The organism is Streptomyces sp. NPDC091292 (genome assembly GCF_044757265.1).
GTDB lineage: Bacteria > Actinomycetota > Actinomycetes > Streptomycetales > Streptomycetaceae > Streptomyces.
On sequence record NZ_JBIVUQ010000003.1, the window covers coordinates 415,419 to 528,348 of the forward strand.

Sequence of the window (112,930 nt, forward strand, 5' to 3'; positions counted from 1 at the left end):
CGCAGATCGGTGAGGATCACCGTGCCGGAACGATCCACCAGGATCGCGTCGCCGGCGAGCCTGCGGTGCGCGATCCGACGCGACTGGAGCGCCTGCACCTGCCGCCATGTGTCGTGCATCAGCCCGTCGGTGATCTCCTCGTCGGGCAGCGAGTCGAGGGAGCGTCCGCCGGTGTGCTCGTAGACGAGCATGACCGCGTCGGGGCCCAGTTCGGAGGTCGCGATCAGCTTGGGCGCGTTCGCCCCCGCCGCGATGGCCGCGTACGCGAGCAGCGCCTCCTGCTCCAGGGCCTGGCGCAGCGACTGCAGACTGCGGCGCTGGGTGATGCCGCGCAGCGTCAGGCGGCGCCATACGCGGTAGAAGAACCCCTGCGCCTGTTGTTCACGGTCGACGACCGTGATGTCCAGGGGTGGCCCGTCCTCCAGTGTGACGAAGTAGCGCCGGCCCCGGTCGCCGTTGTCCGTGCTGTCGGAAAGGGCCTCCTCGCGCGCGGCGCTCACGGGATGGAAGCCCACGTGCCGCAGCCCCGCGAGGAGTGTCTGTCCGGTGGGGCGCACATTCGGCGAGCCGACCGCGTAGAGCGTCCCGTACGCGACCGTCCAGCCGATCAGCACGGTCAGGATGATCGAGAACGGCGTCGTGTAGCCGGTGACCAGCATCGCGAACGCGTCGAGCAGCAGCACCACCCACAGCACCACACGCCAGCGGGGTCTGCGGGACATGCCCACGGCCGTCATGTACGCGATCACGGGCGCGAGATAGCCGTGCACCGGGTCGGTGAGAGCGTGGATGTCGCCGGGGGACGGCTGTGTGAGCGCGTCCTGGATGGAATCGGGCGCGCTCTTGGCGACCCACAGATCCGTGGCGAGGGTCACCCCGTGCGCGAGGACGGCCGCCAGGACGCCGTCGGCGATCCGCAGCCCGTCACGTTTGATGAGCCGCTCGATGGCAAAGGCGACCGGCACCAGGAGCACCGCGATGCTGGACGCCAGACCCGCGAACTTGATCAGCAGGTCCGGTGCCTGACCGGTGCCTTTGCTGATGTCCTGTTCGAGGCCCGTGGTCGTGCCGTGCGCGAAGGCGGCGATGGCGAGGAGTACGGCGATCGCCAGGGCACCGACCAGGAGCCGCATCAGATCGGACGGGCGGTGCACGCGCGCGGGGAGGAGCGGTTCGTCGCCCTCGACCTCGTCGGCATGTGGTTCCCCGTCGGGATCGTCGGCGCCGCCCGTGGGCCGGCCGCCGCCCGGTGAACCGGGATCGTCGGGATCGCCGGGCCCCTCCGGGTCGTGCACCACGTGATCCGGGACGGCCGGTGTCGCCACCGCCTCGGCGCCCATTCCCGCCGCGCCCCCCACGGCCGCGCGCGACGCGAGTGGGTCCGGTACGGCGGTACCCGCCGTACCGGTGTCCTCATGCTCTTCGTGCGCCTTCAGGGCGTGATCTCCGGTGTCAGGGCGCGACACAGAGCCGGATGTGCCCGCCTCTTCGGCGCGCACTCCCTGCTGCTCCGTCGCGTCTTCATGTTCACGTATCACCAGTCACCGCCCGCACGATGGTGGCATGCCCCACCGACACAGGAAGGCATCAGGGTGCGATGCGGGGGCGCACAGTGTCCCTCACCCGCCACGTCCAGGCACTCCCCACGCGCCGCCCGCCCGTATTCCGCACACGCGTCCGCGCGGCAATCACCCCGCCCGGCCCCCGGCCCGATCAGGGCCCCGGGGCGCTGTCGGTGGCGTGGGGCAGGATAGGGCGGATGAGCGAGGAGAGCCCGGCGGACGAACTGCCGGAGTACGCGGAGCGGGTCCTGGAGGTCGCCGAGCTGATCCCGCCGGGCCGCGTGATGACCTACGGCGACATCGCCGAATGGCTGGAGGAAGGCGGACCGCGCCAGGTCGGCCGCGTCATGGCCCTCTACGGCGGCGCGGTGCCCTGGTGGCGCGTGGTGCGCTACGACGGTGCGCTGCTGCCCGGCCACGAGCTGCGCGCACTGGACCACTACCGCGCGGAGGGCACACCTCTGCGCGACGCGACCCGCTCGTCTCAGGGGCATATGCCGCGCCTCGATATGAAACGGGCGCGCTGGGACGGGGAGGAACGAGCTGAACAGTGAGAACGGGCTGACCAGTGAGAACGGGCCGCGCGGTGAGAACGATCCGAGCAGCGAAGCGGTCGGACGCGCACCCGCCGGCTTCCGCCCTCCCGTCGCCGTACGAGGTACGGATGGCCCGAACGGGCGGGCGGGGGCACTTCGGGGCCGGTGCAGACGTTCGTGAGGTGAGGGGCGGGCGAGTCGCCCGAGGCGGGCGGGAACCGCTGGAAGCCGTACTTCCGCGACGTCCGCAGGCGTAGCGTCGACCGCACCCGTCCCCGTCACCCCGCAGCCACCGCCCCTTGCACACGGCTGCCCGTCAACCAGCACACCCACCAGGACCGGCGAACCACGTGAGCCTCTCTTCTTCCACCAGGCGCCTGTCGCACCCCCGGGTACGACAGGGGACCCCCGGCGCGTACCGGCTGGTGCGTACACCGCCGGCCCCGGTGGATCCCCCTCGTCTGGACGCAGCCCAGCGCGCGGTGGTTGACCACAGGGACGGTCCGCTCCTGGTCCTGGCGGGTCCCGGCACGGGCAAGACCACGACCCTCGTCGAAGCCGTCGCCGCGCGCGTGGAGCGCGGCGACGACCCCGAACGCATGCTGGTGCTCACGTTCAGCCGCAAGGCCGCCGTGGAGCTACGCGACCGCATGGCCCAGCGCATCGGCGCCGCCCGCGCCCCACAGGCCACCACCTTCCACTCGTACTGCTACGCCCTGGTACGCGCCCACCAGGACGCCGACCTCTTCGTGGAACCCCTGCGGCTGCTGTCGGGCCCCGAACAGGACGTCGCCGTACGGGAACTCCTCGCCGGACAGATCGACCTCGAACGGGACGGCCTGCGGCATGTGCGCTGGCCCGACGAACTGCGCGCGTGCCTGACGACCCGGGGCTTCGCGGACGAGGTGCGCGCCGTCCTGGCCCGCAGCCGGGAACTGGGCCTGGCGCCCGAGTCGCTGCGGGCCTTCGCCGCCCGCACCGGCCGGCCCGACTGGGGCGCGGCAGCCGCCTTCCTCGCGGACTATCTCGACGTCCTCGACCTGCAAGGCGTCCTCGACTACGCGGAACTGGTGCACCGCGCCGTCCTCCTCGCCCGCAGACCCGAGGTCGCCGGCGCCCTGGCCGCCCGGTACGACGCCGTGTTCGTCGACGAGTACCAGGACACGGACGCCGCGCAGGTACGCCTCCTCGACGCGGTCGCGGGCTGCGGACGCACCCTGGTCGCGTTCGGCGACCCCGATCAGTCGATCTACGCGTTCCGGGGCGCCGACGTGAACGGCATCCTCGACTTCCCCGACGCCTTCCCGCGCGCGGACGGCACCCCCGCGCGCGTGGAGGTGCTCCGTACGTCCCGCCGCTCGGGCGCCACCCTGCTCGCCGCCACCCGGCTCGTCACCCAGCGCATGCCGCTCACCCGCCTGCCCGCCGACCGGGCCCGCGCCCACCGCGAACTCGCCCCGGTACGGGACGGGGGACGCGTCGAGGTGTACACGTATCCGACGCCCGGCACCGAACTCGACAACATCGCCGACATCCTGCGCCGCGCCCACCTGGAGGACGGCGTCCCTTGGCGCGACATGGCCGTCCTCGTGCGCGCGGGCTCCCGCACCATCCCCTCGCTACGTCGCGCCCTGACCGCCGCGGGCGTGCCGCTCGACATCGACGGCGACGATCTGCCACTGCGCCACGAACCGGCCGTGATGCCGCTCCTGACCGCCCTCAGGGCAGTCGCGGAAGCGGCTTCCCGCGCGCAGGCTCACGTTCCGGTCGAGGAAGCCCCGGGCGCCGAAGCCCGGGACGAGGCCCAGGACGAGGCTCAGGAAGAGGCCCAGGACGAAACCCAGGACGAGTCCCGGGAGGCCGAAGACGAGACCCAGGACGCCGCCGAGGAAGCCCACGGCGAACCCCCGTCCCAGGACCAGGCCGACACGGAGACCTGGCAACTCGACACCGAGACCGCGCTCACCCTGCTCGCCTCACCGCTCGCGGGCATGGACGCCGCCGACCTGCGCCGCCTCGGACGCGCCCTGCGCGAGGAGGAACGCGCCGCGGGCAACGCCGTACCACCGCCGTCCGACGAACTCCTCGCGAGGGCGCTCGCCGAACCGGAACGCCTCGTCGCGCACGACCCGTCCTACGCGCGCGGGGCACAGCGCCTCGGCGCGCTCCTGCGCAAGGCACGTGAACGACTCGCCGGCGGCGGCACCGCGGAAGAGGCCCTGTGGGACCTGTGGGACGGAACCCCCTGGCCCCAGCGCCTGGAGCGTGCGGCCCGCAGAGGCGGCGCGGCAGGACGCAACGCCGACCGGGATCTCGACGCCGTGTGCGCGCTGTTCGCGACCGCGTCACGCGCGGAGGAACGCACGGGCGGCCGCGGCGCCCTCAACTTCCTGGCCGAGATCGACGCCGAGGACATCGCCGCCGACACCCTCACCCGCAGGGCGATACGTCCCGACGCGGTACGTCTGATGACCGCCCACCGGTCCAAGGGGCTGGAGTGGCAACTCGTCGTCGTCGCGGGCGTCCAGGAGGGACTGTGGCCCGATCTGCGCCGCCGCGGGTCCCTCCTGGAGGCCGACCGCATCGGACGTGACGGCCTGGCCGACCCCCTCACCCCTGGCGCTCTCCTCACCGAGGAACGCCGCCTGTTCTACGTGGCCGCCACGCGCGCGAGGGAGCGTCTGGTCGTCACCGCGGTGAAGGCTCCGGCCGACGACGGCGACCAGCCGTCCCGTTTCCTCACCGAACTCGGCGTCGAACCACGGGACATAACGGTCAGACCGCGCCGTCCCCTGTCGGTGTCCGCGCTCGTCGCGGAACTCCGCGCCACCACCGTCGACCCCCGGGCGTCCGACGCCCTCAGGGAGGCCGCCGCACACCGCCTGGCACGGCTCGCCGCCCTCGCCGACGGCGACGGACGGCCCCTGGTGCCGTCGGCGCACCCGTACCGCTGGTGGGGCATGGACGAGCCCACGGACAGCAAGGTGCCCCTGCGCGACCGCGACCAGCCCGTGGTGCTCTCCGGCAGCGCACTGGACCAGCTCGCCAACACCTGCGCCCTGCAATGGTTCCTGGGACGCGAGGTGAAGGCCGACGCGCCCGCCACCGCCGCCCAGGGCTTCGGCAACGTCGTCCATGTCCTCGCCGACGAGGTCGCCTCCGGACGCACCCCCGCCGATCTCGACGTCCTCATGGAACGCCTCGACTCCGTGTGGGACGCGCTCGCCTTCGACGCGCCCTGGAAGTCGGCACAGGAGAAACAGCACGCGCGCGTGGCGCTCGAACGCTTCCTCCAGTGGCATGTCATGGACCGTGCCGGACGCACGCCCGTCGCCAGCGAGCACGACTTCGACGTGACCCTCGAAGCGGGCTCCGTCGAGGTACGCATCCGCGGCTCCATGGACCGCGTCGAACGGGACGCCGAAGGCCGCGCCTATGTCGTCGACTTCAAGACCGGCAAACAGGCCCCCAGCGGCGACGAGGTCGCCCACCATCCGCAACTCGCCGTCTACCAGCTCGCCGTCCGCGAGGGCGCCGTGGACGACGCCTTCGACGGGGAACGGCCCGAGCCGGGCGGCGCCGAACTCGTCCAGCTGCGCCGCGGCGCCGCCCGGCGCGACGGCGGCGACGCCTTCCCCAAGGTGCAGGCCCAGGAACCGCTGACCGGTGAATGGGTCGGCGACCTGCTCGCGACCGCGGCGGGCAAGGTGCTCGACGAGCGGTTCTCACCGACTACGGGCCCGCAGTGCACGCACTGCGCGTTCCGGTCGTCGTGCAGTGCGCGGCCCGAGGGAGGCCACGTCGTGGAATGACCGCTGCCGCACCGCCCCGCAACGGGGTACCGCACCGTCCCGTACGGGGGTTCCGCGCCGCCCCGGCCCTCACTGTCAGTGGCCACCGTTAGCCTCTCCGATGTGGACGCCCGTATCACCGACCCCGAGCAGCTCAAGCAGCTCCTCGGCATCCCCTTCACCCCGGAGCAGACGGCCTGCATCACGGCACCGCCCGCCCCGCAGGTCATCGTGGCCGGAGCCGGGTCGGGCAAGACGACGGTGATGGCGGCCCGCGTGGTGTGGCTGGTCGGCACCGGACAGGTCGCCCCCGAACAGGTGCTCGGACTCACGTTCACCAACAAGGCCGCCGGCGAACTCGCCGAACGGGTCCGCAAGGCACTGGTCAGGGCAGGCGTCACCGACCCGGACGCCTTCGACCCGGACCATCCGCCGGGCGAACCGGTCATCTCCACCTACCACGCGTTCGCCGGACGCCTCCTGACCGACCACGGGCTGCGCATCGGCCTGGAGCCGACCGCCCGCCTCCTCGCCGACGCCACCCGCTTCCAACTGGCCGCACGCGTGCTGCGCGAGGCCCCCGGGCCCTACCCGGCGCTGACCCGCTCCTTCCCGGACCTCGTCGGCGACCTCCTCACCCTCGACGCCGAACTCGCCGAACACCTCGTGGACCCCGACGAGCTGCGCGCGTACGACCGTGAACTGCTGCACATCCTCGACGGCGTGAAACTCTCCAACGCGGACCTCCGCAAGGTCCCGGACGCCGCCGCCGCGCGCGGCGAGCTGACCGAACTGGTCGGCCGCTACCGCGCCGCCAAGCGCGCGAGGGACCTCATCGACTTCGGCGACCAGATCGCCCTGTCCGCGACGCTGGCCCGCACCCGCCGCGAGGTCGGCGGCATCCTGCGCGACGAATTCCGCGTCGTCCTCCTCGACGAGTACCAGGACACCTCCGTCGCCCAACGCGTCCTCCTGGCGGGCCTCTTCGGCGGCGGCACCGGGCACCCCGTGACCGCCGTCGGCGACCCCTGCCAGGCCATCTACGGCTGGCGCGGAGCCTCCGTCGCCAACCTCGACGACTTCCCCGACCACTTCGCCCACGCCGACGGCCACCCCGCCGCCCGCCACTCCCTCAGCGAGAACCGCCGCAGCGGCGGACGCCTCCTCGACCTCGCCAACACCCTCGCCGAGCCTCTGCGCGCCCGCCACGCGGGCGTGGAGGCCCTGCGGCCCGCCCCCGGCGCCGAGCGCGACGGCACCGTGCGCTGCGCCCTGCTGCGCACCCACGCCGAGGAGATCGACTGGATCGCCGGATCCATCGCCCACCTCGTGCGCACCGGCACCCCACCCGGTGAGATCGCCGTCCTGTGCCGCACGGCCACCGACTTCGCCCAGATCCAGGGCGCCCTCGTCGCGCGCGACGTCCCCGTCGAGGTCGTCGGCCTCTCCGGTCTGCTGCACCTGCCCGAGGTCGCCGACCTCGTCGCCGTCTGCGAAGTCCTCCAGGACCCCGGCGCCAACGCGCACCTGGTGCGACTCCTCACCGGCCCCCGCTGGCGCATCGGCCCCCGCGACCTCGCCCTCCTCGGCCGCCGCGCCCGGCTCCTCGTACGGCACGCGCGCGTAGGCGATGACGACGACGCCGACCGGCGCCTCGCCGCAGCCGTCGAAGGCGTCGACCCGGCCGAGGTCATCTCCCTCGCCGACGCCCTCGACACCTTCCTCGAACAACCCTTTGACGCACAGGCCGAGGACGACGGACTGCCGTTCTCGGCCGACGCCAGAGTCCGCTTCGCGCGCCTAGCCGCCGAACTGCGTGACCTGCGCCGCTCCCTGTCCGACCCGCTGATGGACGTCCTGCACCGCGTCCTCGCCGTCACCGGTCTGGAAGTCGAACTCTCCGCGTCCCCGCACGCGCTGGCCGCCCGCCGCCGCGAAACCCTGTCGAACTTCCTCGACACGGCGGCCTCCTTCGCCGCCACCGAGAACGAAACCAGCCTGCTCGCGTTCCTCGGCTTCCTGCGCACGGCCGCCCAGTACGAAAAGGGCCTCGACAACGCCCTGCCCGGCGGGGAGAACACCGTCAAAGTCCTCACCGCCCACAAGTCCAAGGGCCTCGAATGGGACGTCGTCGCCGTCCCCGGCCTGGTCACCGGCACCTTCCCCAGCACCCAGGGCCGCGAGAAGTGGACCGCACAGGGCAAAGTCCTCCCGCACGCCCTGCGCGGCGACACGGCGACCCTGCCCGACGTGACCGACTGGGACCCGCGCGGCCTGAAGGCGTTCCACGAGGACATGAAGCACCACCAGCACACGGAGGAGCTCCGCCTCGGCTACGTCACCTTCACCCGCCCCCGGTCCCTGCTCCTGGGCTCCGGCCACTGGTGGGGCCCCTCGCAGAAGAAGCGCCGCGGCCCCTCGGACTTCCTGCACGCGCTGTACGCGCACTGCGCCGCCGGACACGGCGAGATCCAGGCATGGGCCGACGAACCGGACGAGGAAGAGCAGAACCCGGCCCTGAGCCAGGCCACCGACCACGCCTGGCCCCTCCCACTGGACGACCAGGCACTCGCACGGCGCCGAGCGGCGGCGCAGACGGTCCTGACCCATCTGGCGCGGCTGACGGACGACGACGCGCTCCCGCCCGAGGACACGGTGTTCCCGCCCGAGGACCCCGTGTTCACGCCCGACGACGATCCGCCGCCACAGGACGACATCGCCGCGTACGACGGCTTCCCAGAAGCGGGGTCCGACGAGGACACGGACTGGGACTCGTGGACGTACGAACGCCCGGCGCGCCCGCACCCCGCCCACGCCTCCGCGCACCCCCCGCACGCCCCCGCGCACCCCCCGCACATCTCGGGACAGCCCCCGCACGCCTCCCGCGATGAACATGCGCGCGGGGCGCCCGACGACGCACCCACGTCCGGGAGGCCCGGCGACGCAACCGCGCGCGACAGGGCCGACCACCACCCCGCGCGCGTGCCCACGCAGCCCACCGCCCCGCACCCCCCGCGCGCGGGCACCCCCTCCCTCACACCCGAAGAGGCCCGCACCCTCGCCTCCTGGGACCGCGACCTCGACGCCCTCACCGGCGAACTGCTGCGCGCCCGCGAAGGCGTCACCGACGTCCCGCTGCCGCCGTCACTCACCGCATCGCAGGTGATGCACCTCGCCGCCGACCCCGACGACTTCGCCCGGGAACTCGCCCGCCCCATGCCCCGCCCCCCGCAGCCCGCCGCGCGCCAGGGCACCCGCTTCCACGCCTGGGTGGAATCCCGCTTCGAAGAACTCCGGCTGCCGATGCTCGAACCCGACGACCTCCCCGGCAGCGAGGCCGAGATCGCCGACGCACACGACCTGGAGACACTCAAGGACGCCTTCGAACGCACCCCGTACGCCCACCGCACCCCCCACCGCGTAGAGGTCCCCTTCCAGCTCACCCTCGCCGGCCGCGTCGTACGAGGCCGCATCGACGCCGTCTACAAAGACGGCGACGGCGACGACACCACATACGAGATCCTCGACTGGAAAACCAGCCACACGCGCGCGGCAGACGTGCTCCAGCTCGCCGTCTACCGACTGGCCTGGGCCGAGCAGCACGGCATCCCGCCGGAGTCGGTCAGGACGGCGTTCCTGTACGTACGCAGCGGCGAAACCGTGCGCCCCAAGGCGCTCCCCGACCGCGCCGAACTGGAGCGGATCCTGCTCGGCGACGCGACTGCGGACGGTCACCGGAGTGATGCGCGCGACACATCCCCCGAAGAACCGCCGGACGAGTACACCCCCGTGGGCCGATAGGCTCGTGACCATGAGCAAGCCCGTTGACAGTGCCGTCAGCGCCGTCCGCACGTACATCGAGAACCACCGCGCCGCCTTCCTCGCCGACCTCGGCGACTGGCTGCGCATCCCGTCCGTGTCGGCACAGCCGGAGCACGCGGCGGACGTGCGGCGCAGCGCCGACTGGCTCGCCGCATCACTCAAGGACACCGGCTTCCCGACCGTCGAGGTCTGGGACACCCCGGGCGCCCCCGCCGTCTTCGCCACATGGCCGTCCGACGACCCGCACGCCCCGACCGTCCTGGTCTACGGACACCACGACGTGCAGCCCGCCGCACACGAGGACGGCTGGCACAGCGACCCCTTCGAACCGGTCATCCGCGACAACAAGCTCTACGCGCGCGGGGCCGCCGACGACAAAGGGCAAGTGTTCTTCCACACCCTCGGCCTCCGCGCCCACCTCGCCGCCACCGGACGCAGCACCCCCGCGGTCCACCTCAAACTGCTCATCGAAGGCGAGGAGGAGTCCGGCTCACCGCACTTCCGCGCCCTCGTCGAGGCCCGCGCGGACCGACTGGCCACCGACGCCGTGATCGTCTCCGACACCGGCATGTGGTCGGCACAGACCCCCACCGTGTGCACCGGCATGCGCGGCGTAGCCGACTGCGAGATCGAGCTGTACGGACCCGACCAGGACATCCACTCCGGCTCCTTCGGCGGCGCCGTACCCAACCCGGCGACCGCCGCCGCCCGGCTCGTCGCTGCGCTCCACGACGACCACGCGCGCGTGGCCGTCCCCGGCTTCTACGACGGCATCGTCGAGCTGACCGACCGCGAACGGGAACTCTTCGCCGAACTGCCCTTCGACGAGGCCGAGTGGCTGCGCACGGCGAAATCCCACGCGGCGTACGGCGAGACCGGCCACACCACCCTGGAGCGCGTCTGGGCCCGCCCGACCGCCGAGGTCAACGGCATCGGCGGCGGCTACCAGGGCCCCGGCGGCAAGACGATCATCCCCTCGTCGGCCATGCTGAAGTTGTCGTTCCGACTCGTCGCGGGACAGGACCCCGACCGGATCGAGGACGCGGTACGCGCGTGGGTGGCCGATCAGCTCCCGGCGGGCATCCGCCACGAGATCACCTTCGGCGCCGCGACCCGCCCCTGCCTGACACCCCTGGACCACCCCGCCCTCCAGTCCGTCACCCGCGCGATGGGCCGCGCCTTCGGCCAGGACATCCGCTACACGCGCGAAGGCGGCTCGGGACCCGCCGCCGACCTCCAGGACGTCCTCGCGGCACCCGTACTGTTCCTCGGCATCTCGGTGCCGTCCGACGGCTGGCACGCACCCGACGAGAAGGTCGAACTCGACCTGCTCCTCAAAGGCGTCGAAACCACGGCCTACCTCTGGAGCGACCTCGCGGAGACCTGGAGCGACGGACGCACCGCGCGCGGGGAGCACGCCACCGGAACCAGGAACGTCAACGACAGCGGGCAGCCCCCGCCATGATCCCCGCACCAACCGCCCCCACCCGCACACCACCCACCCGGCGCCGACGAGTCCTGCCGAACGTCCTCCTGAACCGCCCGACGAAATATCCGTTCCACCGGGGGAGTTGGAAGCACCCGTGACCACCTGGACCGACCACTACGCCGACCGACCACTCTCACTGGCCGCACCGAGCGGCATCGACCGCGCCGCCCACCACCGCCTCGACGAGGCATGGCTGGCCGCCGCGTGGAGCCACCCGACCACCCGGGTCTTCGTCGTCTCCGGCGGCCAGGTACTGATCGACGAGACCCCCGACGGCACGACGGAACTCGTCACCACACCGTCCTTCGAAGCGCCCCTCACCGAAGCTCACCGCTACTTCCTCGGCACCGACGACGACGGCGTCAGCTATTTCGCGCTCCAGAAGGACTCCCTGCCCGGCCGCATCGACCAGTCCGCGCGCGCGGCAGGCCTCCGGGAAGCAGGGCTGCTCCTGTCCCCGCGCGACGCCGGCCTCATGGTCCACGCCGTCGCCCTGGAGAACTGGCAGCGGCTGCACCGCTTCTGCTCCCGCTGCGGCGAGCGCACCGTCATCGCCGCCGCAGGACACATCCGCCGCTGCCCGGCCTGCGGCGCCGAACACTACCCACGCACCGACCCCGCCGTGATCATGCTCGTCACGGACGACGAGGACCGCGCCCTCCTCGGCCGCCAGGTGCACTGGCCCGAAGGCCGCTTCTCCACCCTCGCCGGCTTCGTCGAGCCCGGCGAATCCATCGAACAGTCGGTACGCCGAGAGGTCCGCGAAGAGGCTGGAGTCACGATCGGCGAAGTCGAGTACGTCGCCAGCCAGCCCTGGCCGTTCCCGTCGAGCCTCATGCTCGGCTTCATGGCACGCGCCACCTCGTCCGAGATCACCGTCGACGGCGAAGAGATCTCCGAAGCACGCTGGTTCTCCCGAGAAGACCTGCGAGCCGCCTTCGACACAGGGGAGGTCCTGCCCCCCTACGGCATCTCCATCGCGGCCCGCCTCATCGAACTCTGGTACGGCAAGCCCCTGCCCAAGCCGGGAACCGCTCTCTGACGGTCCCCGGCCTGACGGCCCCGGCCCGGAGCAGGCACGCGCGCGAAAGCGCGGTCAGGCGCCGAGCTTCTGCTTGACCTGCGCCAACGAAGGATTCGTCAGCGTCGAACCGTCCGGGAAGAGCACGGTCGGCACCGTCTGATTACCGCCGTTCGCCTTCTCCACGAACGCCGCCGACTCCGGGTCCTGCTCGATGTTGATCTCTTCGTAACCGATGCCCTCACGGTCCATCTGACCCTTCAGCCGACGGCAGTAGCCACACCACGTCGTGCTGTACATCGTCACAGTGCCCGGCATGTCTCTCGGTCTCCTTCGTCCCTCGGAACGGGCCTCGGATACCTGCCCGCTCTCAGACGAACGTACGGGACCGGGCCGCCATTCCCGTACGCGGACGGGGTACCCGGCCCCCAGCACCCCCCCCGCGTGAGCCTTCAGACGCCGGTCCGGCACCGGCGTCAGCCCCTCAGCCATCGCACAGCCCCTCCCGCATTAGTACGACTGCATGCGTCCCCCTGTGGACAACCGACTCATGCGTCCCGGGCGACCTGGCAGCATGGCGGGGTGACATCAGCAACGCACTCCACCCTCTTCCCGCAGGGCTCCGGCCCCGGCCAGTTCCCGGCCCCGCCGCAGGGCGCCGACGCGGTGCTCGACGGGCTCGACCCGGAGCAGCGCGAGGTCGCGACCTCGCTGCGCGGACCGGTGTGCGTACTGGCCGGCGCCGGGACCGGCAAAACCCGCGCGATCACCCACCGCATCGCCTACGGCGTGCACGCCGGAGTTCTCCAGCCCAGCAGCGTCCTGGCCGTCACCTTCACCAACCGCGCCGCAGGCGAAATGCGGGGACGGCTGCGCCAGCTCGGCGTCTCCGGAGTGCAGGCCCGCACCTTCCACTCCGCCGCACTCCGCCAGCTCCAGTACTTCTGGCCCAAAGCCGTCGGCGGCAGCCTGCCCCGCATCGTCGACCGCAAGATCCAAATCGTCGCCGACGCCGCGGCAGCCTGCCGCATCCGCCTCGACCGCAACGAACTGCGCGATGTCACCGCCGAGATCGAATGGTCCAAAGTCACCCAGACCGTCCCCGCCGACTACCCTGCAGCCGCCCACAAATCGGGCCGCGACATCCCCCGCGCCCCCGCCGAGATCGCCCAGCTCTACCGCACCTACGAAGACCTGAAACGCGAACGCTCCGTCATCGACTTCGAAGACGTCCTCCTGCTGACCGTGGCCATCCTCCAGGACCGCCACGACATCTCCGAACAGGTCCGCAGCCAGTACCAGCACTTCGTCGTCGACGAATACCAGGACGTCAGCCCCCTACAGCAGCGCCTCCTCGAACTCTGGCTCGGCGAACGCGACAACCTCTGCGTCGTCGGCGACGCCAGCCAGACCATCTACTCCTTCACCGGAGCCACCCCCGACCACCTCCTGGACTTCCGCACCCGCCACCCCGGAGCCACCGTCGTCAAACTCATCCGCGACTACCGCTCCTCACCCCAGGTCGTCCACCTCGCCAACGGCCTCCTCGCCCAGGCCACCGGCCGCGCGGCCGATCACCGCCTCGAACTGATCTCCCAGCGCGAAGCCGGCCCCGAACCGAGCTACACCGGATACGCAGACGAACCCGCCGAAGCCGAAGGCGCCGCCCGCCGCATCCGCGACCTCATCGCCTCCGGCACCCCCGCAGGCGAGATCGCCGTCCTCTTCCGCACCAACAGCCAGTCCGCGACCTACGAACAAGCACTCGCCGACGCCGGCGTCCCCTACCAGCTGCGCGGAGCCGAACGCTTCTTCGAACGCGGCGAAGTGCGCGAAGCAGGTGCCGCCCTGCGCGGCGCCGCCCGCTTCGGCGCCAACGACGCCCTCCTCGATGACGCCGTCGACCTGCCGTCCCAGGTCCGGGCCGTCCTTTCCACCAAGGGCTGGAGCAGCCGACCCCCCGCCGGATCCGGCGCCGTCCGCGAACGCTGGGAATCCCTCGCCGCCCTCGTCCGCCTCGCCGAGGACTTCGCCCGCGCCCGGCCGGAATCCACCCTCACCGACCTCGTCGCCGAACTCGACGAACGAGCCGCTGCCCAGCACGCCCCCACCGTCGACGGCGTCACCCTCGCCTCGCTCCACGCCGCGAAAGGCCTGGAATGGGACGCCGTCTACCTCGTCGGCGTCGCCGAAGGCATGATGCCGATCACCTACGCCAGAACCGACGAACAGATCGAGGAAGAACGCCGCCTCCTCTACGTCGGAGTCACCCGCGCCCGTCAGCACCTCTCCGTCTCCTGGGCCCTGTCCCGCTCCCCGGGAGGCCGCCCCAACCGCCGGCCGAGCCGCTTCCTCGACGGACTGCGCCCCGGCTCCACCGGCGCCCCCGCACGCGCCGGCCAGGCAGGCACCGGCGGCATCGAACGGGGCACCGGCCGCCCCGACACACCGACCGCCCGCCGCACGGCGCGCACGCCCGCGCGCTGCCGCGTATGCGGACGCACCCTGACCGAAGCCGGCGAGATGAAGCTCATGCGGTGCGAGGACTGCCCGTCCGACATGGACGAAGGCATCTACGAACGCCTCCGCGACTGGCGCCGGATCCAAGCGGCCGAACTCGGCCAACCCGCCTACTGCGTCTTCACCGACAAGACCCTCATCGCGATCGCCGAGACCGCACCCGACGACATCGGCGAGCTGGCGCGGATCCCCGGGGTCGGCGCGCGCAAGGTCGGCCGGTTCGGAGCCGCCGTTCTCACCATCTGCGCAGGTGGCGACCCTGGAGGAGCCGACGAGGAGGACTGATGCAAACTCGTCGAAAAAATAGTTTGCGCATGCCCCAGTAGTCCCCATAGGTTCTTAAGCACGGAAACAGCGGCTTCTCCGAAGCCCTGGTTCCGTGCTGTACTTGAAAGCCGTCGGACTGGCTCCCCAGTCCCCGAGACGCCGAGAGGAGGCGATTCCAGTGATCAGCATCAAGACGAAGTTCTTCAGCACCGCGAAAATGACCGATCGCTCGGTCGTCGCCTCGTGCCTGCTCGGCTTCTCGAACCAGGGCACCGGTGTGTCCGGCGTCGCCGCCGGCCGGCCCGTGTCCGACCTGGCCCTCGCGGGTCTGCCGATTCGTGAGCGCAATGAGCGACCGACCCAGGCACCGGAAGCAGTAGCAGCAGCCAAGGCACAGGCCTATGGCTTTGCGGCTACCGGTGCCGGAGCCAGCAGCAAGCAGACGCAGCACCACTCGATGTGGGCCTTCCGTGGGCTCGAACCCTGGAGTGATCCAGCCTGATTCTCGATCAGGCCGGCGCCTTCAGGGCCGCGGAACCCCACCCGGGATCCGCGGCCCTTTTGTTTTCCCCGAACACGGGAGGACGAAGTGAAGGGGCCTCGGGAACAGGCACCACCCGGTACCAGCCTCTCCAGTCACCACTGGAGAGACCGCCACCGGCCAACCGGCCGGAACGACCAGACGAGGAAGACACCCCGTGCAACTCGAAGCGCACGCCCCGTCAGTACCGCCCTCGGACACGATCTCCCCGCCCGGCCTCACGGAGGACTCCACCTTGACCCCGCTCACCGCGCTCACCGCGCTCGACGACGCCATCGAGAACCTCGGCGTGCCCGTCCCCTGCCGTTCCAACGACCCGGAGGTCTTCTTCGCCGAGTCGCCGGCCGATGTCGAGTACGCCAAGTCCCTCTGCCGTACCTGCCCGCTGGTCGAGGCCTGCCTCGCCGGTGCCAAGGAGCGGCGTGAGCCGTGGGGCGTCTGGGGCGGCGAACTCTTCGTCCAGGGCGTAGTCGTCGCCCGGAAGCGGCCCCGTGGCCGCCCGCGCAAGAACCCGGTCGTCGCATGAAACTCGCCGGAACGATCGATCGCCCCCTCACGCACGACCCCAAGAAGCAGGTCCCGATGACATCCACCACCGAGCCCGCGGGCTCCGCGATCCCAGACTTCACCACCACCGGCGCGATCGACTCGCGTCAGAACAGGACCCGAGAGATGCAACTCATCCCAGAAGCCCTGGCCCGTGCGCATATGCACGAGCGGCTGCGGGAGGCCGAGGCCGAGCGCCCGGCCGCCCGCCTTGCCGCGGCCCGGAGGGCGCGGCGCCGCGCGGAGCGCGCGTCGATGCGCGCCCGCCGTGCGCTGGCCATGGCGGTCATGCACTAGGCAACTGCGACGGGCCGCGACAGGGCGGCCCACCAAAGCCTGTGAAAGAACGCCACACCAACGATCCATCCCTGTGGGGGCCGGTCCGAACGGACCGGCCCCCACAGGGCGTTGCATGCACAGATTCGCGCGTAGCGACTATATCGTCACAAGGTGGACCGGCAGAATCCTGACACTGCCCAGAGGCCGGACGCCGAAGCGACGCTGTGCGCCCGCTGCGGCACCTCCGCCGAGGGCGCCCCGCCGACCTGGACCTGCTCCGTGGAGAACGGCGCACGCCGCTACTTCTGCGACGCCTGCGCCCGAGCCAACATCAGAGCGATCGAGGGACGACTCGACTCGACGTGGTGGTGACTCCGGGGGCCCCACCCCCCCACCCCCCCACCCCCTCCCCCCTCCCCCCTCCCCCTCTTCTTCTGTTCAGGTCTCCGTAGCCGTCTCCGGCACGAAGCCCGGTAGCCATTCCTCCAGTTCGTCGCGCATGCGTACCGTGGCGCCCAGTTGGCACAGGACGCCGATTGTGCTCAGCGTCACACGGTGGATCAGTAGGTACGCCGGCGGCAGGTTCAGTTGTTTGCCCAGTTGGTGCGCGGGGGAGCGGGGGTCGGCGATGCGTGCCGCCTGGCTGCGCATCCACCCGCGGGTGAACGTGAAGTCGTCGGCCCGGGTCGGTTCGATGATCGGCAGCAGGTAGTCCATGACCGCCTGCGGGTCCAGGTCTATCTCCGACTTGACGAACCCCTCCTCGCGCAGCAGGCCGTACACCGCGTCGGCGTCTCCGTCCAGGGTCATCCGCAGGGAGTCACCTATGGGCTGCGGGAGTCCGCCGGGGAGTCGGTCCACCGTGCCGAAGTCCAGTACTCCGAGTTTCCAGCCGGTCTTCTCGTCCGGCAGTAGGCGGAAGTTGCCCGGGTGGGGGTCGGCGTGCAGGAGGCCGGTGCGGGCCGGGCCCGAGAACAGGAACCGGGTCAGCAACTGGCCCGCGCGGTCCCGTTGCTCCTGGGTGCCGTCCGCGACGATCTCCGACAGCGGTATTCCGTCGATCCACTCCGTCACCAGGATCTGGTCGCACTGGTGCACCACCTCCGGGACCAGGACGTCCGGGTCGCCGGCGAATTCCTCCGCGTGTGTCTGCTGGGCTTCTGCCTCCAATGCGTAGTCGAGTTCCTCCGAGACCCGGTCGCGCAGTTCGGAGATGAGCGGCTTGATGTCCATGCCCGGGATCAGGGGGCCGAGAAGACGGGCGAATCTGCTGAGCTGGGTCAGGTCCGACAGCAGTGCCTCACCCGCACCGGGGTACTGCACCTTGACGGCGACCTCGCGTCCGTCGTGCCAGACCGCGCGGTGGACCTGCCCTATCGACGCCGCCGCTGCCGGCTTGTCGTCGAACTCCAGGAACAGTGCGCGCCAGTCCTCGCCCATCCGTTCCGCCAGGACGGTGTGCACCGTACGGGTCGGCATCGGCGGGGCCGCTTCCTGGAGCTTGGTCAGGGCGGCGCGATACGGACCCGCGACCTCCTCCGGCAACGCGGACTCGAAGACCGAGAGGGCCTGCCCGAACTTCATGGCGCCGCCCTTGAGTTCGCCGAGCACCTTGAACAGTTGCTCCGCGGTGCGCTGTTGCAGTTCGCGTCCGACGATCTCGGCCGACTTGCCGCCGATGCGCTTGCCCAGACCCCAGGTCGCGCGTCCGGCGAAGCCGAGCGGTAGCGCGGCCAGCTTGGCGGTCCGGGTGACCGCTTTGCGGGGAAGATCCGACATTCGCCCCTCCAATTCCCAGACAGCCGTGCCACGTATGGCGGTTACCCGGTCATTGTGTCGTGTGCTTCCGGATCGTCCGAGGTGCGTGTCCCCTTAGCTTTCCTTCTCGGCCTCGGTTTCCTCCGTGGTGGTGATGCCGGCTTCTGTCCGGGTGCGTTGGTCGCGGTCGTTCGCTCCGCAGGGGCAGCTGGGGTGCGGCCATACCGGGCGGGCGTGCCAGCCGAGGTGGGGCAGGGATGCTTCCCAGCGGGCTCCCGCGCTTGCCGGGGGCTCACCGTCGAGATGGGCCAGGGCGTGTCCCGCGGCGAGTCCGGCGACGGCGGTGGCAAGGGCGAGATCGCAGGCCGGGACCTGGCGGCGGGTTCCCGAGCGCCACTGCGCCATGAGCCGGGGCCATGTCGGGTCGTGTTCCGTCCGCCCCCGGGTGATGCAGTCCGCGCACGCGGTCGCCCCGGGCAGGACGAGTGGGCCGACGACTCCGGTGCCCTCGATGACGCCGGCGTAGAGATGGGGGGTGCCCGCCGCCATCAGGTCTTCGGTGGCGGTCGGGTCCGGGGCATAGGCGGCGAGGCCGTCGCGTGGGGCGATGACCACCAGGGAGAGGCCGGGCTCCTGTGACGGGCGGGTTCGGGGAGGGCGGTCGGGGGCTGCGCGGCGGGTGGCGCGGCGTGCCGCCTCCGTCCGGCGTTCCCCGACGGAATCCGGGGGGAGGCCGCCCGGGGCGAGGTCCCAGGGCTCGACGCATCCTCCGTCCAGGACGTCGACCTGGCCGACGCCCGCTCCCGCCAGCACCGAGGCGAGGAGCGCGCCGACCCGTCCGGCGCCCCGCACCTGGACCCGCGTCGTGCGCCGGGCCGCGAGGCGCTTCATGGCGCCGCCCGGTACCGGGTCGACGATCGTCAGTGCCGCGTGGTCGGGGCGCCGCCGGTCCATGGCTTCACCCCGACGGCGTAACGCGTCGGCCTGAGGGCCGCCGCCGGTCGCGTCGTCGAGCAGGCCGGCTCTGGTCAGCCGTGCGAGCAGGGCGTCCACGTGGCCGTCGGGCAGGCCCATGCGGTGGCCCTCTGCACGTAACAGATCCGGGCCGCGGGTGCCGTCGAGCAGGGTCAGGAAGCTGCCCGTGGCGGTGTCGACCGGGCCGAGTACCACCGCGTGGGCGGGGGCCACACCGAATTGGACGGTGTTGAGGTCGCGCCAGCCGCGCCGCAGCGCGGGCTTCAGAACCGGGTGCATGACGGTTCCCGGCTGCGTGGCCATTTCCGGCTGTGTGACTTTTTCCGTAGGCATGGCTGTCCCCCGTGTCTCGTGTGTCTCGGGTCGTGGGTCGATCTGGATTCAGCATGCGGGGACCGGGCCGGGGGCTGCGGAAAGTTGTCCACAGGTGACGGGATCAGTCGTACTAATGCGGCTCCGGGGGAGACGATCGGCACGGAACCGCCCCGGGGACGGGACTTCTCGCACGTCCAGCGGGTAACGTCGGGGCGTGCCCGCCGACCCACTGCACCGCGCCACGAAGCCACAGCGCAGCATGACGAGCCAGCCGCCCAGCGGCTCGGGGGCGAGCGCGGTCGAGGTGCGCAGGAGTGCCCGTAGACGCCGGACGGTCTCCGCGTACCGCGAAGGCGATCGCACCGTCGTGCTCATCCCCGCCCGGATGTCCGAGGCGGAGGAGCAGCGCTGGGTCGGTGTGATGCTCGACAAGCTCGCCGCCCAGGAGAGCAAGCGGCTGCTTGGCGACTCGGAGCTGGCCGAGCGGGCCGAGCGGCTGTCCGCGCAGTACTTCGCGGGGCGGGCCCGGCCGACGTCGGTGCGCTGGGTCACCAACCAGAACACGCGCTGGGGCTCGTGCACCCCCTCCGAGGGCAGCATCCGCCTTTCGCACCGGTTGCAGGGCATGCCCGAGTACGTCGTCGACTACGTCCTCGTCCACGAACTGGCGCATCTGCTGGTCCCGGGGCACGGACCTGACTTCTGGCGGCTCCTTGAGGCGTACCCCCGTACCGAGAGGGCGCGGGGCTACCTCGAAGGGGTTGTCGCGGCGGACCGGCTGCCGTACCACCCGTCCGCGCGCGAGGAGTGAACGAACCGCCCCGCGCGCGTGCGTGACGGTCGGGCCGGGGCGGGTCGTGCTGGTTGTGTACCGGGTCTGTACCGGCTTCCTCCGATGTCAGAGATTGCCGTTAGCCTGACGCGACGCACTTGTATTTCGGGATGGGGGACGGTCGTTACGCATGGCCAGGGAATTCCAACGCGGCCACAAGGCCAAGATCAGTGACCTCACCGCGGGCACGGATCTGTACGTGGGTGTGCAGATCTCCGGCCCCGGGCTGAGCTTCGACATCAGCTGTTTCGGTCTGGACGCTGACGAACGACTGTCGGACGACCGGTACTTCGTCTTCTTCAATCAGCCGAAGACTCCGGAGGAGTCCATTCAGCTGCTGGGCGCACAGGCGGGTGACACGGAGTCGTTCCGGGTGACGCTGGAGCGGATTCCGGCAGGCATCCAGAGGCTGTCGTTCACGGCGACGATCGACGGTGCGGGGCAGATGGCGCAGGTCGCTCCCGGGTATCTGCGGATCGTGGCGGGCGGCGAGGAGGTCGCCCGGTACTCGTTCGACGGCGGTGAGTTCTCCACCGAGCGCGCCGTGATGCTGGGCGATCTCTACCTCAAGGACGTGTGGCGGTTCGCCGCCGTCGGACAGGGCTTCGACGGGGGCCTCGACGCGCTGCTGAAGAACTTCGGCGGTGAGGTCGCCGAGGAGGAGCCCGCCGCGCCCCAGCCGCAGGGCGGCGGCGTCCCCGGTTTCGCGCCGCCCGCCTCGCCCGCGCAGCCCGCACCCGCGTTCGCGCCGCCCGCCCAGCCGGCGCCCCTGGCCCAGGCGGCACCGCCCGCGTTCGGCGCGCCCGCGCCCGCACCCGTCCCGCAGCCCGCGCCCGGCCACCCCCCGGTGCACGCGGCACCGACCGTGGTCGCACCGCTCGGCGGCGCGGGCCCGGTGCCACCGCCGGCCCCCGCGCCCGCGCCGTACGGCCAGCCGGGTCAGCCCGGCGGTCCCGGCCCCGGTCAGCCGCCGTTCGGACAGGTGCCCGGCCAGACCGCGCCGCCTCCGCCCGGATACGGCCAGCCCACTGCCCCTCCGGGCTATGGCCAGCCGGGCGTGCCCACCGCGCCCCCCGGCTACGGCCAGCAGCCGGCCCCGACCGCGCCCCCCGGCTACGGACAGCCCCAGCCGGGCCCGTTTGCCGGACATCCGGGAGCACCAGCCGCCCCCGCACCCGCGCCCTACGGCCAGCCCCAAGGCGCCCCTCAGGGCACCCCGCAGGCGCCCGGTGTCGCAGCCGCCCTCCAGCTCTACAAAGAGGCGCCTGCCGGGCAGCGCTGGACCCAGCAGAACAAGAAGCTCGTACGCGTCGACCTGGGAGCCGGCGGGCAGCCTGTCCTCGCGCGCCAGGGCAGCATGGTGCTCTACCAGGGCAAGGTCGAGTTCAGCTACAAAGGCGCCGGGTTCGCGGGTCGCATCGCCGGCAATGCGACGGGGCAGGAGATGCAGCTGATGCGCTGCTCCGGCCACGGTCAGGTCTTCCTCGCCGAGGACGCCACCCATCTGCACCCGATCGAACTCCAGGGGGACGCGATCTGCGTCTCCGCGGACAGCGTGCTCGCCTTCGACGAGTCCCTCCAGTACGAGGTGCGGCGGATCGAGGGCCACGGCATCCCCGGCGGCGCCCTGTTCACCATGCAGTTCCAGGGCACCGGCACCCTCGTCGTGAAGACGCACGGGGTGCCCGTCGTCCTGCCCGTCACGCCGACCACGTTCGCCGACTGCCATGCCGTCGTCGCCTGGTCGGCGGCGTCCCAGGTGATCGTGTCCAGCCAGGTCCGGCTGCGCAGCAACGCCTTTGCGGGTGCGAGCGGGGAGAGCGTGAATCTCCAGTTCCGCGGCGCGCCCGGGAACTTCATCGTCGTCCAGCCGTACGAGGTCTGAGGGAGCCCGTCATGAACCAGCAACTCGCGGGCTTCGCCCCGACCCCGGTCGCCGCCCGCATGGAGAACCACGGCTCCCACATGCTCAAGGTGGCCATGCAGAGCGGACAGGATCTCCTCGCGCGCGTGGGCTCCATGGTCGCGTACGAGGGGTTCGTCCAGTACGAGCCCAACCCGCCGGCCGTCCGGCAGATCGCCCGCGAATGGGCCACCGGTGAGGGCGCACCCCTGATGAAGTGCAGCGGCGACGGACTGCTGTACCTCGCGGACTACGGCGCGGACGTCGTCGTCATCAACCTCGGCGGCGACGCGATCTCCGTGAACGGCACCAACCTGCTCGCCTTCGACGCGCACCTCCAGTGGGGCGTCGAGCGGGTCAAGGGGCTCGCCAAGTTCGCGGGACAGGGCCTGTGGAACATCAAGATCTCCGGTCAGGGCTGGGTCGCGCTGACCTCGCGCGGGACGCCGATCGTGGTCGACTGCGGCCGGGGCGAGGACGAGACGTACGTCGATCCGGACGCGCTGATCGCCTGGTCGCCGAATCTCAAGGTCAAGGGCAAGCGCAGCTTCAAGGCGGCCTCGCTCATCGGGCGGGGCAGCGGCGAGGCGTACCAGATGGGTTTCTCCGGCGAGGGCATCGTCGTCGTACAGCCCAGCGAGGACAGCACCGACCGTCTCCGGGCCCGGGGCTGAGGGGGAGCGAACACATCATGCAGAGCCCACTTTTCTCCTTCGCGGACAACCAGGTCCAGGAGCGCTACTCCATGCAGAACCCGCAGCTCCTGCGGGTCACCCTGGAGGGCCACGACGACGTCCTCGCGCGCAAGGGCGCGATGGTCGCCTACCAGGGGCTGATCGAGTTCGACGGTGAGATCCAGACGCATGGGGAGCGGCATGCCCGCGCGCACACCGGCGAGGGACTCGACCTCATGCGCTGCCACGGACAGGGCACGGTCTACTTCGCGAACCTCGCGCAGTACATCCATGTCGTGGACGTCGACCAGGACGGTCTGACCGTCGACAGCAGCTATGTCCTCGCCCTGGACTCGTCGCTGAACCACCAGGTCATCGCAGTCGACAGCCAGTACGGCATCTCCGGCTCCGGCAAGTACCAGCTCAGCATCACCGGGCGCGGCAAGGTCGCCCTGATGACGTCGGGCCAGCCGCTGATGATGCAGGTCACGCCCGACCGGTACGTCAATGCCGACGCGGACGCGATCGTCGCCTGGTCCAGCGGGCTGCGCGTCCAGATGCAGGCGCAGACCCACTCGTCGGGCGTGTGGCGGCGACGCGGCAACACGGGCGAGGGCTGGGAGCTGAGCTTCATGGGGCAGGGGTACGCCCTGGTGCAGCCCAGCGAGCTGCTGCCGCCGCAGAACGCGGTGATCGGGCAGGGGCTGCGCGCGCAGTACGGCATGGGCCAGCAGGGCGCCCACGGCCAGAACCAGGGCAACGCCTGGAACTAGGAACCAGGGCAACGCCTGGAACCAGGGCAGGGCCCGGGATTTCGACGGGCACGGTGTGCGCTCCGCGCGCGTACCGTGCCCGACCACCCGTCCCGTCCACCTCCGCCGCCCGAGCGCTACCACCCCGCCGCGGGCCGTGTCCCAGGTGTCACAGCCGCGCCCGGGTCGCCTCCAGCAGCCGTACGACCGTGGTGTCCGCGATCTCCGGCACCGCGTCGTAACCGAACCAGCGCAGGTCCAGTGACTCGTCGCTGATGGACTCGACGGCGCCCGAGGGGGCCAGCGCCGCGTACTCCACGTCCAGGTGCCAGCCGCACGGTGTCTCGTGCCGGTCCAGGCGCACGGGGCCGCCCCGCAGCAGCCGCAGCCCCGTGATCCCGGACTCCTCGGTGGCCTCGCGCAGGGCCGCGTCCGCGAGGGTCCTGTCGCCGGGCTCGCAGTGGCCGCCCATCTGGAGCCACATCCGCATCTTGCGGTGCAGCGTCAGCAGCACACGGTCGCGCTCCGGGTCGACGACCAGCGCGCTCGCCGTGACATGCCCCTCACCGCAGGACTTCCACATGCCGTCCGGGTGGGCCGACAGATGGTCCACATAGGCGTCGCGCAGCTCGCGCTGGTCGTCGTACTCCTTGAGGACGGCGACGGCGTCGTCATGAAGGCTCACTTGCCGTCGTCACCCTCGCCACGCGTGCCGCCCGTGCCGCCGTCCGAGTCCCCGGGCGTGTCCCCGCGCGGATCCCCCGGCTTCCCGCCGGACTCGCCGGACTCGTCGTCCTTGCTGAGCCGCGGCTTCCCCGCCGCGCCGCTCGCCGCCTCGCCGAGCATCTTGTCCAGCTCGGAGAAGTCGAGCTGCTCGCGGTGCACGAAGCCGTCCGGGTCGTCCAGGTCGGACGCCGTCGGCAGCATGTCCGGGTGGGCCCACAGACCGTCCCGGCCGTCGACACCGCGCGCGTCCGTGAGCGACGCCCACAGCCGCGAGGCGTCCCGCAGCCGGCGCGGACGCAGCTCCAGACCGATCAGCGTCGCGAACGTCTGCTCCGCGGGCCCGCCCGTCGCCCGGCGGCGCCGCAGGGTCTCCCGCAGCGCGTCGGCGGACGCCAGACGCGGCTTCGCCGCCTCGTGCACCACCGCGTCCACCCAGCCCTCCACGAGCGCCAGGGCGGTCTCCAGGCGCGCCAGAGCGGCCTTCTGCGCGGGAGTGTCCTCGGGCTGGAACATGCCCTGCTGGAGCGCGTCCTGCAGCTGCTCCGGGTTCGACGGGTCGAGCTGGCCGACGACGTCCTCCAGCTTCGACGTGTCGACCTTGATCCCGCGCGCGTACCCCTCGACCGCGCCGAACAGGTGTGAGCGCAGCCACGGCACATGCACGAAGAGCCGCTGGTGGGCGGCCTCGCGCAGCGCCAGATACAGCCGCACCTCGTCCCGCTGCACGCTCAGGTCCTTGCCGAACGCCTCGACATTGACGGGGAGCAGCGCCGCCTTCCCGGCCGGGCCCAGGGGCAGCCCGATGTCCGTGGAACCGACGACCTCGCCCGCGAGGACGCCGACGGCCTGACCGATCTGGGTGCCGAACATGGCGCCGCCCATCGACCGCATCATGCCGATCAGCGGGCCCGCCATGGCCTGCATCTCCTCGGGCAGCACCTCGCCCATCGCCGCGCCGACCCGCTCGGCGACCGGATCGACCAGCTCCTTCCACACCGGCAGCGTGGCCTCGACCCACTCCGCGCGCGACCACGCCACGGCCAAGCCGGAGCCCGACGGCAGCGACGTCACGCCGTCCAGCCACAGATCGGCCAGGCGCACCGCGTCCTCCACCGACTGGCGGTCCCCGGGGCCCACGCTCTCGTCCTTGGTGCCGTCGGACGTGCCCTGGGAGACCGTCTGGCGGGCGATCTGCTTGGCCATGTCCCAGTTCACCGGGCCGCCCTCGTACGAGAGCATCTGGCCCAGCTGCTGGAACGCGGCGCCCAGATCGTTCGGATTCATCGATCCGAACATCGCTGCGAACGGGTTGTCCCCGCCGCCCGCGCCTCCGGGCAGCCCGAAACCGAACGGATTGGCAGGTCCCTGACCACCACCGCTCTGGTCCTTCTTCTTGCCCTCGTCGCCGTCGTCCGGCTCCTCCGGCGGAAGGCCGAATCCGAATGGGGTGTCACTCACGGGATTCCTCGGCTTGTCGGGCCGCCGGTACTCTTCCGACGGCGGCTGCCCTGCGTCACCACCCAGCGTAGACACCACGAGCCCGTTAGGGCCTCGATGCTTCGCCGACTCCCGGCCTGCGGCAGGATGGATGCCACCTGGTACGTACGCGTTCTGCGCCGTACGTACTGAAGACAACCGCTGGAGACGCCCGGTGAGTTCCCCAGATCCACAGGTTCGCGCAGCGCGAAACCACGCAACCGGCCTTCCCTCGCGCGGGCCCGTCGTCGCGGTGACCGGCGCCGCGTCCGGAGTCGGCGCGCTGCTGGTCGAGCGGCTCGCGGCGAGCGAGGAGATCAAGCAGGTCGTCGCCATCGACGAGCGGCGCGGCGAGTGCGCCGCCGCCCAGTGGCACGTCCTGGACGTCCGCGACCCGGCCATCGCCGAGAAGCTGCGCGGCGCGGACGTCGTCGTGCATCTCGCGCTCGACCTCGACCTGGAGACCGACGCGGTCGCCCGCACCGCGTACAACGTGCGTGGCGCGCAGACCGTCCTCACCGCCGCTGCGGCGGCCGGCGTCCACCGGGTCGTCCTGTGCACGTCCGCGATGGTCTACGGCGCGCTCGCCGACAACGAGCTGCCGCTGTCCGAGGACGCCGAACTGCGGGCCACCGCCGAGGCCACCGGCGTCGGCGACCTGCTGGAGATCGAACGCCTCGCGCGCCGTGCGCCCCGCGCGCACCCCGGCCTCAACGTCACCGTCGTCCGCCCCGCCGTCCTCGTCGGCGGCACCGACACCGCGCTCACCCGCTACTTCGAGTCGCCCCGGCTGCTCGTCGTCGCCGGCTCCCGGCCCGCCTGGCAGTTCTGCCACGTCGAGGACCTGTGCAGCGCCCTGGAGTACGCCGTCCTGGAGAAGGTCGACGGGGAGCTGGCCGTCGGCTGCGACGGCTGGCTCGAACAGGAGGAGGTCGAGGAGCTGAGCGGCATCCGGCGGATGGAGATGCCGTCGGCCGTCGCCCTGGGCGCCGCCGCGCGCCTGCACCGGATCGGGCTCACACCGTCCCCGGCGGGCGACCTCGCGTACACGATGTACCCCTGGGTGGTCAGCGTGAGCCGGCTGCACGACGCCGGATGGCGCCCGCGGTGGACCAACGAGGAGGTCCTCGCGGAACTCCTCGAAGAGGTCGCAGGACGGCACACCGTCGCCGGTCGCCGCCTCGGCCGCAAGGACGCCACCGCCGCGGGCGCCGCGGGCGCGACCGTCGCACTGCTCGGCACGGCGGCCCTGGTACGGCGGGCCCGGAAGGCCCGGCGCCGGATCTGACGCCACCGTCGCCGGAGCCGGGCCCGTCGCGCCCGGGAGCCCGCCGAGCCCGCGCATGTAGGACGCTCCAAGCGGTACGCGCGCGTGCCGGGTGAAAGCCGTATTCCGCTGGGCGGACTCCGTGCGGCACGATGGGCCTATGGCAGGCACCCAGGACCACCCCGGTGAGCAGACGGCGCAGGACCCCGTTCGGCTGATCGCCGTACGCGAGAGTCCGCTCTCCCTCGACGAGGTGTTCCGCGTGGTCGGCGACCCGGCAGCAGGCGGAATCGCCCTGTTCGTCGGCACCGTGCGCAACCACGACGGCGGCAGTGACGTCGACGCGCTCGGCTACTCCTCGCACCCCTCGGCCGAGGCGGAGATGCGCCGCGTCGCCGAGAAGGTCGTCGCCGAATACCCCGTACGCGCGCTGGCGGCCGTCCACCGGGTCGGCGACCTGGCCGTGGGTGACCTCGCCGTGGTCGTCGCCGTGTCCTGCCCGCACCGCGCGGAAGCCTTCGCCGCGTGCCGCAAGCTCATCGACGACCTCAAGCACGAGGTGCCGATCTGGAAGCACCAGATGTTCTCCGACGGCACCGACGAATGGGTAGGCGCCTGCTGACCGGCCGACCGGGTCCCGCCCTCCGGTTGCGTAACCGCACCCCGCGCGTGAGCGTTGACAGCGCGAATGGTTAATCTGCTGATCAGTCAGTTGATGTCGCTCACCGGGTTGGGAGGTCGACATGGCGGCGCTCGCCTGGTTGCTGATCCCGCTGCTCGCCGCGCTCGGCGCGGGTCTCTGGGGCAGTTGGGCCACACGGAACCGCAGGACCGGGGACGGTCCCGAACTAGCGGGATACGAACGCTTCCGTGAGGCCATGGAGAAGCAGCAGTCCCACTCCGACGTGGCCTGACCGCGTCCCCGCGCGCGTGTACCGCACGGGCGCCCCGGGAGTGCGAGCACAGGCATGTCCCGTACTGTCGTTCCATGCCACGCCGCACCGCGACGATGCTCGCCTCCACACTGCTGCTGATCGCGCTGCTGTGCGCGGGAGTGTTCATCACCGTGCCCTACTCGGAGATGTCCCCGGGGCCGACCGTGAACACCCTCGGCGACCACGACGGCGAGCCGGTGCTCCAGATCTCCGGACACAAGACGTATCCGACGAGCGGTCACCTCAACATGACCACCGTCCGCGTCACCAGCGCGGACTACCGGATGAACATCGCCGAGGCCGTCTACGGCTGGCTCGCCCACGACAACATCGTGGTGCCGCACGAGACGCTCTACCCGAACGGGAAGACGGAACAGCAGTCCAACCAGGAGAACGCCGAGGAGTTCAGCCAGTCCCAGGAGAGCGCCAAGGTCGCCGCGCTCAAGGAGCTGGACATCCCCGTCAAGTCCTGGGTGATCGTCTCCACCGTCATCAAGGGCAGCCCCGCCCAGGGCAAGCTGCACGCCGGAGACATCATCAAAAGCGTCGACGGTACGGCCGTGAAGGACCCCACCGACGTCGCCAAGCTCGTGACCAAGCACAAGCCGGGCGAGAACGTCGTGTTCACCGTCGTCCCCGTGAAGGACGCCACCGCCGCCGAGAAGGCCGGCAAGGAGCCCACCCGGACCGAGGACATCACGATCACCACACAGAAGGCCGACGACGAGGACCGCGCCATCGTCGGCATCCAGGCCGGGACCGACCACACCTTCCCGTTCACCATCGACATCAAGCTCGCCGACGTGGGCGGACCGAGCGCCGGTCTCATGTTCGCGCTCGGCATCGTCGACAAGCTGAGCCCCGAGGACCTCACCGGCGGCAAGTTCGTCGCCGGCACCGGCACCATCGACGACGACGGCACGGTCGGCCCGATCGGCGGCATCGAGATGAAGACCGTCGGCGCGCGCGACAAGGGCGCCCAGTACTTCCTCACGCCCAAGGACAACTGCGCCGCCGCCGCACGCGACGTCCCCAAGGGCCTCACGCTCGTCAAGGTCGGCACCATCGCCGACGCGACCAACGCCCTCCAGGACATCCGCACCGGCAAGACGGACCAACTGCCCAAGTGCACCAAGAGCTGACAAACCGGTCAATTCCGGTTCGCGAACGCCCGTTCTGGCGCCTGCCCTAGTCGGCGAACGTCGCCGTCAGTGCCTCCGCGAGACCCGGCACCAGATCCGCCCCCGTGAGCACATCGGTCGCCGCGTCCTTCTCGCGCAGCCGCAGCGCCGACTCGCGGGCGCCGTCACGCAGTACCGCGACCGTCATCCGTACCTCCTGGCGGTCCGGGTGCTCCGCGACCCACTTCGCCAGCTGACGGTCGTCCAGACCGTCCGGAACGGACGCCTCCGCCGACGGCGGCAGCATCAGCCGCTCCACGGAGAGCGCACAGCCCGCCACGGAGTCGGGCCAGGCGATCGTGCCCAGGAACTCGTCCAGCGGGCTGCCCGCCGGAAGTTCCTCCTGCTCGATCGGGGTGAGGGCGCCGCCCGGCGCATCGTCGCCGAGGCCGAGCCGGTCCGCGAGACCGGGCTCCTGCGAGCGCAGCCGGACGGTGTCGACGAGCGCGAAGAGGCGGGCGGGCTGGTCCCACCCGAGCCCGGCGACGTACTCGTCGATCTCCAGCACGGCACGGGTCAGCGGGCCCGCCGCCACGGGCGTACCGGACGACGGCGTACCGGACGAAGACGACGGGGTGGACGACGGGGAGGGAGTTGCAGGGTTCGACATGGTCACAATCCTGCCTCGTTCACCCCCGGAATCGGGAACCGAGTAAAGCATCAGTAAGTTGCATAGGTGTGGCCCGGCGTTCGCGGGGCCCAGAGACCTACAGCGACTTCGAGGTGCGCACCTTGGCTTTCCAGATGCCGGACCGCGGCGGAGGCCCGACGGGGCCACGGATGAGAGTGGGCCGACCGTCCCGGCGTGTCCGCACCCTGCTCATGACCCTGGGCGTCCTGGCCGTACTGGCCATGGCGTTCGTCATGTTCGCGGGGTTCTGGACCGATTGGCTCTGGTATCGGTCGGTCAAGTACTCGTCCGTCTTCACGACGACTCTGTGGACCAAGGTCGGTCTGTTCTTCGTCTTCGGGCTGCTCATGGCGGTCGCCGTCGGCGTGAACGTCTGGCTGGCCCACCGGCTGCGCCCGCCCCTGAGCGCCATGTCGATGGAGCAGCAGAACCTCGACCGGTACCGCATGGGCGTCGCGCCCTACAAGAAGTGGATCCTGCTCGCCGTCACGGCGCTGGTCGGACTGATCGCGGGCGCCTCCGCGGCCGGCCAGTGGCGCACCTGGCTGATGTGGGTGAACGGCGTGCCCTTCGGCGAGAAGGACCCGCAGTTCGGCCTGGACGTCTCGTTCTACGCCTTCGATCTGCCCTGGTACCGCTTCCTGCTCGGCTTCGGCTTCGCCGCGGCGGTTCTCTCGCTGATCGCCGCCGCGCTCACGCACTACCTGTACGGCGGGCTGCGCATCACCAGCCCGGGGGCGCGCGCCACGGCCGCCGCCACCGGACATCTGTCGGTGCTGCTCGGCCTGTTCGTCGCCCTCAAGGCCGTCGCGTACTGGCTCGACCGGTACGGCCTGGCGGTGAAGTCCAGCGACTTCAAGGCGACGGGCAACTGGACGGGCCTGCGGTACGTCGACGCCAACGCGTATCTGCCCGCGAAGACGATCCTTTTCTGCATCGCGGTGATCTGCGCGGTGCTGTTCTTCGCCACGCTGTGGCGGCGAACCTGGCAGCTGCCCGTCATCGGCTTCGGCCTGATGGTGCTCTCGGCGATCCTGATCGGCGGTCTGTACCCGGCGATCGTCCAGAAGTTCCAGGTCCAGCCGAACGAGCAGGCCAAGGAAGCCCCGTACGTCGAGAAGAACCTCAAGGCCACACGCGAGGCGTACGGGATCGACTCGACGCAGGTCAGCGAGTACCCGGGCAAGAGCAGCACGGACGACAAGACCAAGCTGCGCGCGGACGCCGACGAGGCGGCGAGCATCCGCCTGATCGACCCGAACGTGGTCTCGCCGACGTTCCAGCAGCTCCAGCAGATGCGGAACTACTACGCCTTCCCGTCGAACCTGGACGTCGACCGCTACAAGGACCCGGTCACCGGCAAGCCCCAGGACACGGTCATCGGTCTGCGGGAGCTGAACCTCCAGGGCATCCCGAAGAACAACTGGATCAACGACCACTTCCGCTACACCCACGGGTACGGCGTGGTCGCGTCCAAGGGCACCGACGCCGACAGCCAGGGCGGTCCCGTCTTCACCGAGTCGGACCTGCCGTCCAAGGGCTCCCTCGGCTCCTACGAGCAGCGGATCTACTACGGCGAGAAGACCTCGCAGTACTCGATCGTCGGCGGCCCGCAGAAGGAGATCGACTACGCCGACGACAGCGGTGAGAAGACCACCAGCTACAAGGGCGACAGCGGCGTCAACCTCTCCAACCCGATCAACCGCGCCGCCTACGCGGTGGCGTTCAGCGAGCCGCAGATCCTCTACTCGGGAGCGATCGGCGAGGGTTCCCGGATCCTCTACAACCGCACACCCAAGGAGCGCGTCGAGGCCGTCGCCCCCTGGCTGACGATCGACGGCGACGCCTATCCGGCGGTCGTCAACGGCAAGATCCAGTGGATCGTCGACGCATACACCACCACCAACGGCTATCCGTACGCATCGCGGACGACGCTCGGCGACACCACCGCCGACTCGCTGACCGCGGCGAACAACCAGCGCGCGGTGGTGGCCCAGCAGAACCAGGTCAACTACATCCGCAACTCGGTGAAGGCGACCGTCGACGCGTACACCGGTGAGGTCAGCCTCTACCAGTGGGACACCAAGGACCCGGTCCTCAAGACCTGGATGAAGGCGTTCCCGGACACGGTGAAGCCGAAGGGTGAGATCTCCAAGGATCTGATGGACCACCTCCGGTACCCGCAGGACCTGTTCAAGGTCCAGCGCGAGCTGCTGACCCGCTACCACGTGAAGGACGCGCAGACGTTCCTCAGCGGCAGCGAGGTGTGGCAGGTCCCGGACGACCCGACGAACAAGTCGGGCAACGCGGTCCCGCCGTACTACCTCAGCATGCGGATGCCCGGAGACTCGGCGCAGGCGTTCTCTCTGACGACGACGTTCACACCGAACGGCCGTGACAACCTGAGCGCCTTCATGGCGGTCAACGCCGAAGCGGGAACCTCCGACTACGGCAAGATCGACATATTGAAGATGCCGTCCGCCGAGACCATCGACGGACCCAAACAGGTGCAGAGCAAGTTCAACTCCAACGAGACCATCGCCGAGAAGATCCGGCTGCTGCGTGGTGGTGACTCGGAAGTCGAGTACGGCAACCTGCTGACCGTGCCCCTCGACGGAGAGCTGCTCTACGCGGAACCCGTCTACGTACGCGGTGGTGGACTCAAGTACCCCTTGCTGCGCAAGGTGTTGGTCACCTACGCGGGCAAGACGGCCTTCGAGGACACGCTGGAGAAGGCGCTGAACGTGGTATTCGGGGCCGAGAAGGAGACTCCGGCGGTGCCACCGGGCGAGGGTGACACCGGGACGAACCCGCCACCGCCGCCGACCTCCGACAACCCGACCGTGCAAGAGGCGCTGGACGACGCCCAGAAGGCGTTCGACGACGGTCAGGCCGCCATGAAGAAGGGCGACTGGCAGGCGTACGGCGAGGCCCAGGACAAGCTCCAGGACGCCCTCAAGCGCGCGGAGGAGGCCCAGTCCAAGGCCAACTCCACCGACAAGAGCGGCGACAAGGCGGCGGACAAGAACGCGGACAGCGCGGACAACAACGCCGACAACAACGCCGACAACGCCGCGTACAAGAGTCCCGGCAGAGCCGTCGGCGAGGGCGGGGGCAGCGGCGGGGACAGCAGCGGTAGCGGCTGATCAGAGGCCCACCCCGCGTCGTGGTACGGTTGCCGAACAACGACGCGGGGTGGAGCAGCTCGGTAGCTCGCTGGGCTCATAACCCAGAGGTCGCAGGTTCAAATCCTGTCCCCGCTACCAAAAGACGAAGGCCCGGAAGCCAAGCTTCCGGGCCTTCGTCGTGTGCGAACAGTGCGCCGCACGGCCAGAGTTGGGAAATCTGTGTTTGACTTATCTCTCTGTGGGCATGTCGACAAAACGCTGAAGTGACCTCACTGGCTGCGGTATACCAGGTGTACCCAGGTTGCGGGTGGTGCGACGATGGACGTTATGGGGGACAAGGCAACTCTGTTGGAGACAGGGCGGTTTGTGCAGTCGGCCGACCGGGACGAAACCGGGACGGCCGCGGACGAAGTGCGCCACCGCGTCGCCGCCGAGGCGGGCGACGTCGAAGCGATGAGCGTGCTCGGGGCGATGCTGCTGCGCCGCGGTGATCTCGACGGAGCCGAGCCTCAGCTGCGCGCCGCCACCGCGTCCGGCGACCGCGCCGCCGCCAACAACCTCGGCGTCCTCCTCCACCAGCGCGGCTACGCGGACGAGGCGGCAGGCTGGTGGCGTATCGCCGCCGTCGCCGGTTCCGCCGCCGCCGCGCACGCCCTGGGCCGCCACCACCGCGAGCGCGGCGACGAGCCCGCCGCCGAGTACTGGCTGCGCCAGTCCGCCGAGCAGGGCCACGCCCTCGGCGCGTACGCCCTCGCCGACCTCCTGGAGCACCGCGGGGACGCGAGCGCGGCGCCGTGGATGCGCGCCGCCGCCGAGCGCGGCCACCGCGAGGCCGCGTACCGCCTTGCCCGCGCCCTCGACCACAAGGCCGACGCGGCGCGCGCCGACACGCGCGGTGACGACGACGGCACGGAGACCGCCGAGGAGGCCACGCAGTGGTACCGCCAGGCCGCCGCACGCGGCCACCGGCGGGCCGCGCTGCACCTCGGCGCGATCCTGGAGAAGCGCGGCGAGCTGAAGGAGGCCGGCCGCTGGTACCTCACGTCCGCCAAGGACGGCGAGGCGCGCGCCGCGTGCGCCCTCGGGTTCCTGCTGCGGGACGCCGGCGACCAGGAGAGCGCCGCCGTGTGGTGGCTCAGGGCCGCCCAGGAGGGCGACGGCAACGCCGCCAACGCCCTCGGCGCCCTGCACGCCGAGCGCGGCGAGACGCAGACCGCCGAGCGCTGGTACCGCGCCGCCATGGACGCGGGCGACGTCAACGGCGCGTACAACCTCGGGCTGCTCTGCGCCCAGCAGGGCCGCACCGCGCAGGCCGACCAGTGGTACCGGCGCGCCGCCTACGCGGGCCACCGCGAGGCCGCCAACGCGCTCGCCGTGCTGCTGCTCCAGGTCGGCGACGCGGCGGGCGCCGAGCCGTGGTTCTCCAAGGCCGCCGAATCCGGCAGCGTGGACGCCGCCTTCAACCTCGGCATCCTCTGCGCGAGCCGCGACGACCACCGTGGCGCGCTGCGGTGGTACGAGCGGGCCGCGGCGGCCGGGCACACCGAGGCCGCCCTCCAGGTCGGCATCGCGCGGCTGCGGGACGGCGAGGAGCAGGCCGCCGAGCGGCATCTGCGGTGCGCCGCCGGCGGGGGCAGCGCGGAGGCCGCGTACCGGCTCGCGACCGTGCTCGACGCGCGGCGCCCGCCCGCGCCCGCGCACGAGCTGGGGGAGCCCGCGACCGACAAGACCGAGTGCGAGGAGTGGTACGAGCGGGCCGCGCAGCAGGGGCACCGGCGTGCCCAGGTGCGCGTCGGCATGCTCGCCGCCGCGCGCGGGGACGTGGTCGAGGCCGCCGGGTGGTACCGGAAGGCGGCGGAGGCCGGCAGCCGGAACGGCGCGTTCAATCTTGGGCTGCTGCTGGCCCGGGAGGGGAGTGAGCCGGAGGCCGCGGTGTGGTGGAAGCGGGCCGCCGACGGGGGGCATGGGCGGGCCGGGCTGAGGCTGGCGCTGCTCTACGCGCGGCGGGGGGAGCTGGCCGAGGGGAAGCGGTGGGCCGATCTTGCCGTTTCGCTCGGGCCGGCCGAGGTTGCGGAGCGGGCCGCGAAGTTGCGGGATGCCTTGCGGGAGGAGCTGTCCGCCTGAGGTGTGCGGGGCCGGCTGTAGGTGGGCGGGTTATTGATTTGCTCCTCGCTTCCTCGTCACGTAGGGTCGTGTTCACCGACGCGGGGTGGAGCAGCTCGGTAGCTCGCTGGGCTCATAACCCAGAGGTCGCAGGTTCAAATCCTGTCCCCGCTACTGAAGGCAAAGGCCCGGAAGCTCAGCTTCCGGGCCTTCGTCGTCACTGTTCGTCGTCACTCGCCGTCGTCACCCTTTGTGGCCGACCGCCTCCTCGTACAGAGCCCGGTCCACGGCCTTCTTCTCCGGAACCGGATCCCCTTCCGACACGCCCGCCGCGCGGTACGCGTCCTGGAGCCGGTCCGTCGAACCCGCGCGGATCTCCCAGTCCATCCGGAGCGACGGCGTCGACTTCAGTACCGCCTCGTCCGTCTTGAGGAGCTTCGCCAGGTCGGCGACGAACGAGGGGTCTTTCTTGTAGTCGCCCGCGAAATACGTGTTCACGGTCCGGATGTACGCGCGCAGCAGCGCCACGCCCGCGTCCACGTCGTCGTGCAGCAGGCTCGGGCCGAACAGCAGGCCGCCCAGCGGCTCGCCGAGCGGCTGACCGCCGAGGAAGGCGTACGCCGGGTCGCCGTCGACCTTGCGCCACACCGGGTCGAGGAGCCACGCCGAGTCCACGCCGCCGTTCTGGAGCGCCGTGAGGACGTCCGCCGAACCCAGCTGCTGGAACTGGACCTTGTCGAGGCCGCCGCCGTGCTTCTTCAGGGCCGTGTCCATCGGATACGCGATGACCGAGCCCTTGCCGATCATCGTGCCCATCCTGCGGCCCGACATCGGCACATGGTCCGCGCTCTCGCCCTTCTTCAGCCGCACCCACAGGCCGCTCTTCGATGCCGGGTCGGGCGAGAAGTTCCCGCTCACCCACTTGATGTCGAAGCCGCCGTTGACGCCGTTCATGACGGCCGCCTCCGGCGCCGCCCACTGCGCGTCGATCTCCCCCTTGGCCAGCAGGGGCAGCGCGTCCGGTGTCGGCAGCACCTTCAGGGTGACGTCCAGGTTCTCCTTCTCGAACTCACCCTTCTCGGCGGCGACCACCAGCGGCGCCACGTACTCGGCGCTGAGCGTCCCGGCGACGATCGTCAGCTTCTTCTTCTCCGCCAGGGGCTTCGGGGCGGGAGCGCCCTTCTCGCAGCGGGCGGGCGCGCGGTCCGGCGCGAGATCCGCCGGATCCGTCCAGCCCTTCGCGCAGCCGGCCACGTCCTGGACCGTACGCGGCTTCGCCGAGACCGGCGCCGGGTCGTCCTGCTGCGCGCAGCCCGCCGACGCGAGCAGGGCGCCCGCCGTCAGCAGGCCGAGCACGGTGGTGTGATGACGCGGGGACATACGTGTACGCATTCCGCCTCCGTACCGACGGTTCATGACTGGCCGCGTCCGCGGTCGCGCGGAGCCCACGGGGTGAGCAACCGGCCGAGGATCCGCACCAGTTCGGAGAAGAGCACGCCCAGGACGGCGACACAGACGATGCCGACGAACATGACGTCGTTCTGGAAGAGGGCGCGCGAGTCGAAGATCAGATGGCCCAGGCCGTTCGTCGCCGCGATCTGCTCCGACGCGACGATGACGAGGACCGCGACACCGGCCGCGATGCGCGCCCCGACCAGGACGGACGGCAGCGACGCGGGCAGCAGCACATGGCGGAACATCTGCCACGGGGACGCGCCGAAGACCTGGCCCGCGTCCCGGTGGCCCTCCGGCACCGCGATCACCGCGGCCATCGTGGAGATCCACACGAAGAAGAAGACCGTGGCCGCGACCAGCGCGACCTGCGGACCCTCGCCGAGCCCGAACATGTTCAGGAACACGGGCAGCAGCGCCAGCTTCGGCACCACGTACAGGGCGTCGAGCAGCGGCTCCAGGGCGGCCCGTACGAGGGAGAGGGAGCCCATCAGCAGGCCCAGGGCATAGCCCGCGACCGTGCCGATGGCGTAGCCCGCCAGGACGCGTTTCAGGGTCGCCCACACGTCCGGCCACAGGGCGCCGTCGCCCGCGCGGTCCCAGCCGTCGGCGAGGATCGTGCTGGGCGCCGGATACACCCGGTCGTCGATCCAGCCCTGGGCGGCGGCGAGTTGCCACAGCAGGACCAGGACCAGCGGAACGGCGACCGCGAGGGACAGCTCCAGGGCGCGGCGTCTGCGGTGGGTGCGTACGGGATGGAGTTCGCGGGGGCCGGGGCGGCGGACCAGGATCTTCTCGGAGGCGGGGGCGGCGGCGTCGTCCGCCGCGGCGGTGGGCTCCTTGCGCAGATCCGTGCTCATGCGGGCACCCCCTCGGCCGCCTCCGCACGGGCCTCCGCACGGGCCTCCGCACGGGCCTCCGTGCGGGTCGCGCCCCGGACCTCGCCGCGCAGCAGCTCCCACAGCTCGCTCTTGAGCGCGGTGAACTCCGGCGCGGCCCGGACCTCGCCGGTGCGGGGGCGGGCGAACGGCGGGTGGCGCTCGGCGATGATGCGACCGGGTCTGGCCGACATGACGAGCACGCGGTCGCCGAGGACGATCGCCTCTTCGAGGCTGTGCGTGATGAACAGGGTCGTCGTACGGGTCGTCTGGGTGAGGTCGAGGAGTTCGTCCTGGAGGATCGTGCGGAGCTGGGCGTCCAGGGCGGCGAACGGCTCGTCCATGAGCAGGATCTCGGGTTCCACGGCGAGCGCGCGGGCGATGGCCACGCGCTGGCGCATCCCGCCGGAGAGCGTGGCCGGATAGGCGCCCGCGAAGTCGGCCAGGCCCATGCGGGACAGCCAGTCGCTCGCCCGCGCGTTCGCCTCGCGGCGCGGTACGCGCTGGATGTCGAGGCCGAAGCGGACATTGGCCAGGACCGTCTTCCAGTCGTAGATCCCGTAGTCCTGGAAGATCATCGCGGCCGGGCGCGGTGAGTCCGTCCGGATCTCCAACTCGCCGGCGGTGGGGCGCAGAAGCCCCGCGGCGATCCTCAGGAGGGTGGACTTGCCGCAGCCGGACGGGCCGACGACACAGGTGAACTCGCCGGGGGCGACGGACAGATCGAGAGGTCCCAGGGCCGGCACGGCGGTGGGGCCCCGGCCGAAGGTGCGGGCCAGGTTCCTGGCGTGGAGTTTGGGTGGGGTGGTGGGTGGAGTGGTGGTCGGGGTCGTGGGCGGGGCGGTGGCTGGGGTCGTGGCCGGGGTGGCCGGTCGGGTGGAGGGCTGGGTGGCCGGTCGGGTGGTGGGTGGAGTTGTGGGTATCGGGTGCGGGTCTCCCACGGGTTCTCCTTGGCGGAGGGCGGTACGGGGGGTGGGCGGGCCCGACGATATGACGAACCGTCAGATTCGGGAAGGGGTCGCGCGGGGACCGCATGACCTTCGCACCCGTAACGCCATGCGGCCCGGATCGCCATGCCACCCGGATGGCCTTGCGGCCTACTTGGCCTTCGGGCCGCAGCGCATGCCGATGTACACGCACCCCGTGCCGTCGGGCAGCGTCGAGAAGACCACCGGCATGTAGTCCTCGCTGAACGCCGCGCCCACCCCCGTACCGGCGAAGACCGTCTCCGTCACCGGTATCAGCTCGATCTCCAGGGGCGCCGAGAAGTCCTTCATGCCGTCGACGAACTCGTACACCGCGTGTCCCGCGCCGTCCCGCTCGGTCACCGTGATGACCACGCCCTCGCGGCGGTACGTGCCGACCAGCGGCGCGAAGTCGACGGCCGGCGTGGGGGTCGGCGGGGTGAAGGGCTCCGGCATCGTCACGCCGGCCAGCTCGGCGAGCAGTTCCCGGTACAGCGCCGCGTACAGCTCACGCGCACCGCCGCCGTTGGTGAGCAGCGCGATCGCGACGCCTGCCGACGGCACCACGCGCAGATAGCCGTACTGCCCGATCGACGCGCCGTCGTGCCCGTACCCCCGCACGCCGTCCCAGTCGTAGAGGGTCCAGCCGAGACCCCAGCCGTCCGCGCTGACCGTCCACTTGTCGGGTGAGTCGACCACGCGCCGCTGCATTCGGGCGACCGTCTCCTCGGACAGCACACGGGTGCCGTCCTGCGCCACACCGCCGTTGAGGTGCATCCCCGCGAGCCGTACGACGTCGCCGGCCGTGGCGATGACCCGGCCGTAGGGGCCCGCCGACCGTGGCATCAGATCCCAGGACGGCGCCGGGTCCGGATCCTGGCCCGCCTCGCCCAGGTGTCCCATCGCCGCACGGAACCGCAGCGCCTCCTCGGGCAGCGTCATCGTGTGCGTGACGCCGAGCGGAGTGAGGAGGAGGTCCTTCAGCGCCTCGTCCCAGACCTTGCCGGTCACCACCTCGACGATCCGGCCGAGCACGTTGTACCCGACGCTGCTGTACGAGAGCGCGGTGCCCGGCGGGCAGTCGAGCGCCACGTCCTTCGCGGCCTCGACATACTTGGCGAGACAGTCGTCGCCGCGCCCGCTGTCGTGGGTGAAGTCGCAGGTCAAGCCGCTGGTGTGGCTGAGCAGTTGACGTATGGTGATCGCCTTGGTGGCCTCCGGATCGGCGACCGAGAACTCCGGCAGGACGGCCAGGACCGGTGCGTCCAGGTCCAGTGCGCCCGATTCGGCGAGCCGCATGACCAGGGTCGCGGTGTAGACCTTCGCGATCGAGCCCATCTGGAAGACCGAGTCGGTCGTCGCCTCCACGCCCGTACCACGATGCAGGACGCCACTGGCCAGTTCGTGGACCGTCCCGTCGGCGAGGACCGCGAGCGACGCGGCCGGGACCTGGTGGCGGGCGCGCAGAGCGTCGAGGCGGGCCTGCCAGTGGGCGAGGTCCACGAACTGGCCCGCCGAACCATGGCTTCCCCACGCGCCCCTGTCATCCCAGTTGCCCTGCTCGTCCCAGCTGACGTTCTTCGACATGTCTGCTCCCACCCGAGGCGTATCCGATCCGTACTCGATGCGTACGGCGTTCTCTCGATGCGAACACTGTACGCATGAGGGAACGGTGTACGCAAGAGCGTACGGCGTGCGCTATCGTGGGCGGGGCCGGACGGGACGAGTGGCGGGACGCGTGGCGATGGCGAGCAGGGACGAGGGATCGATGTCAGCCGACAGGAAGCCGGCCGGATCGGTGTGGACCCGGCCGCGCCCCCGGCAGCGGGAGCATCTGACCCGGGAGCAGATCGTGGCCGCCGCCATCGAGTTGCTGGACGCGGAGGGCGTCGAGGCGCTCAGCATGCGCAAGCTCGGCACCCATCTGGACGCCGCCGCGACCTCGCTCTACCGTCATGTCGCCAACAAGGACGAGCTGATCGAGCTGGTCGTGGACGACGTCTACGGCGAACTGGACCTACCGGTCGTCACCGGCCGCACCGAGTGGCGCGCGGCCGTCACCCGTACCGCCACCGAGCTGCGGGCGATGGCCCTGCGCCACCCCTGGATCGCCCCCCAGCTCGGCCAGGTCGGCCTTGTCCACATCGGTCCGAACGCCCTGCGGATGTCGTTGGGGCTGCTCGCGCAGTTCGAGGAAGCGGGCTTCCCGGCGGGGGAGCGGGACCAGGCCGTGGGGACGCTCACCGCGTACGTCATCGGGATCGCGACCGCCGAGGCCGCGTATCTCTCGCTGATCGCCCGCAGTGGCCGGACCGAGCGGGAGTGGGTGGCGGGCCTGCGTCCGGCCTTCGACGAGGCGTCGCGCGAGCACCCGGAGTTGCGCGAGGGAACCTCGGCCCAGCAGGACGTGGACCCGCGCCAGATTCGCGATGACGACTTCCGCTATGGGCTCGACCGGGTCCTGGACGGCCTGGCGGCCCGGCTCGACGCCTGAGCCCGGCCGGCCCTCAAGCCTGCGGCCGACCCTGGAGGGCCTGAAGGGCCTGAATCGCCTGATCTGAACGGAGACCCTAGGCGCCGGCGCAGTTGGGGCAGAGGCCCTTATAGGTCATTTCGACGTCCGAGACCGTGAAGCCGAAGCGCTCCGAGTCGGGGAGGTCGGCCAGCGGGTTGCCGCCCGGGTGGACGTCCCTGATGGCGCCGCAGCGCGCGCAGACCAGGTGATGGTGCGGGCGATGGGCGTTCGGGTCATAGCGCTTCGCGCGCTTGTCCGTCGCGACTTCCAGCACCTCGCCCAGCGAGACCAGCTCACCGAGCGTGTTGTAGACGGTGGCCCGGGAGATCTCGGGCAGCTTGGCCACGGCGCGCGCGTGCACCTCGTCGGCCGTCAGATGGACGTGGTCGCCGTCGAGCACCTCGGCCACCACGCGGCGCTGCGCGGTCATCCGCCATCCGCGTCCGCGCAGTCGTTCCAACAGGTCACTCATACGAACCAGCCTAACAGCCGGGAAACTAGATCCCGAACGGGTGTGACTTTGGACCTTCACTTGACTTAGACATTGTCCATCGTAGGATCAGGTATGACCTTGGGCAAGGGACAGGGCTTGCCCGACAGGACGCAGGAGGCGCACGTGACGTCGCAGGGACCGCTCACCACGGAGGCCGGCGCTCCGGTCGCCGACAACCAGAACAGCGAGACCGCCGGCGTCGGCGGCCCCGTACTGCTGCAGGACCAGGCGCTGCTGGAGAAGCTGGCGCACTTCAACCGTGAACGCATTCCGGAGCGCATCGTCCACGCGCGCGGTGCGGGTGCGTACGGCACCTTCACGGTGACCCGGGACGTGTCCCGGTGGACGCGCGCCCGGTTCCTCTCGGAGGTGGGCAAGCAGACCGAGACCTTCCTCCGGTTCTCCACCGTCGCGGGCAGCCTCGGCTCGGCCGACGCCGTGCGCGACCCGCGCGGTTTCGCGCTGAAGTTCTACACCGAGGACGGCAACTACGACCTCGTCGGGAACAACACGCCGGTGTTCTTCATCAAGGACGGCATCAAGTTCCCCGACTTCATCCACACGCAGAAGCGCGACCCGTACACGGGCTCCCAGGAGGCCGACAACGTATGGGACTTCTGGGGGCTGAGCCCCGAGAGCACCCATCAGGTGACCTGGCTGTTCGGCGACCGCGGCATCCCGGCGACGCTGCGCCACATGAACGGGTACGGCTCGCACACGTACCAGTGGAACAACGAGGCCGGAGAGGTCTTCTGGGTCAAGTACCACTTCAAGACCGACCAGGGCATCAAGAACCTGACGTCGGCCGAGGCCGCGGTGCTCGCGGGCGAGGACCCGGACTCGCACCAGCGCGATCTGCGCGAGTCCATCGAGCGCGGTGACTTCCCGTCCTGGACCGTGCAGGTGCAGATCATGCCGGCGGCCGACGCGGCGGCCTACCGCTTCAACCCGTTCGACCTGACCAAGGTCTGGCCGCACGCGGACTACCCGCCGATCGAGATCGGCAGGCTGGAGCTGAACCGCAACCCGGAGAACATCTTCGCCGAGGTCGAGCAGTCCATCTTCAGCCCCGCCCACTTCGTGCCGGGCATCGGACCCTCGCCGGACAAGATGCTCCAGGGCCGCCTCTTCGCGTACGGGGACGCCCACCGGTACCGCGTGGGCATCAACGCCGACCACCTGCCGGTGAACCGGCCGCACGCCACCGAAGCGCGCACCTACGGGCGCGACGGCAACCTGTACGACGGCCGGCACAAGGGTGCGAAGAACTACGAGCCGAACAGCTTCGGCGGCCCCGCCCAGACGGACCGCCCGCTCTGGGTGGAGTCGGCGGTATCCGGCGCCACCGGTAACCACGAGGCGCCGAGCCACCCCGAGGACAACGACTTCGTGCAGGCCGGCGACCTCTACCGGCTGATGTCGGACGACGAGAAGTCCCGCTTGATCGACAACCTCGCCGGGTTCATCGCGCAGGTCTCGCGCGACGAGATCGCCGAGCGTGCCGTCGCCAACTTCCGCCAGGCGGACGGCGACTTCGGCAAGCGGCTGGAGGCGGCGGTGCAGGCCCTGCGCGCCTGACACACCCCCGTGCGCGGTACGGCGCCCTCGCGGATCCTTCTTGCGCGGGCGCCGTCGCCGTACCGGCCTCCGTCCTCAGCCGACCAGCGTCGGGGTCGGACGCCGGGCGGGTGCCCAGCAGCGGATGATGTCGCGGACCGAGACGATGCCGATGGGCTCGCCGTGGTCCATGACGATGAGGTGCCGGAAGCCGCCGTGGGTCATCGCGCGGGCGGCCTCGTCCAGCGTCCAGGAGGGCGCGGCGAAGACGACGTCGGTCGTGGTGTGGGCGTGGGCGGTCTCCTCGTCGGGGCTCTGTCCGGTGCCCAGCGAGTTCAGGATGTCGCGCTCGGTGAGGATGCCTAGTCCACCGGCGTCGGGGTCGAGGACGACGGCCGCGCCGATACGGCGGGCCGCCATCAGGCGGGCGGCCTGGCGGAGTGTGTGTGCGGGGCCGATGGTGAGGACCACCGTGCTCATGGCGTCGCGGACGAGCATGGTCGGAGCCACCTCCCGGTGAGGGTTTCACAAGTTCACAAGTGAGGGGAGTTCCAGAGTGACAGCCCAAGCGCGAGTCAACAAGGGGTCAAGGGGTGGGGGGAATAAGTAACCTGCGGTGACAAATGCCGCGGGCCGGGTCGGTAGTACTCAGTAGCGCTCAGTAGCGCTCGTTGAGATAACCCAGCGCCTCGTCGTGCATCAGCCCGTTCGACGCCACCGCGTTGCCGCTGTGGGGACCCGGGCGGCCGTCCAGGCCCGTGAAGGTGCCGCCGGCCTCCGTCACGATGATCGCGTTCGCCGCCATGTCCCACAGCGAGAGTTCCGGCTCGGCGCACAGGTCGATCGATCCCTCGGCGACCATCATGTACGGCCAGAAATCCCCGTAACCCCGCGTCCGCCACACCGCACGGGTCAGATCGAGGAACCCGTCGAGGCGGCCCTGCTCCTCCCAGCCGGTCAGCGACGAGTACGCGAACGACGCGTCGGACAGCAGGGGCACCTTCGAGACCCGCAGCCGGGACGCGGACGTCAGACTGCGCCCGGTGAACGCCCCGCGGTCCAGCGCGGCCCACCAGCGGCGACCGAGCGCGGGCGCCGACACCAGACCGACCACCGGCTGGTAGCCGCCCTCGCCGGCCTCCATCAGGGAGATCAGCGTGGCCCACACGGGCACTCCGCGTACGTAGTTCTTCGTGCCGTCGATCGGGTCGATCACCCAGCGCCGGGGACCCGTGCCCTCGATCCCGTACTCCTCGCCCAGGACGGCGTCCCGTGGCCGTGCCCGCTGCAACTGGCCCCGGATCAGCTCCTCGGCCGCCTTGTCCGCCTCACTCACCGGCGTCATGTCCGGCTTGGTCTCGACCTTGAGGTCGAGCGCCTTGAACCGGTCCATCGTGACGGCGTCCGCGGCGTCGGCGAGGACATGGGCGAGACGCAGGTCATCGTGATAGTCGGGCATGGGCGAACAGTATCCATCCGCTCGCCGCACGGGCCACGGGGTCTCGCGCCGCGGATGCCTCCCCGGACGCCTCCCCGGACCCCCGGAACGCCCCCTGACGCGCTCCGGCACTCGGGGGAATGTCCTGCGGCGGGCCTTGACAGTGCCGATGCCCGCGTCAACTCTGGCAGCGGGATGGCACCGGGGCCGTTCGGCAGGGGAGGCGACGATGCCTTTGGCGCGGGAGTCGTTGCTGGACGCGGCCTTCACGGCGCTGGCCCGCCGCCCGTGGTCCGCCGTGCGGATGGTCGACGTGGCCGCCGTCGCCGGGGTCTCCCGGCAGACCCTCTACAACGAGTTCGGCAGCAAGGAAGGGCTGGCCCGCGCGCTGGTCCGCCGCGAGATCGACAGCTACCTGCTGGGCGCCGAGCGCGCCCTCAGAGGCCACCCCGAACCCCGGGAACGGCTCGCCGCCGTCGCCGAGTGGACCGTGACCGCCGCCCGCAGCAATCCGCTGATCCGCGCGGCGCTCACCGGACTGTGGAGCGAGCGGCTGCCGACGCCGGTCCTCACCGCCGTACCGTCGTCCGTCGCCATCCCCGCCCAGCGCCGCGCCGACGGGCCGCTGCCCTCGCCCGCCGATCTGCTCACCCTGGTCCGCGACCAGGCGGTCGGCGCGCTGATGGCTCCCGGCACCCCCCGCTCGCACGCCACGGACCTCGCCCGGCGCGCCGAACTCGCCCTGCGCCTGGCCCTGTCGAGCATCCTCGCGCCCGTCGGCGCCGGGGGAGTGGCCGCGCTCGTACGGGAGACCCTGGCCGCGCTGCCGAACCTCACGGCGTCACCCAGGGCGTGAGCCGTACGGGTCGGGGGGCAGTTCGGTCGGGTCAGTGCGCCGAGCCGGACAGTTGCAGGCCGACCACGCCGATGATGACGAACGAGATCGACACGATCTTCAGGGTCGACACCAGGTCGCCGAGGAAGATCATCCCGTAGATCGCGGTGCCCGCCGCGCCGATGCCCGTCCACACCGCGTACGCGGGGCCGACGTCCAGGCGCTTCAGCGCGAGCGTCAGCAGACCGAAGCTGCCGAGGGCGAACGACGCGAACGCGACCGTCGGCCACAGCCGTGTGAAGCCGTGCGACAGCTTCAGACAGACCGCGAATCCCGTCTCCAGAATCCCGGCCACGATGACCAGCAGCCACGCCATGTGAATGTCCTCCCGAGTCCCCACGTCCCGTGGCCACTTCGTCCCGGCTTGGTGCGCGCTTTGGTACGAGCTTGGTGCGATTATGCACTTACCTTGGTGGCGGATACGCAAACATCAGGATAGGGGCGGGGTTTTCAGTCCACGTCGTGACCCTCCCGCGACGCCAGCAGACGCCGCAGCGAGTACAGGCGCGCCGGATCCGCGTGCCCCTCGGCCACCCACGCGTCCAGCGCGCAGTCCGGCTCGTCGTGGCTGCACGCGCGCGGGCACCCCTCCGTGCCCGGCTCCAGATCGGGGAACGCCTTGATGACGCGGGACGGATCGATGTGCGCGAGCCCGAACGACCGTACGCCCGGGGTGTCGATGACCCAGCCGTCCGCCCCGCTCAGCGGCAGGGCCAGCGCGGACGTGGTGGTGTGCCGGCCGCGGCCCGTGACCGCGTTGACGTGCCCGGTGGTCCGGCGCCGCTCCTCGGGCACCAGGGTGTTCACCAGCGTCGTCTTGCCGACGCCCGAGTGCCCGACGAACGCCGTGATCCGGCCCGCCAGCAACTCCATGACGCGGCCCGTCGCCGTGCCGTCCTCCAGCTCCTGACGTGACGTCACCACATAGGGCATGCCCAGCGCGTCGTACGTCTCCAGGAGCTTGTCCGGCGGGGCGAGGTCCGACTTGGTGAGCACCAGGAGCGGATCGAGACCGGCGTCGTACGCGGCGACCAGACAGCGGTCGATCAGGCGCGGCCGGGGCTCCGGGTCGGCGAGTGCGGTGACGATGGCGAGCTGGTCCGCGTTGGCGACGATGACCCGCTCGTAGGGGTCGTCGTCGTCGGCCGTGCGGCGCAGGACCGAGGTGCGGGGCTCGATGCGGACGATCCGCGCGAGGGTGTCCTTCTTGCCTGACAGATCACCGACGAGCGCGACCTGGTCGCCCACCACGGCGGCCTTGCGGCCCAGTTCGCGGGCCTTCATCGCCATGACGACGCGGCCGTCGACGAGGCACGTCAGCCGGCCCCGGTCGACGGTCAGGACCATGCCGTCGGCCGCGTCCTCGTGCTTCGGCCGGATGCTCGTACGCGGCCGGTTGCCCTTGCGGTTGGGGCGGACCCGGATGTCGTCCTCGTCGGGGTTCTTGCCGTAGCGGCGCATCGTCGGTCGGCCCGTCAGTTCCCGAGCATCCCGGTCCACAGATCGGGGAAGTCGGGCAGGGTCTTCGCGGTCGTCCCCACGTTCTCGATCACCACTCCGTCCACCACCAGACCGATCAGGGCACCCGCCGTCGCCATCCGGTGGTCGTCGTACGTGTGGAAGGTTCCGCCGTGCAGCGGGCGCGGGCGGATGTGCAGGCCGTCGGCGGTCTCGGTGACATCGCCGCCCAGCTCGTTGATCTCCTTGGTCAGCGCGGCGAGGCGGTCCGTCTCGTGCAGCCGCAGATGCGACACACCGCGCAGCGTCGACGGGGAGTCCGCGAGGGCCGCGACCGCCGCGATACCGGGGGTCAGCTCACCGACCTCGCCGAGGTCGACGTCGATGCCCTGCACCTTGCCCGACCCGGTGAACACCAGACCGTGTGCCGTCAGCTCGCAGGAGCCGCCCATCGCGGTGAAGATCTCCCGCAGCCGGTCACCCGGCTGTGTGGTGCGCTCGGGCCAGTCCGGGATCACGACCCGGCCGCCGGTCACCAGCGCCGCCGCCAGGAACGGCTGCGCGTTCGACAGATCCGGCTCCACCGTCACGTCCATGCCGAGCAGGGCGCCCGGGGTGACCCGCCACACGTTCGGCTCGCCGCCCGACTCGGGGGTGTCCACCTGCGCCCCGGCCGCGCGCAGCATGTCGACCGTCATCCGGATGTGCGGCATCGACGGCAGCGTGCCCCCGATGTGCCGTACCTCCACGCCCTGGTTGAAGCGCGGCCCGGACAGCAGCAGCGCGCTCACGAACTGCGAGGACGACGACGCGTCGATCTCGACGGTCCCGCCGTCCAGCGCGCCGCCGCCGTGCACGGTCATCGGCAGCGCGCCCCGCCCGTCGTCGTCGATCCGGGCGCCCAGCACCCGCAGCGCGTCGATCACTCCGTTCAGCGGTCGCTCGTACGAGCGGGGGTCGCCGTCGAAACGGACCGGGCCGTCGGCCAGCGCGGCGACCGGCGGCAGGAAGCGCATGACCGTGCCCGCGTTGCCCACGTCGACCGTCGCCGGGCCGTGCAGCCCCGCCGGGATGACCCGCCACGCCTCACCCGCGACGCCCGGGGCGCCCGCCCCCGCCGAACTGGAGGACACCGTCTCCTCGATGCCCACGCCCATCGCGCGCAGCGCGCCCGCCATCAGCAAGGTGTCGCGCGAGCGCAGCGGGCGGCGCAGCCAGCCCGGCTCGGCCGCGAGCGCGGAGAGCACCAGGGCCCGGTTGGTGACCGACTTCGATCCGGGCACCTGGACCGTCGCGGCGACGGCGCCGCTCGCGTGCGGGGCGGGCCAGAGGGAGGCGTGGGCTGGGTTCACGGTCATGTTCTTTACCTTAGTGGCTCAGTAGGGGCCCCGATCTTGATCAAATACGGCGAAACCCTGTCGAAACAGGGGCCTGCGGGGGTTGGCCGGGTCGGGCGGTCGGGTCCGGGACGGGTGGTCAGGTCAGGGAAGCCGTCCAGTGCGTGACCGCGTCCGTGAGGTGCCGCAGCGCCTCGTCCTGCGTCAGGGCCGCCCGCTTCGGGACGGAGAAGGAGTGGTCGGCCTCCGGCACCTCGGTCAGGTCGTATGGGCCCGGGGGGAATTCGGACGGACGGCCGAAGGAGTCGTTGCCGCCCTGGACGACGAGGGTGGGGACCCCGGCGCCGAGCAGTTCGTCGGCGCGGGACTTCTCGGGCCTGCCCGGCGGATGCAGAGGGAAGGCGAGCGCGAGTACGGCATGCGCGCCCAGCTCGGACGCGGTACGGCAGGCGACGCGGGCCCCGGCGCTGCGACCGCCGGCGACCACCGGCACCCCGGCCTCCGCCAGCGCGGGCCACACTCCACGCCAGCCGGTGTCCAGCGTCTTCGGGGCGGGCGCGAGCCGCTTGCCCGCGACCCGCCAGGGCTGCTCGACGAGGGCGACGGTCACGCCGTGCGCGGGTAGCGCGGCGGCCAGGGCCGCCAGGTCGCGGGCCTCGATGCCGCCGCCCGCGCCATGGCCGAGGGCGAGCACGAGACGGGCCGTGCGCGCCGGGTGCCAGGTGATACGTGCCGCTCCGGCCTCGGTGTCGACGCTCTCGGTACGGGTCGTGGGGGTCTGGGTACGGGTCACGTACCCATCCTGCCGTGCGACCGGGTCCCCGGCCCTCAGAGACCGAGCAGCCAGCGCCCGCCGCCTATCAGCGAGCACAGGGACACCGCGTGGAAGAGGAAGAACCACATCGCGGCGGGCACATGGGTGAGCCGGGACAGCTGGTCCGCGTCGGAGTCGCCCGCGCCGCCACGGCGCCGCTTGCGCTGGAGTTCGAAGGCGGGCCGCACTCCGCCGAGCAGCAGGAACCAGACCACGGCGTACGCGAAGGCCGCCTGCACCTGGGGTCCGGCGAGCCAGGACACCAGCAGGAAGCTGCCGCCCGCGACGACGACGGTGAGGACGCCGTACGCGTTGCGGATCATCACCAGCATCGCGACGAGCAGCAGCGTCGCCAGCCACAGCAGCGCGGTGATGTGCCCGGCGGCGAGCAGCGCGGCGCCGCCGAGGCCGAGCAGCGGGGGCGCGGTGTAGCCGGCGGCGGCCGTGAGGATCATGCCGATGCCGGTCGGCTTGCCCCGGCTGACCGTCAGGCCCGAGGTGTCCGAGTGCAGCCGTATGCCGTCGAGACGGCGCCCGGTGACCAGGGCTATGAGCCCGTGCCCGCCCTCGTGGGCGATGGTGATGGCGTTGCGGGACAGCCGCCAGACGACGTGCGGGACGGTCACGGCGAGCGCGGCGACCGCGGTGGCGATCACCACCCAGGTGTCCGGGTCGGGCTGGGTGCCGAAGACACGGTCCCAGAGGTCGGTGAGGCTGGCGTCGGCGAGGGTGTTCATGGGGCGGGCGGCTCCCTCAAGGGGGTGGGGGTCTGGCAGTGTGGCACGTATGTGCGGACGGTATGCGGCAAGTCGTAGGCCCGAGGATCTCGCAGGAATCTTTGAGATCGAGAAGTGGGAGCCGGAGGAGACCCTGGCCCCGGACTGGAACGTGGCACCGACGAAGGAGGTCTACGCCGTCCTCGACCGTCCCGTGAAAGACGTCGACGACCCGCGTCCGGTTCGCCAGCTGCGGAAACTCAAGTGGGGCCTGGTCCCGTCCTGGGCGAAGAGCCCCGAGGGCGCGGCCCGGATGATCAACGCGCGCGCGGAGACCGTCCACGAGAAGCCGTCGTACCGCAGGGCCTTCGCCACACGGCGCTGCATCATCCCGGCGGACGGCTATTACGAGTGGGTGACCGGCGCCGGCGAGCGGGACCTGGAGGTCGAGGGCAAGAAGAAGCGCCCGCGCAAGCAGCCGTACTTCGTCACTCCGGCGGACGGTTCGGTGTTCGCGATGGCGGGCCTCTACGAGTTCTGGCGGGACCGCACACTCCCCGACGACCATCCGCTGGCCTGGTGGGTGACGTGCTCGGTGATCACGACGGAGGCGGAGACCACCCCGCTGGCCGTCGCCCCGGCCGACGGCCCGTACACCCTGTCCGAGATCCACCCCCGGATGCCGCTGATGCTCACCCCGGACCGCTGGGACACCTGGCTCGACCCGTCCCGCACGGACCCCGACGACCTGCGCGACCTGCTGGCCCCACCACCTGAGGGCCTGATGCGGGCGTACCCGGTGTCGACGGCCGTGAGCAATGTCCGCAACAACGGGGCGGAACTCCTGAAGGAACTGGAGGGCCCGGAGGAGTCGACCCTGTTCTGATCTGTTCTGGCCTGTTCTGGCCTGTTCCGAACGCACTGTGACCGGTCGATCACACCCGTCCGCCGGTGCCCGCCCGAGGGGGAATGCCCGGCGCGGTGTCGGTGTTGTGGGCGGTACAGACGTTCGTACGAAAGGGAGACCGCCGCATGGGTTCGACCATCTGCCCGAGCCGTAGCAGCTCCAGCGCACTGGAGTGGACGGTGCTGCGTGCGGCGGGCGGGGCTGATCGACCGGCCCTGACCACGCATGGTCGACTATCCTCCGATTCGAGTGGGACCGGTTTCGGTCCTGCCGCGTCGCTGGAGGAGGTGGGTCCGGTCACTGGGACCGACGCAGGGACCGAACACGGCCAGGCGGAGCAGCCCGAGGAGACACCGGAGGAGACGACGTCCGAGCGCAACGCCCGCTTCGAGCGGGACGCCCTGGGCTTCCTGGACCAGATGTACTCGGCGGCGCTGCGCATGACGCGCAACCCCGCCGACGCCGAGGACCTGGTGCAGGAGACCTACGCGAAGGCGTACGGCTCGTTCCACCAGTTCCGTGAGGGCACCAACCTCAAGGCGTGGCTCTACCGGATCCTCACGAACACCTTCATCAACTCGTACCGCAAGAAGCAGCGCGAGCCGCAGCGCAGTGCCGCCGAGGAGATCGAGGACTGGCAGCTCGCGCGCGCCGAGTCGCACATGTCGACCGGGCTGCGCTCCGCCGAGTCGCAGGCGCTCGACCACCTGCCCGACTCGGATGTGAAGTCCGCGCTCCAGGCGATCCCCGAGGAGTTCCGTATCGCGGTCTATCTCGCGGACGTAGAGGGCTTTGCGTACAAGGAGATCGCGGACATCATGGGTACACCCATCGGCACGGTGATGTCCCGGCTGCACCGGGGCCGCCGTCAACTGCGCGGCATGCTTGAGGACTACGCGCGTGACCGCGGACTCGTCCCGGCCGGTGCCGGAGAGTCGAACGAAGCGAAAGGCTCGGGGTCATGAGCTGCGGCGATGCGCACGAGACGGACTGCGCGGAAGTACTCGATCATCTCTACGAGTTCCTGGACCGTGAGATGCCCGACAGCGACTGCACCAAGTTCGAGACGCACTTCGAGGAGTGCTCCCCGTGCCTGGAGAAGTACGGCCTCGAACAGGCCGTGAAGAAGCTGGTCAAGCGGTGCTGCGGCCATGACGACGTACCGAGCGACCTGCGCGCCAAGGTGATGGGCCGGATCGACATGATCCGGTCCGGGCAGAGCGTGTCCGACGAGGACATCACCGCCCCGGGCAGCACGGTCCAGGGCAGCACGGTGTCCGCCGAGGGCGCCTGACTCTCCCCGCCGCACGCGCCGCGGGCCTCGGCGCCAACCGGCGCGCGCGCACCGTCACCCGAAGGTGCTAATCCGCCCCGCTGAAACCCGGCGAATCCGCCGATGCCACCCCCGCGCCACCCCGCCCGTTCTATTCTCCGGAGCCTGAACGGGCGCGCCCGGCCCCCGAGTTGGCCGGGCCAGGGGAGCCCAGGGGAGGAGAGCGCATGCGGTCGGTTCCGGTGCGGGCCCGCGCGTACATCCTCTGCGCCGGCCTCGGAGCCCTGCTCTGCGCCGCCCCCGCCCTCACCCCGCACACCCCCTGGCCGGCCGTCGCCCTGCTCGCCGCGCTCTACGCGGGCTGCGAGCAGGTGCCCCGCTGCCGGTTCCTCGGCCGCCACGCGCCCCAGGGCATGGGCACCTTCTTCCCCGTCCTGCTCGCAGGAGCGTTCCTCCTGTCGCCGGGCGCCGCGGCCCTGGTCGCCGTGCCCGGCGCCCTCCTCGCCCGGATCGACCGGGCGCCCGCCTGGCTCCGGCGCGGCTGGCACGCCGCCCAGCTCGCCCTCGCCACCTGGGCGGCGGCCCACGCGTACCGGCTGGCCGGCGGGCCCGCCGCGCTCGCCCGGGACGACCTCGCGGGCGGCGGCCCGCACGCGGCGCCCGACTTCCCGTACGCCCTCGTGCCCGCCGGGGCCGCCGTGCTGGTGTTCTGCGCGGTGCTCACCCTCCTCGACGGCGGCATCCTCGCGCTCGCCGAGCGGGTGCCCGCGCGTACGGCCTGGCGCGGACTCTTCGCGCGCTCCCTCGCGCCCGTCGTCGTGCACGGGCTCGCCGGGCTGATGATGGCGGTGCTGTGGCGCAGCCCGTACGGGCCGTTCGCCGCGCTGCTCGTCCTGCTGCCGATGTACCTCTCCTGCTGGGTGTTCGCGCAGTACCACCGCGAGCGCGCCGCCCACCAGGCCACCATCCGCGCGCTGGTGCAGGCCGTCGACCTCAAGGACGGCTACACGCGCGGCCACAGCGAACGCGTCGGCCGAGCCTCCGTGCTGATCGCCCGTGAACTCGGCCTGGCCGACGAGCGCGTGGAGGCGCTGCGCTTCGCGGGCATCCTGCACGACGTCGGCAAACTCGGCGTCCCCACCCGGCTGTTGCGCAAGGACGGACCGCTCACCCCCGAGGAGCGCCGGGTCATCGAGCTGCACCCCGAGTACGGGCACGAGATGGTGCGCGGCATCGGCTTCCTCGGCGAGGCGCGCGCCGCGATCCTGCACCACCACGAACGTCTCGACGGCACCGGTTATCCGTATGGCCTGGTGGGCCGTCAGATCCCCGAGTTCGCCCGGGTGGTGGCGGTCGCGGACGCGTTCGACGCGATGACGTCGACCCGCTCCTACCGGCGCGCCCGCCCGGTGGCGACGGCCGTCGGCGAGCTGGAGCGGTGCGCGGGTACGCAGTTCGACCCGCGGATGGTGCAGGCGCTGGTCCGCGCGCTCGACCGGCACGGCTGGCATCCGACGGTCACCGCCGACGATCCGGAAGGCGGCCGGGAGGGCAGTCGGGAAGGCGGTGCGAAACACGATCCGGAACGCCGTCCGGACGGCGATGCGTGCGGTGACGCGAACGGTGACGCGTACGGCGTGCCGGCCGCGCGGTCCGGGGCGCCGCGCGCCGGAAGCCCCTCATGAGACCGCGCCCGCGAAAACGCTGCCGCACCGGCCGGGCCACCCTCGCCCTCGTGCACTGCGGCGCCGGCGTCCTCAGCGCGCTCGCCGTCGCCTCGACCCTCTGGCACGGCGTCGACCAGCGCGGCACCGCTCTCGCCTTCGGGCTGCTCATCGCGGTCGGCGAGCTGGCCCGCTGGGGCGGCCCCGGGGACGGCGAACGCGAACCCGCGCCGCTGGCCGCCGCCGGCGCCCTCGCGTACGCCCTGCTCGGCGAGAACGCGGGCCTGCCCACGCACCACGGCGTCCTCCAGGTGATCGCCGTCGCCGTCGCCGGCGGTCTCGTCGGCTCCGTCCCGCACGTGGCCACCGGGCGGGGCCCCTCGCTCGACCACATGACGCGCCGCGTCCTCACCGTCGGATTCGCCGCCGCCCTCTTCCAACCCCTCTACAACGAGGGCACGTTGTACGGACTCCTCAGCCCCGGGCCCGGATACGCCCTGTGGCTCGTCTGCGTGCTCGTCCTCACCGCGCTGTGCGACGGCGTGCTCGCCGCCGCGCTGGCCCGCGCCCGTACCGGCTGGCCGTTCGGACCGCTGCTGCGGGACGAGCTGCGCGCCATGCTCGGCGTCGGGTCCGCGGTGTGCGCGTCCGGCGTGGTCATGGCGCTCGCCGTCGCCGTCGCGGGCCTGTGGGCGCTGCCCGTCTTCTCGCTGCCGCTGCTGCTCACGCACCTCTCGTTCCGCCGGTACGCGGCCGTGCGCACCACCTACCGGCAGACCATCACCTCGCTGGCCCGCGCCACCGAGATCGCCGGATACACCCCCCAGGGGCATGCCCGCAGGGTCGCCGTGCTCAGCCGGGCCGTCGGCCGTGAGCTGGGCCTGTCGGAGCCCGATCTGACCGTCCTGGAGTACGCGGCCCTCATGCACGACATCGGACAGCTCTCGCTCGTCGACCCGGTGCCCTCCGGCGCCACCGCCCTCCTGCCCGAGGCCGAGCAGCGGCGCATCGCGCTGCTCGGCGGTGCCGTCGTCCGGCAGACCGGCGTGGACGCCGCCGTCGCCGTCGTCGTGGAACACCAGGCGGACCCCTATCGCGAGCAGCCGCTGACCGCCCGTATCGTGCGGGCGGCGAACGCGTACGACGAGATGGTGCGCGACGAGGGACCGGGAGGCCCGCTCACGGCCCTGGAACGGCTGCGCCTGGCCACCGGCCGCGACTACCAGCCCGAGGTGGTCGAGTCGCTGGCCCGCGTACTGGCGCGCGGCGGTCTTATGCTGCCCTCCGCTGGGTAACCCATGGGTAATGAGCGGCCGTCCGACCGTCCGTGGTTGGATGCGAAGGAACGGTTCGACAGGCGCTTCGGCGAGCGGATCGGCGAGCGGTTCGGCGAGAGAGTGAGAAGGGTGTCCGGGGACACAGGCCTTGGCGGTGTCGGGGCGGGGAAGGAATCCGTGCCCCCCGGTGAGGACGGCAGGCGGGAATCGTGAGGATCTTCGGCAAGGGACGGCACCGGCCCTCCGCCTCATGGCGGCAGGCCACGGACCGCGCGTTCACGCTCATCGGCGACGGACGGTACGAGGACGCGGGCGCGCTCCTGACCCGGGCCGCCGATCTCGAACCCTGGCTGTCGGAGTCCTGGTTCAATCTCGCGCTGCTGCACAAGTTCCGGCACGACTGGGAGCAGGCGCGCGCCGCGGGCCTGCGGGCCGTCGCGCTGCTCGACCGCGAGACCGGCGCTCCCGACTGGTGGAACGTGGGGATCGCGGCCACCGCGCTCCAGGACTGGCCGCTGGCCCGCCGCGCCTGGCAGGCGTACGGCCTGCGGGTGCCCGGCGGCCGGCCGAGCCAGGGCGGGTCCCTGGGCGAACCGACCGGGATGGAGCTGGGCAGCGCGGCCGTGCGGCTTTCGCCCGAGGGCGAGGCCGAGGTGGTCTGGGGCCGGCGCCTGGACCCGGCCCGGATCGAGGTCCTGTCCATCCCGCTGCCCTCGTCGGGCCGCCGCTGGGGCGAGGTCGTCCTGCACGACGGCGTCCCGCACGGCGAGCGGACCACGGCCGCCGGGCACGCCTACCCCGTCTTCGACGAGATCGAGCTGTGGGCCCCCTCGCCCGTGCCCACCTGGGTCGTCCTCCTGGAAGCCGACGACGAGGAGGACCGGGACGCCCTGGAGACGCTGGCCGCCGACGCCGGTTTCGCCGCCGAGGACTGGTCGTCGTCCGTGCGGCTGCTGTGCCGGATGTGCTCCGAGAGCCGGATGCCCAGCGACGAGGGCGACGGGGAGCACCTCGACCCGCACGACCACAGCGAGCCGGGTCACCCCGGGCCGCTCGGCCACCGCACGGACGGGCAGCAGTGGGTGCCGGAGCGCGAGTGCGGGATCGCGGCGCCCGCGTCCCTGGTACGCGGTCTGCTCGACAGCTGGGTCGCGGACAGCCCGGACACCCGGGACTGGCGCGATCTCGAAGAGGTCTGCTGAATCCGGTCAGGGGTCCGATGGCCGGGGAACCGGCGGGGGCCGCGTGCCCGGCGCCGTAAGGTGTACGGGCATCACGATTCGAAGGTTTCCAGGAAGGCATACGGCGGCGATGGCGCAGCAGGACACCGAACAGGCACCGGCCGGGGTGCTCCCCGTGGACGACGAGGGCTTCGTCATCGACACGCAGGACGGCGAGGAGCGCGAGGCGGCCTACGTGGAGCGCGGCACCTCGCGACCGATCACCGTCGTGGGCAACCCGGTGCTGCACAAGGAGTGCCGGGACGTCACGGTCTTCGACGGCGAGCTGGAGCAGCTGGTCGCCGACATGTTCGCCAGCCAGCGGACCGCCGAGGGCGTGGGCCTGGCCGCCAACCAGATCGGCGTCGACCTGAAGGTCTTCGTGTACGACTGCGGGGACGACGAGGGCGTACGGCACGTGGGCGTGGTGTGCAACCCGGTGCTGACCGAGCTGCCCGCCGACCAGCGCCGCCTCGACGACTCGAACGAGGGCTGCCTGTCCGTACCGACCGCGTACGCCGAGCTGGCCCGGCCCGACTACGCCGAGGTGACCGGGCAGGACGAGAAGGGCAACCCGGTCAAGGTACGCGGCACGGGGTACTTCGCCCGCTGCCTCCAGCACGAGACGGACCACCTCTACGGCTACCTCTACATCGACCGGCTCTCCAAGCGGGACCGCAAGGACGCGCTGCGGCAGATGGCCGAAGGCACCCCTCGGTACCCCGTGGTCCCCAACGAGTGAGACCGCGCACGGGCGTCTGACGGAGCGACAACTGCGCTTCGTGGCGCGGTAGTTGCGCGGGCGCACCCCTGTGACACCATGGCGGCGCCCCTCCGGGAACGGCATCCGGAGGGGCGCCGCCGTCATGCGCGGGGAAGGATCGGACCACCAGTGATCCAAAATCAGTCACGTAAGGGGATTTTCCAGGCACCTTGGGGTAGTGAAGGGAGCAAATCTGTTCCCTGAACGGTCAGTTGTAGTGCTGAATAGAAAGCGCGGGGATACGCAACGGCGCGCGCCCGGCACAGCGGAAGGGGTGTCCGCGCATCAGGCAGCCGCATCAGGCAGCTGAGAGGGGTTTGTTCGTGCCTGCTTTCCCATACAGCACCACACCGACACAGACTGCGGTCCCACCGGCGCTCTCGCTTCCGGTGATCGAGGGTGCCTTTCCTCGCCAACTGCATCCGTATTGGCCCAAACTTCAGGAGAACACGAGGGAGTGGCTGCTCGAAAAACGTTTGATGCCGCCCGACAAGGTCGCGCGGTACGCGGACAACCTGCGCTACACGGACCTGATGGCCGGGTACTACATGGGCGCTCCGGACGACGTCCTCCAGGCCATCGCCGACTACAGTGCGTGGTTTTTCGTCTGGGACGACCGGCACGACCGTGACGTGGTGCACGGCCGCGCCGAGGCGTGGCAGAGCCTGTGTGTCCTGCTGCACGCGGCCCTTGAGTCACCCGGGCGCCACCTGTACCACGAAGATCCCCTGGTCGCGGCCTTCGCGGACAGCATGGTGCGGCTCTACTCGTTCCTCGGCGAGAGCTGGAACGCCCGTTTCGCACAGCACTTCCACGACGTGATCGACGCGTACGACCAGGAGTTCCACAACCGGACGACCGGTCGGGTGCCCGCGGTCGACGAATATCTGGAGCTGCGCAGGCTGACGTTCGCGCACTGGATATGGCTCGACCTCCTTGAGCCGACCGCGCGGTACGAAATACCGGCGAGCGTCCGCGAACATTCCGCGTACCGGCGGGCCGGAATCACCTGCCAGGATTTCGCGGCCTGGTACAACGACCTCTGTTCGCTGCCCAAGGAACTCGCGGGCGACGAATACCACAATCTCGGAATCAGTCTCATTCAGCACGAGGGAATGACGCTGGAGGAAGCGGTCGCCGAGGTTTACCGCAGGGTCACGGAATGCATTACCGAATTCCTCGCCGCGGAGCAGGAGGTGGGCCGTCTCGCCGATGAGTTGGCGGACGGAACACAGCGCGGCGACGCCCTGGCGCAAGCCGTCCGGCTGAACGTCTCCAATATGCGGAACTGGTTCAGCTCCGTGTACTGGTTCCACCACGAGTCCGGCCGTTACCGGGTCGACAGCTGGGCCGACCGGTCCACACCGCCCTACATCAGCGATCAGGCAAGCGATCAAGCAGGTGACGAATGAGCGTCGAACCCGGCCTCTCCACCACGGCCGGCCCCGACCGGGAGCCCCCGCCACCGCCGTACGCCCGGGGCGGCGCCCCGCTGCTCGGGCACGCCTGGAACCTGGCCCGCGACCCGCTCGCCTTCGTGGCCGCGCTGCGCGACAGCGGCGATCTGGTCCGGATCAAGCTGGGCCCCAGGACGGCGTACGCCGTATGCGATCCGGACTTGGTCGCGACGCTCCTCAAGAGCCCCGATTTCGCGGTCGGCGGGGCCCTGTGGGACACCATGGAAATCCTTCTGGGGAAGGGCGTGGCGACCAGTAACGGGGCGCTGCACCGGCGCCAGCGCCGCATGATCCAGCCGGCTTTCCGGCCGGACCGGATCGCCGAGTACGCGACCGTCATGGAGGAGGAGGCGCAGGCCATGGCGGGCCGCTGGGGCGCCGGCGACACCGTCGACATCGCCGACGAGGTGTTCCGTACGGCGGTGCGGATCGTGGCGCGGTCGCTGCTCCAGGTCGACTCGATCGACGAGCGCGCGGACCGGCTCAGCAGCTCGCTGCACGAGGTGTTCGGCGGGCTGTACCGGCGGATGATCCTTTCCATCGGGCCGTTCTACAAACTGCCGCTTCCCGCCAATCGGCGTTTCGAGCGCGCGTTGGCCGATCTGCACCGCCTTGTGGACGAGATCATCGCCGAACGGCGCGCTTCGGGCGCCGATCCCGGGGATCTGCTGTCGGCATTGCTGGCGGCAAAGGACGAGAATGGTGAAACGCTCAACGAACAAGAGGTTCACGACCAAGCGGTCTCGCTCCTCGTCGCGGGCGCGGAAAACGTTGCCTCGTCCCTCACGTGGACCTTCCAGTTGCTCAGTGAGCACCCGGAAGAGGAAAACCGGCTCTGCGCGGAGGTGGCGGCCGTCGCCGGTGACGGACCGGTCACTTTCGGCTCCCTGCCGAAGCTGACCCACGCGCGCAATGTCATCACCGAGGCGATGCGGATACGGCCCGGCGTATGGATTCTGACGCGGCGCGCGATGGCCGATACCGAACTGGGTGGGTATCGCATTCCGGCCGGGGCGGACATCGTCTACAGCCCCTATGCGATGCAGCGGGATCCACGTGCATTCGCACGGCATCTGGACTTCGATCCGGACCGCTGGCTGCCCGAACGGGCAGGTGACGTGGGGCAGTCGGCGATGATGCCGTTCAGCGTCGGCAACCGCAAGTGCCCCGGTGACCACTTCAGCCTCGCGGAGATGGCGATCATCCTGGCGACCGTGGTCCGGCGCTGGCGGCTGCGGGTGCTTCCGGAATCCGACGCGGCTCCCCGCATAGGCATCACCCTTCAGCCAAAGAGGCTGAGGCTCCGCGCCGAACCCCAGGTGACAGGGCCTGTCTGATCCCGTCCCCGATTCCGCCGGACCCCCGCGCGCGGTACGTGAGCCGGCGGGGGTCCGGCGGAATGCGGGACGGGATCAGTGGGCGGTCGCGGCGGCGGTCCCGGCGGTCGGGCCCCGGAAGGTGCGCCGGTAGGTGTGCGGGGTGGTGTCCAGCACTCTGAGGAAGTGGTGACGCAGCGTAGCCGCGTTGCCGAACCCGGCGCGACCGGCGATCGCGTCCACCGTCTCGTCGGTCCCCTCCAGCAACTCCTGGGCCAGCAGCACCCGTTGACGCAGGAGCCAGCGGTACGGGGTCGTCCCGGTCTCCTGCTGGAAGCGGCGCGCGAAGGTCCGGGGCGCCATGTGCGCCCGCTCCGCCAGGTCCTCCACCGTGATCGCCCGGTCGAGGTGGCGCCCCATCCAGGCCAGGACCTCGCCGACGGTGTCGCACGGTCCCTCCGGCACCGGGCGCTCGATGTACTGGGCCTGCCCGCCGTCCCGGTGCGGCGGCACCACCATCCGCCGGGCGAGCGCGTTGGCCACCTCGGACCCGTGCTCCTGCCGGATGATGTGCAGGCACGAGTCGATCCCGGCGGCCGACCCCGCCGATGTGATGACGGTGCCCTCGTCCACGTACAGCACATCGCGCTCCACCCGGGCGCGCGGATGCCGTACGGCGAGTTCGTCCGCGTGCCGCCAGTGCACGGCGCAGCGCCGGCCGTCGAGGAGTCCGGCCGCGCCGAGCACGAAGACGCCGGAGCACACCGACATCACCCGCGCGCCCCGCTCGGTCGCCCGCCGCAGCGCGTCGAGCAGCTCCGGCGGATACGTACGGGCGGTGTCCGTGCCCGCCGGGGTGACCGCGATCAGGTCGGCCGTCTCCAGCCGTTCGAGACCGTGCGGCACGGTCAGGCTGAACCCGGCGTGGGTCGACAGGACCGGGCCCTCGGCCGACGCCACCGCGAAGTCGTACACCGGCAGCCCCTGGTCGCTGCGGTCGAGCCCGAACACCTCGCACACCACACCGAGCTCGAAGGGATGCACCCCGTCGAGCAGTACCGCGACCACGTTCTTCAGCATGCCGGACAGTGTGCCGCACGCATGGCAGTAATTCGAGGGTCTACGGCAATTCTGCCACTGCCGGTGGGGTCGGGGGCGCGGCACAGTGGAGCCATGAACGCACTCCTGGACTACCTGACCGTCGCCGCCGTCTTCGTCCTCATGCTCGCACCGTCCGCGTACGGCCACCTGCACGAACGCCGAATAGACCGCCAGCTCAGAATCGCGGAGCGGTCCGGCACCGAAGCACCGGACCGCTCCCTCCACCTGGCCGCCTGAACGCTCCGCTGGTGGACCGGTGGGGAAGGTGCGGGCCGTGGGTGGCTGGTCGCGCAGTTCCCCGCGCCCCTTGAGGGGCGTCTCCTCGAACGGTGCTTGGAACTCGTCGTCGAACGACACCGAACCCACCACCGGAAGGTGCGGGTCGTGGGTGGCTCGTCGCGCCCACGCGGCGGAGCCGCACGTGTCACAGCCCCGCGCCCCTTAAGGGGCGTCTCCTCGAACGGTGCTTAGAACTCGTCGTCGAACGAAACCGAGCCCTCCACCGCCACCTGGTACGCCGAAGGGCGGCGTTCGAAGAAGTTCGTCAGTTCCTGGACTCCCTGGAGTTCCATGAACGAGAACGGGTTCTGGGAGCCGTACACCGGGGCGAAGCCGAGTCGCTGGAGGCGCTGGTCCGCGACGCACTCCAGGTACTGCCGCATCGACTCCGTGTTCATGCCCGGCAGGCCCTCGCCGCACAGGTCGCGGCCGAACTGCAACTCGGCCTCGACCGCCTCCTTGAGCATCGCCGTGACCTGCTCCTGGAGCCGGTCGTCGAACAGCTCCGGCTCCTCCTTGCGTACGGTGTCGACCACCTCGAACGCGAACGACATGTGCATCGTCTCGTCACGGAACACCCAGTTGGTGCCCGTCGCCAGACCGTGCAGCAGCCCGCGCGAGCGGAACCAGTAGACGTAGGCGAAGGCCCCGTAGAAGAACAGGCCCTCGATGCAGGCCGCGAAGCAGATCAGGTTGAGCAGGAACCGGCGCCGGTCCGCCTGCGACTCCAACTGGTCCAGCTTCTCGACCGAGTCCATCCACTTGAAGCAGAACTCGGCCTTCTCACGGATCGACGGGATGTTCTCGACCGCCGCGAAGGCCGCCGTCCGGTCCTCCGGGTCGGGCAGATAGGTGTCCAGGAGCGTCAGATAGAACTGGACGTGCACGGCCTCCTCGAACAGCTGACGGCTCAAGTACAGCCGCGCCTCGGGGGAGTTGATGTGCTTGTACAGCGTGAGCACCAGGTTGTTCGCCACGATCGAGTCGCCCGTCGCGAAGAACGCGACGAGGCGGCCGATCATGTGCTGCTCGCCCGGCGACAGCTTCGCGAGGTCGGCGACGTCCGAGTGGAGGTCGACCTCCTCGACGGTCCACGTGTTCTTGATCGCGTCCCGGTAGCGCTCGTAGAAGTCCGGGTACCGCATGGGCCTGAGCGTCAGTTCGAACCCCGGGTCCAGCAGGTTCTTCTCGGTGGTCATCACTGGCATGCCTCGCAGGACTCGGGGTTCTCCAGGGAGCAGGCGACGGCGTCCGCGTCGGGCGCCTGCTGCACGGGGACGGGGGCGGTGGCCTGGGCGGCGCGGGCGATCCGGGTCGCCGGGCGCGAGCGCAGGTAGTACGTCGTCTTCAGGCCCCGCTGCCAGGCATACGCGTACATCGAGCTGAGCTTCCCGATGGTCGGCGTCTCCAGGAACAGGTTCAGGGACTGCGACTGGTCGAGGAACGGCGTGCGGTCCGCCGCCATGTCGATGAGGCCGCGCTGCGGGATCTCCCACGCCGTGCGGTACAGCTCCCGGACCTCGGCGGGGATCCACGCGAAGCCCTGCACCGAGCCGCTGGCGTCGCGCAGCGCCTCACGGGTGCGCGCGTCCCACACCCCGAGCCGCTTCAGGTCCTCCACCAGATAGGCGTTGACCTGGAGGAACTCCCCGCTCAGCGTCTCGCGCTTGAAGAGGTTGGAGACCTGCGGCTCGATGCACTCGTACACCCCGGCGATCGACGCGATGGTCGCGGTCGGCGCGATGGCGAGCAGGAGCGAGTTGCGCATACCGGTCGTGGCGATACGTTCCCGCAGGGCCGCCCAGCGCTCGGGCCAGGTCAGCTCGGCGCCGTAGTGGTCGGGGTGCAGCACGCCGCGCGCGGTCCGGGTCTTCTCCCAGGCGGGGAGGGGGCCGCTGCGCTCGGCGAGGTCCGTCGACGCCTCGTACGCGGCGAGCATGATCCGCTCGGCGATCCGCGTGGACAGGGCGCGTGCCGCGGCCGAGTCGAAGGGCAGCCGCAGCCGGAAGAAGACGTCCTGAAGGCCCATCGCGCCGAGACCCACCGGGCGCCACTTGGCGTTGGAGCGGCCGGCCTGCTCGGTCGGGTAGTAGTTGATGTCCACGACCCGGTCGAGGAAGGTCACGGCGGTCCGTACGGCGTCGTCCAGGCGCTCCCAGTCGATGCCGTCGCCGGTGCCGGGCGTGACGAACGCGGCCAGGTTGACCGAGCCGAGGTTGCAGACGGCCGTCTCGCCGTCGTCGGTGACCTCCAGGATCTCCGTGCACAGGTTCGAGGAGTGCACGGTGTGGCCGGGTTCGGCGGTCTGGTTCGCGGTGCGGTTGGCGGCGTCCTTGAACGTCATCCAGCCGTTGCCGGTCTGCGCGAGGGTGCGCATCATGCGGCCGTACAGGTCCCGCGCGGGGATCGTCTTCCTCGCCAGGCCCGCGGCCTCGGCGGCCTTGTACGCGGTGTCGAACGCGTCGCCCCACAGGTCGACGAGGTCGGGTACGTCGGCCGGCGAGAACAGCGACCAGTCGGCGTCGGCGGCGACCCGGCGCATGAACTCGTCGGGGATCCAGTGCGCGAGGTTGAGGTTGTGGGTGCGCCGGGCGTCCTCGCCGGTGTTGTCCCGCAGCTCCAGGAACTCCTCGATGTCGGAGTGCCAGGTCTCCAGGTAGACCGCGGCGGCGCCCTTGCGCCGGCCGCCCTGGTTCACGGCGGCCACCGACGCGTCGAGGGTCTTCAGGAACGGGACGATGCCGTTCGAGTGGCCGTTGGTGCCGCGGATCAGCGAACCCCGGGCGCGCACCCGGGAGTAGGAGAGCCCGATACCGCCCGCGTGCTTCGACAGGCGGGCCACCTGGTGGTAGCGGTCGTAGATCGAGTCCAGCTCGTCCAGCGGGGAGTCCAGGAGGTAGCAGGACGACATCTGCGGGTGGCGGGTGCCGGAGTTGAAGAGCGTGGGGGACGAGGGCAGGTAGTCGAGGCGGCTCATCAGGCCGTACAGCGCGGCGACCTCGTCCACGGCGCGGGCGCTGTCGTCCTCCGCGAGGCCGGACGCGACGCGCAGCATGAAGTGCTGCGGGGTCTCCACGACCTTGCGGGTGATCGGGTGCCGCAGCAGATAGCGGCTGTGCAGGGTGCGCAGCCCGAAGTAGCCGAAGCGGTCGTCGGCCGCTTCGGTGTGCTGGTCGACCAGCGCGTCGAGACGCTTCGCGTGGAGGGTGACGAACGCCGCCGTGCGGTCCGCGATCAGGCCCTCGCGGTGACCGGTCGCGACCGAGTCCGAGAAGGAGCGCACGCCCTGCGAGGCGGCCTCCTCGGCGATGGCGATGGTGAGCAGCCGGGCCGCGAGCCGGGAGTAGACCGGGTCCTCGGAGATGAGACCGGCGGCCGACTCCGTCGCCAGCTCCCGCAGTTCGGCTCCGTCCGCGCGGGCGGAGCGCCCCCGCAGCGCACCGGCCGCGACGCGTCCCGGGTCGGCGCCGGGAAGGTCGGCCGTCAGGGCGGTCAGGGTCCGCAGCAGCGCGGCACCGGGACCGTCGTCCGCCCCGGTCGCGGTGGCCGGAACAGTCGCATTCGCCAAAACGGTCGCTGAGGCCGGATCGGCTGGCGCGATGGTCACGTGAAGCTCTCCCTCGCTCGGCTCTGGGCCTCGGAAGCGGGGGCGGGGCACGCGGGCGTACCCGCGTACGGCGGTGCGCCGCGTCCACCGACCCATTCCACGGGGCCCGGACGTCGTGTCGGTACCCGGACCGGTCGGACCGGGTACGCCGTCGGCAGGTCATCGGACTCACGGGCACGCGAATGCGGACCAGTACACCGTTGCGGGACAGTTCCGGACTTGCACCGGATTCCCCTGCGGCGACAACGAGCACGAGCATACATCTTGTGTCGGCCCGGGGAAGCACCCCCACATGTTGTGTCGGACGTCATGATTTTCGGGGTTCAGCAGCAGCGGAACCCCTGCCGGGGATCGGTCTCCTGGCGGTCGGTCCGCTCCTTTTCGAAGGCCCGCCGGGACGGTACGGGCGCGTCCGGATGCTGTTTCCGTACGTGCGCCACGTACCGCTCGTACGCCGACTCGTCCGTCAACTCGCGTACGTACCACCGCATCCAGCGCAGGACGCGCACCCCCCGCACCAGCATCACGGCACCCGCTCGGCGTCGGCTGCCAGTTCCAGCTTCTCCTGCGGGGTGGCGAACAGGCCGTCCGGGGCGACGAGTTTCGACTCGACGTACGGCGTCTCGCTCAGCGTGCTCGCCCCGGGGTTCCGGAGGTGCCGGACGCAGACCCGGGCCGAGTCGGCGATCACGATCACGATGAGCAGTGCGAGGACGGCCGTGAGGACGCCGTCCACGGTGGAGTTGAGGACCACCGTGTGCATGTCGTCCATGCTCTTGGCGGGCGGCAGGACCTTGCCCGCGTCGATGCCGTCCTGGTAGTTCGCGCGCTGCTGGAAGAAGCCCACGCGCGGGTCGCTGGAGAACACCTTCTGCCAGCTCGCGGTGAGCGTCACCGTCGCGTCCCAGATCAGCGGGACCCCGGTCACCCACGCCCACTTGAGCCGCCCGGACTTCACCAGGAGGGTCGTGCAGACGGCGAGCGCGACGGCCGCGAGGAGCTGGTTGGCGATGCCGAAGACCGGGAAGAGCTGGTTGATCCCGCCCAGCGGCTCGTGCACGCCGACCCACAGGAAGTAGCCCCACAGCGCCACGACGACCGCGCTGGTCAGGGCGAGCCCCGGCTTCCAGCTGATGTTGCGGAACGGCTTGTAGACGTTGCCGAGCATGTCCTGGAGCATGAAGCGGCCCACGCGGGTACCGGCGTCCAGGGCGGTCAGGATGAAGAGCGCCTCGAACATGATGGCGAAGTGGTACCAGAAGGCGCGCAGCCCGTCCCCGGTGACCTTCGAGAAGATCTCCGAGACGCCGACGGCGAGCGTCGGGGCGCCGCCGGTACGGGACAGCAGCGACTGCTCCTCGACGGCCTTGGCGGCGGCTGCCAGGTCCTCCGGCGAGATCGAGTAGCCGAATCCGGCCACCGCCTGGGACGCGGACTGCACGGAGTCGCCGATGACGCCCGCGGGCGCGTTCATCGCGAAGTACAGGCCCGGGTCGATGACGCTGGCCGCGATGAGCGCCATCACGGCCACCGAGGACTCCATCAGCATCGACCCGTATCCGATCATCCGGATCTGGGACTCCTTCTGGATCATCTTCGGTGTGGTGCCCGAGGAGATCAGCGCGTGGAAGCCCGACAGGGCGCCGCAGGCGATGGTGATGAAGACGAACGGGAACAGCGAGCCGGCGAAGACCGGGCCGTCACCGCGCGAGGCGAAGTCGGTGACCGCGTCCATCTTCAGCGTCGGCAGCGTGAAGACCACGCCGAGCGCGAGCAGCGCGATCGTGCCGATCTTCATGAAGGTGGAGAGGTAGTCGCGGGGCGCGAGCAGCATCCACACCGGCAGCACCGAGGCGACGAACCCGTACACGACCAGCCAGATCACCAGCGTCGACGGGGCCAGCGTGAACGCCTCGGCCCAGGACGACTCGGCGACCCAGCGGCCCGCGACGAGCGCGAGGAGCAGCAGCGCGATCCCGATCAGCGAGACCTCGCTGACCCGCCCGGGGCGCAGGACCCGCAGGTAGAAGCCCATCAGCAGGGCGATCGGTACGGTCATCGCGATGGAGAAGGTGCCCCAGGGCGACTCGGCGAGCGCGTTCACGATCACCAGGGCCAGCACCCCGAGCAGGATGATCATGATGGCGAAGGCGGCGAGCAGCGCGGCGGCGCCGCCGAACGGGCCGATCTCCTCGCGGGCCATCTGCCCGAGCGAACGCCCGTCGCGCCGCGTCGAGAAGAACAGCACGACCATGTCCTGCACGGCCCCCGCGAAGATCACCCCCGCGACGATCCAGATGGTGCCGGGCAAGTACCCCATCTGCGCGGCGAGTACGGGCCCGACCAGCGGCCCGGCGCCCGCGATGGCGGCGAAGTGGTGACCGAGCAGGACGCGCCGGTCCGTGGGGTGGTAGTCGATGCCGTTGTCGAGCCGTTCGGCGGGCGTCGCCCGCGTTCTGTCGACCTTCAGCACGCGGCGCGCGATGAACTTCGCGTAGAAGCGGTAGGCGATGGCGTACGAGCCGAGTGCCGCCGCCACCATCCAGACGGCCGACACCTCCTCGCCCCGGGACAGCGCGAGTACGGCCCAGCCGGTGGCACCGACCAGGGCGACGAGGATCCAGACGACTACGGTCCGGGGAGAAGTGCTGCGCACGGTGGGGGTCCTCCCGTCCAAGATGAGACGGAAGGACCGTAGGACAGGAAGAGGACCCGCGCTACACCGCGCACCGAACCGGCTTCACCCGAAGGGCGATTGGCCGGTGGCCGGTTCGGTCAGTCGGTGGCCGGTCCGGTCAGTCGGTGGGCCTCTTGAGCCGCGCCACGAACTTGTACCGGTCGCCCCGGTACACCGACCGCACCCACTCCACCGGGCGGTCCTCGCCGTCCAGCGAGTGCCGCGACAGCATCAGCATCGGCAGCCCCACGTCCGTACCGAGCAGGCCCGCCTCGCGGGGGGTCGCGAGCGAGGTCTCGATGGTCTCCTCGGCCTCCGCGAGATGCACGTCGTAGACCTCGGCGAGCGCCGTGTAGAGGGAGGTGTACTTCACCAGCGAGCGGCGCAGCGCGGGGAAGCGCTTGGCCGAAAGGTGGGTGGTCTCGATCGCCATCGGCTCCCCGCTCGCCAGGCGCAGCCGCTCGATCCGCAGCACCCGCCCGCCCGCCGAGATGTCGAGCAGCCCGGCCAGCGTGTCGTCGGCCGTGATGTACCCGATGTCCAGGAGCTGCGAGGTCGGCTCCAGGCCCTGCGCCCTCATGTCCTCGGTGTACGAGGTGAGTTGGAGCGCCTGGGACACCTTCGGCTTGGCCACGAAGGTGCCCTTGCCCTGGATCCTTTCGAGCCGGCCCTCGACCACCAGTTCCTGGAGCGCCTGGCGGACCGTCGTACGCGAGGTGTCGAACTCGGCGGCGAGAGTGCGCTCGGGTGGTACAGGTGTGCCCGGGGGCAGAGTTTCGGTCATGTCGAGCAAATGCCGCTTGAGCCGGTAGTACTTGGGTACGCGCGCGGTGCGGCCCGCTGTCGCCGCTTCCGCCGTCGCGGACGTGCCCACCTCGGTCGTCTCGCCGGCCATCGTCCGCCTTCCCGGCTCCTGTGCTGCTGCCGTCACCGGCTCCTCCGTCTGTCGCGGCTCACATCGTGGCACGGCGCGAACTGAGCGGGCCGTGCCCCCTCAGGTGTCGGTCCGATAACGGACGTGACAGCCCTTCTTATACACCCTTGACACCCCTAAAGGTCTAGGCCAAGCTCCGGGTACTGGTCTACACCATTAAAGACCAGGTCCCAGTCCCACGAGCAGTTTCTCGTCGTAGGCAGCGCTGTGGGTGGGGGGTTGCAGGCATCCTGAGGAGGGTGACGTGAAGCGCAAGCTCATTGCGGCCATTGGCGTCGCGGGAATGTTGTTCTCGATCGCGGCGTGCGGTGGGGACGACAGCGGGGACGACACCAAGGACAAGAAGGCCGGGGCGGACGGCTTCAAGGGCCAGACCCTGACCGTCTGGGCCATGGACGGTTCCACGCCGCCCAACTGGACCAAGGACCTCACCGCCGAGTTCGAGAAGAAGACCGGCGCGACGCTGAAGTTCGAGACCCAGAAGTGGGACGGCATCCAGCAGAAGATCACCACGGCGCTCTCCGAGTCGACCCCGCCGGACGTCATCGAGGTCGGCAACACGCAGACCCCCGCGTACGCGTCCACCGGCGGTCTCGCCGATCTGACCGACCTCAAGGCGGAGATCGGCACCGACTGGACCGAGGCACTCAACAAATCGTCCGTCTTCGACGGCAAGCAGTACGCCGCCCCGTGGTACTTCGCGAACCGCGTCGTCATCTACAACAAGAAGGTGTGGGCCGACGCCGGCCTGAAGGACACCCCGAAGACGCGTGACGAGTTCTACAAGGCGCTCGACACCATCGGCAAGAAGACCAAGAACGAGCCGATCTACCTGCCGGGTCAGAACTGGTACTTCTTCGACGGCATCACCATCGGCCAGGGCGCCGACCTCGTGAAGCAGGAAGGCGACAAGTACGTCTCCAACCTCGCCGACCCCAAGGTGGGCGCGGCCATGGAGATCTACAAGAAGTACCAGTCGTACTCCAAGGCCCCCAAGGACAAGGACGAGGCGACCCCGCAGCAGGCCGAGGTCTTCGCCAAGGGCAACGTCGGCGCCTTCATCGGCATGGGCTGGGAGGCCGGCACGGCCATCGCGGCCAACAAGAAGATCGAGAAGGACATCGGCTACTTCACCATCCCGGGTGAGACCGCCGACAAGCCCGAGGGCGTGTTCCTCGGTGGCTCGAACTTCGCGGTCGCCGCGGGCAGCAAGAAGCAGGAACTGGCCAAGGAGTTCCTGAAGCTGGCGCTGTCCGACAAGTTCGAGGGCGCGCTCGCCAAGGAGAACGGCGTCATCCCGAACAAGGAGTCGCTCCAGTCCAACCTGGCGGGCAACGGCGCGGCCGAGGCCGCCGCTCCCGCCGCGGCCGGCGGTGGCACCACGCCGCTGATCCCCGAGTGGGCCGCGGTGGAGAACAACCCGAACCCGATCAAGAGCTACATGACCGCGGTGCTGAACGGTAAGTCCCCGGCCGACGCGGCCAAGGACGTCGAGGCGGAGATCAACAAGCGCCTCGCCCAGACGAGCTGATCACCAAGCGCCGGGGGACGGTACGCCGCCGTCCCCCGGCGCGAGGGGTCTGTCGTCTGGGTCATGCCGGGCTCGCGGGGCCTGGCACCGCACCTCGCCGCGTTGTCGTCGGTCGCCAGGGCGCCGCCCTGACTCCCTCCTCCGCCTTGCGATGCACGGCGCCAGGCCCCGCTCCCTGATCCGGCCTGACCCAGACGACAGACCCCGTGCGTCCTACCGTTACACCACGGAAGAGATGACGAGCATGTCAGTGCAGACAGAACGCACGGACCCGGCGCGGGCGTCCGACGTCCGGAAGACCGGGGCGCCCCCGCCCCGCGATGTGGTGAGCCGAGGGAGAAGAGCGGGCGGCAGGTCGGCCCCGTATCTGCTCCTGCTGCCCGCGCTGCTCGCCACCGCGGTGCTGCTCGGCTGGCCGCTGGTGAAGAACGGCATCCTGTCGTTCCAGAACCTCAACCCGCGGCAGTTGATCCTCCACCTCACCGAGTGGAACGGGATCGACAACTACAAGGAAGTCCTCGGCAGCAGCGACTTCTGGAAGGTCGCGGGCCGGTCGGTCGTCTTCACCGCCGCCAACGTCGTCCTGATCATGGTGCTCGGCACCCTCATCGGACTGCTCCTCGCCCGGCTCGCCCGCCGGATGCGGCTGCTGCTCCTGCTGGGACTCGTCCTCGCCTGGGCCATGCCCGTCATCGCCGCGACCACCGTCTACCAGTGGCTGTTCGCCCAGCGCTTCGGCGTCATCAACTGGGTCCTGGACAAACTCGGCTGGCACTCGATGGCCGACCACAACTGGCTCGCCACCCAGTTCTCCACCTTCTCCGTGGTCACCCTGCTGATCGTCTGGCAGTCCATACCCTTCGTCGCGATCAACCTCTACGCGGCCAGTACGACGATCCCCAAGGAGTTGTACGAGGCCGCCTCACTGGACGGCGCCGGTGCCTGGAAGAGCTTCTCCTCGGTGACGTTCCCCTTCCTGCGGCCCTTCCTGTGGGCGACGACCTTCCTTGAGGTCATCTGGGTCTTCAAGTCCTTCGCGCAGCTCTTCGCGATGAACCAGGGCGGCCCCAACCGCCTGACCGAGACCCTGCCCGTCTACGCCTTCGTGGAAGGTGTCGGCAACCAGCACTTCGGCATGGGAGCGGCGATCTCGTTCCTCACCATCCTCATCCTGCTGGCCCTGACCGCCTACTACCTGCGCACCGTGATCAAGCAGGAGGAGGACGAGCTGTGAAGCGCTCCCTGTTCGCCAGGTTCTGGCCCAACGCGACGGCCGTCGCCCTCTTCGTCGTGTTCGTCTTCCCCGTCTACTGGATGTTCTCCACGGCCTTCAAGCCGACCGGCGACATCATCTCCGAGGACCCGGTCTGGTTCCCGACCGACGCCACCTTCGCCCACTTCAAGAAGGTGATCGCTGTCGACCAGTTCTGGACCCTGGTCGGCAACTCCCTGACAGTGACCGTCCTGTCGGTGGCCTTCTCGCTGATCATCGCCCTCATCGCGTCCTTCGCCCTGGCGCGGATGCGGTTCAAGGGGCGGCGCGGCTTCATCATCGTCTTCATGATCGCGCAGATGGCCCCCTGGGAGGTCATGGTCATCGCGATCTACATGCTGGTGCGCGACGCGGACATGCTCAACAGCCTGATCCCGCTCACCGCCTTCTACATGATCATGGTGCTGCCCTTCACGATCCTGACGCTGCGCGGCTATGTCGCCGCCGTGCCGAAGGAGCTGGAGGAGTCCGCCATGGTCGACGGCTGCACCCGTCCGCAGGCGTTCATCAAGGTGATCTTCCCGCTGCTCGCGCCCGGCCTGATGGCCACCTCGCTCTTCGGCTTCGTCACCGCCTGGAACGAGTTCCCGCTCGTCCTCATCCTCAACAAGGACATCGGAGCCCAGACGCTGCCGCTGTGGCTGTCCAGCTTCCAAACGGCCTTCGGCGACGACTGGGGTGCCACCATGGCGGCAGCGTCCATCTTCGCCGTACCGATCCTCATCGTCTTCGTCTTCCTGCAACGCCGGGCCGTCAGCGGCCTCACCGCAGGCGCCGTGAAGGGATAACGCCACCCGATGACGACTCTGGCCCGCGGCATCGACACCCTCACCCGCGACGCGCTCACCGTCCTCCAGCCCGGATTCACCGGCACCAGCGCCCCCGACTGGCTGCTGCGCCGACTCGGCGAAGGACTCGCGTCCGTCGGACTGTTCGGCCGCAACATCGCCTCACCGGAGCAGGTCTCCGCGCTCACCGCCCAGCTCAGGGCCGAGCGCGACGACGTCCTGGTCGCCATCGACGAGGAGGGCGGCGACGTCACCCGGCTCGAAGTGCGCACCGGCTCCTCGTTCCCCGGCAACCACGCCCTCGGCGCCGTCGACGACACCGACCTGACGCGCGCCGTCGCCCGCGAACTCGGCCGCAGGCTCGCCGAGTGCGGAGTGAACCTCAACTGGGCACCGTCCGCCGACGTCAACTCCAACCCCGGCAACCCGGTCATCGGCGTCCGCTCCTTCGGCGCCGACACCGACCTCGTCGCCCGGCACACCGCCGCCTATGTCGAAGGGCTCCAGGCCGCGGGCGTCGCCGCCTGCACCAAGCACTTCCCCGGGCACGGCGACACGGCCGTCGACTCGCACCACGCGATGCCCCGGATAGACGCGGACACCGAGACGCTGTACGCCCGCGAACTCGCCCCGTTCAGCGCCGCCATCGCCTCCGGTACGCGGGCCGTGATGAGCGCCCACATCCTCGTACCGGCGCTCGATCCGGAGCTGCCCGCCACCCTGTCCCGCCGTATCCTCACCGACCTGCTGCGCGGGACGCTCGGCTTCACCGGGCTCATCGTCACGGACGGCATGGAGATGCAGGCCATCGCCGCGACGTACGGCATCGAGCGGGGCAGCGTCCTCGCCATCGCCGCGGGCGCCGACGCGATCTGCGTGGGCGGCGGACTCGCCGACGACGGCACGGTACTGCGGCTGCGCGACGCCCTCGTCTCGGCGGTACGGGACGGGGAGCTGCCCGAGGAACGGCTCGCCGACGCGGCGGCCCGGGTCCGGTCGCTCGCGGCCTGGACGGCCACGGCGCCGCGGGGGAGTGCGGCGGTCGACGCCGACACGGGGATCGGTCTGGTCGCGGCGCGCCGCGCGTTGCGCGTGACGCGCGTGGACCCGGCCGCCACACCGCTGACCAGCGCACCGTTCGTCGCCGCCCTCACCCCCGTCGCGAACATCGCCGTCGGCGACGAGACCCCGTGGGGTGTCGCCGCCGAGCTGCGCCGGCTGCTCCCCGGCACCGAGACCGCGAGCTTCACGGGTCCGGAGGCGGGCGAGCAGGTCCTGAAGGCGGCCGGTGACCGGCGGATCGTCGCGGTGGTACGTGACGTCCACCGGCACCCGTGGATGGCGGACGCCCTCACCACGCTGCTGGCCGCCCGCCCCGACACGCTGGTGGTCGAGATGGGGGTGCCCCAGTCGGCTCCGCAGGGCGCCGTGCACATCGCCACGCACGGGGCGGCCCGGGTGTGCGGGACGGCGGCGGCGGAGGCTCTGACCAGGTCCTGACCAGGTCCTGACCCGTTCTGTGGCAAGGGCGCCGGGCACCCCACGGGGGGAGTGCCCGGCGCCCTTCGCCGTACTCCGGCTACCGCTTTGCCCGGAGCAGCGCCGCGATCTCGGCGAACCCGCGCCGCTCGGCGTGCTCCAGCGCGGTGACCCCGTCACGGTCCGGCAGCTCCCGCGCCGCCCCGGCCGCCAGCAACAGCTCGACGACCTCCTGATGCGCCCGCCCTCCGTCGCCGAGGATCACCGCCTCCAGCAGAGCCGTCCAGCCGAGTGCGTTGACATGGTCGACGTCGATGTCGGTGGCGCGCAGCACCTCCCGTACGTACGCCACATGCCCCCGCTCGGCGGCCGGGATGACCGAGATGCCGCCGAACCTGTTGCGCAGCGTCAGATCCGGCCCGGCCGGCAGCAGGACGCGCAGCATCTCCACGCTGCCGGTGACCCCCGTGACGAGCCACGCGCTGTCGTCCCGCCGGTCCTGCGCGTCCGGGTCCGCGCCCGCCTCCACGAGGAGCCGGGCGGCGCCGACATGGTCGCCGAGGGCGGCGAGGAGCAGCGGGGTACGGCGCTCCTCGTCACGCGCCTCCACGCGGGCACCGCCGCCGAGCGCGGCCCGCACCCCTTCGGTGTCGCCGGTACGGGCCGCGTCGAGCAGCCGGCCGTCGAGCGCCTTCAGGTCGGACATGGTGGGCTCCCTCGTCTCACGCGGCCGTTCGCCGCTAGCCGCGCCCTTTGGCAAGGGCGGCCACCCCGGCCGCCGCGAACTTCTCGTCCAGGTCGCCCGAGGGCGCCCCGGCCACTCCGACCGCGGCCACCGGCGCGCCCTTGACCTGCACAGGGGCACCGCCCGCCAGGAAGAGTGTGCCGGGAATGTCCTTCAGCGTAGGCGCCCCCTCCAGCCGCTTGACCAGCTCGGACGTGGGGGCGTTCCAGGACACGGCGGTGTACGCCTTCTTCTCGGCCGACGCGAAGGACTGCGGCCCCGCGCCGTCGCCCCGCAGCGTCACCAGAGTGTTGCCGTCACGGTCGACCACGGCGACGGAGACCCGCTGGTTCTCCTTCTTCGCGGCGTCGAGCGCGGCCTGCGCGGCGTCGGTCGCGGCGGCCAGGGTCAGGTGCGTCGACTGCCGGAGGTTCCGGTCGGCGGGGCCGGACTTGGCGGGCGCGGCGGTGGCGGACTCCGGGGTCGAGGCGTTCGCGGCCACCACGCCGAAGCCTCCGGCGCCCAGGACGGCGACGGCGACGGCTCCGGTGAGGACGCGGGTGCGGGGACGGGTGCGGGTGCGGGGGGCCGTCGACTTGAGGGTCTTCATGGTCCTCACGGGATCTCCTTGGCCTGAGCGGAACGCTGGTGGAATCAGGAGCGGGCGGGCCCTTCGCGGCGCCGCCGTCTCGCTCCGCTGCCCATCCTCCGGTCGCCTCCGGGCCCGTACGGTCGGCGTAGCGGCTCGATCCGGCGCGCGCATCGGCGGACGGTCCCGTCAGCCGATCGGTTGATGCGCGCCGCCTGAACCGGGGTGACCATGGAACGGTCCGGCGTCCCGGTCGACGACCATGCACAGGGGTACGACATCCGCAGGGAGTACGAGGTGCAGCACCGCAGTGGGTCCGCGCCCGGCGATCCCGACACCCGGTGGCTCGCCCTCCTGATGCACGCCGCGTTCTTCCTGCTGCTCGGTGCCTCGCTCACCCGTTTCCTGACGAGACATCCGGGCGAGGCCCGCACTCCGTGGATCATCGCCCTGTCGATCACGCTGGCCGTGCTCTATCTCCTCGGACCGGTCTTCGGCTCCCGTCCCACGCCCCGCCCCACGCCCCGCGCGACGATCTGGCTCGGCGTCCTCGTCGCCGTCTGGACGGTCCTGGTGGTCCTGGCGCCGAGCTTCGCGTGGTGCGCGGTACCGCTGTTCTACACAGGGCTGCGGATTCTGCCGCCGCGCGCGGCGCTGGCCCTGGTCACCGTGCTGACGGCGTTCGTCGTCGCCGCCCAACTGCGCCTCGCCGGCGGCTTCGACGCGTACCTCGTGCTGGTCCCGCCCGCCGTGGCGGCCGTCGCGACCGCCGTCTTCCTCCATATGCGGCGCCAGGCCGCGCGGCAGGCCGAGCTGATCGAGGACCTGCTCCGTACCCGGCGTGAACTGGCCGCCACCGAACGCCGCGCGGGCACACTCGCCGAGCGCCAGCGGCTCTCCATGGAGATCCACGACAGCCTCGCGCAGGGCCTGTCCAGTCAGCAGATGCTCCTTCAGGCGGCCGACCGCACCTGGCACAGCGACCCGGACACGGCCCACCGGCACATCCTGACGGCGACGGGCATCGCGGAGCGCAGCCTCGCCGAGGCCCGCCGCTTCGTCCACGACCTGGCCCCGGCCGACCTGGCCGACGGCGGCGGCCTGGAGGCGGCGCTGCGCACGCTCGCCACGCGCGAGACGGCCCAGGCGGAGGGCGGGCTGACGGTCCGCGTCCATGTCGAGGGCGCCGCCGAGGGCACGGCGTACGGGGACCTGCCGGACCGGGCGCGGTCGGCGCTGCTGAGGATCGCGCAGGGGGCGCTCGCGAATGTCACCGAACACGCCGGAGCGACCACCGCCACGCTGACCCTGACGCATCTGGACGACCGGGTCGTCCTCGACATCGCCGACGACGGCCACGGCTTCACCCCGCCCGACGAGGAGTCCCGCCCGGCCCCGGGCGCGCGTGGCGTACGCGGCCACGGCCTCCCGGCGATGCGCGCCCGGGTACGCCAGCTCGGCGGCACGCTCACGGTCGAGTCGGCGCCCGGCGAGGGCACGGTCGTATCGGCGACGGTCCCGCTGCCCCCGCCCCAGACCCCGAACACGCCCCCACCGCACACCCCGTACCCGCCCCCGGAGGCCCCCTCGTGACCACCCCGCCCCCGCCCGCCCGCGTGCGGATCCTGCTCTGCGACGACCACACCGTCGTACGGGCCGGACTGCTCGCCCTGATCGGCAGCGAGCCGGACATCGAGGTCGTCGGTGAGGCGGGCAGCGGCGCGGAGGCCGTCGCCCAGGCGGCCCGGCTGACCCCGGACGTCGTCCTGATGGACCTCCAGCTCGGCGCGGGCATCGACGGCGTGGAGGCCACCCGCCGGATCGTGGCCGACGGCACCGCCCGGGTCCTGGTGCTCACCACGTACGACACGGACGCCGACATCACCCGCGCCATCGAGGCGGGCGCCACGGGCTATCTGCTGAAGGCCGAGCGCCCGGAGGAGCTGTTCGCCGCGATCCACGCGGCGGCCGAGGGGCGTACGGCGCTCTCGGCGCCGGTCGCCGGGCGGGTGATGGCCAGAATGCGCCGCCCGCAGCCGACCCTCACCGACCGGGAACGGGACATTCTCGGCCAGCTCTCACGGGGGCTCGGCAACCGTGACATCGCCCGCGCCCTGTCCATCAGCGAGGCGACGGTGAAGACCCATCTGGGCCGTATCTACGACAAACTCGGCGTCGACACCCGGGCGGGCGCGGTGGCCGTGGCGAAGGAACAGCGCCTGCTCCCCTGACCGCCGGTCGGCCACCCGCGCCCCCGTGAGGGCTAAATCCCCTGCCACGAAGGCTTGTTGGCGAAGGTGTACCGGAAGTAGTCGCCGAGCTTCAGCTTCGAAGCGGCCCCCTCGTCCACGACGACCGTGGCGTGCGGATGGAGCTGGAGCGCGGACGCGGGACACACCGAGGCGACCGGCCCCTCGACGCTCGCCGCGACCGCGTCGGCCTTGCCCTCGCCCGAGGCGAGCAGCACGAGATGCCGGGCCTCCAGGATCGTCCCGATGCCCTGGGTGATCACATGGTGCGGCACCTGCGTGATGTCGTCGTCGAAGAACCGCGCGTTGTCGACACGGGTCTGCTCGGTGAGCGTCTTGATCCGGGTGCGCGAGGCGAGCGAGGAGCACGGCTCGTTGAACCCGATGTGCCCGTCGGTCCCGATCCCGAGGAGCTGAAGGTCCACCCCTCCGGCGCCGGCGAGCGCGGCGTCGTACGCCTGGCAGGCCGCCACGATGTCGGACGCGGCACCGTCCGGCCCCATGAACGCCTCCTCACCGATCCCGAGCGGCGCCAGCACCTCGCGCCGGAGCACGGACCGGTAGGACTCCGGGTGGTCGGCGGGCAGCCCCACGTACTCGTCGAGCTGCGCTATCCGCGCCCGCGACACCTCCACGGCACCGGCCCTGACCTTGGCCGTCAGCGCCTCGTAGACGGGCAGCGGGGTCGATCCGGTGGCGACACCGAGCACCGCGTCGGGCTTGCGGCGGAGCAGCTCGGCCATGGCCTCGGCGACGAGTTCGCCGCCTGCCTTGGCGTCCGGGACGATCACAACTTCCACGCTGGGCCTGCCGATCTGGAGACGGGACGGGAGGAGGAGCTACGCGGGGGCACCTGCGGTACACGCGTCGGACACCTGTCCGACATGTGGTATAGACCAATCTAGCAGAGCGCCTCTCGAACGGGACCTTCGGGACCCCGGTATCCCTGGAAGCCGATATCCCCGGTATCCGCGACCCCGGACGGGCGCACAGCGGCGCGGGAGGGTGGAATGGACCCGGCGAAGGCCCGCCAGACGCGACGGCGACCCAGGAGGAACCGCATGACCGCCACCACCCCCGACCCGCAGAGCGAGTGGCCGGGCCGGATCATGTCGCAGGAGATGGCCGAGCAGCCCGTGGTGCTGCGCCGCATCCTGGACACCGGCGCTCCTCGCATCCGCGCGGTCGCCGAGCAGGTCGCCGCGCGCGCACCCCGTTTCGTGCTGCTGACGGCGCGCGGCACCTCCGACAACGCCGCGCTGTACGCCAAGTACCTCCTGGAGATCCGCCTCGGCCTGCCCTGCGGGCTGACGTCGATGTCCACGACCACGGCGTACGGCGCCCGCCCCGACCTGCGGGACGTCCTGGTGATCACGGTCAGCCAGTCCGGTGGCTCGCCCGACCTGGTGGCCTCGACCCGGGCGGCCCGCGACGCCGGCGCGATCACGGTCGCCGTCACCAACAACCCGGACTCCCCGCTCGCGGCCGTGTCCGAGTACCACATCGACATCATGGCGGGCCCCGAGAAGGCGCTGCCCGCCACCAAGACGTACACGGCGTCGCTGCTCGCCCTCTACCTCTTCGTGGAGGGCCTGGCGGGCGGCGACGGCGGCGCGGCGATGGCGCTGCCCGAACTGGCGGCCCGGCTCCTGGGGCGCCAGGACGAGATCAGGGCGCTCGCCGCCCGCTACCGCTTCGCCGAGCGCATGGTCATCACCTCGCGCGGCTACGGCTACCCGACCGCGAAGGAGGCCGCCCTGAAGCTGATGGAGACCAGCTACATCCCGGCCCTGTCGTACTCGGGCGCCGACCTCCTGCACGGTCCGCTCGCCATGGTCGACAACATCTCGCCGGTGATCGCCGTCGTCACGGCGGGCAAGGGCGGCGAAGCCCTGCAACCGGTGCTCGACCGGCTGCGCGGACGCGGCGCCGACCTCGTCGTGATCGGCCCCCGCGCCCAGGTCGACCAGGCGTCGGCGGGCTTCGTCCTGCCGACGGACGACGTCGCCGAGGAGGTCCAGCCGATCCTGGAGATCATCCCGCTCCAGCTTTTGGCGTACGAGGTCACCATCGCCCGAGGTCAGGACCCGGACGCCCCACGCGCCCTCGCCAAGGTAACGGAGACCCACTGACGGCGCCGTTTCAACAAGTTCGGCCAACGCATGGACACGGAGAATGGTCTAGTCCACAATGTCAAGCGTTGGGCTTCCCCGGGTCGCTCCCGGGGACACGGCTCCGTCCTCCCCGCACAGGAGGACGGTCCGAGGAACCGGCGCTCTCTGCCCTGACTGCTCCGGCTCCTCCCCTCGGCCGACCGGGACCGCACACCCCGAGGCCGATGCAACTCCGGGCTGCGGTGCCGGGCAGGGTTGAGGGTCCCTCCCAGGCGCCGCGGCCCGCGGGTACGCTCGGCAGCGTGCCCTCCATGAACGATCTCGTACGCCAGCACACCGCTCTCTCGGACACCGATCTGGAGTGGCTGCATCTGCTGGTGTCGGAGTGGCAGTTGCTCTCCGACCTCTCCTTCGCCGATCTGGTCCTCTGGGTCCCCACGCGCGACGGCACCCGCTTCGTGTCCGTCGCCCAGATGCGCCCCAACACCGGACCCACCTCGTACCAGGACGACATGGTCGGCCATCTCGTGCCGCGCGGCCGGCGCCCCATGCTGGACATCGCGCACGACGAGGGCCGGATCGTGCGCGAGGGCGACCCGGAGTGGCGCGAGGAGGTGCCGGTCCGGGTCGAGTCCATCCCGGTGCGCCGGGACGGCCGGGTCCTCGGGGTCATCGCACGCAACACCAACCTGCTGACGGTCCGTACGCCGTCCCGGCTCGAACTCACGTACTTGCAGAGCGCGTCCGATCTGGCGCAGATGATCGCGGCCGGTTCGTTCCCGTTCCCGGACCAGCAGGTCGACATGGACGCCTCGCCGCGGGTGGGGGACGGGCTGATCCGGCTCGACGCGGACGGGGTCGTCCAGTACGCCTCGCCGAACGCCCTGTCGGCGTACCACCGGCTCGGTCTCGCCGCCGACCTGGTCGGACACCACCTGGGCGTGACGACGGCCGAACTGGCGCCCTCGCGCGGGCCCGTGGACGAGGCCCTGGCGAAGGTGGCCAGCGGGTGGGCGCCGCGCGAGTTCGAGATCGAGGGCAATGACGGGGTGATCCAGCTCCGGGCGATCCCGCTGAAGCCGAAGGGGACCCGGATCGGTTCGCTGGTGCTGCTGCGGGACGTGACGGAACTGCGGCGCCGCGAAAGGGAGTTGATCACCAAGGACGCCACCATCCGGGAGATCCACCACCGGGTGAAGAACAACCTCCAGACGGTCGCCGCGCTGCTGCGGCTCCAGGCCCGCCGCATCGAGTCGGAGCGGGGCAGGGAGGCGCTGGAGGAGGCGGTACGGCGGGTCGGCTCCATCGCCATCGTCCATGAGACGTTGTCCCAGACTCTGGACGAGCGCGTGGAGTTCGACGAGATCGCCGACCGGGTCCTTGCGATGGTGGCGGAGATCTCGCCGGGCAAGGTCGCGGGCCGGCGCATCGGGCGCTTCGGCATCCTGGACGCCGAGGTCGCGACCCCGCTGTCGATGGTCCTCACGGAGATCCTCCAGAACGCCCTGGAGCACGGCTTCGGCCCCGGTGACACCGGCACCGTGGAGGTGTCGGCCGTGCGCGGTGGCACGAGTCAGGCGACCCGGCTCCTTGTCACCGTCACGGACGACGGTGTCGGTCTGCCGGAGGGCTTCGACGCGCACCGCTCGGGGAATCTGGGTCTCCAGATCGTCCGGACGCTGGTGGAGGGCGAGTTGGGCGGCACCTTCGACATGGTCAGGGCGCCGGAGCGGGGGACACAGGTCGTCCTGGACCTGCCGGTCCGCGCCGACAAGTAGCCACCGGTACGGGAGCCTCGGGGGCGTCGACCCGCCTTCCCCGGCCGGGAGTTGAGGGCACGGCGAAGAGCCCCGGACCTGGTGGTCCGGGGCTCTTCGTTCACTCCGCTGAGCACTTCGGGGGTACTGCGCGCTGCGGCTCGGGGGCGGGAAGATGCGTACTCGCTGTACGCGCCGCCGGGCTCAGGCTGTGGGGCGGAGGCGTCAGGCGGTGGCCTGGCGCGCCCGGTTGCGGGCGGCGCGACGCTTCATCGCGCGGCGCTCGTCCTCGCTGAGGCCACCCCAGACGCCGGAGTCCTGACCGGACTCAAGCGCCCACTGCAAGCACTGCTCGACAACCGGGCAGCGGCGGCAGACGGCCTTGGCTTCCTCGATCTGCAGCAGCGCAGGACCAGTGTTGCCGATGGGGAAGAACAGCTCGGGGTCTTCCTCGCGGCAAACGGCGTTGTGACGCCAGTCCATGGCTGCTACCTCTCTTGGTGTTACATCGGGATTGCTTGTGAATGTGAACGCTTTCACGAATCCCTCAACAAGTGAAGGGCCTACACCCAGATCTCTCTGGGGTGGTCCTGTGGATTGAGGAGGGGTTCGGGCTCTCCGTGGGGGCCGATGTCGCGGGCCGTCCCGAGCGCCACATAGAGATTCGCAAACCTCGGCTGCGGATACAACCCCTTCTGGAAAGTTTTTTTTGATTCCTCGGTGTCGACTAGGTCACAGCCGTACTTCCATGGGGTGGACCCTTGCCTAAACGTTCGAGTGAAAGGACTTTTGCCCCTTCCGCTCACACAATCACACGCAGTGCACGGCGTACGCCTGTGAACGTCACGCTCTTGCGCAGTCCGAGGTGGTCGCCGTCCATCTGGAGGGGGAGCGGAACCTTCGAATGCAAGGTGAAGTCACTCAGGTCGTGCAGGGCCAAGGCATGCTTCCCATGGGGTCCCCGCTCGGGGGACGAAGTGAGCAATTGTGTGGCATACCGGGCGACTGCGGGGGTCGAGAGCTTCTTCAGCCCGAGCACGTCGAGGCCGGAATCGAACGAAGCGCGGGGCGAGGCGTAGACCGGCCGGTTTCCCAGGTAGGTCCAGGGTGCGGTATTGCAGATTATGGACAGGACCAGATCCTCCACCGGGTCCTCACCCGGCCGTTCCAAAGTGATCGCACCGTGCCGGCGGTTCGGTTCGTCGAGGAACTGCCGCATCACCTGACGTACATACAGGGCATGTGTCGAACGTTTGCCCCGTTCCCGCTGTTGCTCCACCCGGCCTACTACGCCCGCGTCGAATCCGAGGCCCGCGCAGAACGTGAACCAGCGCGAGGGCACCGATTCGTCGTCGGTGCCCGGGGTTCCGGCCGCGAATCCGAGGCCGACCGTGCGTTCGCGTCCCTCACGCAGCGCGTCAAGGAGGGCGCCGGTCGCTTCCACTGCGTCGTTCGGCAGTCCGAGCGCCCGTGCGAAGACATTGGTCGAGCCGCCGGGGACCACGGCGAGCCGGGGGCGTCGCTCCGGGTCGGGGCCCTGGTGCAGCAGGCCGTTCACGACCTCGTTGACCGTGCCGTCGCCGCCGAGTGCGACGACCAGCTCGACGTCGTCACTCTCCGCCGCCTGCCAGGCGAGGTCCCGGGCGTGGCCGCGGTACTCGGTCGTGACCACTTCGAGCTTCATCTCGCTGGCCAGTGCGTGGATCAGGACGTCACGCGTACGCGCACTCGTGGTGGTTGCTGCCGGATTGACCACGAGGAGAGCGCGCATGCGATGCAGAGTACCTACCGGGCGGTACCGATCCCAGCCCTGGGTAAGGGCACGGTAGGAAGCGGGTAGGGATCCGGGCGGCTCCCGGTGACAGGGCGAGGGCTACCCTGCTGGGGTGACTTCCGACCGGACCCCCGCCCCCGCAGAGACCGCACAGACCGCTCAGTCCGCCCAGAACACAGCATCGGACGCCCCCGAGGGCCCGCGCCCCGGTCGGCTGACGGCCGCCGCCGCGCTCGCCGCCCTGGAGGGCCTGGCGCTCGCCGCGGCCGGTGTCTACATGCTGGTGATGGGCCTCGCGGGCAACCCGGACAACGCCCAGCAGGCGGAGACCGGCGGGGTGACGCTCATCGTGCTTGCGCTGCTGCCGCTGCTCGCCGCGCGCGGACTGCTGAAGCGGCGGAGCTGGAGCCGGGGCCCCGCGATCATCACGCAGATCATGGCGCTGCCCGTGGCGTGGACGCTGCTCCAGGCGGACAGCATGCTCATCCCCGGCGGGATCGCCCTGGCGGTGGTCGCCGTGACGGCCCTGGTCCTGCTGGTCAATCCGACGACCACCGAGGCGCTGGGCATCCGCGGACCGGGCAGCGACCCGAAGCCGTAACCGGAACCCCCGCCTCGCTCCTCCACGGCCGGCTCTACTCCTCCACGAGCAGCTTCTCGCGCAGTTGTGCGAGCGTCCGCGCCAGCAGCCGGGACACATGCATCTGCGAGATGCCGACCTCCTGCGCGATCTGCGACTGCGTCATGTTCCCGAAGAACCGCAGCAGCAGAATCCGCTTCTCCCGGGGCGGCAGATCCTCCAGGAGCGGCTTCAGGGACTCGCGGTACTCGACGCCTTCCAGCGCCTCGTCCTCCGCGCCGAGGGTGTCCGCGACGGCCGGTGACTCGTCGTCCGTGTCGGGGACGTCCAGGGACAGCGTCGAGTAGGCGTTCGCCGACTCCAGGCCCTCCAGGACCTCCTCCTCGGAGATCGCCAGCTTCTCGGCGAGTTCGTGGACCGTGGGGGAGCGGCCGTGCTGCTGCGACAGCTCGGCCGTCGCCGTGGTCAGCGCGAGCCGCAGCTCCTGGAGCCGGCGCGGCACCCGTACCGCCCAGCCCTTGTCCCGGAAGTGCCGTTTGATCTCGCCGACGACGGTCGGAGTCGCGTACGTGGAGAACTCGACCCCGCGCTCCGGGTCGAAGCGGTCCACGGACTTGATCAGACCGATGGTGGCGACCTGGGTCAGATCGTCCAGCGGCTCACCGCGGTTACGGAAACGGCGGGCCAGATGCTCCACGAGCGGGAGGTGCATCCGGACGAGCTGGTTGCGCAGCTCCGCGTACTCCGTGCTGCCGTCGGGCAGTTTGCGCAGCTCGACGAACATCGCCCGCGCGGCCGTCCGGTCCGGCCCGCCGCGCTGACGCTCGGGCACGACCAGGTCCTCGGGCACGTCGGCCACGTCGGACGCGCCGGGTACGTCGGCGTGTTCGGGCTCGTCACCGTGCCCGGACGCGTCCGCCTGCCCCGGCACGGCACCGCCCGTCCGGGTGTCCGGCGTGCCCTGGCCGTCCCGCGCGCCCGCTTCGGGGCCGCCGGACCGCTGCTCCGCCCGCTCGCCGGATCGCTCGTGCTCAGTCATGTATCCCGCCCTCCCCCAGCCACCGCTGGGAGGTGCCCCCGGCCCGTCGCCCCGGCCGGACGCCGTCTCGCGTCCGTGCCCGGGGTTCCTCGGCTCACTCGGCTCTGCCTGCTCCGACGCTTCGGCCGCACCGGCCGCTTCCCCGGAGGTGTCCTCGGGGTGCGGCCTGGCCTGCTGTCCGGGGATGCCGCGGGGTGTGCGTCGTGAACCGCCCCGGCCTTCGGTGCCGTCGGCGGGAAGATGTGGTGTGCCGCGGTTGCCGCGCTCTTCGTCCCGCACCGGCCCTTCCCCGTTCCTCACGCCGGCCCGGGTCCCGCGCCGCGCTGTTTGTAGAGGCTGATCGAGACGGTCTTGTCCTCGGCGACGGTGGAGTCGACCTTGCCGGCGAGGGCCGACAGGACGGTCCAGGCGAAGGTGTCCCGCTCGGGTGCGCGGCCGTCGGTGGTCGGGGCCGCGACCGTGACTTCGAGTGAGTCGTCGACGAGCCGGAAGACGCAGCTGAGCACCGACCCCGGAACGGCTTGCTGGAGCAGGATCGCGCATGCCTCGTCCACCGCGATGCGGAGGTCCTCGATCTCGTCGAGGGTGAAGTCCAAACGCGCCGCGAGTCCGGCCGTGGCCGTCCGCAGCACCGACAGGTAGGCACCCGCAGCGGGCAGCCGGACTTCCACGAAGTCCTGGGTCCCGGGCTCGCCTGCGATCTGGGACACCCTCACCTCCAAGGTGGTACATGCTCTTTCGGGGCCCCGGGGGTCGTCCCCCGGGTAACGCGAAACATGGTTCAGCGGTGACGCTATCGCGCTCACGACGGGCCTGTCCCGGGGGCCCCGCCCCTCGCTGTCACTCATCGTATGCCCATGAGTACGGACGGTGGCCAGGGGTCTGCGGGTCCCTACCGGAAGTCCGCGCGCCGGGATGACGTACCCAGGCACTGTAAGGCCGAACCGTCCTGATCGCGGCGGCCGGACGAAAGCCCGCGGCGCCTCCGGGCCGGTGGCCCTCAGACCAGCACCGTGTCCGCGAAGCACCAGCGCCAACTCTCGCCGGGCTCGAACGTCCGCATGATCGGATGTCCGGTGTCCTTGAAGTGCCCCGTCGCGTGCCGCAGCGGCGACGAGTCGCAGCAGCCGACGTGCCCGCACTCCAGGCACATCCGCAGCTGTACGGGGTGGGTGCCCGCGGCCACGCATTCGAGGCAGGTGTCGCTCTGCGCGGTGGGCTCGGGTTCCGGAAGCACGAAGACGTGCGAGCACTCCTTCATGATGGCCAGGTTACGTCCGCGCGCGACGCTCCGTCGGTCGACGGAGCACGACGAGATACAGGAGGGCGGGTCCCATGGACGCGCTGTCACTGGTGGCACTGATCGCGGCGAGCGCCGCCGTGGCCGGTGCCGCGCGCAGGACCCCCGTACCCGCCCCGCTGCTGCTGGTCGCGGTCGGCCTGATCGCGTCGTACATCCCCGGGGTTCCGCAGTACACGCTCGACCCGCACATCGTGCTGCCGCTGATCCTGCCGCCGCTGCTCCAGACGGCCGCCATGGAGAGTTCGTACCTCGATCTGCGCGCGAACATCCGGCCGGTGGCGCTGCTGTCCGTCGGGTACGTGCTGTTCGCGACCGTCGCCGTCGGCTGGCTCGCGTATCTGATCATCCCGGGGCTGCCGCTGACCGCCGCGCTCGTGCTCGGTGCGGTGATCGCGCCGCCGGACGCCGTGGCCGCGACCGCCATCGCCCGCCGTTCGGGGCTGCCGTCGCGGATCACCACCATCCTTCAGGGTGAGTCGCTGGTGAACGACGCGACCGCGATCACCGCGTACAAGGTCGCCCTGGCCGCCGCGATCGGTGAGGGCGCGAGCTGGGCGGGCGGTATCCGGGAGTTCCTGGTGGCGGCGCTCGGCGGGGTCGGCATGGGGCTGCTCCTCATGGTGCCGATCCACTGGCTGCGCACCCACCTGAAGGAGGCGCTGCTCCAGAACACGCTGTCGCTGCTCGTGCCGTTCGCCGCGTATGCCGCCGCCGAGCAGGTCGGGGCGTCCGGTGTGCTCGCCGTGGTCGTCGTCGCCCTCTACCTCGGTCACCGCTCCTGGCAGGTCGATTTCGAGACGAGACTCCAGGAGGCCGCTGTCTGGAAGATGGTGTCCTTCATCCTGGAGTCGTCGGTGTTCGCCCTGATCGGCCTGCAACTGCCGGTCGTCCTCAAGGGGCTGGGGGCCTACGGCGGGACGGATGTCATCTGGTACGCCATCGCCCTGTTCGTGATCGTGGTGGCGGTCCGTTTCGTGTGGTCGTATCCGGCCACCTATCTGCCGCTGTGGATGTCCAGACGGATCAGGGAGCGCGAGGGGATCGTGGACTGGCGGCGGCCCCTCGTCATCAGTTGGGCGGGCATGCGGGGCGTGGTGTCGCTGGCCGTCGCCTTCTCGATCCCGCTCACCCTGCACGACGGCACGGACTTCCCCGCCCGCAACCTGGTGCTCTTCCTGACCTTCACGACCGTCATCGGGACCCTCGTCGTGCAGGGGCTTTCGCTGCCCGGTCTGATCCGGCTGCTGAAGATGCCGGGGCGCGACCCGCAGGCCGAGACCCTTGCCGAGGCGCAGGCCCAGGCCGCCGCGTCCCGGGCCGCCGACCAGCGCCTGGACGAACTCCTCCAGGACGAGCGCAACGCCTTGCCCGAACCGCTCGTGGACCGGCTCAAGAACGTCCTGGAGCGGCGCCGCAACGCCGTCTGGGAGCGGCTGGGGCAGTCGAACCCGGTGACCGGGGAGTCCGCCGACGACACCTACCGCAGGCTCACGCGGGAGATGATCGCGTCCGAGCGTGAGGTGTTCGTCCGGCTGCGGGACGCCCGGGTCATCGACGACGAGCTGATGCGGACGCTGTTGCGCCGGCTGGATCTGGAGGAGGCGGCTGCCTATCGCGAGGAGTCGGCCTGACCGGTGACCGTCTCTCCGGCGGCCGTGGGGAAGGGGCGGCCGGTGATGACGGCGGCCAGCCGGGTGCCGGGGGCGAAGGCTCCCTCCTCGGTGAGCGTGAGGAGTGCCTTGAGCATTTTGGCGACATAGAGACGTTCCACGGGCAGTCCGTGGCGCTGCTCGAAGTCGTCGGCGAACGCGTCCAGGGCGGGATCCGTACGGCCGTAGCCACCGCCGTGGAACCGGTCGTCCAGCCACCAGTCGCCGCGCCGACCGCCGAACGCCGCCTGTTGCAGGGCCCGTATCTCCTCGCCGAGGAAGCCGCCCGCGACCACGGGGACACCGAGGGCGCGCTGACCGGGGCCGAGGCCAGCGGCGAGTCCGGCGAGGGTGCCTCCGGTGCCGACGGCGACCGCGGCCACGTCTACGGCGGGGACGGTCGGGTCGGTGGGGGCGGTGGGGCCGGAGCCGTCGGTGTCCACCGTGTCCACGGCGTCGCGTAGTTCGGCGCCGAGCGCCGTGCAGCCCCGTACCGCGAGGATGTTGCTGCCGCCTTCCGGGACGGCGTACGCGTCCTCGGCGCCGACCCGGCGCAGCAGCCCGGCCAGTACCTCAGGCTCGTTCTTGCGGCGATACGTCGATCTATCGACGAAACAGAGCCGCATCCCGTCGGCCACGCACCGCGCGAGTGAAGGGTTGAGCGGGCGTCCGGCCAGTTCGTCACCCCGGACGACGCCGATCGTGGGCACGCCGAGCAGCCGTCCGGCGGCGGCCGTGGCCCGCAGGTGGTTCGAGTAGGCCCCGCCGAACGTGACGAGCGCGCGGCCCTGGGCGGCGGCGAGGTTGGGGGCGAGCTTGCGCCACTTGTTGCCGCCGATGTCCGGGTGGATGAGGTCGTCCCGCTTGAGCACGAGCCGGACCCCGCGCGCGGTCCACCGGGGATCGTCCACGGGGTGCAGGGGCGAGGGCAGCCGGGGGTGGAGTGTGCTCACCGCCCCATTGAAACCCCGCTGCGGCCGGCACCGCACACCTACCCCAGCCGCACGCCTACCCCAGCCGGTCGCGGATCCGTCCGCGCATGGAGGTCATCGTGAAGCCCTTGGGGTCGATCTTCCCCGGCTGCCACTCCAGGTGGCCGATCACGGAGCGTTCCGTCCAGCCGTGGCGGCGGCAGACCGCGGCGGCGGCGCGCTCGATGGCTTCGAGCTGGGCGGCCGGCCAGGGGTCCTTGCCGTTGCCCAGGTTCTCGCACTCGAAGCCGTAGAAGCGGGCGTTGCCGTCGGTGTTGGCCTCGTTGTCCTTGGGGAGCGGGGTCTCGGCGATGACGGCGCGCAGGACGTCGTCGTCGCCGAGGCCCGCGTGGTTGGCCCGTCCGTACCCGACGAGGTGGACGCGGCCGTCCTTGGTGATGACGCCGTGGCACAGGGGGCCCGGCAGTGACGCGTGCCCGTCGCGGCAGAGGTCGACCGTGCGGGCGGTGCCCGATGTCACGGTGTGATGGATCATCACACCGTGCACCGGGCCCCACTTGCCCTGGTGATTGCGGTGGTGATGGCGCCAGTCGCCCACCTGAACGACTGTCAGCCCCTCGTCCTTCAACGCGTCCAGGAAACTGCTCGCGGTCAGGGGAGTGGCCATGACCGCCTCCTTCGCGGAGCGCGACGGCCGCCGGATGCGGACCGCCTCCTTCCGCTCTCATACCGCAACGCCCGTGCCCGCGACACGTGTTCAGGCCGTGTTCGGGCAGGCGTGCGAGCTGATCCGGTCAGCGAAGGCGGCCGGAGGGGCGGGTCAGCCGCGCGCGGAGGACGCGGAGGAGTGGGTCAGCCGCGCAGGAAGCCGTCGCCGTGCGTCGCGATGTGGCTCTCCAGGGCCTGGAGCGCCTGCGCGGTGGCGTCCGGCGAACCGCTGCCCCGCCGCTCCGCGTAGTACGCGGCGCCCAGCTTCTTCAGCAGATCGCCGCCCGCGCGCTGCGCCTGCACGTCGTCGAGCTTCTGCTTGCCCTGCGTGAGGCCCCGCTGGGCCTGCTCCTTCGCGCGGTCCAGAAAACCTGCCATGGGAACGACTCCTGTCGATGGTGCGAGTTCGGTTTCGCTGCCGCCGCGACTGCCGGGCATTCGCGACTGGGTGACGGGGTGTACGGCGGATGCGCGTACCCGGTGAACGGACGGACAGATCATGGAGTTCCCTCGAACGGAATCCGTACGCCGCGCCGAAAGAAATCGTCACTCTGCCCCGTCCGGGGGCTTCCATTCCCCCTCGTTTGTGTAATGGCAGCCGCACGGTCCGTGCTGAAAGGCTTCTGCTCGCAGGTCAGCTGCACCATCGGGAGGGCAAAAGTCATGTCGGTAGGCGAAGAGATCCGCACAGAGCAGTCGAAGCCTCAGCAGAGTCTTGCCACGTCGGCCGCGCGGAATCTGGCCACCACCACCAAGTCGGCACCGCAGATGCAGGAGATCAGCTCGCGCTGGCTGCTGCGGATGCTGCCCTGGGTGAATGTCCAGGGCGGCACATACCGAGTGAACCGGAGGCTGAGCTACTCCGTAGGCGACGGCCGGGTGACGTTCGTGAAGACCGGTGACGACGTGCGCGTCATCCCCGCGGAGCTGGGCGAACTGCCCGTGCTGCGCGACTTCGGGGACCAGGAGGTGCTGGGCCGGCTCGCCGAGCGCTGCGTCCAGCGGGAGTATGCGGCGGGGGATGTGATCACCTCGTTCGGCAGCCCGTCCGACGAGGTGCTCCTGCTGGCGCACGGCAGGGTCGAGAAGATCGGCACCGGGCCGTACGGCGACGACGCCGTCCTGGGCGTACTCGCCGACGGCGCGTACTTCGGTGAGCAGGCCCTCATCGACCCGGACGCGATCTGGGAGTACACCGCGCGCGCGGCCACCGCGTGCACCGTGCTGGCCCTGCCCCGGCAGGACCTGGAGGAGGTCGCCGAGCGCAGCGAATCGCTCCGTGACCACCTCCAGCAGCTCCTCTCGGTGCCGGCGCAGCGCGCGAACAAGTACGGCGAGAAGGAGATCGACCTCTCGGCGGGCCATGTCGGTGAGGCGGTCCTGCCGGGCACCTTCGTGGACTACGAGGCGGCGCCGCGCGAGTACGAACTGAGCGTCGCCCAGACGGTCCTGCGCATCCACACGCGCGTGGCCGACCTCTACAACCAGCCGATGAACCAGACCGAGCACCAGTTGCGGCTCACCGTCGAGGCGCTGAAGGAGCGCCAGGAGCACGAGCTGATCAACAACCGGGAGTTCGGCCTGCTCAACAACTGCGAGTACGAGCAGCGGATCCAGCCGCACGACGGCGCGCCGACCCCCGACGACCTGGACGAACTCCTCAGCCGTCGCCGGGGATCCAAACTCTTCCTGGCCCACCCGAAGGCGATCGCCGCGTTCGGCCGCGAGTGCAACAAGCGGGGTCTGGTCCCGGAGAGCGTCGAGGTCGCGGGCAGCCGCATCCCGACCTGGCGCGGGGTGCCGATCTTCCCGAGCAACAAGATCCCGATCTCCGACGCCCGTACGACGTCGATCATCTGCATGCGTACGGGCGAGGACGAGCAGGGCGTCATCGGCCTCCAGCAGACGGGCATCCCGGACGAGATCGAGCCGAGCCTGTCCGTCCGCTTCATGGGCATCAGCGAGCAGGCGATCATCTCGTACCTCGTGTCGACGTACTACTCGGCCGCCGTCCTCGTGCCCGACGCGCTGGGCGTCCTGGAGAACGTTGAGATCGGCCGCTGGCAGTGACCTACACGGACGCGGGGCCGGGCGTGGTGGCCCCGCGGACGCCGACCGAAAGGCGCGATCCCATCGAGCGGAAGCCGTCCCGGGCGGATGCGGATGCGGGTGCCGGAATCGGGGCGGGCGCGGATCCCGGCGCCGGGGCGGACGTGGGTAACGCCGAGGCCATGGCGATCCTGGAGGGGGCCAGGACCGGTGTGGATCCGGAGCTGCGGCGGGCCGTGGGGAGCATGCCGGGCCCGCTACGCCGCATCGCGCGCTACCACTTCGGCTGGGAGCACGCCGACGGCACCCCGGCCACGGGCAACGCGGGCAAGGCGATCCGGCCCGCGCTCGTCCTCACCGCGGTCCGCGCGCTCGGCGGGCAGCCCGCGACGGCCGTACGGGCCGCCGCGGCCGTGGAGTTGACCCACAACTTCACCCTGCTGCACGACGACGTGATGGACCGCGACGCCACCCGCAGGCACCGCCCCACCGCGTGGTCCGTGTTCGGTGACGCGGACGCCATCCTCGCTGGGGACGCGCTCCAGGCACTCGCGTACCGCCTGCTGGCCGAGGACCCGCACCCGGCCGCCCCTGCGGCGGCTGCCCGGCTGGCCTCCTGCGTGATCGAACTGTGCGCGGGACAACAGGCCGACACCGCCATGGAGCGTCGCAGTCCGTACGAGGTGACGCTCGACGACAGCCTCGCCATGGCCGAGGCGAAGACAGGGGCGCTGCTCGGCTGCGCCTGTGCCCTGGGCGCGCTGTACGCGGGCTCGGGAGAGGAGGAGGTGGAAGCGCTGGACGCGTTCGGCCGGGAGGCGGGGCTCGCGTTCCAGCTCATCGACGACGTGATCGGCATCTGGGGGGACCCGCGCCGCACCGGCAAGCCGGCGGGGGCCGATCTGCTGGCCCGTAAGAAGTCCCTGCCCGTGGTCGCCGCGCTGGCCTCGGGCACCCCGGCGGCGGCCGAACTCGCCGCGCTGTACGAGGCGCCGGCGGACGAGGCCGATCTCGAACGCACCGTGCAGGCCGTGGAGGCGGCCGGCGGCCGGGACTGGGCCCAGCTCCACGCCGCCGACCGGATGGCGCGCGCCTTGCACCAACTGTCCCGCGCGGTCCCGGATCCGGAGGCGGCGGGCGGGCTCCTCGCCCTCGCGGAGTTCGTGACGCGCCGCACGAACTAGGGGGTACGAGTTCCGGGGGTCCGGACTCCGGGGCGTGCGGGTTCCGGAGGGACGGACTCCGGTGCGTGGGCGCCGGATTCGGAGTCGGGGGGACTGGCTTCGGGCCCCGGTGTCGGGGGGTGAGTGGGCGGGGCGGCAACCAGCCGTCCCGCCCACTCGGCGTGCGCGGCTCGGGGCGGGAAGGTGACGACAGGCCCTAGGCTCGGCCGCCGCGGGGCCGAGGCGGCAGGGTCGAGGTCCGGGTACCGAGGGGTGGGCGGCATGGACGTGGCGATCCGGACGGCGGGGGAGAGCGACCGGGAGGCCGTGACCAGGCTCCTGGACGTGACGTTCCAGGACGACCCGGTGAGCAGTTGGGTCTTCCCGGACCCGGAGTACCGGCGCACGACACACCGGGCCCTGATGGGGGCGTTCCTCCATGTCGCGCTGACCGAGGGGCGGGTCGACCTCACGGAGGACGGCGACGCGGTGGCGCTGTGGCTGTCGGTACCGGACTCCGGAGGGGAGGCCGGTGCGGAGGGCGCCGATGCCGACGAGGCGGTGCAGCTGCGGGAGGCGGTCGACCCGGACAACGAACGCGTCGAACTCGTGGCCCGGTTGACCGGCGAGATCCACCCGGAGGGCGCCGCGCACGAGTATCTGCTGCTCATCGCGGTCCACCCGGACCGGCAGGGCGACGGATTGGGCAGCGCGCTGATGCGGCCGGTGCTCGACCGGTGCGACCGGGACGGGGTGGCCGCGTATCTGGAGGCGAGCAATGAGCGCAGCCGGTCGCTGTACGAGAAGCTCGGCTTCCGTTTCATGGGCCGGACCGTGGACCTGCCGGACGGGCCGCACATGTGGCCGATGTGGCGGGACCCGCGGCCGGGACGCCGCTGATTCCCTTGTAACCACTGCACCTGTACCACTATAAATGCAGTGGTACGTGTCCGAGTGAGGGCGTCGGGTTCATGAAGGGAACCGGTTTGCGTAAGTTGACCTATTTCGTGGCGGTGTCGATCGACGGGTTCATCGGGGGTCCCGACGGAGACGCGGAGATGTTCATGCCGTTCGTGGACGAGGAGTTCCTGGAGTTCCTCAAGGGGGAGTACCCGGAGACGATCTCCGCCGAGGGCCGCCGGATGCTCGGCCTCCAGGACCTGAGGCACCGCCGCTTCGACACCGTCGTCCAGGGTCGCCGCAGCTATGACCTGGCCCTGGCCCGCGACATCACCAGCCCGTACGGGCATCTGCGCGAGTACGTCGCCTCGCGCACCCTGGAGAAGTCGCCCGACCCGAATGTCGAGATCGTCTCGGACGACCTGGTCGGCAAGGTCCGTGAACTCAAGGCGGAGGACGGTGAGTTCGACATCTGGCTGTGCGGCGGCTCGGAGATCGCGGGCGAACTGGTCGGCGAGGTCGACGCACTCGTCCTCAAGACGTATCCGATGATCCTCGGTTCGGGCATGCCGATGTTCGCCTCACCGCTGTCGGCCGACGCGTTCACCCTCGACTCGGCACGGACGTTCGGCAACGGGGTGCTGGTACGGACGTACAACCGGACCAGGTGAGGGGGTCGGGGTCCGGCCGGTATCGTCGGCGCGCGTGACCGCACCGAACAGACGAGCGTTCCTGGCCGTTGCCCCGCAGTACACCCCGACCCGGGACCTGCTGTCGGCGGCGGCGCGACGGCGGGGCCTGGAGGTCGAGGTGCTGCCCGCGCGCGGCGGAGCGGGGGAGCTGCGGGGGCGGCGCGGCGGGCACTACTACGGGGGACCCGGGTTCGCGTCCGGAGTCGTCGGGGACCTCGGGATCGCGCTCCTGGAACCGTCCGACACCTGGCTCTCCGCGCTGCCGACGCGGTACACGGGCCGCCGCGTCGTCACCACGGACGTGGCCACGGCCCGCGCGCTCACCGGCCCGGCCTTCATCAAACCGCCGAGCGACAAGAGCTTTCCGGCGGGGGTCTACGGGGGTGGGGGAGCCGCCGGTCTCCCTCGCGACCCCTCACCCGGCCTCCCCCCTGGCCTCCCGCCCGACCTCCCGCCCCGCCTCCCCGTGCAGGTCAGTGAAGTGGTCGGCTGGGCGGCGGAGTTCCGGTTGTTCGTCGTGGACGGGGAGGTCCGGACCGGCTCGCAGTACGCGACCTTCGGCCACCTGGACGCGGTGCCGCTCGACGGGCACCGGCACCGGGCCGCCGCCCTGGAGTTCGCGGACCGACTCCTCGCCGACCAGGGCGCCACGCTGCCCGGCGCCGTCGTCGTCGACATAGGGCTCCTGTCGACGCCGGACCACGGCACCGGCGACAACTGGGCGGTCGTGGAGGCGAACATGGCGTGGTTCAGCACCTGTTACGCCGCCGAGCCGGACCGGGCCCTGGACGCGGTCCTGCGCGCGGCGGGCCCCCGCGAGGACGTACCGGACCGCGACCTGCCGTTCGTCAGCCCTTCAACCGTTCCGCCAACTCGTCCTCATCCGTGAGGAACCACATCTGCTGCCCCCGATTGCACTCACGCACGAAGTCACGCAGCGCCGAACTGGCCTCCGTGTGCGAGGAGATGTCGCCGATGATCGCGAGCCCCAACCGGTAGTTGGCGAACTTCTGGATGATGTCGCCGGCGATCCGCGTACGCAGTTGGAAGAACGCCGGGTCGAACCGTTCGACGGGAACGGCGACCCACCGCGCCCCCTGATACCCGGCGTCACCGATGAGATCCAGTGCGTCCCGCTCACCGCCGATAGGCTCACCGTCGGCAGGGCACATCAGAACCGGCACGTCATGGACCGTCCGCAAGCTGCTCATGGGACCCGAGGCTAACCTCAACTCACCTGCGAAACCCGCTAATTACCCCCGTACCGCCGCCGTACTCCTCCTGTACGCTGATCGACTTGACTGCGATACCTGGTGCCGGCACCGGCACCGGTATCGGTATCGGTAGGGGATGCGGGGGCATCATGGGCACCGAAGGCGCGCGGGGCGTGGAGCTGGCGGTTCATCCGGGGGGCGAGCTGGGCTCGCTGCGGAAGTGGCTGGTACTGGCCGGGGTTCCGGAGGGGGAGATCCGGCGGACTCCCGGTACGCCGGGCCCCGGGGAGCAGGGCGCGTTCGATGTGCTGAGCGTGCTGGCGGCGAGTACCGGAGTGGTCGCCGCGATCAAGATCCTGCCGCAGTATCTGCGGGCGAAGCGCAGCGATGTGTCCGTCACCGTCGAGGTGGGCGGCAAGAAGCTGACCGTGGACGCCCGCAATGTCGAGGAGGTCATGCCGATCCTGGAGCGGCTCCTCGATGACTGACGGCATGGCCGATCGCCCCACAGATCCCCCCACCGGTCCCCCCACCGATCGCCCGGCCGACCGGCCGCTGCACGACTACGCGCGGTCCCGGGCCGTACTGATCGGCACCTGGGCCTACGACCACCTCCCCGCGGTGCGCGCCGCGGAACACAGCCTGCACCGTATGTACCGGCTGCTCACCGGCCCGCGCTGCGGCTGGCCGCCCCAGCGGGTGACCGTGGTGCCCAACGAGCCGGGCCCCGGCGACCTGCCCGACCGGCTGCTCGACCTGTTCGAGGACACCACCGACGTGGCGCTGTTCTACTACGTCGGGCACGGTCAGATCGACGACGAGGACCAGTTGTGCCTGGGCCTGGTCGGCTCCCGTACCGAACCGCACCGCCGTGCGACCACCAGCCTGCCGTTCACCGCCGTACGCCGGTCCCTCGTGCACTGCGCCGCCGCCACCAAAGTGGTGATGCTGGACTGCTGCTTCTCCGGCCTCGCCACCCACCGCGAGCACACCCTCGCCGGATCGGCCGCGGACGTCCTGGAACGGGCGTCGCGGACCGGCGCGTACACGATGACCGCCAGCAGCGCCGACACCACCGCCTGGTACGAGACCGCCGACCACCTGACCGCACCGCAGACGTACTTCACGAAGTACCTCGCGGACCTGGTGGAGGCCGGGATTCCGGGTCAGCCGGCCGGGCTGAGGCTGCATCCGCTCTTCACCCGGCTGCACGACGACCTCGTACGCGACGGGCGGCCCGTCCCGCAGGAGCGCAGCGTCGACGCGGCCCGCGACTTCGTGTTCGCCCGCAATGCGGCGCCGCAGGACACGATCCTCGACCCCGAGGAGGAGCTGGCCCGGCTGCGGCGGCGGGTCGCCGAGATCGAGGCCAGGGAACTCGCCCTGCGGGCGGAGGCCGACGAGCGGAACCGCGAGGTCCAACTGCTGCGGGAGCAGGTCGGCCGGGCCCGGAGCGGATCGGGCGCCGAGCAGCTCCGTACCGCCGAGAGCGAGCTGGAAGGCGCCACGGCCGCTCAGGACGCCGCCCACGCCGCGCGTGAGCAGGCCGTCGTGGAGCTGCGCAAGGACGTCGCCGAGCGGTCCCCGGTCTCCACGGTCCTGGGCATCGACATCACCGAGCACCGTCTCGCCAACGGCCTGCGCGTGGTGCTCTCGGAGGACCACAACACGCCGGTCGCCGCCGTGAACGTCTGGTACGACGCGGGCTCCCAGCACGACCCCGAGGGCCGCACCGGCCTGGCGCACCTCTTCTGCATGCTGATGTACCAGGGCTCCCGCCAGGTCAAGGGGAACGGCCACTTCGAGCTGGTGCAGAACGCCGGCGGCTCGCTCAACGGCACCACCAGCTTCGAGCGCGCCAACTACTTCCAGACCGTCCCCGCCCACCAGGTCGAGCTGGTCCTCTGGCTGGAGGCCGACCGCATGGGCTCGCTGCTCGACACCATGGACGAACAGACCCTGGACTGGGCACGCGACATCGTGCGGAACGAACGCAGACAGCGGTACGACAACGTCCCCTACGGCAACGCGTTCGAGCGGCTGGTCGAGATGGCCTACCCGGAGGGCAGCCCGTACCACCACACGCCCATCGGTTCGAACGCCGACCGGGACGCGGTCACGCTGGAAGAGGCGCGTGCGTTCTTCCGTACCTACTACACGCCCGACAACGCCGTGCTCTCCGTGGTCGGGGACATCGACCCCGAACAGACACTCGCCTGGGTGGAGAAGTACTTCGGCTCCATCCCGGCGAGCGGGGAGCGGCCCGTACGGCGCCCCGGCGAACCGGCCGGGCGGATGATGACCGGGGAGCAGCGCGAGCACCTGGTCGACGACGTGCCGGCCCGCGCCCTGACGGCCGCGTATCTGCTGCCGCACGACGGCACCCGCGCGGCGGACGCGGCGGACCTGGCGCTCACCGTCCTCGGCGGCGGTGAGTCCAGCCGCCTCCACAACCGCCTCGTGCGCCGCGAACGCCTCGCCGTCACCGCCTCCTTCGGTCTGCTGCGGCTCGTCGGCGCGCCGTCGCTCGGCTGGCTGGACATCAAGGCCGCCGGCCACGCGGGCGCCGAGACCCTGGACGCCATCGAGGCCGCCGTCGACGAGGAACTGACCCGCTTCGCCACCGAGGGCCCCACCCCCGCGGAGATGGACCGCGCCCAGGCGCAACTGGAACGCGAATGGCTGGACCGCCTGGGCACGGTCGCCGGCCGCGCCGACGAACTCTGCCGCTACGCCGTCCTCTTCGACGACGCCCAACTGACGAAGGGCGCCCTCGCCAACGTCCTCGACATCACCCCCGAGGAAGTCCGCACAACGGCAACCCGCTTCCTGACCCGGGCCAACAGAGCACTCCTCACGTACGAGCCGTATGGGGACGAGTGACCTGACACCTAAGAGGAAAAGCCCGCACCTACCCGCGAGGTACGGGGGCGGATGCGGGCTGGCGGGCGAGGTGGGCCGGGGTTGGTCCGGCCAGGGCACCCGGTCGGGGTCACGCTTCTTGGTCTCCTGGTAATGGGTGGGTCGGTGACCTGCGGGGATGGTGGCCGCCAAGCACCGACGGTTATCCGACTTTCGGAGCCTGGCCTTTTACTGCCCGGCTTCCTGCTCTGCACGACGTTGACTACACGCCGGTCGCCCAGTCATTCAGGGAGTAGGCCGTTTCGCGAACACTGATATCGACCAACTCGCTTAGCTCACCGAAGTCGTAGGAAGGGAAGTACTGAGGCACTAGGCCAAAGACCGGCTGCTCCAAATCTACCTTCGCGGTATCAGCCCCGCTCAGCAAGTTGTAGTGCATCAAGGTGTTCCGGAACTCTCGCACCGCACCATCCGTGATGACACCCGCGGCATCTTTATTGAGAATGGTCTCCAGTGCCGCGTTAGATGAAGGTGACAGTGGATAACGGGAGTCCTCTTTGAGAATTTTTAGGCTCAGCAATACTTGATACAAGGTGACCAATAGCAACTGGCCCTCGATGTGCCGCTGTGTATCTTCGAAGAGCTTCAGGCTATGCCTAGCCCGAGCACAGACTTCCTTGGCTTCCGCAGAGAATCCGTCAAACACCGCAGGACTGACTGCCTGAGGCTTCCTTCTTGCTTCGTGAAGCACTATTGAAAGATACGGAGTCATGCATAGAGATATGATCCACGATATACCGGCAGCGTCCCCTGCCTGCAAGTCGCGAAACAATCGGCCAACATAGTCGGCATCTCTCGCCACACCTGCCTTGATGACGTCTTCGTTCACGGACAATGTCGGCCTCTCATTTGAGCGAGTTGAGATTTCCTTCCTTGCTCATGCGGTGGGCGACTGGTTTCCATTCCGGGCACCGTGGTCGGTCGCAGTCGACATCTCTTATGTCCAGCCATCGAAGGAGACCTGTGGGCCTCCCGCGAGATACCGGTGGAGTGCGCTGTAGGTGGTCTCCACAAACTCCTCGGGGATGGCGTCGGCGTCGGCCCAGCGGACCTGGGAGTGCTTGCGCGGCTCGCGATTCTGGGGTTCGCCGGTCCAGTCGTGGGCGGCGAACACGACCGTGAGGAAGCCGTTGGGGGCTTCGACGCCCCAGGCGCCGTGGATGATGTGGGCGACCTTGAGGGCTTCCGGCTTCACCGTCAGGCCGGTCTCTTCGTACAGCTCGCGGACCGCCGTCTCCGTGATGGGCTCGCCCGGTTCGCTCTTGCCGACGGGGAGGTCCCACAGGCCCTGGGCGAACTTGGCGTTCTCGCTGCGCTGGAGGAGGACGACGCGGTTGGTAGCCGTGTCGTGGACGATGACGGCGGCGACCAGCAGGGTCATGGATTCGAGCGCAGGCTTGAGGGCCTTCGGCTGGTCGTCGGTCTGCTGGGCCACGGTGTTCCCTTCGTCGGGCGGGTTGTTGGGCATGTTAGGCGAGGGCCTCGCGGGCGCGACGGGCGAGATCGGCGGCGCCGGGCACTTTGCGGCGCTGGTAGACCGCGAGGGTTGAGCGGATCGAGGTGATCGCCTTGCGCGTGCGGTCGGAGGTCATGCCTTCCATGAGGACCAGGGTTTGCGTCCAGGCGGCGATGGCTTCGTCGGCGCGGGCCTGAGCTGCGAGGCTGTCGCCGAGGTCGGCGTAAGTGAGGGCGTGGACGCGCTTGTACTTCACTGGGTCCCAGCGCACCAGAGCGTCGCGGTGTTGTTGCTCGGTGCCGACGTGATCGGCGAGGTCGGTCAGGGTGCGGGCGGTGTGGCTGGCGACGGTGCCGGCGGCCGGGCCGCTGACGCGGGAGTAGCTGGGCTGGAGGCCGTCGTCGCGCAGGAGGGCGTTTTCGGCGGCCAGCAGGGCGCGGGCCGCTGCGGGCTTCGCGCCTACGGCGGCGTAGGCGCGGCGTGGGTGATGTGGAGCAGGGCTTCGGTCTGGCCGTCGACGTGGCCCAGGCCGCGAGTGAGGGCTCCTTCGACCAGGTCGACGCAGTGGTGGGGCTGTTTGAGGCTGAGGGACTGATGGGCGAGGGCGCGCATCATCCAGGAGGCGTGGCCGCGCGGGTCGGCTTCGCAGGCGAGTTGGTAGCCGACCTGGTAGTAGCGCTGCGCGGCGCCTTCCTGGCCGAGGTCGTGGTGCTTCCACCCGGCGAGGTAGGCGAGTTCAGCGACCGCGCCGAAGGCCGCCTGCCGTAGGGCTTCGTTCGGGAATCGACCGCGAAGCATGGGAGCGGCGGTGTCGGCGAGGTAGGCGGTGACCGTGGTCAGGCCATGGCCGCCGCCGAGGCGTTCGTCAGCCGCACTGAAGGCTGCGGTGATCTGCCGTACGACCTCCGCGTCCTCCATTCCGACCAGCGCGCTGCCGGTGCGGGCCCGCAACATGCGGGCGGTGGCCTCGTGATCGTAGAAGAGTGGCATAGCCACGCCGGCCGTAGTGAAGGCCGCCACGGCGAGGAAACGGCGGTGCTCGACGTCGGCACGGCCCAGATCGGTGGCAGCCAGAACCGGATCGGGCTCCTCAGCCACCGCTGCTTCCGGTGCGCGAAGGCCGATCTCGCCCAAGGTGATGGTGCGGCCTGCTCGTCGGGACAGCGCCTCAGCGAGGTACTGCCCGGTCCGTCCGGTCGGCCGGCGTGTGCCGTTCGCCCAGTGCGAGACGGCCGACTTGTTGGTCTGGAGGATCTCGCCGTTCTCGGCCGCGATACGCCGGATGTCCTTCGCCAGCGCCTCGTACGTGCAGCCGATCGCCTCGATGACGTCACGCAGACGGGAGTTGGGACCCCTCGGCGCTGCTGCCACGATCGCCTCCACTCAGGAGCTGTAAACCGCGTATACCGCTTCAACTGCCTCTCACCGTACCCACTGTGCGTGACGGAGGGTTCACTAAACATCAGCCGCCCAGTCCCGGTCCGACACCGTGACCAGGCTCCCCCTTCTGCCGGGCGGCCCCCGAAGTTCCGTACGCCTACACCGGGTTCGGGCATTCCTATGCCTGCGCCCGGCCGATCAGAGACGGAGACACGGTGACCACCATCGACACCGCGGCCATCACGGTCGTACTGCCCGAGGCGTTCGACGAGCGCTGGAGCCGCCTGCCCGGCATCCACGTCGACGGCCGGCGCCTCACCATCGACCCGGCCGAGTACTTCTTCCGCTTCGAGTCCAACACCTGGCTCGTCGCCGACTGGGAGCTGGTCAAGTCCCAGCTCTTGGGCGTGGAGGAGACCACCGAGAGTGCGGTCGAGCAGCTGGCGCTGGACTTCATCAAGACCCGCGCCGAGTCCACCTCGGACGCCGCCCGCGTGCTCGCCACCGCCTACGAGGTGTACGCCTACCTGTTCCGCGACGAGCACCTCGCTGGCCTCGGCCTGGCGCAGATCACCGCCGACCACCTGCGCATGCTGCGCGAGGCGGCCACGCTCATGGCGCTCAACAAGGTGGAGCTGGACGGGCACATCTCCAACGTCGGCCCGTGCTGGTTCTTCCCCGCCGCCACCTCCGTCGTCTTCGACCTGGACGACGAGATGGGCGGCATGCTCGACGGGGTGTACCACGGCGGCTGGTTCAACGAGCACCGCCGCATCGAGTCCATCAAGGCCCACGCCGCCCTCGGCGGCCGGCTCGTGCACGGCTGCCAGTCCGTGCCGGACCAGTCCGGCGGCGTCATCGCACCCTACGGTGCCTCGATGACCACCTTCCGCGACGACCTCGCGGCCTTGAAGTCCGGCTGGATCGAGCGGGTCTATGCCCACCGCGTGAGCCCTGCCGCGTAGCACCACACCGCACGCCAGGCTCCGGGGAGGGCCGGCACCTCTCGCCCGCCCCGGATGCCTTCAACCTCTCTGGAGCCCCCACGTGACCGTGAACCCAAGCGCCGAACTCCTCGACAACCTGCTCACCATGGCCGGCCGGACCACCGCCGTGCGCGAGGAAGTGCGCGTGTGGTCCATGTCCGGTGTCGAGCGCCTGACCTTTCCCGACGCCACCACCGCGATCTTCAAGTACGCGAAGCGGCCCTTCGACAGAGAGGACCAGGCCCTCCGTCTGGCGCACACGCTCGGCGTCCCCGTCCCACAGGTCCACGCCTCCGCCGTGCTGGACGGCTGGCTCAGCATGCTCATGGAAGACCTCGGCCCCGCCGTCCGCGACGCCGACGACCTCGACGGCACCACCGCGGCCGTGGTCCTGCACGGTACGCGGACGGCTCCCGCCTTGCCGATCCTCGATCAGGCCCGCCTCCGCACGCTGCCGAACCGGGCCCTGGAACACCTCGCGCTGCTCCGCAAGGCCGAGCGCTGGCAGGACGCGGACGACATCGAGGACGCGCTCGACCGGATCGCCCAGGCCGCCGAGGCGCGCTCGGCCGGTACGACCGTGGCCCCGTTCGGCTGGGTGCACTCCGAGTTCCACCCCACCAGCCTTCACATCGGCCAACACGGTTGGCGGCTGCTGGACTTTGCCCGCGCCTTCACTGGCCCCGGCCTGCTCGACCTCGCCAGCTGGCACGGCACCCTCGAAACCCCCGACCCCGTACGCCTGCGGGTCTTCCTGGAGCAGTACGTCACCGCCGGCGGCACCCCCGATGTCCTCACCCGGCGCGGTGGACTGACCGCCGAGAACTGGGCTCTGGGCTGGCATCGCGTGTGGGCCGTCGAGTGGTTCATGGAGCAGTCCGTCCGCTGGATCAACGACCCGGCCACCGACCCCGCCTACATCAAAGCCGTACGCCGCCATCTCACCGACGTCCTCCACCTCCTGGAGGTCTGACGTGCTCGCCCAGGCATCCCCCTGGCACGTCCACGCCCTTCAGCGCACCACGGCCAGCCCCGCCGAGCCGCTGTCGGTACCCGCGCGGATGGAATGGACCACGCGGCCCGGCAGCGGGCCCGGAGCCGAGATCCTCGGCACGGACCTGCGCCGCAAGCGGCTGCTGGAACTCGGCTGCGGCCCCGGCCACAACGCCGCCCATCTCGCCACCCGCTACGGCGCTCAGGTCACCGGCGTCGACCTGGTCGGTCTTCAGGTCCGCCGAGCCCGCTCGCACTACGGCCGGCTGAACAACCTGACCTTCGTCGCCGGCCACGCTCTGCACTACCTGCAAGCCTCCGACGAACACTTCGACGCCATCTACTCCGTCTTCGGAGCCATCGGCCTGCTAGCCCCCGAGCTTCTGCTCCCGGCCATCGCCCAGCACCTCAAACCCGGGCGCACCCTCGCCTTCTCCGTCCCCCACCCCCAGCGCGGCGGCCTGCGCCCCACCACCGACGACCGGCCCCGCCGGGACTACGTCACCCTCCCTGACCGCACCCGACTGCCCATCGCCCGCTGGGACTTCGACGTCATCCGCTGGGAGAAACACCTCGACCGCGCCGACCTCTGGCTTACCTCGGCACAGGAGTTCCACGACGCCCGTCGCTGCCTCTGGCCCACCACCCTGCTGATCACCGCGCGCAAGCTCTGACCCCCACCCCACCCACAGGGAGAACCCATGCGCCAGCCCTATTTGCTTCTCGACGTCGACGGCGTCCTCATACCCTTCCCCGCCGCCGATGGGACCACCCCGGCCACCCACGACCGCCACGATGTCGTTCCTGCCGGCCGCAGCGCCGACAACCCGGTCACCATCTGGCTCAACCCCGCACACGGCCCCCTGCTCGTGCACGTGATCCGAACCGGCCTGGCCACCCCCGTCTGGTGCACCAGCTGGCGCCAGGACGCCACCACGCTGATCGGACCGCTCCTAGGTCTCCCGCCTCTGCCCTACGTCGATCTCCCACGTCCGCAGATCACGACCAGCCACCCCAACGGCTATCTCTGGAAACGAGACCATGTCGATGTCTGGTTGGGCGACACACCCGTTGCTTGGGTCGACGATGACTTCACCGCCCTCGACCACGCCTGGGCAGCAGAGCGGAGGGCGCGTGGAGTGGCGACTCTCCTGATCCAGCCCCATCCCCACGTCGGGTTGTTGACCGAGCACCTGGCTGAGGTCATGGGATGGGTTGGTCGGCTTTCCGACCTGCGAGCCAGCGATCCCTCTCCTGCGTCCGGACCGAAGCAGCCTGACGCGATCACAGAGCAGGACGTCAGCACCGGCAGACAGCCAACTGCTTGATCTATCGATGCCGTCACGCATCTCGCCGCACGCCCCTCCAAGGAGTGGCTGTTCACGATGGAGGAGCGCGAGCCGCTCAACTACCGCCGCTGGAAGACGGAGTGGAACCGCGCTCGCAGGGCGCTCCAGGCGGCGGAGAACGAGGCAGCCGAGCGCGAGGGCCGCAAGCCCGTCGAGCTGCCGTACATGGTGACCCACGACCTGCGGCACTTCTACGCCTCCGCGCTCATCGCCGGCGGAGCGAGCGTCAAGCAGGTTCAGCTGGTCCTCGGCCACGCCTCCGCCGTCATCACACTGCGGATCTACGCCCACTTGTGGCCGGGCGAAGAAGACCGCACCCGGACCGTCAGGGACGCCGTTCTCGGCGGCCTGCGGACCGGGTGCGGACCGGTAGGCGATACAACCCGCGTAACCGCAGGTCAGACGGCCTAGCCATAGATCAAGCCTTCTTCGTCTCCCAGAAGATCTTGTCGATCTGGGCGATGTGGTCCAGGGCCTTCTGGCCCGTTGCCGGGTCTGTGGACGCCTTTGCGGCCGAGAGGGCCTTGAGGGTGTCGTTGACCAGCTGGTGCAGCTCCGGGTACTTCTCGAAGTGCGGGGGCTTGAAGTAGTCGCTCCAGAGCACCGAGACATGGTGCTTGGCCAGTTCGGCGCGCTGTTCCTTGATCACCGTGGCGCGGGCCTGGAAGTGCGGGTCGTCATTGGCGGCCATCTTTTCCTGCACGGCCTTCACCGACTCCGCCTCGATGCGGGCCTGGGCCGGGTCGTAGACACCGCAGGGCAGGTCGCAGTGCGCGCTGACCTTGACCTTGGGGGCAAACAGGCGGGAGAGCATGGAGCTGTCCTTCCTCGTGATCGTCTTCTCAGGTGGGACATTACTCCGTGAGAGGCGGGTTTTCGCGAGTGCCCCCATGGGCTTAGGACAAAAGTCCAGGGTGAGACTGGGACTGGTGGAGGAACGGACCGGGAGGTGGCTGATGCCGGAAACAGCGGAAGACCAGGAGGTCCGCGCGCTGTTCGGGATCGCTGAGGTGGAGGGGCCGTCCATGGTGCCCACGCTGTACCAGGGAGACCGGGTACTCGTGCGATACGGCGCCCGGGTGAAGCCCGGAGACGTGGTCGTCCTGCGTCATCCGCTTCAGCAGAATCTGCTCATCGTCAAGCGTGCGGTGGAGCGCAGGGACGGCGGCTGGTGGGTGCTCGCCGACAATCCGGGCGCGGGCGCGGACAGCACGGTGTACGGCTCCGTGCCCGAGGAGTTCGTACTCGGCCGGGTCCTGGGCCGCTACCGGCCGCGCCGCCGGGAGCCGGATCAGCGGCCCTGGGCCGGCGTCGTCACCTGGGCGGTGTCGGCCGTCCGGCCCTTGCTCCCCGCCCGGTCACCCCGGTCGTCGCGGTCCGCCCGGTCGGCCTCCAGGCGCTTGCGCGCGCGGTAGGCGGCCACATTGGCGCGGGTCGCACAGCGGTCCGAGCAGTACCGCCGCGACCGGTTGGTCGAGGTGTCGAGATAGGCGTTGCGGCACGGCGCTGCCTCGCACAGGCCGAGCCGGTCCACGCCGTACTCGGTGAGGTGGAAGGCGAGCCCCATCGCGGCGATGGCGGCGTACCCCGCGGTCGCGTTCGACGGGTGGTCCGCCAGGTGCATGTGCCACAGCGGGCGCCCGTCGTCGTCCCGGTGGTCGTGCCCCGAGATCTGCGGGCTGACCGGGAACTCCAGGAGGAGTGAGTTGAGGAGGTCCACGGCGAGCGTCTCGTCGCCGCCGTCGGCCGCCTCGAAGACCGACCGCAGCCGTCCCCGCACCGAGCGGAAGCGGGTCACGTCGGCGTCGGTGGTGCGCCGCGCCGCCGACTGGTTGGCGCCGAACAGGCCACGTACCGCGTCGACCGACGTCAGCGCGTCCTTGCCCCGCCCCGGCTCCTCGCTGTTGACCAGACGTACGGCGTAGTCCGAGTAATAGGCCAGTTCCACTTGTAGTCCTTACCGGGGCGGTCTATCGTCGTGCGAACAGTGAGTAATGGCCGCCTGTGCGGCCAGGGTATTACCAAGCGTAGTACGGGGAGCGGCCCGGCGAGCGGGTCCCACGGCGGCGGTGAGGAGTGTCGATGACGGACATGGCGGAGATGGCGGGGGCGGCGCAAGCCGTTGGCGCCGACGGAGGCAGCGACTGGCGGGCCTGGCAGGAGAGCTGGGACCGGCAGCAGGAGTGGTACATGCCCGACCGCGAGGAGCGGTTCCGGGTCATGCTGGACATGGTCGAGGCGACCGTGGGCCCCGCACCCCGCGTACTGGATCTCGCCTGCGGTACGGGAAGCATCACGGACCGCCTTCTGCGGCGGTTCCCGGACGCCGTCAGTACCGGCGTCGACCTCGACCCGGCGCTGCTGACCATCGCCGAGGGCACCTTCGCGGGGGATGACCGTGTCTCCTTCGTGACCGTCGACCTCAAGGACCCGGACTGGACGGACCGGCTGCCGTATCCCACGTACGACGCCGTCCTCACCGCCACCGCCCTCCACTGGCTGCACCGGGAACCGCTCGCCGCGCTGTACGGGCGGATCGCCACCGTGGTCCGGGACGGCGGGGTCTTCATGAACGCCGATCACATGATCGACGAGTCGACGCCCCGGATCAATGCCGCCGAGCGCGCGCACCGGCACCTCCAGATGGATCGGGCCAAGGCGGCCGGCGCGCTCGACTGGGCCGAATGGTGGGAGCTGGCCGCCCAGGACCCGGTACTCGCCGCGCCCACGGCCCGCCGCTTCGAGATCTACGGCGAGCACGCCGACGGCGACACCCCCTCGGCCGACTGGCACGCCGGCGTCCTGCGCGAGCACGGCTTCGCCGAGGCCCGCCCGGTCTGGCGCTCCCCGTCGGACGCGCTGGTCCTGGCCCTGAAGTGACCCCCAGCAGGCCGGTGGGGCGGTACGGAATCTTCCGTACCGCCCCACCGCGTGCATCCGGCGTGTCCCGGACCCCGCGCCCCGCCCTACAGCACCTTCGACAGGAAGGACTGCGTCCGCTCGTGCTGAGGGTTCGTCAGGACCTCGCGAGGATGGCCGGATTCGACGACCACACCGCCGTCCATGAAGACCAGCGAGTCACCGACCTCCCGCGCGAAACCCATCTCATGGGTGACGACGATCATCGTCATACCGGACTCGGCGAGGTCCCGCATGACGTCCAGGACGTCACCGACCAGCTCCGGGTCCAGGGCCGACGTCGGCTCGTCGAAGAGCATCAGCTTCGGGTCCATCGCCAGCGCGCGGGCGATCGCCACCCGCTGCTGCTGCCCGCCGGAGAGCTGCGAGGGGTAGCTGCCCGCCTTGTCGGCGAGGCCCACCCGGTCGAGGAGCTGCGCCGCCCGCTCGCGCGCCGCCGCCCGGCTGACGCCCTTGACCTGGACCGGCGCCTCCATCACGTTCTCGACGGCCGTCAGATGCGGGAACAGGTTGAACCGCTGGAACACCATGCCGATGTCCCGGCGCTTGAACGCAACCTCGCTGTCCTTCAGCTCGTACAGCTTGTCGCCCTTCTGCCGGTAGCCGACCAGCTCCCCGTCCACGTACAGCCGCCCGGCGTTGATCTTCTCCAGGTGGTTGATGCAGCGCAGGAACGTCGACTTGCCGGAGCCGGACGGGCCGATCAGGCAGAACACCTCGCCCTGCTGGACCTCCAGGTCGATGCCCTTGAGGACCTCGACCGGACCGAAGGACTTGTGGACGCCCTCGGACTTCACCATCGCGGTCATGCCGTGGCCCCCTTGCGGCTCGACAGGGAGAGCACGTTCCTTAGGACCTTCTGCCAGGGCGTGGGCGGCAGTTGGCGGCTGGAGCCACGCGCGTAGTACCGCTCGATGTAGTACTGGCCCACGCTCAGGACCGACGTCATGATCAGGTACCAGGCGGCGGCCAGGAAGTACATCTCCACGGGTGCGCCCGATGTCTGTCCGATGTCCTGGGCGTATCTGAAGAGTTCCGCGAACTGCACCGCCGACACCAGCGAGGTCGTCTTCAGCATGTTGATGACCTCGTTGCCCGTCGGGGGCACGATCACGCGCATGGCCTGCGGGATGACGATGCGGCGCAGCGTCTTCTGGTGGCTCATGCCGAGCGCGTGGGACGCCTCGGTCTGGCCCTCGTCGACCGAGAGCAGACCGGCGCGGCAGATCTCCGCCATGTACGCGGCCTCGTTCAGGCCGAGACCGAGCAGCGCCGTCAGGAACGGCGTCATGAACGAGGACCAGTAGTCCTTGTAGATCGGGCCGAGGTTGATGTACTCGAAGACCAGGCCGAGGTTGAACCAGACGAAGAGCTGGACCAGGACCGGCGTACCCCGGAAGAACCAGATGTAGAACCACGCGATGGACGACGTGACCGGGTTGCGCGACAGCCGCATCACGGCGAGCAGCACACCGCCCAGGATGCCGATCGCCATGGAGATGACCGTCAGCAGGAGGGTGTACCCGACGCCCTTGAGGATGCGGTCGTCGAAGAAGTAGTCGGGGATCGCACCCCAGTTGATCTTGCCCTGGGCGAAGGCGTAGACGATGGCGACCAGGACCGCGATCGCGATCAGCGCGGCGAGATACCGCCCGTAGTGCCGGACCGGCACGGCCTTGATGGCCTCCGGTCGTGCGGACGGCGGGGTGTCCTGCGGGCCGCCGGCCGTCTTCTCGATGTCAACGGACACGGGTGTTGCCTTTCAACGGCTGTGAAGTCGAAGTCCGGGGCCCGTCCGCCGCGCGGGGCGGACGGGCCGTACCGGGTGTCTGCGGATCACTTGCCGCCGTTGACCGTCGCCGACGTCACGGCGCCCGCGTCGACGCCCCACTTGGTGATGATCTTGCCGTACGTGCCGTCCTTGATGATCGCGTCGAGCGCGGCCTTCAGGGCGTCCCGCAGCTCGGTGTTGCCCTTGGCGACCGCGATCCCGTACGGCGCGGCCTCGACCTGCTCGCCGACGATCTCGAAGTCGTTGCCGCCGCCCGAGGTCTGCACCGCGTACGCGGCGACCGGGAAGTCCGACGAACCGGCGTCCGCGCCGCCGGAGCGCAGCCGGGTCTGGGCCTGCTGGTCGTTGTCGAACGCCTCGATGGACAGCTTCTTGCCCGCCGGACACTTCTTCGCCTGCGCCTTGGCGAGGTCGTCGGAGACCGTGCCGCGCTGCACCACGATCTTCTTGCCGCAGAGGTCGTCCCAGGTCTTGATGTTCTGGGTCTTGCCCTTCTGCGTGTAGATCGAGACGCCCGCGTTGAAGTAGTCGACGAAGTCGACGCCCTCGCCGACCTTCTTGCCGGTATCGGGGTCGACACCGTCCTGGCGGTTCTTGGTGTCCGTCATCGCCGACATCGCGATGTCGTAGCGCTTCGAACGCAGGCCGGTGATCAGGGTGTCGAAGGTGCCGTTCTCGAACTCGAAGGTGACGCCGAGCTGCTTGCCCATGGCGTCCGCGATATCGGGGTCGATGCCCACGGTCTTGCCGGACTTGTCCTTGAATTCGACCGGTGCGTACGCGATGTCCGAACCGACCTTGATCGTGCCCTTGTCGCGGATGTCCGCGGGCAGCTTGCTCGCGAGCGGGGCACCCGAGGAACTGGAATCACCGCTGCCGGTGTCCTTCTTCGTCTGGTCACCACAGCCGGCCAGCAGCAGGGAGCCGGCGACCGCGACGGCGCCGATCGCGGCGAGCCGGGACTGCGCGGACTTCGCGGCGAACGAGCGTCGGGTGGAGCGTGCGGTCATGGTGGGTTCCTCCGGCGGGTAAGGGAAATGCCGGTGGTCGGCGGGCACACACCATCGGGTGTCGCGACCACGTGTGATTACGGCATCTTGCCATTCGGACGGACGCAATCAGTGGGGCTTCTATGTCAAAATCGGATAACGGGTGATCCCCGGACCTCGACACGCCGACCCCTCTGGGCCGGATCTTCTGCGGGGTGAGGCGCCGCGTGCCGGAAGATCTACGGTGAGTCTCAGGATGCGGGCGCTTTAAGTCGTATACGCCGGGCGTTCCATGGATTTGTCCGTGACTTGTCCAGATATTCGGCTATGAGTCATGTCACCGAGGCGATACGGACTCGTCCGCGGAGCCGTCCGTCCGGTAAGAAGGTTCCTCACACCCCTCATCCGGGGCTCAGGGCGCGTGTGCGGCGCGCCCGTCGCGCGAGGATCCGCCATGTACCGGACCCCAGGGACCCGCGCGGTGCCCGCCCACCCCTCAACCAGGAGTGGTCACCCTCAACCGTTTTAAGATTTAAGGGGTAAACCAGTGGCAGCGGAGATCGTCAATCCTCGCGGCGACAGCAGTGCTACGGACGCCGAGCCTCTCGATTCCTTCGACCCGGCGTTCGCGCTGCACCGGGGCGGCAAGATGGCCGTCCAGGCCACCGTGCCCGTCCGTGACAAGGACGACCTGTCCCTCGCCTACACACCCGGTGTCGCCAAGGTGTGCAGCGCCATCGCCGAACAGCCCGACCTCGTGCACGACTACACCTGGAAGTCGCAGGTCGTCGCCGTCGTGACCGACGGGACCGCGGTCCTCGGGCTCGGCGACATCGGCCCCGAGGCGTCGCTGCCCGTGATGGAGGGCAAGGCGATCCTCTTCAAGCAGTTCGGCGGCGTCGACGCGGTGCCGATCGCGCTCGCGACCACCGACACCGACGAGATCGTCGAGACGGTCGTCCGGCTCGCGCCCTCCTTCGGCGGGGTCAACCTGGAGGACATCTCGGCGCCCCGCTGCTTCGAGATCGAGCGCAAGCTCCAGGAGCGCCTGGACATCCCCGTCTTCCACGACGACCAGCACGGCACCGCCGTGGTCACCCTCGCCGCGCTGCGGAACGCGGCGCGGCTGACCGGGCGGACCCTGGGCGATCTGCGGGCCGTGATCTCCGGGGCCGGGGCGGCCGGGGTCGCCATCGCCAAGTTCCTCCTTGAGGCCGGTATCGGCGATGTCGCGGTCGCCGACCGCAAGGGCATCGTCAGCCGTGACCGCGACGACCTGAACTCCGTCAAGCGGGAACTCGCCGAGATCACCAACCGGGCCGGGGTCAGCGGCTCCCTGGAGTCGGCCCTCGCCGGCGCGGACGTCTTCATCGGCGTCTCCGGCGGTACGGTGCCCGAGCCGGCCATCGCCTCGATGGCTCCCCGGTCCTTCGTGTTCGCCATGGCCAACCCGGACCCGGAGGTCCACCCCGACGTCGCCCACAAGTACGCGGCCGTCGTGGCGACCGGGCGTTCGGACTTCCCGAACCAGATCAACAACGTCCTCGCGTTCCCCGGGATCTTCGCCGGTGCCCTTCAGGTGCGGGCGTCCCGGATCACCGAGGGGATGAAGATCGCGGCGGCGAATGCGCTTGCGGATGTCGTGGGGGATCAGTTGGCCGCCGACTATGTGATTCCGTCGCCCTTTGATGAGCGGGTTGCGCCGGCGGTGACTGTGGCTGTGGCTGCGGCTGCTCGGGCCGAAGGTGTTGCTCGGCGCTGACGCGCCTTGCCCACGGGGCCCCGCCTTCAAGGCGGGGTCCCGCCGTTTTCCCGCCCGCCCGCCCGTCGCGGTTCGTTGCCGGGTATCCGTCACCAATTGCGCAGTTCCCCGCGCCCCTTCAGGGGTGCCACCGGGGCGCCATCTCCGTCCAGCGCCTATCGTCAAAGCCATGTTCGCTGCCTACGCTGCCCATATCTCCCCTGACCAGCCGCTGAACGCACTTGAGTTGGGGGAGCGGCCCTCTCCTCAGGTGCGGGACGGATGGACGACCGTGAACGTCAAGGCCGCATCCCTCAACCATCACGACCTCTGGTCCCTGCGCGGGGTCGGGCTCGGTGAGGACAAGCTGCCGATGATCCTCGGCTGTGACGCCGCCGGAGTCGACGAGGACGGCAACGAGGTCGTCCTCCACTCCGTCATCGGCCAGACCGGCTACGGCGTCGGTCCACGCGAGGGCCGGTCCATCCTCACCGAGAAGTACCAGGGCACCTTCGCCGAGCAGGTCACCGTGCCCGCCTGGAACGTGCTGCCCAAGCCCCCCGAGCTGTCCTTCGAGGAGGCCGCCTGTCTGCCGACCGCCTGGCTCACGGCGTACCGCATGCTGTTCACCAACGCCGGGGTGCGGCCCGGCGACTCCGTCCTCGTGCAGGGCGCCGGCGGGGGCGTGGCCACCGCGGCGATCGTGCTCGGCAAGGCCGCGGGGCTGCGGGTCTTCGCGACCAGTCGTGACGAGGCCAAGCGGAAGCGGGCCCTGGAACTCGGTGCCGTGGAGGCCGTCGAGTCGGGTGCGCGGCTGCCGCAGCGGGTCGACGCCGTCATCGAGACCGTGGGTGCGGCCACCTGGTCGCACTCCATCAAGTCGCTGCGGCCCGGCGGCACCGTCGTGATCTCCGGTGCGACCAGCGGCGACCGGCCCTCGCACGCCGAACTCACCCGCGTCTTCTTCCTCGAACTGAAGATCGTCGGCTCGACCATGGGGTCCAAGGACGAACTGGAGGACCTGCTCTCCTTCTGTGCCGCGACCGGTGTGCGGCCCGTGATCGACAAGGTGCTGCCGCTGGACCGGGCCCGCGAAGGGTTCGAACGGATGGAGGCCGGGGGGCAGTTCGGGAAGATCGTGCTCACCGTCTGACCTGCTTCCGCCTCCCTCATGTCACCTCATGTCAACCGTGGTTGACATGAGGGAGGTGTCAACGTACATTGACATGCATGACCGAGGCAACGGATCTCGCCGAGCGTGCGGGTGATCGTGATCCACGGATCGGGCTGCGGGCCGTCGCCGCTTTGCGGCGGCTGCTGGAGCAGCTTGAGGCCGTGCAGGTGCGCAGTGCGCGCGTGCAGGGCTGGTCGTGGCAGGAGATCGCCGCCGAACTGGGCGTGAGCAGGCAGGCCGTGCACAAGAAGTACGGGAGGCAGTGATGTTCGAACGGTTCACACAGGGGGCCCGCGCGGTGGTGAAGGGCGCGGTGGTGCATGCCGGTCGGCTCGGCGCCGATGCGGTGGACGAGGGGCATCTACTGCTCGCCCTGTTCGATCAGGAAGGGACCAGAGGGTCCTTCGCCCTGGCTTCCCTGGGGGCCGCGGATCGCCGTGAGTCCGTGGAGCGGGCGCTTGAGGAGGCCCGGCGGCGCGGTGGGATGTCGCGGGCCGACTCCGACGCCCTCGCCGGGCTCGGTATCGACCTCACGGAGATCGTGTCCCGGGTGGAGGAGGCGCACGGTGTCGGGGCGATGGCCGGGGTCGGAGCCGGAGCCGGGGTCGGGGGCGCCAAGGGGCGCGGGCGGTGGGGTGGCGGGGTGCCCTTCTCGCGTGAGGCCAAGGACACCCTGTCGGCATCGCTGCGGATGGCCAT

General features: G+C 70.6%; 103 protein-coding genes, 2 tRNA genes, 4 pseudogenes and 1 riboswitch (2 of these 110 only partly in view). Of the genes and pseudogenes, 64 read left to right on the top strand and 45 right to left on the bottom strand.

From position 1 onward, the window contains the following. Positions 1-1,340: the beginning of a lysylphosphatidylglycerol synthase domain-containing protein gene (locus ACIQNU_RS13185; RefSeq protein ID WP_401365632.1), read on the bottom strand. Its footprint begins 1,411 nt before the window's first position; only the first 1,340 of its 2,751 coding nucleotides appear in the window; the start codon lies at positions 1,338-1,340; the stop codon falls past the left edge of the window. 419 nt (positions 1,341-1,759) lie between these two features. Between ACIQNU_RS13185 and ACIQNU_RS13190 the strand changes: the two genes are divergently transcribed. The 5 genes from ACIQNU_RS13190 (at position 1,760) to nudC (ending at position 12,242) form a co-directional block, all read left to right on the top strand. After that, positions 1,760-2,116 carry an MGMT family protein gene (locus ACIQNU_RS13190; protein WP_401365234.1) on the top strand — a complete coding sequence of 119 codons (357 nt, stop codon included), beginning with the start codon at positions 1,760-1,762 and terminating at the stop codon, positions 2,114-2,116. A gap of 332 nt (positions 2,117-2,448) precedes the next feature. Then, complete coding sequence (locus ACIQNU_RS13195) at positions 2,449-5,910, top strand: ATP-dependent helicase (protein WP_401365236.1); 3,462 nt, start codon at positions 2,449-2,451, stop codon at positions 5,908-5,910. A gap of 102 nt (positions 5,911-6,012) precedes the next feature. Next, positions 6,013-9,690: a UvrD-helicase domain-containing protein gene (locus tag ACIQNU_RS13200; RefSeq protein ID WP_401365239.1), complete on the top strand. Its 3,678-nt coding sequence runs from the start codon at positions 6,013-6,015 to the stop codon at positions 9,688-9,690. 10 nt (positions 9,691-9,700) lie between these two features. Further along, the gene (locus ACIQNU_RS13205; RefSeq protein WP_401365241.1) at positions 9,701-11,176 is read left to right on the top strand and encodes a dipeptidase; all 1,476 of its coding nucleotides are present in this window, start codon (positions 9,701-9,703) and stop codon (positions 11,174-11,176) included. A gap of 118 nt (positions 11,177-11,294) precedes the next feature. After that, the gene (gene nudC / locus ACIQNU_RS13210; RefSeq protein ID WP_401365244.1) at positions 11,295-12,242 is read left to right on the top strand and encodes an NAD(+) diphosphatase; all 948 of its coding nucleotides are present in this window, start codon (positions 11,295-11,297) and stop codon (positions 12,240-12,242) included. Between the two features lie 54 nt (positions 12,243-12,296). On the opposite strand, the gene ACIQNU_RS13215 is transcribed toward nudC, so the two are convergent. Beyond that, positions 12,297-12,539, bottom strand: a complete 243-nt coding sequence (locus ACIQNU_RS13215) for a mycoredoxin (protein ID WP_401365247.1) — start codon at positions 12,537-12,539, stop codon at positions 12,297-12,299. Positions 12,540-12,803: 264 nt separating this feature from the next. Here ACIQNU_RS13215 and ACIQNU_RS13220 point away from each other — a divergent pair, with 264 nt between their 5' ends. From ACIQNU_RS13220 to ACIQNU_RS13240, 5 genes are all read left to right on the top strand, one after another. Continuing rightward, complete coding sequence (locus ACIQNU_RS13220; RefSeq protein WP_401365250.1) at positions 12,804-15,026, top strand: ATP-dependent DNA helicase UvrD2; 2,223 nt, start codon at positions 12,804-12,806, stop codon at positions 15,024-15,026. A gap of 160 nt (positions 15,027-15,186) precedes the next feature. Next, positions 15,187-15,510 carry a hypothetical protein gene (locus ACIQNU_RS13225; RefSeq protein WP_401365253.1) on the top strand — a complete coding sequence of 108 codons (324 nt, stop codon included), beginning with the start codon at positions 15,187-15,189 and terminating at the stop codon, positions 15,508-15,510. Between the two features lie 196 nt (positions 15,511-15,706). Then, complete coding sequence (locus ACIQNU_RS13230; RefSeq protein WP_401365256.1) at positions 15,707-16,075, top strand: WhiB family transcriptional regulator; 369 nt, start codon at positions 15,707-15,709, stop codon at positions 16,073-16,075. After that, positions 16,072-16,392 (top strand): hypothetical protein, encoded by a 321-nt coding sequence (locus ACIQNU_RS13235; RefSeq protein WP_401365259.1) that lies wholly within the window; start codon positions 16,072-16,074, stop codon positions 16,390-16,392. The genes ACIQNU_RS13230 and ACIQNU_RS13235 overlap by 4 nt, the downstream gene beginning before the upstream one ends. Positions 16,393-16,545: 153 nt before the next feature. Continuing rightward, positions 16,546-16,746 carry a hypothetical protein gene (locus ACIQNU_RS13240; RefSeq protein ID WP_401365262.1) on the top strand — a complete coding sequence of 67 codons (201 nt, stop codon included), beginning with the start codon at positions 16,546-16,548 and terminating at the stop codon, positions 16,744-16,746. A gap of 66 nt (positions 16,747-16,812) precedes the next feature. Here the strand turns inward: ACIQNU_RS13240 and ACIQNU_RS13245 are convergent, their stop codons facing one another. Both ACIQNU_RS13245 and ACIQNU_RS13250 read right to left on the bottom strand, forming a co-directional pair. Beyond that, on the bottom strand, positions 16,813-18,153 hold the full coding sequence (locus tag ACIQNU_RS13245; protein ID WP_401365264.1) for an ABC1 kinase family protein: 1,341 nt from the start codon (positions 18,151-18,153) through the stop codon (positions 16,813-16,815). Between the two features lie 93 nt (positions 18,154-18,246). Then, on the bottom strand, positions 18,247-19,386 hold the full coding sequence (locus ACIQNU_RS13250; protein ID WP_401365634.1) for a TOMM precursor leader peptide-binding protein: 1,140 nt from the start codon (positions 19,384-19,386) through the stop codon (positions 18,247-18,249). Between the two features lie 250 nt (positions 19,387-19,636). On the opposite strand from ACIQNU_RS13250, the gene ACIQNU_RS13255 reads away from it, so the two are divergent. From ACIQNU_RS13255 to ACIQNU_RS13270, 4 genes are all read left to right on the top strand, one after another. Beyond that, positions 19,637-20,233 (top strand): M48 family metallopeptidase, encoded by a 597-nt coding sequence (locus ACIQNU_RS13255; RefSeq protein ID WP_401365267.1) that lies wholly within the window; start codon positions 19,637-19,639, stop codon positions 20,231-20,233. Between the two features lie 151 nt (positions 20,234-20,384). After that, entirely contained in the window at positions 20,385-22,139 is a 1,755-nt protein-coding gene (locus tag ACIQNU_RS13260) for a TerD family protein (RefSeq protein ID WP_401365270.1), read from the top strand. A gap of 11 nt (positions 22,140-22,150) precedes the next feature. Next, the gene (locus tag ACIQNU_RS13265; protein ID WP_401365273.1) at positions 22,151-22,831 is read left to right on the top strand and encodes an AIM24 family protein; all 681 of its coding nucleotides are present in this window, start codon (positions 22,151-22,153) and stop codon (positions 22,829-22,831) included. A gap of 17 nt (positions 22,832-22,848) precedes the next feature. Then, on the top strand, positions 22,849-23,604 hold the full coding sequence (locus ACIQNU_RS13270; protein WP_401365276.1) for an AIM24 family protein: 756 nt from the start codon (positions 22,849-22,851) through the stop codon (positions 23,602-23,604). A gap of 148 nt (positions 23,605-23,752) precedes the next feature. Here the strand turns inward: ACIQNU_RS13270 and ACIQNU_RS13275 are convergent, their stop codons facing one another. Further along, positions 23,753-24,268, bottom strand: a complete 516-nt coding sequence (locus tag ACIQNU_RS13275; protein WP_401365279.1) for an NUDIX hydrolase — start codon at positions 24,266-24,268, stop codon at positions 23,753-23,755. Beyond that, a complete protein-coding gene (locus ACIQNU_RS13280; protein WP_401365282.1) occupies positions 24,265-25,767 on the bottom strand; it encodes a zinc-dependent metalloprotease in 1,503 nt (500 codons plus the stop codon). The genes ACIQNU_RS13275 and ACIQNU_RS13280 overlap by 4 nt, the downstream gene beginning before the upstream one ends. Positions 25,768-25,960: 193 nt before the next feature. Between ACIQNU_RS13280 and ACIQNU_RS13285 the strand changes: the two genes are divergently transcribed. From ACIQNU_RS13285 to ACIQNU_RS13300, 4 genes are all read left to right on the top strand, one after another. Further along, positions 25,961-27,073: an SDR family oxidoreductase gene (locus tag ACIQNU_RS13285; RefSeq protein WP_401365284.1), complete on the top strand. Its 1,113-nt coding sequence runs from the start codon at positions 25,961-25,963 to the stop codon at positions 27,071-27,073. 139 nt (positions 27,074-27,212) lie between these two features. Further along, complete coding sequence (locus ACIQNU_RS13290; protein ID WP_401365286.1) at positions 27,213-27,674, top strand: molybdenum cofactor biosynthesis protein MoaE; 462 nt, start codon at positions 27,213-27,215, stop codon at positions 27,672-27,674. Positions 27,675-27,795: 121 nt separating this feature from the next. After that, positions 27,796-27,966, top strand: a complete 171-nt coding sequence (locus ACIQNU_RS13295) for a hypothetical protein (protein WP_401365289.1) — start codon at positions 27,796-27,798, stop codon at positions 27,964-27,966. A 74-nt stretch (positions 27,967-28,040) separates the two neighbouring features. Continuing rightward, positions 28,041-29,129 carry a PDZ domain-containing protein gene (locus ACIQNU_RS13300; protein WP_401365292.1) on the top strand — a complete coding sequence of 363 codons (1,089 nt, stop codon included), beginning with the start codon at positions 28,041-28,043 and terminating at the stop codon, positions 29,127-29,129. A gap of 46 nt (positions 29,130-29,175) precedes the next feature. On the opposite strand, the gene ACIQNU_RS13305 is transcribed toward ACIQNU_RS13300, so the two are convergent. Further along, positions 29,176-29,778, bottom strand: coding sequence for a PPA1309 family protein (locus ACIQNU_RS13305; RefSeq protein ID WP_401365295.1), 603 nt, complete (start codon positions 29,776-29,778; stop codon positions 29,176-29,178). 134 nt (positions 29,779-29,912) lie between these two features. Between ACIQNU_RS13305 and ACIQNU_RS13310 the strand changes: the two genes are divergently transcribed. The 4 genes from ACIQNU_RS13310 (at position 29,913) to ACIQNU_RS13325 (ending at position 35,204) form a co-directional block, all read left to right on the top strand. Then, complete coding sequence (locus ACIQNU_RS13310; RefSeq protein ID WP_401365636.1) at positions 29,913-32,945, top strand: UPF0182 family protein; 3,033 nt, start codon at positions 29,913-29,915, stop codon at positions 32,943-32,945. 43 nt (positions 32,946-32,988) lie between these two features. Beyond that, positions 32,989-33,065 (top strand) — tRNA-Met (locus tag ACIQNU_RS13315). Between the two features lie 180 nt (positions 33,066-33,245). Next, positions 33,246-35,051 carry a sel1 repeat family protein gene (locus ACIQNU_RS13320; RefSeq protein ID WP_401365298.1) on the top strand — a complete coding sequence of 602 codons (1,806 nt, stop codon included), beginning with the start codon at positions 33,246-33,248 and terminating at the stop codon, positions 35,049-35,051. Positions 35,052-35,130: 79 nt separating this feature from the next. Next, positions 35,131-35,204, top strand: a tRNA-Met gene (locus ACIQNU_RS13325). 69 nt (positions 35,205-35,273) lie between these two features. Here ACIQNU_RS13325 and ACIQNU_RS13330 read toward each other — a convergent pair. The 4 genes from ACIQNU_RS13330 to ACIQNU_RS13345 all read right to left on the bottom strand — a co-directional run bounded on the left by ACIQNU_RS13330 (position 35,274) and on the right by ACIQNU_RS13345 (position 39,912). Further along, on the bottom strand, positions 35,274-36,422 hold the full coding sequence (locus tag ACIQNU_RS13330; RefSeq protein ID WP_401365301.1) for an ABC transporter substrate-binding protein: 1,149 nt from the start codon (positions 36,420-36,422) through the stop codon (positions 35,274-35,276). 20 nt (positions 36,423-36,442) lie between these two features. Next, on the bottom strand, positions 36,443-37,342 hold the full coding sequence (locus ACIQNU_RS13335; protein ID WP_401365304.1) for an ABC transporter permease: 900 nt from the start codon (positions 37,340-37,342) through the stop codon (positions 36,443-36,445). Then, a complete protein-coding gene (locus tag ACIQNU_RS13340) occupies positions 37,339-38,139 on the bottom strand; it encodes an ABC transporter ATP-binding protein (RefSeq protein ID WP_401365638.1) in 801 nt (266 codons plus the stop codon). The genes ACIQNU_RS13335 and ACIQNU_RS13340 overlap by 4 nt, the downstream gene beginning before the upstream one ends. 318 nt (positions 38,140-38,457) lie before the next feature. Continuing rightward, entirely contained in the window at positions 38,458-39,912 is a 1,455-nt protein-coding gene (locus ACIQNU_RS13345) for a serine hydrolase domain-containing protein (RefSeq protein WP_401365307.1), read from the bottom strand. Between the two features lie 181 nt (positions 39,913-40,093). Here ACIQNU_RS13345 and ACIQNU_RS13350 point away from each other — a divergent pair, with 181 nt between their 5' ends. Beyond that, entirely contained in the window at positions 40,094-40,819 is a 726-nt protein-coding gene (locus ACIQNU_RS13350) for a TetR/AcrR family transcriptional regulator (RefSeq protein ID WP_401365310.1), read from the top strand. A gap of 76 nt (positions 40,820-40,895) precedes the next feature. Here ACIQNU_RS13350 and ACIQNU_RS13355 read toward each other — a convergent pair whose 3' ends face one another. Next, positions 40,896-41,312 carry a Fur family transcriptional regulator gene (locus ACIQNU_RS13355; RefSeq protein WP_401365313.1) on the bottom strand — a complete coding sequence of 139 codons (417 nt, stop codon included), beginning with the start codon at positions 41,310-41,312 and terminating at the stop codon, positions 40,896-40,898. 93 nt (positions 41,313-41,405) lie between these two features. On the opposite strand from ACIQNU_RS13355, the gene ACIQNU_RS13360 reads away from it, so the two are divergent. Continuing rightward, positions 41,406-42,911, top strand: coding sequence for a catalase (locus ACIQNU_RS13360; protein WP_401365316.1), 1,506 nt, complete (start codon positions 41,406-41,408; stop codon positions 42,909-42,911). 75 nt (positions 42,912-42,986) lie between these two features. Here the strand turns inward: ACIQNU_RS13360 and ACIQNU_RS13365 are convergent, their stop codons facing one another. Continuing rightward, positions 42,987-43,388 (bottom strand): cyclic nucleotide-binding/CBS domain-containing protein, encoded by a 402-nt coding sequence (locus ACIQNU_RS13365; protein WP_401365319.1) that lies wholly within the window; start codon positions 43,386-43,388, stop codon positions 42,987-42,989. Positions 43,389-43,548: 160 nt separating this feature from the next. After that, positions 43,549-44,349: a histidinol-phosphatase gene (gene hisN / locus ACIQNU_RS13370; RefSeq protein WP_401365322.1), complete on the bottom strand. Its 801-nt coding sequence runs from the start codon at positions 44,347-44,349 to the stop codon at positions 43,549-43,551. Positions 44,350-44,557: 208 nt separating this feature from the next. On the opposite strand from hisN, the gene ACIQNU_RS13375 reads away from it, so the two are divergent. Beyond that, positions 44,558-45,184, top strand: a complete 627-nt coding sequence (locus ACIQNU_RS13375; RefSeq protein ID WP_401365325.1) for a TetR/AcrR family transcriptional regulator — start codon at positions 44,558-44,560, stop codon at positions 45,182-45,184. 31 nt (positions 45,185-45,215) lie between these two features. On the opposite strand, the gene ACIQNU_RS13380 is transcribed toward ACIQNU_RS13375, so the two are convergent. The 5 genes from ACIQNU_RS13380 to ACIQNU_RS13400 form a co-directional block, all read right to left on the bottom strand. Next, on the bottom strand, positions 45,216-45,539 hold the full coding sequence (locus tag ACIQNU_RS13380) for a DMT family transporter (RefSeq protein ID WP_401365327.1): 324 nt from the start codon (positions 45,537-45,539) through the stop codon (positions 45,216-45,218). Positions 45,540-45,673: 134 nt separating this feature from the next. Further along, positions 45,674-46,684: a ribosome small subunit-dependent GTPase A gene (gene rsgA / locus ACIQNU_RS13385; protein ID WP_401365330.1), complete on the bottom strand. Its 1,011-nt coding sequence runs from the start codon at positions 46,682-46,684 to the stop codon at positions 45,674-45,676. Between the two features lie 14 nt (positions 46,685-46,698). Next, positions 46,699-48,039: a 3-phosphoshikimate 1-carboxyvinyltransferase gene (gene aroA, locus ACIQNU_RS13390; RefSeq protein ID WP_401365333.1), complete on the bottom strand. Its 1,341-nt coding sequence runs from the start codon at positions 48,037-48,039 to the stop codon at positions 46,699-46,701. 118 nt (positions 48,040-48,157) lie between these two features. After that, on the bottom strand, positions 48,158-48,811 hold the full coding sequence (locus ACIQNU_RS13395) for an alpha/beta family hydrolase (RefSeq protein WP_401365336.1): 654 nt from the start codon (positions 48,809-48,811) through the stop codon (positions 48,158-48,160). 35 nt (positions 48,812-48,846) lie between these two features. Continuing rightward, entirely contained in the window at positions 48,847-49,569 is a 723-nt protein-coding gene (locus ACIQNU_RS13400) for a M50 family metallopeptidase (RefSeq protein WP_401365338.1), read from the bottom strand. A 49-nt stretch (positions 49,570-49,618) separates the two neighbouring features. On the opposite strand from ACIQNU_RS13400, the gene ACIQNU_RS13405 reads away from it, so the two are divergent. From ACIQNU_RS13405 to ACIQNU_RS13445, 9 genes are all read left to right on the top strand, one after another. Continuing rightward, positions 49,619-50,434, top strand: a complete 816-nt coding sequence (locus ACIQNU_RS13405; protein WP_401365341.1) for an SOS response-associated peptidase — start codon at positions 49,619-49,621, stop codon at positions 50,432-50,434. A gap of 308 nt (positions 50,435-50,742) precedes the next feature. Beyond that, positions 50,743-51,420: an RNA polymerase sigma factor SigR gene (sigR, locus tag ACIQNU_RS13410; RefSeq protein ID WP_401365343.1), complete on the top strand. Its 678-nt coding sequence runs from the start codon at positions 50,743-50,745 to the stop codon at positions 51,418-51,420. Beyond that, positions 51,417-51,749 (top strand): mycothiol system anti-sigma-R factor, encoded by a 333-nt coding sequence (gene rsrA / locus ACIQNU_RS13415; RefSeq protein WP_401365346.1) that lies wholly within the window; start codon positions 51,417-51,419, stop codon positions 51,747-51,749. Before sigR ends, rsrA begins: the two co-directional genes overlap by 4 nt. Before the next feature lie 206 nt (positions 51,750-51,955). After that, entirely contained in the window at positions 51,956-53,413 is a 1,458-nt protein-coding gene (locus ACIQNU_RS13420) for an HD-GYP domain-containing protein (RefSeq protein WP_401365349.1), read from the top strand. Then, positions 53,410-54,687: an HD-GYP domain-containing protein gene (locus ACIQNU_RS13425; RefSeq protein ID WP_401365351.1), complete on the top strand. Its 1,278-nt coding sequence runs from the start codon at positions 53,410-53,412 to the stop codon at positions 54,685-54,687. The genes ACIQNU_RS13420 and ACIQNU_RS13425 overlap by 4 nt, the downstream gene beginning before the upstream one ends. A gap of 191 nt (positions 54,688-54,878) precedes the next feature. Further along, complete coding sequence (locus ACIQNU_RS13430; RefSeq protein ID WP_401365354.1) at positions 54,879-55,871, top strand: tetratricopeptide repeat protein; 993 nt, start codon at positions 54,879-54,881, stop codon at positions 55,869-55,871. A 109-nt stretch (positions 55,872-55,980) separates the two neighbouring features. Next, positions 55,981-56,631, top strand: coding sequence for a peptide deformylase (def, locus tag ACIQNU_RS13435; protein WP_401365356.1), 651 nt, complete (start codon positions 55,981-55,983; stop codon positions 56,629-56,631). A gap of 344 nt (positions 56,632-56,975) precedes the next feature. Further along, positions 56,976-58,064, top strand: a complete 1,089-nt coding sequence (cyc1, locus tag ACIQNU_RS13440; RefSeq protein WP_401365358.1) for an epi-isozizaene synthase — start codon at positions 56,976-56,978, stop codon at positions 58,062-58,064. Beyond that, on the top strand, positions 58,061-59,446 hold the full coding sequence (locus ACIQNU_RS13445; RefSeq protein WP_401365361.1) for a cytochrome P450: 1,386 nt from the start codon (positions 58,061-58,063) through the stop codon (positions 59,444-59,446). The genes cyc1 and ACIQNU_RS13445 overlap by 4 nt, the downstream gene beginning before the upstream one ends. A 75-nt stretch (positions 59,447-59,521) precedes the next feature. Here ACIQNU_RS13445 and ACIQNU_RS13450 read toward each other — a convergent pair whose 3' ends face one another. Next, positions 59,522-60,505: a helix-turn-helix domain-containing protein gene (locus ACIQNU_RS13450; RefSeq protein ID WP_401365364.1), complete on the bottom strand. Its 984-nt coding sequence runs from the start codon at positions 60,503-60,505 to the stop codon at positions 59,522-59,524. 93 nt (positions 60,506-60,598) lie between these two features. Here ACIQNU_RS13450 and ACIQNU_RS13455 point away from each other — a divergent pair, with 93 nt between their 5' ends. After that, the gene (locus tag ACIQNU_RS13455; protein WP_401365367.1) at positions 60,599-60,763 is read left to right on the top strand and encodes a hypothetical protein; all 165 of its coding nucleotides are present in this window, start codon (positions 60,599-60,601) and stop codon (positions 60,761-60,763) included. A 230-nt stretch (positions 60,764-60,993) separates the two neighbouring features. On the opposite strand, the gene ACIQNU_RS13460 is transcribed toward ACIQNU_RS13455, so the two are convergent. The 5 genes from ACIQNU_RS13460 to ACIQNU_RS13480 all read right to left on the bottom strand — a co-directional run bounded on the left by ACIQNU_RS13460 (position 60,994) and on the right by ACIQNU_RS13480 (position 67,984). After that, a complete protein-coding gene (locus ACIQNU_RS13460) occupies positions 60,994-62,013 on the bottom strand; it encodes a ribonucleotide-diphosphate reductase subunit beta (protein WP_401365370.1) in 1,020 nt (339 codons plus the stop codon). Next, a complete protein-coding gene (locus tag ACIQNU_RS13465) occupies positions 62,004-64,412 on the bottom strand; it encodes a ribonucleoside-diphosphate reductase subunit alpha (protein WP_401365373.1) in 2,409 nt (802 codons plus the stop codon). The genes ACIQNU_RS13460 and ACIQNU_RS13465 overlap by 10 nt, the downstream gene beginning before the upstream one ends. Before the next feature lie 135 nt (positions 64,413-64,547). Then, positions 64,548-64,684, bottom strand: a riboswitch (cobalamin riboswitch). Between the two features lie 51 nt (positions 64,685-64,735). Continuing rightward, positions 64,736-64,936, bottom strand: coding sequence for a YbdD/YjiX family protein (locus tag ACIQNU_RS13470; RefSeq protein WP_401365376.1), 201 nt, complete (start codon positions 64,934-64,936; stop codon positions 64,736-64,738). Continuing rightward, positions 64,936-67,068: a carbon starvation CstA family protein gene (locus ACIQNU_RS13475; protein ID WP_401365379.1), complete on the bottom strand. Its 2,133-nt coding sequence runs from the start codon at positions 67,066-67,068 to the stop codon at positions 64,936-64,938. Before ACIQNU_RS13475 ends, ACIQNU_RS13470 begins: the two co-directional genes overlap by 1 nt. A gap of 139 nt (positions 67,069-67,207) precedes the next feature. Continuing rightward, entirely contained in the window at positions 67,208-67,984 is a 777-nt protein-coding gene (locus ACIQNU_RS13480) for a GntR family transcriptional regulator (protein WP_401365640.1), read from the bottom strand. 283 nt (positions 67,985-68,267) lie between these two features. On the opposite strand from ACIQNU_RS13480, the gene ACIQNU_RS13485 reads away from it, so the two are divergent. The 4 genes from ACIQNU_RS13485 (at position 68,268) to ACIQNU_RS13500 (ending at position 73,115) form a co-directional block, all read left to right on the top strand. Continuing rightward, on the top strand, positions 68,268-69,554 hold the full coding sequence (locus ACIQNU_RS13485) for an extracellular solute-binding protein (RefSeq protein ID WP_401365382.1): 1,287 nt from the start codon (positions 68,268-68,270) through the stop codon (positions 69,552-69,554). Between the two features lie 244 nt (positions 69,555-69,798). Beyond that, entirely contained in the window at positions 69,799-70,788 is a 990-nt protein-coding gene (locus tag ACIQNU_RS13490) for a carbohydrate ABC transporter permease (RefSeq protein WP_401365385.1), read from the top strand. Then, positions 70,785-71,615 carry a carbohydrate ABC transporter permease gene (locus tag ACIQNU_RS13495; RefSeq protein WP_401365388.1) on the top strand — a complete coding sequence of 277 codons (831 nt, stop codon included), beginning with the start codon at positions 70,785-70,787 and terminating at the stop codon, positions 71,613-71,615. Before ACIQNU_RS13490 ends, ACIQNU_RS13495 begins: the two co-directional genes overlap by 4 nt. 9 nt (positions 71,616-71,624) lie before the next feature. Then, positions 71,625-73,115: a glycoside hydrolase family 3 protein gene (locus ACIQNU_RS13500; RefSeq protein ID WP_401365391.1), complete on the top strand. Its 1,491-nt coding sequence runs from the start codon at positions 71,625-71,627 to the stop codon at positions 73,113-73,115. A gap of 79 nt (positions 73,116-73,194) precedes the next feature. On the opposite strand, the gene ACIQNU_RS13505 is transcribed toward ACIQNU_RS13500, so the two are convergent. Continuing rightward, on the bottom strand, positions 73,195-73,791 hold the full coding sequence (locus ACIQNU_RS13505) for an ankyrin repeat domain-containing protein (protein ID WP_401365641.1): 597 nt from the start codon (positions 73,789-73,791) through the stop codon (positions 73,195-73,197). 43 nt (positions 73,792-73,834) lie between these two features. Continuing rightward, positions 73,835-74,428, bottom strand: a complete 594-nt coding sequence (locus tag ACIQNU_RS13510; protein ID WP_401365643.1) for a heme-binding protein — start codon at positions 74,426-74,428, stop codon at positions 73,835-73,837. 210 nt (positions 74,429-74,638) lie between these two features. On the opposite strand from ACIQNU_RS13510, the gene ACIQNU_RS13515 reads away from it, so the two are divergent. Together ACIQNU_RS13515 and ACIQNU_RS13520 are read left to right on the top strand one after the other, a co-directional pair. Beyond that, positions 74,639-76,000, top strand: coding sequence for a histidine kinase (locus ACIQNU_RS13515; protein ID WP_401365394.1), 1,362 nt, complete (start codon positions 74,639-74,641; stop codon positions 75,998-76,000). Next, positions 75,997-76,638 (top strand): response regulator, encoded by a 642-nt coding sequence (locus ACIQNU_RS13520; RefSeq protein ID WP_401365396.1) that lies wholly within the window; start codon positions 75,997-75,999, stop codon positions 76,636-76,638. Before ACIQNU_RS13515 ends, ACIQNU_RS13520 begins: the two co-directional genes overlap by 4 nt. A 32-nt stretch (positions 76,639-76,670) precedes the next feature. Here ACIQNU_RS13520 and nagB read toward each other — a convergent pair whose 3' ends face one another. Beyond that, on the bottom strand, positions 76,671-77,456 hold the full coding sequence (gene nagB, locus ACIQNU_RS13525) for a glucosamine-6-phosphate deaminase (protein WP_401365398.1): 786 nt from the start codon (positions 77,454-77,456) through the stop codon (positions 76,671-76,673). Between the two features lie 261 nt (positions 77,457-77,717). On the opposite strand from nagB, the gene ACIQNU_RS13530 reads away from it, so the two are divergent. Together ACIQNU_RS13530 and ACIQNU_RS13535 are read left to right on the top strand one after the other, a co-directional pair. After that, on the top strand, positions 77,718-78,788 hold the full coding sequence (locus ACIQNU_RS13530) for an SIS domain-containing protein (protein ID WP_401365401.1): 1,071 nt from the start codon (positions 77,718-77,720) through the stop codon (positions 78,786-78,788). A 293-nt stretch (positions 78,789-79,081) separates the two neighbouring features. Further along, a complete protein-coding gene (locus tag ACIQNU_RS13535) occupies positions 79,082-80,548 on the top strand; it encodes a sensor histidine kinase (protein WP_401365645.1) in 1,467 nt (488 codons plus the stop codon). A 204-nt stretch (positions 80,549-80,752) separates the two neighbouring features. Here the strand turns inward: ACIQNU_RS13535 and ACIQNU_RS13540 are convergent, their stop codons facing one another. Continuing rightward, positions 80,753-81,010, bottom strand: a complete 258-nt coding sequence (locus tag ACIQNU_RS13540; RefSeq protein ID WP_043443760.1) for a WhiB family transcriptional regulator — start codon at positions 81,008-81,010, stop codon at positions 80,753-80,755. A 319-nt stretch (positions 81,011-81,329) separates the two neighbouring features. Continuing rightward, the gene (locus ACIQNU_RS13545) at positions 81,330-82,298 is read right to left on the bottom strand and encodes a diacylglycerol/lipid kinase family protein (protein WP_401365405.1); all 969 of its coding nucleotides are present in this window, start codon (positions 82,296-82,298) and stop codon (positions 81,330-81,332) included. 115 nt (positions 82,299-82,413) lie between these two features. Here ACIQNU_RS13545 and ACIQNU_RS13550 point away from each other — a divergent pair, with 115 nt between their 5' ends. Beyond that, positions 82,414-82,902 (top strand): hypothetical protein, encoded by a 489-nt coding sequence (locus ACIQNU_RS13550; RefSeq protein WP_401365407.1) that lies wholly within the window; start codon positions 82,414-82,416, stop codon positions 82,900-82,902. Between the two features lie 34 nt (positions 82,903-82,936). On the opposite strand, the gene ACIQNU_RS13555 is transcribed toward ACIQNU_RS13550, so the two are convergent. The 3 genes from ACIQNU_RS13555 to ACIQNU_RS13565 all read right to left on the bottom strand — a co-directional run bounded on the left by ACIQNU_RS13555 (position 82,937) and on the right by ACIQNU_RS13565 (position 85,181). Beyond that, positions 82,937-84,220, bottom strand: a complete 1,284-nt coding sequence (locus tag ACIQNU_RS13555; RefSeq protein WP_401365410.1) for a SigB/SigF/SigG family RNA polymerase sigma factor — start codon at positions 84,218-84,220, stop codon at positions 82,937-82,939. Beyond that, positions 84,217-84,630 carry an anti-sigma regulatory factor gene (locus tag ACIQNU_RS13560; RefSeq protein WP_389894829.1) on the bottom strand — a complete coding sequence of 138 codons (414 nt, stop codon included), beginning with the start codon at positions 84,628-84,630 and terminating at the stop codon, positions 84,217-84,219. Before ACIQNU_RS13560 ends, ACIQNU_RS13555 begins: the two co-directional genes overlap by 4 nt. 290 nt (positions 84,631-84,920) lie before the next feature. Further along, positions 84,921-85,181: a UBP-type zinc finger domain-containing protein gene (locus ACIQNU_RS13565; RefSeq protein WP_401365413.1), complete on the bottom strand. Its 261-nt coding sequence runs from the start codon at positions 85,179-85,181 to the stop codon at positions 84,921-84,923. Between the two features lie 74 nt (positions 85,182-85,255). On the opposite strand from ACIQNU_RS13565, the gene ACIQNU_RS13570 reads away from it, so the two are divergent. After that, positions 85,256-86,854: a Na+/H+ antiporter gene (locus ACIQNU_RS13570; RefSeq protein WP_401365415.1), complete on the top strand. Its 1,599-nt coding sequence runs from the start codon at positions 85,256-85,258 to the stop codon at positions 86,852-86,854. On the opposite strand, the gene ACIQNU_RS13575 is transcribed toward ACIQNU_RS13570, so the two are convergent. The 3 genes from ACIQNU_RS13575 to ACIQNU_RS13585 form a co-directional block, all read right to left on the bottom strand. Then, a complete protein-coding gene (locus ACIQNU_RS13575; RefSeq protein WP_401365417.1) occupies positions 86,833-87,825 on the bottom strand; it encodes a 1-aminocyclopropane-1-carboxylate deaminase/D-cysteine desulfhydrase in 993 nt (330 codons plus the stop codon). The genes ACIQNU_RS13570 and ACIQNU_RS13575 overlap by 22 nt on opposite strands. Positions 87,826-87,880: 55 nt before the next feature. Beyond that, complete coding sequence (locus ACIQNU_RS13580; RefSeq protein ID WP_401365418.1) at positions 87,881-88,471, bottom strand: N-acetylmuramoyl-L-alanine amidase; 591 nt, start codon at positions 88,469-88,471, stop codon at positions 87,881-87,883. 185 nt (positions 88,472-88,656) lie between these two features. Further along, positions 88,657-88,890, bottom strand: coding sequence for a hypothetical protein (locus ACIQNU_RS13585; protein ID WP_401365420.1), 234 nt, complete (start codon positions 88,888-88,890; stop codon positions 88,657-88,659). A gap of 285 nt (positions 88,891-89,175) precedes the next feature. Between ACIQNU_RS13585 and ACIQNU_RS13590 the strand changes: the two genes are divergently transcribed. From ACIQNU_RS13590 to ACIQNU_RS13610, 5 genes are all read left to right on the top strand, one after another. Continuing rightward, positions 89,176-90,582, top strand: a complete 1,407-nt coding sequence (locus ACIQNU_RS13590) for a family 2B encapsulin nanocompartment shell protein (RefSeq protein ID WP_401365422.1) — start codon at positions 89,176-89,178, stop codon at positions 90,580-90,582. After that, positions 90,573-91,745, top strand: coding sequence for a family 2 encapsulin nanocompartment cargo protein polyprenyl transferase (locus ACIQNU_RS13595; protein WP_401365646.1), 1,173 nt, complete (start codon positions 90,573-90,575; stop codon positions 91,743-91,745). The genes ACIQNU_RS13590 and ACIQNU_RS13595 overlap by 10 nt, the downstream gene beginning before the upstream one ends. Before the next feature lie 261 nt (positions 91,746-92,006). Beyond that, positions 92,007-92,624, top strand: a complete 618-nt coding sequence (locus ACIQNU_RS13600; protein WP_401365424.1) for a GNAT family N-acetyltransferase — start codon at positions 92,007-92,009, stop codon at positions 92,622-92,624. 86 nt (positions 92,625-92,710) lie between these two features. Further along, positions 92,711-93,295 (top strand): dihydrofolate reductase family protein, encoded by a 585-nt coding sequence (locus ACIQNU_RS13605; RefSeq protein WP_401365426.1) that lies wholly within the window; start codon positions 92,711-92,713, stop codon positions 93,293-93,295. A gap of 34 nt (positions 93,296-93,329) precedes the next feature. Then, positions 93,330-94,205: an ATP-grasp domain-containing protein gene (locus tag ACIQNU_RS13610; protein WP_401365428.1), complete on the top strand. Its 876-nt coding sequence runs from the start codon at positions 93,330-93,332 to the stop codon at positions 94,203-94,205. On the opposite strand, the gene ACIQNU_RS13615 is transcribed toward ACIQNU_RS13610, so the two are convergent. After that, complete coding sequence (locus tag ACIQNU_RS13615; protein ID WP_401365430.1) at positions 94,165-94,527, bottom strand: DUF4180 domain-containing protein; 363 nt, start codon at positions 94,525-94,527, stop codon at positions 94,165-94,167. The genes ACIQNU_RS13610 and ACIQNU_RS13615 overlap by 41 nt on opposite strands. An 86-nt stretch (positions 94,528-94,613) precedes the next feature. Between ACIQNU_RS13615 and ACIQNU_RS13620 the strand changes: the two genes are divergently transcribed. The 3 genes and pseudogenes from ACIQNU_RS13620 to ACIQNU_RS13630 all read left to right on the top strand — a co-directional run bounded on the left by ACIQNU_RS13620 (position 94,614) and on the right by ACIQNU_RS13630 (position 97,413). Then, complete coding sequence (locus ACIQNU_RS13620) at positions 94,614-95,018, top strand: hypothetical protein (RefSeq protein ID WP_401365432.1); 405 nt, start codon at positions 94,614-94,616, stop codon at positions 95,016-95,018. A 4-nt stretch (positions 95,019-95,022) separates the two neighbouring features. After that, positions 95,023-95,796, top strand: a pseudogene (locus ACIQNU_RS13625) (caspase domain-containing protein); the annotation flags it as partial. 333 nt (positions 95,797-96,129) lie between these two features. Then, complete coding sequence (locus ACIQNU_RS13630; RefSeq protein ID WP_401365648.1) at positions 96,130-97,413, top strand: M16 family metallopeptidase; 1,284 nt, start codon at positions 96,130-96,132, stop codon at positions 97,411-97,413. A 241-nt stretch (positions 97,414-97,654) separates the two neighbouring features. On the opposite strand, the gene ACIQNU_RS13635 is transcribed toward ACIQNU_RS13630, so the two are convergent. The 3 genes and pseudogenes from ACIQNU_RS13635 to ACIQNU_RS13645 all read right to left on the bottom strand — a co-directional run bounded on the left by ACIQNU_RS13635 (position 97,655) and on the right by ACIQNU_RS13645 (position 100,291). Next, positions 97,655-98,281 (bottom strand): hypothetical protein, encoded by a 627-nt coding sequence (locus ACIQNU_RS13635; protein ID WP_401365433.1) that lies wholly within the window; start codon positions 98,279-98,281, stop codon positions 97,655-97,657. 108 nt (positions 98,282-98,389) lie between these two features. Beyond that, positions 98,390-98,920 carry an NUDIX domain-containing protein gene (locus ACIQNU_RS13640; RefSeq protein ID WP_401365434.1) on the bottom strand — a complete coding sequence of 177 codons (531 nt, stop codon included), beginning with the start codon at positions 98,918-98,920 and terminating at the stop codon, positions 98,390-98,392. 1 nt (position 98,921) lies between these two features. Then, a pseudogene (locus tag ACIQNU_RS13645) lies at positions 98,922-100,291 on the bottom strand (tetratricopeptide repeat protein). Between the two features lie 212 nt (positions 100,292-100,503). Between ACIQNU_RS13645 and ACIQNU_RS13650 the strand changes: the two are divergent. From ACIQNU_RS13650 to ACIQNU_RS13670, 5 genes and pseudogenes are all read left to right on the top strand, one after another. Further along, positions 100,504-101,253 (top strand): hypothetical protein, encoded by a 750-nt coding sequence (locus ACIQNU_RS13650; protein WP_401365436.1) that lies wholly within the window; start codon positions 100,504-100,506, stop codon positions 101,251-101,253. An 82-nt stretch (positions 101,254-101,335) separates the two neighbouring features. Then, positions 101,336-102,247 carry an aminoglycoside phosphotransferase family protein gene (locus ACIQNU_RS13655; RefSeq protein WP_401365438.1) on the top strand — a complete coding sequence of 304 codons (912 nt, stop codon included), beginning with the start codon at positions 101,336-101,338 and terminating at the stop codon, positions 102,245-102,247. A gap of 1 nt (position 102,248) precedes the next feature. Next, entirely contained in the window at positions 102,249-102,941 is a 693-nt protein-coding gene (locus ACIQNU_RS13660) for a class I SAM-dependent methyltransferase (RefSeq protein ID WP_401365439.1), read from the top strand. 27 nt (positions 102,942-102,968) lie between these two features. Next, on the top strand, positions 102,969-103,595 hold the full coding sequence (locus ACIQNU_RS13665; RefSeq protein WP_401365441.1) for an HAD domain-containing protein: 627 nt from the start codon (positions 102,969-102,971) through the stop codon (positions 103,593-103,595). Between the two features lie 12 nt (positions 103,596-103,607). Continuing rightward, positions 103,608-104,027, top strand: a pseudogene (locus ACIQNU_RS13670) (tyrosine-type recombinase/integrase); the annotation flags it as partial. Positions 104,028-104,034: 7 nt separating this feature from the next. Here ACIQNU_RS13670 and sodN read toward each other — a convergent pair. Then, positions 104,035-104,430, bottom strand: a complete 396-nt coding sequence (gene sodN, locus ACIQNU_RS13675) for a superoxide dismutase, Ni (protein ID WP_151785818.1) — start codon at positions 104,428-104,430, stop codon at positions 104,035-104,037. A gap of 142 nt (positions 104,431-104,572) precedes the next feature. Between sodN and sodX the strand changes: the two are divergent. Further along, positions 104,573-104,863: pseudogene (gene sodX, locus ACIQNU_RS13680) on the top strand (nickel-type superoxide dismutase maturation protease); the annotation flags it as partial. Positions 104,864-104,907: 44 nt separating this feature from the next. Here sodX and ACIQNU_RS13685 read toward each other — a convergent pair. After that, entirely contained in the window at positions 104,908-105,564 is a 657-nt protein-coding gene (locus tag ACIQNU_RS13685; protein ID WP_401365444.1) for a CGNR zinc finger domain-containing protein, read from the bottom strand. Between the two features lie 134 nt (positions 105,565-105,698). Between ACIQNU_RS13685 and ACIQNU_RS13690 the strand changes: the two genes are divergently transcribed. Beyond that, entirely contained in the window at positions 105,699-106,496 is a 798-nt protein-coding gene (locus ACIQNU_RS13690; RefSeq protein WP_401365446.1) for a class I SAM-dependent methyltransferase, read from the top strand. Positions 106,497-106,582: 86 nt separating this feature from the next. On the opposite strand, the gene ACIQNU_RS13695 is transcribed toward ACIQNU_RS13690, so the two are convergent. From ACIQNU_RS13695 to ACIQNU_RS13705, 3 genes are all read right to left on the bottom strand, one after another. Next, a complete protein-coding gene (locus ACIQNU_RS13695; protein WP_401365448.1) occupies positions 106,583-107,344 on the bottom strand; it encodes an amino acid ABC transporter ATP-binding protein in 762 nt (253 codons plus the stop codon). Further along, on the bottom strand, positions 107,341-108,285 hold the full coding sequence (locus ACIQNU_RS13700) for an amino acid ABC transporter permease (protein WP_401365449.1): 945 nt from the start codon (positions 108,283-108,285) through the stop codon (positions 107,341-107,343). Before ACIQNU_RS13700 ends, ACIQNU_RS13695 begins: the two co-directional genes overlap by 4 nt. An 86-nt stretch (positions 108,286-108,371) precedes the next feature. Beyond that, the gene (locus tag ACIQNU_RS13705) at positions 108,372-109,337 is read right to left on the bottom strand and encodes an ABC transporter substrate-binding protein (RefSeq protein ID WP_401365450.1); all 966 of its coding nucleotides are present in this window, start codon (positions 109,335-109,337) and stop codon (positions 108,372-108,374) included. A 526-nt stretch (positions 109,338-109,863) separates the two neighbouring features. Here ACIQNU_RS13705 and ACIQNU_RS13710 point away from each other — a divergent pair. The 4 genes from ACIQNU_RS13710 to ACIQNU_RS13725 all read left to right on the top strand — a co-directional run. After that, entirely contained in the window at positions 109,864-111,078 is a 1,215-nt protein-coding gene (locus ACIQNU_RS13710; RefSeq protein WP_401365451.1) for an NADP-dependent malic enzyme, read from the top strand. A 169-nt stretch (positions 111,079-111,247) separates the two neighbouring features. Then, the gene (locus ACIQNU_RS13715) at positions 111,248-112,210 is read left to right on the top strand and encodes a zinc-binding dehydrogenase (RefSeq protein ID WP_401365452.1); all 963 of its coding nucleotides are present in this window, start codon (positions 111,248-111,250) and stop codon (positions 112,208-112,210) included. 77 nt (positions 112,211-112,287) lie between these two features. Continuing rightward, positions 112,288-112,497: a sigma factor-like helix-turn-helix DNA-binding protein gene (locus tag ACIQNU_RS13720; RefSeq protein ID WP_389894797.1), complete on the top strand. Its 210-nt coding sequence runs from the start codon at positions 112,288-112,290 to the stop codon at positions 112,495-112,497. Next, on the top strand, positions 112,497-112,930 hold the 5' portion of the coding sequence (locus ACIQNU_RS13725; protein ID WP_401365454.1) for a Clp protease N-terminal domain-containing protein. 160 nt of this gene lie beyond the right edge of the window; the window shows 434 of its 594 coding nt (coding positions 1-434); the start codon lies at positions 112,497-112,499; its stop codon lies beyond the right edge, outside the window. The genes ACIQNU_RS13720 and ACIQNU_RS13725 overlap by 1 nt, the downstream gene beginning before the upstream one ends.

What these genes read in the sequence shown, in the direction of transcription:
- ACIQNU_RS13530 (WP_401365401.1), top strand. Translation starts at nt 77,718, where the DNA reads ATGACCGCCACCACCCCCGACCCGCAGAGCGAGTGGCCGGGCCGGATC.
- ACIQNU_RS13265 (WP_401365273.1), top strand. Translation starts at nt 22,151, where the DNA reads ATGAACCAGCAACTCGCGGGCTTCGCCCCGACCCCGGTCGCCGCCCGC.
- ACIQNU_RS13320 (WP_401365298.1), top strand. Translation starts at nt 33,246, where the DNA reads ATGGACGTTATGGGGGACAAGGCAACTCTGTTGGAGACAGGGCGGTTT.
- ACIQNU_RS13590 (WP_401365422.1), top strand. Translation starts at nt 89,176, where the DNA reads ATGTCGGTAGGCGAAGAGATCCGCACAGAGCAGTCGAAGCCTCAGCAG.
- ACIQNU_RS13355 (WP_401365313.1), bottom strand. Translation starts at nt 41,312, where the DNA reads ATGAGTGACCTGTTGGAACGACTGCGCGGACGCGGATGGCGGATGACC.
- ACIQNU_RS13490 (WP_401365385.1), top strand. Translation starts at nt 69,799, where the DNA reads ATGTCAGTGCAGACAGAACGCACGGACCCGGCGCGGGCGTCCGACGTC.
- ACIQNU_RS13460 (WP_401365370.1), bottom strand. Translation starts at nt 62,013, where the DNA reads ATGCCAGTGATGACCACCGAGAAGAACCTGCTGGACCCGGGGTTCGAA.
- ACIQNU_RS13585 (WP_401365420.1), bottom strand. Translation starts at nt 88,890, where the DNA reads ATGGCAGGTTTTCTGGACCGCGCGAAGGAGCAGGCCCAGCGGGGCCTC.
- def (WP_401365356.1), top strand. Translation starts at nt 55,981, where the DNA reads ATGGCGCAGCAGGACACCGAACAGGCACCGGCCGGGGTGCTCCCCGTG.
- ACIQNU_RS13455 (WP_401365367.1), top strand. Translation starts at nt 60,599, where the DNA reads ATGAACGCACTCCTGGACTACCTGACCGTCGCCGCCGTCTTCGTCCTC.
- ACIQNU_RS13350 (WP_401365310.1), top strand. Translation starts at nt 40,094, where the DNA reads ATGTCAGCCGACAGGAAGCCGGCCGGATCGGTGTGGACCCGGCCGCGC.
- ACIQNU_RS13640 (WP_401365434.1), bottom strand. Translation starts at nt 98,920, where the DNA reads ATGCCCAACAACCCGCCCGACGAAGGGAACACCGTGGCCCAGCAGACC.
- ACIQNU_RS13330 (WP_401365301.1), bottom strand. Translation starts at nt 36,422, where the DNA reads ATGCGTACACGTATGTCCCCGCGTCATCACACCACCGTGCTCGGCCTG.
- hisN (WP_401365322.1), bottom strand. Translation starts at nt 44,349, where the DNA reads ATGCCCGACTATCACGATGACCTGCGTCTCGCCCATGTCCTCGCCGAC.
- rsrA (WP_401365346.1), top strand. Translation starts at nt 51,417, where the DNA reads ATGAGCTGCGGCGATGCGCACGAGACGGACTGCGCGGAAGTACTCGAT.
- ACIQNU_RS13310 (WP_401365636.1), top strand. Translation starts at nt 29,913, where the DNA reads ATGCCGGACCGCGGCGGAGGCCCGACGGGGCCACGGATGAGAGTGGGC.
- ACIQNU_RS13345 (WP_401365307.1), bottom strand. Translation starts at nt 39,912, where the DNA reads ATGTCGAAGAACGTCAGCTGGGACGAGCAGGGCAACTGGGATGACAGG.
- ACIQNU_RS13545 (WP_401365405.1), bottom strand. Translation starts at nt 82,298, where the DNA reads ATGCGCGCTCTCCTCGTGGTCAATCCGGCAGCAACCACCACGAGTGCG.
- ACIQNU_RS13360 (WP_401365316.1), top strand. Translation starts at nt 41,406, where the DNA reads ATGACCTTGGGCAAGGGACAGGGCTTGCCCGACAGGACGCAGGAGGCG.
- ACIQNU_RS13260 (WP_401365270.1), top strand. Translation starts at nt 20,385, where the DNA reads ATGGCCAGGGAATTCCAACGCGGCCACAAGGCCAAGATCAGTGACCTC.
- ACIQNU_RS13570 (WP_401365415.1), top strand. Translation starts at nt 85,256, where the DNA reads ATGGACGCGCTGTCACTGGTGGCACTGATCGCGGCGAGCGCCGCCGTG.
- ACIQNU_RS13615 (WP_401365430.1), bottom strand. Translation starts at nt 94,527, where the DNA reads ATGAGCAGCTTGCGGACGGTCCATGACGTGCCGGTTCTGATGTGCCCT.
- ACIQNU_RS13365 (WP_401365319.1), bottom strand. Translation starts at nt 43,388, where the DNA reads ATGCTCGTCCGCGACGCCATGAGCACGGTGGTCCTCACCATCGGCCCC.
- ACIQNU_RS13450 (WP_401365364.1), bottom strand. Translation starts at nt 60,505, where the DNA reads ATGCTGAAGAACGTGGTCGCGGTACTGCTCGACGGGGTGCATCCCTTC.
- ACIQNU_RS13205 (WP_401365241.1), top strand. Translation starts at nt 9,701, where the DNA reads ATGAGCAAGCCCGTTGACAGTGCCGTCAGCGCCGTCCGCACGTACATC.
- ACIQNU_RS13375 (WP_401365325.1), top strand. Translation starts at nt 44,558, where the DNA reads ATGCCTTTGGCGCGGGAGTCGTTGCTGGACGCGGCCTTCACGGCGCTG.
- ACIQNU_RS13480 (WP_401365640.1), bottom strand. Translation starts at nt 67,984, where the DNA reads ATGGCCGGCGAGACGACCGAGGTGGGCACGTCCGCGACGGCGGAAGCG.
- ACIQNU_RS13535 (WP_401365645.1), top strand. Translation starts at nt 79,082, where the DNA reads ATGAACGATCTCGTACGCCAGCACACCGCTCTCTCGGACACCGATCTG.
- ACIQNU_RS13405 (WP_401365341.1), top strand. Translation starts at nt 49,619, where the DNA reads ATGTGCGGACGGTATGCGGCAAGTCGTAGGCCCGAGGATCTCGCAGGA.
- ACIQNU_RS13515 (WP_401365394.1), top strand. Translation starts at nt 74,639, where the DNA reads ATGGAACGGTCCGGCGTCCCGGTCGACGACCATGCACAGGGGTACGAC.
- ACIQNU_RS13380 (WP_401365327.1), bottom strand. Translation starts at nt 45,539, where the DNA reads ATGGCGTGGCTGCTGGTCATCGTGGCCGGGATTCTGGAGACGGGATTC.
- ACIQNU_RS13400 (WP_401365338.1), bottom strand. Translation starts at nt 49,569, where the DNA reads ATGAACACCCTCGCCGACGCCAGCCTCACCGACCTCTGGGACCGTGTC.
- ACIQNU_RS13290 (WP_401365286.1), top strand. Translation starts at nt 27,213, where the DNA reads ATGGCAGGCACCCAGGACCACCCCGGTGAGCAGACGGCGCAGGACCCC.
- rsgA (WP_401365330.1), bottom strand. Translation starts at nt 46,684, where the DNA reads ATGCGCCGCTACGGCAAGAACCCCGACGAGGACGACATCCGGGTCCGC.
- ACIQNU_RS13720 (WP_389894797.1), top strand. Translation starts at nt 112,288, where the DNA reads ATGACCGAGGCAACGGATCTCGCCGAGCGTGCGGGTGATCGTGATCCA.
- ACIQNU_RS13335 (WP_401365304.1), bottom strand. Translation starts at nt 37,342, where the DNA reads ATGAGCACGGATCTGCGCAAGGAGCCCACCGCCGCGGCGGACGACGCC.
- ACIQNU_RS13565 (WP_401365413.1), bottom strand. Translation starts at nt 85,181, where the DNA reads ATGAAGGAGTGCTCGCACGTCTTCGTGCTTCCGGAACCCGAGCCCACC.
- ACIQNU_RS13420 (WP_401365349.1), top strand. Translation starts at nt 51,956, where the DNA reads ATGCGGTCGGTTCCGGTGCGGGCCCGCGCGTACATCCTCTGCGCCGGC.
- sodN (WP_151785818.1), bottom strand. Translation starts at nt 104,430, where the DNA reads ATGCTCTCCCGCCTGTTTGCCCCCAAGGTCAAGGTCAGCGCGCACTGC.
- ACIQNU_RS13190 (WP_401365234.1), top strand. Translation starts at nt 1,760, where the DNA reads ATGAGCGAGGAGAGCCCGGCGGACGAACTGCCGGAGTACGCGGAGCGG.
- ACIQNU_RS13665 (WP_401365441.1), top strand. Translation starts at nt 102,969, where the DNA reads ATGCGCCAGCCCTATTTGCTTCTCGACGTCGACGGCGTCCTCATACCC.
- ACIQNU_RS13695 (WP_401365448.1), bottom strand. Translation starts at nt 107,344, where the DNA reads ATGACCGCGATGGTGAAGTCCGAGGGCGTCCACAAGTCCTTCGGTCCG.
- aroA (WP_401365333.1), bottom strand. Translation starts at nt 48,039, where the DNA reads ATGACCGTGAACCCAGCCCACGCCTCCCTCTGGCCCGCCCCGCACGCG.
- ACIQNU_RS13580 (WP_401365418.1), bottom strand. Translation starts at nt 88,471, where the DNA reads ATGGCCACTCCCCTGACCGCGAGCAGTTTCCTGGACGCGTTGAAGGAC.
- ACIQNU_RS13235 (WP_401365259.1), top strand. Translation starts at nt 16,072, where the DNA reads ATGAAACTCGCCGGAACGATCGATCGCCCCCTCACGCACGACCCCAAG.
- ACIQNU_RS13690 (WP_401365446.1), top strand. Translation starts at nt 105,699, where the DNA reads ATGACGGACATGGCGGAGATGGCGGGGGCGGCGCAAGCCGTTGGCGCC.
- ACIQNU_RS13705 (WP_401365450.1), bottom strand. Translation starts at nt 109,337, where the DNA reads ATGACCGCACGCTCCACCCGACGCTCGTTCGCCGCGAAGTCCGCGCAG.
- ACIQNU_RS13295 (WP_401365289.1), top strand. Translation starts at nt 27,796, where the DNA reads ATGGCGGCGCTCGCCTGGTTGCTGATCCCGCTGCTCGCCGCGCTCGGC.
- ACIQNU_RS13305 (WP_401365295.1), bottom strand. Translation starts at nt 29,778, where the DNA reads ATGTCGAACCCTGCAACTCCCTCCCCGTCGTCCACCCCGTCGTCTTCG.
- ACIQNU_RS13540 (WP_043443760.1), bottom strand. Translation starts at nt 81,010, where the DNA reads ATGGACTGGCGTCACAACGCCGTTTGCCGCGAGGAAGACCCCGAGCTG.
- ACIQNU_RS13500 (WP_401365391.1), top strand. Translation starts at nt 71,625, where the DNA reads ATGACGACTCTGGCCCGCGGCATCGACACCCTCACCCGCGACGCGCTC.
- ACIQNU_RS13470 (WP_401365376.1), bottom strand. Translation starts at nt 64,936, where the DNA reads ATGCTGGTGCGGGGGGTGCGCGTCCTGCGCTGGATGCGGTGGTACGTA.
- ACIQNU_RS13715 (WP_401365452.1), top strand. Translation starts at nt 111,248, where the DNA reads ATGTTCGCTGCCTACGCTGCCCATATCTCCCCTGACCAGCCGCTGAAC.
- ACIQNU_RS13425 (WP_401365351.1), top strand. Translation starts at nt 53,410, where the DNA reads ATGAGACCGCGCCCGCGAAAACGCTGCCGCACCGGCCGGGCCACCCTC.
- ACIQNU_RS13250 (WP_401365634.1), bottom strand. Translation starts at nt 19,386, where the DNA reads ATGCACCCGGTTCTGAAGCCCGCGCTGCGGCGCGGCTGGCGCGACCTC.
- ACIQNU_RS13300 (WP_401365292.1), top strand. Translation starts at nt 28,041, where the DNA reads ATGCCACGCCGCACCGCGACGATGCTCGCCTCCACACTGCTGCTGATC.
- ACIQNU_RS13445 (WP_401365361.1), top strand. Translation starts at nt 58,061, where the DNA reads ATGAGCGTCGAACCCGGCCTCTCCACCACGGCCGGCCCCGACCGGGAG.
- ACIQNU_RS13245 (WP_401365264.1), bottom strand. Translation starts at nt 18,153, where the DNA reads ATGTCGGATCTTCCCCGCAAAGCGGTCACCCGGACCGCCAAGCTGGCC.
- ACIQNU_RS13510 (WP_401365643.1), bottom strand. Translation starts at nt 74,428, where the DNA reads ATGAAGACCCTCAAGTCGACGGCCCCCCGCACCCGCACCCGTCCCCGC.
- ACIQNU_RS13215 (WP_401365247.1), bottom strand. Translation starts at nt 12,539, where the DNA reads ATGCCGGGCACTGTGACGATGTACAGCACGACGTGGTGTGGCTACTGC.
- ACIQNU_RS13270 (WP_401365276.1), top strand. Translation starts at nt 22,849, where the DNA reads ATGCAGAGCCCACTTTTCTCCTTCGCGGACAACCAGGTCCAGGAGCGC.
- ACIQNU_RS13600 (WP_401365424.1), top strand. Translation starts at nt 92,007, where the DNA reads ATGGACGTGGCGATCCGGACGGCGGGGGAGAGCGACCGGGAGGCCGTG.